The sequence below is a fragment of the Sphingopyxis sp. H053 genome (assembly GCF_001468225.1).
Classification (GTDB): domain Bacteria; phylum Pseudomonadota; class Alphaproteobacteria; order Sphingomonadales; family Sphingomonadaceae; genus Sphingopyxis.
Genome location: NZ_LNRU01000005.1, coordinates 111,455 through 223,102 on the forward strand (window position 1 = coordinate 111,455; position 111,648 = coordinate 223,102).

Genomic DNA, 111,648 nt, shown 5'->3' on the forward strand with positions numbered 1-111,648 from the left:
TCGGAAAAGAAGCCCGTCGGCCTGATCGTGTTCGCGCGCGCGCTCCGCGGGCAGGATCCCGACGATTATTTCACCCAGCGGGTGCAGTTCGAATCGACCGATCGCGCGGCGATCCGCCATGCGGCCACGCTGTTCGCGCTCGACCTGCTTCAACCCGACAAGGACGAGTTGCGGCCGTCGGAAGATATTGCCCTGCCGGCTTGAGAGCGCAGGAGCGGCGCCTTTGGCTTCGGTCGTTCCGCGTTCACGCTGCCGGTGAAATCAAATGGCGTTGTTTGATAGATTTCGTTGACCCAGTTCGCGAACAGCAAGTGAGCATGACCGCGCCAACGGTTTTCCGGGGGGCGTGCAGGATCGTCGGCAGGAAAATAGCTTTTCGGAAGCTGGCCGGGTCCGTCGCGGTGGTACTCGGACGCGAGCGTGCCGGTATCATATTCAAGATGGTTGAACATGTGCAGCATTCCGTTGACGCGGTCGTCGACGAAGCCGGCACCCACTTCGTCACTGCCTGCAAGAACATGCAGCCCTTTCGCGCCGGCCAAAGCGGAAGGGCAAACCTCTGTCCAGCGCGAGACGGGTACGTCGAATGTGTCTGAAAAACCCCGAAGATAAGGCGACGTGGGGGCCAGATTTTGATGCCTGAACACGCCGAAGGCTTTGCGCGACAGGTTGCGCTTTGGAATGCCGTGAAAGTGAAAAAGGGCGGCTTGCGCAGCCCAGCAGATCGTGAAGCAGCGATGGACATGCGTCTGTGTCCAATCAAGGATCGACCGCAGTTCGGGCCAATAGCGAACATCCTCATAAGGTAGCCGTTCGACGGGTGCGCCCGTGATGATGAAACCGTCGAATCGCTCGGCGCTGACGTCGCTCCACGGCCGATAGAAGGCCGCCATGTGATCGGCCGGCGTGTTGCGGGAAACATGATCCGTGATCCGCACCAGCGTCAATTCGATTTGAAGCGGGTTCGCCCCAAGCAGTCGGGCCAGCTGGGTTTCGGTGTCGATCTTGTTCGGCATGAGGTTTAGCAAGCCTATCCGCAGCGGCCTGATGTCTTGGCGCACTGCATCGGCTTCACCCATCACCATGACCCCCTCGGCTTCGAGAGTATGTCGAGCGGGGAGTTGATCGGGTATTGTTATGGGCACGGCGCGTCGCTTCCTCTTTACAGGTTCGACGCTTGGTGGCTTGATCCGCTTTAGTTGCCGGCCCGGCCACATCCTCCTTGCGGAGTGCCACCTTGCCCGGATCGGCAGGTTGGCGTTGGGCGTCGCCCCAACTCTTGATGCTGGGCTCGTCTTACGTCGCCGGAGCTGATTTCGCAAAAAGAAAACGCCGTGGGGGCAAGTCAGGCCACAACCCCGTAAAGTTCGTCGGCGCGGGTTTCGAACGCCGCGATCATCTTGCGCAGGGCCTTGTCGAACATCTGCCCGGCGAGCGCCTCAAACATCCGGCTGCGGAACGAAAAATCGACGAGGAAGTCGACACGGCATCCGCCACCCTCGGCGGGCTGGAAATGCCATTCGTTGTTCAGATGCTTCATCGGGCCGTCGATGTAGCTCACGCAAACCTCGCTCGGCCGCTGTTTGTGGACGCGGCACGAAAAGCTTTCGCGCAGCCCCTTGAAACCGACGATCATGTCGGCGACCGCCTCATGTTCGCTGTCGCTGCGGATGCGCAGCGCGATTACCCAGGGCAGGAACTCGGGATAGCGCGCAATATCAGTGACGAGCGCAAACATCTGCTCGTCGCTGTACGGCAGGACGCGGGTTTCGTGGTGCCGCGGCAAAGGTTCGTCAGTCCGCCTTGACGCGTGCCAGCTGCGCTTCGCGGGCCGCGCGCATGCGTTCGAAATCGTCGCCCGCATGATAGCTCGAACGCGTCAGCGGCGACGAAGCGACCTGCAGGAAGCCCTTCGCCCGCGCAATCTGCGCATAAGCGTCGAACGCCTGCGGCGTCACGAAGTCGATCACCTTGGCGTGCTTGGGCGTCGGCTGGAGATACTGGCCCATCGTCATGAAATCGATGTCGGCACTGCGCATGTCGTCCATCACCTGATGCACCTCCATCCGCTCCTCGCCGAGCCCGAGCATCACGCCCGACTTGGTGAAGATCGACGGATCGCGGCGCTTGACGCTTTCGAGCAGGCGGAGCGACGCATAATAGCGCGCGCCCGGGCGGATCGTCGGATAGAGCCGCGGCACGGTTTCGAGATTGTGGTTATAGACGTCGGGGCGCGCATCGACGATCGCCGCAACCGCGCTTTCGGGCTTGTTGCGGAAATCGGGCGTCAGGATTTCGATCGTCGTCTGCGGCGTTTCGCGGCGCAGCGCGTTGATCACCTTCACGAACTGGCTCGCGCCGCCGTCGGGCAAATCGTCGCGGTCGACCGAGGTGATGACGATGTGGCTGAGCCCCATCTTCGCCGCGGCGATTGCGGTATGCTCGGGTTCGAGCAGGTCGACGGGGCGCGGCATGCCGGTCTTGACGTTGCAGAAGGCGCAGGCGCGGGTGCAGGTGTCGCCGAGGATCATCACCGTCGCGTGCTTTTTCGTCCAGCATTCGCCGATGTTCGGGCACGCAGCCTCCTCGCACACCGTATGCAGGTTGAGCTCGCGCATCAGCTTGCGCGTTTCGGCATAACCGGGGCTGGTCGGCGCCTTGACGCGAATCCAGTCGGGCTTGCGCTGGCGCTGGCTGGGAGTGGCGGCGGGTGATGCGGGAGCGTTCATTTGGCCCACATAGTCGCGCACGCGCCTCTTCTCAACCTCTCTACCTATGCTAAGGGCGGCACATGACTCACTTTGCAGATATGATCGATGGCTACCGGCGTTTCCGTAACGGCGGCTGGCAGCAACAGCGCGAACGCTGGAACGAACTGGCCGAGGGGCAATCGCCCAAGGTGATGATCATCGCCTGCTCGGACAGCCGATCCGAACCGTCGCAGATTTTCGACACCAATCCCGGCGAAATCTTTGTCGTTCGCAATGTCGCGGCGCTGGTGCCGCCGTTCGAGACGACGCCCGGACGTCACGGCGTCTCGGCGGCGCTCGAATTCGCGGTGCAGTTTCTGAAGGTCGAGGAAATCGTCGTGATGGGTCACGGCATGTGCGGCGGGTGTCACGCCGCACTGCATCGGTCGATGGCAGGCGCCGAACCCGGACGCGGCGGTTTCATCGCCGACTGGATCGCAATGCTCGACGAGGCGAGCGAGGAGATTCGCGCGCAATATCCCGATTTCGACAATCGCGATGCGGGCCGCGCCATGGAGATGGAAGCTGTGCGCGTGAGCATAGCGAATCTCAGGACTTTCCCCTGTATCCAGGAAAAGGAAAATCGCGGCACGCTGAAGCTGCGCGGCGCCTTTTTCGCGATCAGCGACGGCGTGCTGCACGTGATGGACGAAACGTCGGGAGAATTTTCTCCCGCCTGACAGGGGAGGTCGGGATGAGCGGCAAAAATGCCATGTGGCTGACGATCATTGCGATCGCGGCCGTTTTCGGAGCTTTCATTGGCCCGCCAGTCTTTGAGGCGATTGGCGACGAGACGATGATGATCGTCGCGCCCATCCTGCTTATCCTGTTCATCGGCGTTATCGTTTGGGCTCTGTCGAGCAACAAGCGCGGCATAAAAGCGGATGGCGGCCTTGTCGCCGATGCCCGGAAGATGGAGCCCCCGACAGGCAAGGCACGCATCTATGTCTGTCGCCGAGGCTTCGTCGCCGCACTCCAGGGCATGAACGTCACGCTCGACGGCACGGCCAGCGGCCAGATCAAATCGGGCCAGATGCTGATGGCCGACGTCGACCCCGGCAAGCATCATCTCCACGTCGCGACCGCGAAAGCGAGCCTCGCGCGGCCCGCCGAGTTCGAGATCGATCTCGGCGCGGGCGGGGTCGTGGTGATCCACGCGATGATCGAGATGGGTGCGCTCAAGGGCGATGTGAAACTGACCCGACTCGACGCCAAAAGCGCGCGCGACAATGTCCATGCGACCAAGCTGATGCTGTGGGAGGCCGCGCCCGCATGACGGGGCCGCGCGGCGCGCGACGAAGCGACGCAGGGCTGCGGGCAAGCGTGAAACTCCGCCGCAACAATGACGTTGATGACACGTTCTCCAAAAAAGGAGAACCTGATGGCCCTTCGCCAAACCCTGTCGGCTGCGCCGGCGCTTGCTTCGCGTAGACATGCCTTTCCCGGCGAAGATGAAGCCTATACCAAAGCCCGAAAATCACTGCTCGCCGAAGAAATCGACCTGCGCCGAAAGATGACGCGGCTGGCCGAACAGCGCCGTGCGCTGCCGCCCGGGCCACTGATGAAGGATTACCGGTTCAAGGATGCAAACGGCGCCGAGCTCGGGCTGGCCGAGCTGTTCGGCGAGCATGACACATTGGTCGCGTATTTCTGGATGTACGGCCCCGAACGCGAGCGCCCCTGCCCAATGTGCACCAACTGGCTGGGCGCGGTGAACGGCAATGGAAACGACATCAAGCAGCGCATCGCGCTCAAGATCATCGGGCGCAGCCCGGTCGAACGGCAAAAGGCGTTCGCACAGGAGCGCGGCTGGCAGGCGCTCGATTTCGTGCAGACCGTCGGCGACGATTATGCGCGGGATTTCAGGCTGCTCAACGCCGACGGCGGTGAAAACCCGGCGCTCGCGGTGTTCAAGCGTAACGGCAGCGGCATCCGGCTGTTCTGGAAGAGCGAAATGACTGCAGCCATGGCCGACCCCGGGCAGGATCCGCGCGACGCACCCGACATCGCGAGTCTGTGGAATATCCTCGATCTCACTCCGTCGGGCCGCGGCACCGACTGGTATCCGTCGCTGGAATATTGAGGCTTAAAGCCACAAAAGCCCCGCATGCGCGTATCGAAACTGTGTCCTTTGTGGCTTTAAGGCGACAAAGGATACGGATGTGCGCGCCGAAAATGTCTCCTTTGTCGCTTTAGGCGGAGGAGCGGAATTTTGACGAATTCAAAGAGCCGAAACCGACGCTGGCATACCGGAACAATGTAGGAAAGCCGTGTTTTGAGCGGTTACCGGTCGCGTTGAAAGCAGACTCCTCCTCCTTTCGTCATCCCGGACTTGATCCGGGATCCATTAACGCGACGGTAGCTGTGGCCCCCGGATCAAGTCTAACGAGCCACATGTCTCGTTAGAGGGTGACGATGATAGAGAAGGTCGGCTATCGATCGCCAGCGGAGGCTCGGAATCCCCTCAGGGAATAGCGTAAGTCACATTCGCCTGCCCCACCGGCTTGTCGGCGTCGTCGGTCCAGATACGCACGTCCATCACCGCCAGCCTTTTGCCGAGGCGCAGCATATGCGCGTCGGCAAACAGCGGCCCGGGGCGGCAAGGGCGCAGGAACTGGTAGTTGAGCGCGCTCGTCACCGCCATCGCGACCGGGCCGATATGCGCGAGGACGAGCGCATAGGCCGCCATATCGGCGAAACCCATCTGCGTGGGGCCGGAGATCAGCCCGCCGGGGCGGAGCGCCTTGTCGGTCGGGTCCATCCGCGCCTGAATGAAACCCGGCGCGGCAGACACGACGTGACCGCGCGATCCGGGTTCGGAGTGCGGGAAGGCCGCCTTCAGAAATTCGTTGAGCGCGTCCGCATCCATGCGGATCGCGCCCGACGAAATCGGTGACTGCCCCTCCCCGCTCATCCCGGTCAGCGCGTCAGTTTCTTGTACGACGTCGCATGCGGGCGCGTCGCGTCGTCGCCGAGGCGGCGGATCTTGTCCTCTTCATAGGATTCGAAATTGCCTTCGAACCATTCGACATGGCTGTCGCCCTCGAACGCGAGGATATGCGTCGCGAGGCGATCGAGGAAGAAGCGGTCGTGGCTGATGACCACCGCACAGCCCGCGAAATTCTCGAGCGCTTCTTCGAGCGCGGCGAGCGTTTCGGTGTCGAGATCGTTGGTCGGTTCGTCGAGCAGCAGGACGTTGCCGCCCTGTTTCAGCATCTTCGCCATATGGACGCGGTTGCGTTCGCCGCCCGAGAGCTGGCCGACCTTTTTCTGCTGGTCGACGCCCTTGAAGTTGAACGCGCCCACGTAAGCGCGCGTCTGCATCTCGTGCTTGCCGATGTTCATCATTTCGGCGCCGCCCGAGATTTCCTGCCAGACATTATTGTCGGGTTTCAGGTCGTCGCGGCTCTGGTCGACGAAGCCGAGGTGGACGGTGTCGCCGATCGTCACCTTGCCGCTGTCGGGGGTTTCCTGTCCCGTGATCAGCTTGAACAAGGTCGATTTACCCGCGCCGTTGGGGCCGATCACGCCGACGATGCCGCCGGGCGGAAGCGAGAAGGACAGGTTTTCGAAGAGCAATTTGTCGCCAAAGGCTTTCGAGATATTCTCGACCTCGATCACCTTGCCGCCGAGGCGCTGGGGAACCTGGATGACGATCTGCGCCTTGCCGGGGATGCGCTTTTCCTGCGCCTCGACCAGCTGGTCGAAGCTTTTGATACGCGCCTTCGATTTGGCCTGGCGGGCTTTGGGCGACTGCCGGATCCATTCGAGCTCGTCCTTGATCGCTTTCTGGCGACCCGCGTCCTCGCGCGATTCCTGCTCGAGGCGCTTGCCCTTCTTTTCGAGGTAGGTCGAATAATTGCCTTCGTAGACGAAATAGCGGCCGCGATCGAGTTCGAGGATCCAGTTCACGACATTGTCGAGGAAGTAGCGATCGTGGGTGACGAGAATGACGTTGCCCGGATAGTCGACGAGATGCTTTTCGAGCCACGCGACGCTTTCGGCGTCGAGGTGGTTGGTCGGTTCGTCGAGCAGCAGGATCGAGGGCTTTTCGAGCAGCAGGCGGGTGAGCGCGATGCGGCGCTTTTCACCGCCCGACAGGCTTTCGACGCTCGAATCGCCCGGCGGGCAGCGGAGCGCTTCCATCGCGATTTCGAGCTGGTTGTCGAGCGTCCAGCCGTCGACCGCGTCGATCTTTTCCTGAAGCGTGCCCATTTCCTCCATGAGCGCGTCGAAATCGGCGTCGGCGGGCGGATCGGCCATCAGCGTGCTGATCTCGTTGAAGCGGTCCATCATGTCGGCGACGCCGCGGACGCCGTCCATGACATTTTCCTTGACCGTCTTGGTCGGATCGAGCTGCGGTTCCTGTGCCAGATAGCCGACGGTGATCCCCTCGCCTGCCCAAGCTTCGCCGGTGAATTCCTTGTCGATGCCGGCCATGATCTTCATCAGCGTCGATTTACCGGTGCCGTTCGGGCCGACGATGCCGATCTTGGCATCGGGATAAAATTGCAGGCTCAAATCCTTAAGCGTCGGCTTTTGCGCGCCGGGATAAGTCTTGTTCAGACTTTTCATCACGAAACTATATTGGGCGGCCATGGATATGCTCCGGTATGGGCTGGGCCGCGCGCGCGGCCGGGAGAGTTATGAGTTGCGCGCCGGTTAGCGAATGGGCGCGCGATTGGCAATCGGCGCTTGCGCGCGCGCGGCGCGCCGTTACGAAAGCGGCATGAAAACCCCCCATCGCTCCACCCGCTTAGCCGGAATCGCCGCCCTTCTCCTTATCACCGCCAGTTCCACCGCATCGGCGCAACCGGCGCAGAGCGCTGCTGAACTGGCGCAGCGCGGCGATGATCCCGCATGGGCGATCGCGCGCGACCTGACGACAGACGTCGGTCAGCGCATGGCCGGGACCGACGCCGAAGCCGTGGCGCGCCGCTGGGCCGTGCGGCGGCTGCAGGCAATGGGCTTTGCTCATGTCCGCGAGGAAGCGTTCGACATGCCCGTGTGGGTACGCGGCGCCGAAGAGGCCTGGTTGACCAGCAGTCTCGTGCCGCAGAAGCTCGCGATTACCGCGCTCGGGAACAGCGCCTCGACCGGACCCAAGGGGATCGAGGGCGAAATTGCCTATTTCGAGAGCTTCGATGCGCTGGCGGCGGCGCCCGATGCGGCGGTGAAGGGCAAGATCGTCTTCATCGACCATGACATGAAGCCGACGCAGGACGGAAGCGGCTATGGCTATTATGGACGCGGCCGGTTCACCGGCCCCAATGTCGCGGCGAAAAAGGGCGCGATCGCGATCGTGATCCGCTCTATCGGCACCGACAACCACCGGAACCCGCACACCGGCGTTACCAATTTCGACGCCGAAGTGAAGCCGATCCCGGCAGGCGCGATCTCGAACCCCGATGCCGATCAACTTGCCCGGCAGTGGCAACGCCCGCAGCCGGTGCGCACCGACACGGCGCCGCACCTCAAGATCAAGCTTATCCTGACTCCGCAGAACCTAGGCACCCGCAAGTCGGGCAATGTCATCGCCGAAGTGCCGGGCAGCGACCCCGCCGCAAGCCCCGTGATCGTGGCGTGCCACCTCGACAGCTGGGATCTCGGCACAGGAGCGATCGACGACGCCGCGGGCTGCGGGATCATCACCGCCGCCGCCAAGCATGTGATGACGGCCGGCCAGCCGCGCCGCACGATCCGCATATTGTGGGCGGGCGCCGAAGAAGTCGGCGTGTTCGGCGGCAAAGCCTATTTCGAAGCGCATGGAAAAGAGAAGCACGCCGTCGCGCTTGAGTCGGACTTTGGTGCCGACCGCGTATGGCGGGTCGATTTCAAACTGCCCGACAGCGCCAAGGCGCTTTCGGACCGGATTGCCGCCGCGGTGATGCCGTTCGGCGTCGTCCGCGGGAAGCAGCCGGCGAACGGCGGCGCGGACATCGGCGCGCTCGTGCAGGCCGGGGTTCCGGCGATCGATCTGGCACAGGATGGGACACGCTATTTCGATATCCACCACACGCCCGACGATACGCTCGACAAGATCGACCCCGCGCAATTGCGGCAAAATGTGACAGTTTGGGCCGCGACTCTGGCGATTCTGGCGAACAGCTCGAACGACGAGCTTCCCTAGTGTGACGGAGAAATGACAGAATCCCGCCGCCGCCGACCATCTCAATTATTTTTGTTGACGATTCATGCGGAACGGCTAAATCCCGCGGCTCGCGGTACGGGAAGTTTTCCCGGACGCGTTAAGGCATTTTAGGGAGCCCACACATCATGAAGAAGTTTGCTGCTATCGCCGTTGCTGCCAGCATGTTCGCCCTCGCCGCTTGCGGTGAAAAGGCTGCTGAAGAAGCCACCACCGAAGCTCCTGCCGCTGAAGCGGTTGCTGAAGAAGGCGCCGACGCCGCTGCTGCTGGCGCTGAAGCCGCTGCCGCTGGTGCCGACGCTGCTGCTGCTGGTGCAGAAGCTGCTGCTCCGGCCGCTGACGCTGCTGCAACCGCTGCTGCTCCGGCTGACGCCGCTGCTGCTCCGGCCGCTGCTGCTCCGGCTGAAGAAAAGAAGTAAGTCGCAGCCCTTCGGGGCGTTGACTGAAACGAGATTGGGGCGGTCTTCCTTCGGGAAGGCCGCCTTTTTCTTTGCCTGCACGGCGAGATGAAACCCGGTGGGGCGGTCAGGCGTCATTCGGGTTGGAAAGGAAAATCCGATGCCGATGTCCACCCCGCCCTTCGATCTCAAAGGGCTCGATCACATCGTCCTGCGCATATCCGATCTCGACCGGATGCTGGCCTTTTATCGCGAGGTCATCGGCTGTATCGACGAACGCGAGCAGGCGGAAATCGGCCTGTTTCAGCTGCGCGCCGGGCAATCGCTGATCGACCTCGTGACGATCGACGGCCGCCTCGGCGCCACCGGCGGCGCGGCGCCGGGCAGCGAGGGACGGAACGTCGACCACTTCGCGCTCGCCGTCGCTCCGTTCGACGAGGCCGCGATCCGCGCGCACCTCGATCGCCACGACGTCGCTATCGAACAATCGGGACCCCGATACGGCGCAGAGGGCGAAGGCCCGTCGATCTATTTCCGCGATCCCGAAGGAAATCTGATCGAACTCAAGGGTCCCGCGACAAGCAACGTATAGACTTGCGGCCCGGCGCTGTCTAAGGCGCGGGGCAGTAGTCGGGGAGTAGCGCAGCCTGGTAGCGCATCTGCTTTGGGAGCAGAGGGTCGTAGGTTCGAATCCTATCTCCCCGACCACATTAGCTTTCAAAGTAGGTCGTGATAGAATCAGGTGACCCTGTTGAGCTAAAATTTCTCGCTGCTCGCTGGCGTGTTAGAAATTTCGGACGCATCCCGCTCAACCTTTTTTACTGCGTCCATAATAGTCGCGGCTTTCTTCAATGCTTCGCCGTCTGCGCGCTCACCATCGAGCTCTCGTTTGATTTCGACTAGAATGTTTTGCTTAATCTCATCAAGAAAATGATAGTGAGATGTGACATCTCCTTCATCAATCACTTTAGCGCGATGTGGCAAAGCAGCCTTTAGCACATTTTTCATGTGATCTAGTTTAACAAATTGATTTGCGTCCTTGATGCCTATTGTTAGCATTTTCATAATAGCCCAAGATCCAATTATGACAGACGAATAGGCGGAATAGGCAGACCACAATGGTTCTTCTACGTATGGCCGCTCCACTTCTGCTCGCAGACCGGAAATAGTCTCCTCGAAATCTTTAACGAGCATCATCATTTCGAGCATCTCTCGAAGGTTCTCGTTTTCGGGCACCTCTTTCGCGACTGCGTCCAGCTTCAACATAGACAACGTCAAAGCGGGGCCTTGTAGACTACTCAGTTTCAGAACGGCGTCCCAAAGATGATCGACAGCTGCAAGTCGTCTCTTATCAATCTGAGCCGCGCGACTTGCTCGACCACTTAGAGCGCCATCACGAAGTACAGAGATTTCCGCCTCTCGATTTCGAAGATTGCTTTTAAGACGCTCTTCGGAGTTCCGCAGTTGGCTACGAATTTCTTCAGTTTGAATATCGACGGTCACCTTCACTCGACTCTCGATGAAAGTTTTTAGCCAGACACGAACACCAAATGCGAAGATGCCACATAGAGCCAATGCGATTGCCAAGACCGAGGCCGGAAGCTGTATCAAATGCATCCCAATCTTACCCGGCCGACGTCGCGATCAGCCGCGCATAGAAATCGATCATCCGCTTGAAACTGTCGATCGTCATATGTTCGTTGGTGCCGTGGATCATCGCGGTTTCCTTGAGCGTGAAGTGCATCGGCATGAAGCGGTACACATCCTCGGAAATCGGCCCCATGCTGCGGCTGTCGGTCGCGCCGACGACCAGGAATGGGGCGACGATGGCATCGGGCGCATCGGCGCGCGCCGCCGCGACGACATATTTCCAGCCTTGCGAGCTGGTCGACGACACGCGCGACGGCTCGTTCGGCGGTTTCACCCAGCTGAGTTCGACCGGCGCATCGCCGACCGCCGCCTTCGCGCGCGCCATCACGTCGGCCGAGCTGTTCCACGGCGCGATGCGATAATTGATCAACGCCGTGGCCGATTGCGGCAGCACATTTTCCTTGGGGCTTCCCTGAAGCATCGTCGGCGCGATCGTCGTGTGGAACGCCGCAGCCGACGAAGGCGAAGCCGAAAGCTGCTTTTTCAGCACCGGGCCGAGCAGCCACTGGTTCGCGACCGCCAACTTCGTCGTGCCGCCCTTGTGCGCAGCCAGCGCCTCGACCATCGCCGCACCGGGGCCGCGCATTTCGATCGGGAACGGGCTTTCGGTGATCGCGAGCACGGCGCGCGCCAGCGTCGTCACGCCGGTTTCGGCGGGCGGCATCGAACTGTGCCCGCCGGGTGCGTTGGCGGTGACCTTGAGCGTCGCATAGCCCTTTTCGGCGACGCCGATCAGGATGGCGGGCCCGTCGATCACCGGGGTGTCGCGCAGCACGACGCTGCCCTCGTCGAGCGTATAGAGCGCGCGCACGCCCTCGGCCTTCAACTTGGCTGCGGCCGCGACAGCGCCCGATCCGCCGGCTTCCTCGTCGTGCCCCGACACGAGGTAGATGCCGCGCTTGGGCTGGAAGCCTTGCGCCGCCAGCGCCTCGATCGCTTCGAACAGCCCGATGAGCGAGCCCTTGTCGTCGACCGTGCCGCGGCCCCACACCGCCTTTTCGGCGATCGTTCCCGCAAAGGGGGGATATTTCCAGTCCTTTTCGGTGCCCTCGGTAACGGGCACGACATCCTGATGCGCCATGACGATGATCGGTGCGAGCGACGCGTCGCTGCCCGGCCAGTGATAGACGAGCGTCCGGTTCGGCAGGATCGTGCGCGCCATGACGCGGTGCGTCGCCGGATAGGTCGCCGCGAGCCAGCTATGCAGCCGGTCCCATTCGGCGACGTCATTCTCGGCCGGGTCTTGGTGCGAGATCGTCTTGATCTGCGCCGCGGCGCTCAGATGGCCGACGACGGCATCGAGATCATAGGCCGGCACGGCGGCGAGCCGGATGGCGCTGCCGTCGGCGATGTCCTTGGGCGCGAAGGTCGCGGTCCGTACCGCCACCGTCCCAGCAACCACAGCAACGATCGCAAGACCGCCGAGCAAAATCATTCGCCGCTTCCCCATGTCCCTCTCCTTCTGCCCGCGCAATGGAGAGGTATCGGTTTCGATTTGCAAGGGAAAATGGTGGAGGAAATGGTGGGCCCGGCAGGACTCGAACCCGCAACCTAGCCGTTATGAGCGGCCAGCTCTAACCGTTGAGCTACAGGCCCCCTTTTGAAACCCGGTGGGGGTGTGCGGGCGATAGCGGAGGCCGCGCCGCATTGGCAAGCGCCAACGATCAGGATGCCGGCTTTGAAGGAACCCTTCGTTCGGCCATCGCCAATATTCCCGCGGCGGTAGTCGCCTCAACGCCGCGGCGCGCGAGGTGGTCGAGCACAATGTCCCACCAGCGATAGAAGAGGTCGAGATCCGCAACACTGCGGACGTAAGGCGTATTTCCCGGCTGCAGCGACGGCGAGTGGAACGAGAAGTTGAGCACCGGAAGGCGCGCCGCGATCGCGATATCGATCGCCTTGCACGCGCGTTCGGCGGGGATCCCCTCGGGCGTCAGTGCGATCCGCTCGATAAGCCCCAGACGCGCGAGCGCGGCGCCGGCGTGGGTGCCGTTTCGCGCGACGCGGTGATAGATGCGGCGTCCCGCTCCCCCGAGCAAGCCGCCGAAGACGGTGGTGACCGGCATCTCGAGCACGGCGCCCTGCCCCGTCCGAACCCACCAGGGATGCAGCGGCGCGTCGCGATAGTCGGGGCCGTGCCCGGCGCGATAATCGAACCCGCTGCGCACCGATGTGTCGCAGCGGAAGCCCAGTTCGGCGAGCATCGCGGCGGTGTCGGAGCCGAGGCCGTAACGGCCGGCGCGGTAGACGACCGGCGCGATGCCGAAGCGATCGCGGATCGCATCACGCAGCGCCGTCATCTTCGCGCGCTGCAACGCGGCGGGCAGGTTTCCGGTATAGCTGTTGCGCTCGTTCACATCCTCATCGTGCGGAGGGGTTACCCAGGGATGGAGCTGCGCGCCGATTTCGCAGCGGCCGCCATCCTGCGCCGCACCCAGAATGCCTACCACGCGGTCGTCGGCGACGATCGGCCAATCGACCAGATAGATGGGGCGAACCGCGGCACGCTCGAAATAGCTCTGGCATTCGGCGAGCGCGGGAACCGACGCGAGACGATAGCCGGTGCGCGCGAAGGGCGCGGCCCAGTCGAAATCCTCTTCGGTGTCGATCGTGACCCAGAATCGGGGGCGCTCACCGCCGTCCAGTTCGATCAGGTCCGATGCGGCCGGATACGCAAAGAAATTGCCCGCAGGCTGCACTATGCTCCCCTTTGCCCCGAAAGGCTGGCCGACAGACCTACTCGCCTTGCTGGGCTTCCAGCTCGACTTCGGCCTTTGAGTTGGCGGAGGGCAGGTGCAAGGTCAAGGCGTTATGCCCGATATCGAGGCGTCCCCCGCTACCGCGCGCGAGGCTGTCGACGAGGCGAAGCGAGAAACCGAGGCTGAGCACCGCGGCGCCGGGCGCTTCGCCTTCGGGGCTGAACCCCGGGTCGAGCAGGTCCGCCGCCGTGGCAAAGCGGATCGTCGCGGGGCGGACGACCCGCAGCTGGAGCATGTCGTCGTGCCGCGATTCGGTCACCAATTGCCCAACCAATATTGCCCCCGGTTCGGATACATCGACCAGCGCCGTCAGCAGGCGGCCAACCATCCGCCGGACATCCGCGTCGCCGGCAAGCCCGAGGAACGGTCCCCCGACGCGCGAGATGCTGAGATCCACGCGCTGGTCGGCGAGGAGCGCGGCAAGTTCGCTTTCGACTTGCGTCACCACCACGCCGATATCGACGACCTCGTCCGACGGGGCGCCGGTGCCCGCCGAGCCGCTGCGCGCCGCGGTCTCCAGATCGTCGATGATCGATTGTACCGACGCGGCATCGGCGACGATCGTTTCGGCCATCCCACGATAGCCGTGACTGACCGGCCCGAACATCTGTCCCGAAATAATCTGCGCAAAACCCGAAATGGCATTCAGCGGGCTGCGAAGCTCGTGGATGAGCTGACGGATCGAATCGCCCGAATCCTCCGACGCCGGCCGCCCAAAGGGCATTTCATTGCGGTGCGGGCGGCGCGCGCTCGCGCGGTAACCGCGGAACTGCCCTGTCGCCGGGTCGAACCAGGGCAGCGCCGAAAACCGCCATTCGCCCGCCTCCGCCGGCGTCCCTTCCAGCAGCATGCGCGCGTTGATGATTTCGGCGCGCTGGCGAAAGGCGCCCGCGGCAACGCCGTCGGTGCCCGGCTCGCCGCCATAGGCCGCCTCGGCGATCGACAGGCCGATCACCGCGCCGCGCGTCACGCCCTCGACCCAGTGGACGACGCCATCGGGGCCGGTTTCGAACAGGAATGCCGCGCGCGGCGCCCGCGATTGGGCGGGCTGAGTGCGCGTCGACTGATATTTGTCGATCCGACGAACGAGTTCGCTGATCTGGCTCGGATGCCCCTCGCTCGCGGGTTCGGGCGTCGCTTCGGCTGTGGGAGCCGGTTCCTCGTGCGCGGCGGCTTCGGGCTGCGGCAGCGCGACCGACGCGCTGCCCAGGCTGGCGAGCGCGCGATAAACACCGTGCGGCAAGTCGGAGCGTCCCGCCAGCACCGACCGTGCCATCGCGCTCGTCGCCGGCAGCAGCGCCAGCCAGTCGGCTTCGGCGAGCCGCGCATCGCGCAGCATGATCGCCGACACCGCCGGCACATCATTGGCATAGAGCGCGACGAGCGGTGCAAAACGGCCATGGCGCGCGACGGCGCGCGCGCAGTCGCGCCGTACCGATTCGGGCACACGCGGCCTGAGTACGGCAAGCGCGTGCAGGCTGCGGCGAATATCGTCATCGGACAGTTGATTGCCGCGCTGCGCCAGAATATCGGTAAGTTGTCGCCAGGCAGTGATGCTCGCACGGCGATCCGCAGGCGCCTGGCGCAAGATGGTCGCAATCATCGAGTCAGCAGTCACGCGAAATCAGCCCCACAGCCTTGGTCGTTGGTTAGCATATGCTTACCGGCTAGCGTGAATCATCCGGTCATGAAAGTGCCTTAACCGTCCACGTCGCATTGTGGGACAATTGCAATCGCCTGAAATAATATTATGGTCACCGCAGTTTTGGAAAGCGGATGTTTCAATGATGGCTAGTCAGAAATTCGATCAGATTGATTTGCAGATACTGGGCGAGCTGCAAAAAAACGGGCGGATGACGAATGTCGAACTGGCACAAATGGTGGGGCTGACGGCTCCGCCATGTCTCCGACGTGTCCGGGCGCTCGAGGAATCGGGGGTCATCCGGTCCTATCACGCCGACCTCGACGCATCGAAGCTCGGCTATGGAATCACCGTCTTTGCGATGGTCAGCCTGCGCAGCCAGGCCGAATCCGACCTGAAGGCGTTCGAGGACTATGTCGGCGGGCTCGCCGAGGTGCGCGAATGCTATATGCTGAACGGCGAGATCGACTTTTTGCTGAAGGTCGTCGCGCGCGACCTGCAGAGCTTCCAGTCGTTCCTGACCGCGCACCTGACGTCGGCGCCCAACGTCACCAGCGTCAAAACCTCGCTGACGATTCGCACCGCGAAACAGCTGGCGGGAATTCCCGTCGAACCCTGAGATTGCAGGTCGGCCATAAGAAAAGGGCGCCATCCTGACCGGACGGCGCCCTTTTTCTTTTGTGCGGAGCGCGCGATCAGTTCGTCGCGGGAGCCGCCGGGGTAGCCGCCGCAGCGGGAGCCGCCGCGGGTGCATCCAGCTTGACCACCCAAAGGTCGGCCAACCGCTTGCGGGGGCCGGCCACCTGGCCGAAGCTGGCCTTGGCGGCCGCCTTGTCGCCCGACAGTGCCTGGGCAACGCCGAGGCGATACGTCCACATGTCCTTGTCCGCTGCGCCCTTTGCCGCCGCCTGATAGAGCGGAATCGCATCGGCATAATGACCATAGCCGACCAGCGCGTCGGCGGTGGCACCCGCCGTCTTGGGATTGGTCAGCGTCGAAGGCTGCTTGGAATAGGCCACGATGGTCGATGCCTCGTTGCCGGCGCGCGCCTTCTGGTCATCGCGCCGGGCCGCCAGCTTCGCGTCGGTGCCCGGGAAAACCTTCTTCTGCTCGCCTTCCTGGATAACGGCGACGGCTTCGCCCGGCAGGCCGTCGCTGGCCGCAAGCGCGCTATACTCGTCATATTCGAGGCGTTCGGTCATCGCGCCCGCCGCGCGCATCAGGCGCATGACGTCGAGCGTAACGGATTCCTGTTCCTTCGGCGTCCCGGCAGCCGGCCCGGCCTGCAGCACCGAAAACAAGGTCTGACGCCAGACTTGCGGCTGACTATAGTCGCGCAGGCGCAAGGTCATCAGGCCTAGCATCTCGTCGTTGCGCTTTGCCGCCTGCAACGCCTTGATCGGCCGGACATACAGTTCGTCCGACGGACGCTGACCCGCGGCGCGGCTTGCCTCGATCGCGGCCTTGGCGATCGTGATGCCCTGATCGACCTGACCCGAGCTGAGATAGCTGTCCATCAACAGAATGGGCACATTGGCTTCGGTCGAACCCGCGGCTCGCGCGGCTTCGAGCCGCTTGATCGCCTTCGGATAGTCCTTCGCCGCATAAGCGAAATTGCCCGAGAAGAAGCTGTAGACCGCGAGATTTTCCGGCGGGGTCAGACCCGAATCGAGCATCGCATCGAGCGCCTGTCCCTGAACCGCCTGGTCCTTGTTCAGGATGCCGAGCTGGAGCTGGTAGAAGCCGAGGAGATATTTATCGTCGGGCGCGGTGGCGGTCCCCTGCCCTTCGGTCAGCGCCGCCTGCAACGCCGCGGCGTCCTTTGCGGTGGTCGCGTCGGTCATTTTCTTGAGCGCGGGGCCGAACCCCTTGCTTGCCGACAGGCCCTTGCCCTTCGCCTCTTCTTCCTTCTTCGGCTTCTCTTTCTTCTGAGCGGTAGCCGGGGTCGCAGTCGCCATCAGCGCGCAGCCCAGCACGGCGGCCATCGCCGTTGCGGGCATCGAGCGGAAACGGTTAAACATCGAAATCTCTCCTTTTACTCGGCCGCCTTCGCCCAGGCATGCGCTTTGGCGCACACAGGTTCGGCCGCGCGTCGTAAACGCGGCTAAACCCGTCGCGTTGCCAAGGCAAGACAGGCGGTATCGATATTTCAATGGAGAAAAGCGGCTGAACCGAAATTGAACCCGGTCTGCCGGTCCGGGCCGCACAGCGTCAGGGCCGGCGGTCAGGCGATCGCGTCGATTGCCAGGTTGATCCGGCGCAGCACGGCGGGGTCACCCGGCGCGCCCTCGATCGCCGCTTCGGCGAGTTGGATCAGCGGGATGATGCCAAAGGTCGCGGCGAGCCCTTTCAGGCGGGTTGCCGCCATTTCCCAGTTCGCATCGCAGCGCGATCGGCGCATCAGGTCGGACAGGTCGCGCGCGCTGCCGGTGAAGGCGGTGCGCAGATCCATCGCCATCGCCGGATCGTCGCCGAACGCCGCGCTGAGATATCGGTCAAGGGGGCCGCTGTCGAAAGACATTCCACAGGATTGGCAGCTTGTAGTTAAGTTTCCGTTTCATGGCGGCCATTTGATGCTAAGATGGCAGGATGACGGGGGAAAAGAAAATCGTTGGATTGTGGCGGAATTCCGCGACAAACCAGGAAGCGGACGGCGCGGAACCGGCAGAAGTGGCGGCGCCCGAACCCGCGCTCGCGCCCGAAACCGAGGCGCCCACCGAACGGAATTGGCTCGACATGTCCTCGCTCGATGACGCCGGGGATATCGACGAAGCGCCACGCGCTGCGCCGGCCTGGCGCGAACGCGGTGCCCCGGCACTGCTTATCCTTCTGGCGGTCGGCTGGACGGGGTTCGCGCTTTCCGTCGCAACAGGCGGCTTTGCACGCAGCCCGGCCCTCTCCGTCTGGCCCACACTGGTCGCTACGATCGCGATGCCGCTGACGCTGCTTGCGGTGCTGTGGATGGCCTTGCTCCGATCGGGCCGGTCCGAACAGGCGCGTTTCGCCCGGGTCGCGGCCGCGCTTCGCGAAGAGAATATGGCGCTCAACCAGTCGATGCATTCGCTCGGCTTGCATCTGGCCGATGCGCAGAAGCAGCTCGGCGAGCAGGCGAAGATCGTCCAGCAGCTCGGCCTCGACACCGTATTGCGGCTGGGTGAAAGCAGCGACAAGCTCGCCAGCAATGCCTCGGTCATCGCCAATGCGCACGACCAGCTCGCACGCTCGGGCGATGTCGCGCTGCAGCGGATGGATGGGCTGCTCGCCGGCCTGCCCCGGATCGACGACGTCGCGCAGCGGCTCGCGGTCAATTTCCGCGAAGCCGGTCTCGTCGCGCACCAGCAGGGCGCCAATCTCGAAGCCCGGCTCGCGGCGCTTGGCGAGGAAGCGGCCAAGGCGGCGCAGACCGGAACCGAAACGACTGCGACCATGCTCGAGGCGATCGTCGCGCTGCAGGAACAGACGAAGGAAACCGAAGCGGAACTGCTCGCCGCGTCGGCGCAGGTTGCCAACGAGCAAGGCGCCGTGCTTGCGCAAATGACAAAGGTAGCGGCCACCGCACGCGATGACATGACCTCGACCGTCGCCGCGATGACGGGCCAAATGGATCAAAGCTGGCGGCAGTTCCGCGAAGGCGTCGACGACGCCGGCGCGCTGATGGATGCGAAGCTCGGCCTCGCCCGCGATGCCGGAAATGCGATGGGCGTGCAGCTCGCGGCGCACGCCGACGCCAGCGACGCGCTCGCCTCGCGCATCACCGCGCATGTCGCCGAAGTCGGCAAGCAGCTCGAAATCCTTGATGTCAGCGTCAGCGCCAGCACGGGGGTCATCGGCCGCTCGATCGACGATACCAAAGCGCAGCTCGGCGCCTTCATGCAGGAAGTGCAGAGCGGCAACGCCTCGGCGCATCAGCTTATCACCCATGCCGAATCGCTGCTCCTCGCGCTCGATGCCGTGACGCGCGAACTCGACGAAACGCTGCCGCACGCGCTCGACCGTATCACCTCGCACGGCAAGACGACGCAGACGGCGCTGTCGCAGCTCCGCCCGATCCTCGATGCGTCGGAACTCGTCGCGCAATCGACGGCGTCGCACGTCAACGCCGTCCAAGCGACGCTCAAGGCGAACGAGGAACAGATGGCGGGTCATGCGACCAGCCAGCAGGCGCTTGTCGACCGCATCAACGGCTCGCTCGCCGACGCCGAGACGGCGCTCGCCAAGCTGCGCGAAGGTGCCGACGAATTCGCAGAACAGGGCGGCGCGCGCATGATCGCGACGCTGGGCGAAGTTCGCGCCACCGCCGATTCGGCGGCCGACGAAGCCCGACTGACACTCGAAAAGCTGGTGACGAGCGCGCGCGAGACGATGCAGGCGACCGCGACCGATGCGATCGACGCCGCGTTCAAGAACGAGATCATGGCGCAACTCAGCGCGATCGAGGAAGCCTCAGCGCGCGCCGTCGCCGCCGCCAACGGCGCCGCCGACCGCTTGATGCGCCAGCTGATCACGATCATGGACACCAGCGCGAGCGTCGAACAGCGCGTGAGCGAAGCCGAACAGGCGATCGCCGCGTCGGACCGCGACTCCCTCGCGAAACAGGTCGGCTTGCTGACCGAATCGCTGAAATCGACCGCGATCGACGTCACAAAGATATTGTCGAGCGAAGTCAGCGACATCGCATGGGACGCGTACCTCAAGGGCGACCGCGGCGTGTTCGCGCGGCGTGCGGTCAAGCTGATCGACAATAGCGAGGCCAAGGAAATCCTGCGCATCTATCAGGCCGACGATGGCTTCCACGCCGCGGTGAACCAGTTCATCCACGATTTCGAAGCGATGCTGCGCGTGCTCATCGGCGCACGCGACGGGTCGGCAATCAGTGTCACCCTGCTCTCGTCGGATATCGGCAAGCTCTATGTCGCGCTCGCGCAGGCGATCGACCGCCTGCGGAACTGAGCGGCGCTGAAATAAACGGATCGGCGTAGCGGCTTTCGTCCGGAAGCGGACATTCTGAAGTTGCGCGAATGCGTTGACGACGATTCCGGAATTCTTCCCGTCAGCAGACAGTTGTTGAATTCCTCGCGAATCTGTCAGTTCGGCGCGCGCTTCTTGAAATATGGAGGGTTGATGTTGTCCTCGGCCGGCAGTTTGCGCCAGCGATCGAAGCGCGCAGACGTCAATTTTCCCTCGGCAATCGCTGCCCGGACGGCACAGCCTGGCTCGACGCCATGCGCACAGTCGGAAAAGCGGCAATGCTGCGCCACAATGATGAAATCGTCGAAAACTTCCGATATTCCGGTGGCCGCATCGGACAGTTGCAGCTCTCGCATACCGGGTGTGTCGAGCAGCCAGCCCCCTCCATCGAGTCGATGCATTTCGCGCACGGTGGTGGTGTGGCGGCCCGTACCGTCCCCTGCGCGGATCGCTTGGGTGGCGATGCTATCCGATCCTCGCAAAGTGTTTACGAGCGTCGATTTTCCGACGCCCGAGGATCCAAGAAGCGCAACGGTTTCGCCCTTACCGCACCATGCGGCGAGGCGAGCGACACTGGCAGGGTCGCGGCCATTGACCGATTCGACGCGCAATCCCGGTTCGATCGCGCGTGCGGCCGCCGCAAAAGCCTCCGGGTCGTCCGCCAGGTCGGTCTTGGTGAGAACCACGACGGGATTCACCCCAACCTCGCGTGCCAGCACCAAATAGCGCTCCAGCCGGGCGACGCTAAAATCCTGGTTGCACGAGGCGACAATGAACAGCGTGTCCACGTTGGCGGCGATCATCTGCTCTTTGCGGGGATCGCCCGGTGCGCGCCGCTTGAACAGGTTCATTCGATGCAGGACGCGTACTGGCTCAAATGTATCGCGGTCGATAAGCAGCCAGTCCCCGACTGTCGGATGATCGTCCGACGGCCCCGCGCCCGGAATATAGGGCGAGATGAAACGCTGAAATCCGGCGCCCGCAACGTCGATCTTGCCGCGGTGGACGGCCATCACCCGGACGGGATGGCATTGCCGGGCTTCCTCGCTAGTGACCTGTTCGCGGAAATGGGCCTTCCAGCCTAGAACTTCTAAAGTCTTATCGGGCGATTTCATACAGCCGCAGGCGGCCTCTCATTAAGCCCAATGCGCGGGTTCTGGCCGTCGGTTACGGTCCACAAAAGCGCGCACTGAAATGTGGGCACCTGCATCGGCAGGGCAACCTCTGGGCGCGGTATACGGCCGCATTCCTCTGGTGGCCAGCTTGTAGCGAATATTAGCGGGGCACCCATTGTCCGACTTTCGTCCCAAAGCAGGCATGTCGGATCGGCAATCGGGCTGCCGCTATTTAGGTCCGCCCGCTGAGCACGTCGGGGTCGGCCCAGCCGTTCACATAGGCGACGTAATAAAGGACGAAGGCGACCGTCGCGGCGATCGTCATCTGGAGCAGGATGCGTCCGGGGCGGAAGGCCGCTGGCGCGCCCGGTTCCTGCCCGCGCACCAGCGGCGTCGCGTCATCGCTTGCGCGGCGGCCGTGGAAGGGCAGCACGAAGAAGGCGCTGAACGCCCAGAACAGCAGGTAGATGGCGAGCGCCGAGGTCCATTTCATCGTCGTGGGTCCGTTCAGATGGTGACGAGCATCACGTCGACGACGGGCTTTTTGCCCGTCCAGTCGGTCGCGACGCGGCGCACGCCAAGGCGGATCGCCTCGCGGAGCTTTTCCTCGTCGCGCGCCGGGCCGGTGGCGGCCTGTTCGGCGGCTTCGCGCATCTCGTCGATAAAGGCTTCGCGCTCGTCCTCGACGGGCACGCCGCGATAGCTGATCGCGCTTTCGACGAAACGCTTTGCGGAGAAGATCGCCGCGACGGTGATATGGCCGTGGAGCGAGAGTTTGCGCCGTTCGTTGATCGTCTCGCCGTCGGCGGGCAGGATCACGTCGCCGTCGAGGATCAGACGTCCTGCATGAACGCGTTCGACGATCTTCGCCGGACCGGGCGCCAGTCGTACCAGATCGCCATTTTCCTGCACCAGCGCATCGGGAACGCCGCGTTCGAGCGCGAAGCGTGCCTGTTCGTGCATGTGACGGATTTCGCCATGCACCGGCAGGACGAGCTTGGGCCGCAGCCAGCCATAAAGCGCGGCAAGCTCGGGCTGCCCCGGGTGGCCGCTGACATGGATATGCGCCTGCTTTTCGGTGACGGTGAGGATGTCTTTCGCAGCAAGCTGGTTCATGATCCGACCGATCGCGACCTCGTTGCCGGGGATCTGCTTCGACGAGAAGACCACGGTGTCGCCCGCCTCGAGCTTGATCTGGTGGATGTCGGCCGCCATGCGCGCGAGCGCCGCGCGCGGTTCGCCCTGGCCTCCGGTGGCGATCACCATCACCTTGTCGCGCGGCAGGCGCATCGCTTCGTCGAAATCGACCGTCGGCGGGAAGTCTTTGAGGTAACCGACCGAGCGCGCAACGCCGAGGATGCGGTCGAGCGAGCGGCCCGCGACGCACAAGGTACGCCCGGTGGCTTTGGCTACGGCGCCCAGCGTCGCAAGCCGCGCGGCGTTCGATGCGAAGGTGGTGACGACCACGCGGCCCCTTGCCGCGCCGACCGCCTGCTCCAGCCCAGCCCGCAGGCCGCCTTCGCTGCCCGATGCCTCGGGGTTGAAGGCATTGGTCGAATCGCAGACGAGAACGTCGATGCCCTCGTCGCCGACCGCGGTCAGCGCCGCGGCGGTTGCGGGAACGCCGAGGATCGGTTCCTCGTCCAGCTTCCAGTCGCCGGTGTGGAAAACGCGGCCATAAGGCGTGTCGATCACGACAGCGCTCATTTCGAGAATCGAGTGCGCGAGCGGGATCAGGCGGATGCCGAACGGGCCGAGCTGAAAATTATCGTCGATGTCGACGGTCTTGAGCGTGACCGCTTTCTCCAGCCCCTCTTCGGCGAGCTTGTGCGCGATCAGCCCCGCAGTGAAGCGGTTGGCATAGAGCGGCACGCCAAGGTCAGCGGCGAGATAGGGCAGCGCCCCGATATGATCCTCGTGCCCGTGCGTCAGCACGATGCCGAGCAGATCCTTCTTGCGGTCCTCGATGAATTCGAGGTCGGGCATCACGATGTCGATGCCCGGATAATCGTGGCTGCCGAAGGTCACGCCGAGGTCGAGCATGATCCATTTGCCGTCGCAGCCATAGAGATTGGCGTTCATGCCGATCTCGCCCGATCCGCCCAATGCGAGAAAAAGCAGCTCCTTGCCCGGAGTCGTCATATTGTTGGCTTCCATTGATGATAGAGGTGCATCAGCCCGTTCAGTGTCAGGTCGGGCTCGATACGATCGAACAGGTGTGCCTGTTCCTGAAAAAGTGTCGCCAGGCCGCCCGTCGCGATGACGGTGAGTGGTTTGCCGATTTCGGCCTTCATGCGCGCGATCAGCCCTTCCATCATCGAGACATAGCCCCAATAGACGCCGATCAGCATCTGGCTTTCGGTAGTGCGCCCGATAACGCTGCCCGTTGCCGGTGCTTCGATCGCGATGCGCGGCAGTTTCGCCGCCGCAGCGACGAGCGCCTCGAGCGAGAGATTGACGCCCGGCGCGATGATCCCGCCGAGATAGGCGCCGTCGGGGCCGATATGGTCGAGCGTCGTCGCGGTGCCGAAGCTGATGACGAGCTTGTCCTTGCCGGGCTCGACCGCCTGCGCCGAGATCGCGTTGACCGCGCGGTCGGCGCCGACCGACTGCGGCTCGTCGACCTTGAGCGCGATCCCCCAGGTCACGGGCTCGCGGCCCGCGACCAACGCATCGACGCCGAAATATTTATGCGCGAGCAGCTGGAGATTGTGGAGCGCGCGCGGCACGACGGTCGAGATGATGACCGCTTCGACGTCGGCGCGGTCGTGCCCCTCGATCCGCATAAGCTGATCGAGCCACACCATATATTCGTCAGCCGTGCGCCGGTCGTCGGTCGCGATGCGCCAGCGCGCGAGCAGCTCGGTGCCGCGGAACAGTGCGAATTTGGCGTTGGTGTTGCCGACATCGATCGCGAGCAGCATCTCAATTCCCCTCCACGGGCCGGCGTAGTTCGACGTCGCCCGCATGGACCAGCATGGTCTCGCCGCCCTCGCGGCGCAAGCGCAGCGCGCCATCGTCGGCAAGGCCGTCGAAGAAACCGTCGATCCCCTGTTCGGAGACGCGGAGCGGCGTACCGACCGGATGCGCCTGCGGTAGCCAGGCGCGAACGATGCTTGCCACACCTTCCTGTCGCCAAGTCCAGAGCGCGTCGATCATTGCGATACCGAGCGCATTGGCGAAATGATCGCGGTCGAGTTCGACGCCCTTGGCCGCCAGCGTCGCGGTCGGACGGTCGGGCAGTTCGGGCGCGGCGGTCAGATTGACGCCGATACCGATCACCACCGAATTGCCCGTGCGTTCCATCAATATGCCCGCGCATTTGGCGCCATCGATCAGCAGGTCGTTCGGCCATTTGAGCTGCGCGTCGACGCCGGGCGCCAGCGCGGCAACGGTCTTGGCGAGCGCCACTCCGGCGACGAGCGCGAGCGTCGCCGCCGATGGATCGCCTATCGTCAGGTGGACGACGGTCGAGCCCATGAAATTGCCCTGCCCGTCGTTCCAGCCACGCCCGAGACGCCCGCGCCCGGCGGTCTGGCGATCGGCAACGAGCCAATGGCCTTCACCGACATGCTCGCCGCCTGCCAGCCGCGCCAGCAGGTCGGCGTTGGTTGAGCCAGTCTGCTGGATCCGCTCTATCGGCGGTATCAGAACAGCACCGCGGCGGCGCTGGCCGAAAGGACCGCCAGCACGGGAATGAAGAGATAGCCGATGACCGAAAGCCACAGGGCGCTCGCGGTGATCACCGCATCCTCGACGATCGCGCCGCCGCCCGCGGGGAATTCGGTGTCCGACTTGTCGTCGAAGTACATCGTCTTGATGATCGCGATATAATAGAAAGCACCGATCACCGAGGCGACGATACCCGCAACCGCCAGCGGCACGAGGTTCGCGTTCACCGCGGCCTCGAACACCAGATACTTCGGCCAGAAACCGAAGAGCGGCGGGATGCCGGCGAGGCTGAACAGGAACACCGCCATCGCCGCGGCAAGACCCGGACGGCGCTGTGACAGGCCGGCGAGCGCCGGGATGCTCTCGACATGATTGCCGTCGGCATCGCGCAGCTGGAGCACGACGAGGAAGGCGCCGAGCGTCGTCAGCATATAGACGAGCAGATAGGTCAGCACACCTTCGACCCCCTGCTGCGTTCCGGCAGCAAGACCAACGAGCATGAAGCCGACATTGTTGATCGACGAATAGGCAAGCAGACGCTTGATATTCTTCTGCCCGATCGCACCGACCGCGCCGAGGATGATCGAGGCGAGCGACAGGAAGATGATGATCTGCTGCCACGCGCCGACCGCGGGGCCCATCGCATCGATCACGACGCGCGTCATCAACGCCATCGCCGCAACCTTGGGTGCGGTGGCGAAGAAGGTCGTCACCGGGGTCGGCGCGCCTTCATAGACGTCGGGGGTCCACATGTGGAACGGCACGGCGCTGATCTTGAAGCCGAGGCCCGCGAGCACGAACACGATGCCGAAGATCAGCCCGATGTTGAGCTCGCCGCCGAGCACCTTCGCGATACCGGCGAAATCGGTCGTACCGGTAAAGCCATAGAGCAGCGAAATGCCATAGAGCAGCATGCCCGACGCGAGCGCGCCGAGGACGAAATATTTGAGGCCGGCTTCGGTCGACCGCTCGTCGGTGCGCATGAAGCTGGCGAGCACATAGGCCGCGAGGCTGTTGAGTTCGAGCCCGACATACAGCGTCATCAGGTCGCGCGACGAGGCCATGATGCCCATGCCGAGCGCCGCGAACAGGATGAGCGTCGGATATTCGGCGCGCATCCCGCCATTGAAGAAGCGCGGCGCGATGACGATGCAGACGAAGCTCGCGGCATAGATCAAGAGCTTGGCGAAGCCGCCAAAGCTGTCGACCGACAGCGTGCCCGAGAAGACCGTCGCATCGACGCCGAACAGCGCAACGACCGCGGCCGCGGCCGCAGCGAGCGTCAGCAGCGAGCTCAGCTGATAGAGGCCGACGTTGCGGTCACCGAAGAAGGTGCCGAGCATCAGCGTGATGAGCCCGCCGATCGTCAGGATCAGTTCGGGCCAGATGAGCATCAGGTCGGCGGTCATTGGACGCCTCCTGCGTGGCTCGATCCGTGGGCGGTGTCACCATGCGCCTTGGCGGGCTTCGGCTTGCCGGCGGCAAGGTGCGCGTCGCCCGCGGGCTTCGCCGGAGCAAGGCGCGCAACGACGGTCGTCACGTCGCCGCGCATCGGCGCGAGGAAGCTTTCGGGATAGACGCCCATCCACAGCGCCACGGCGGCCAGCGGCACCATGATCGTCCATTCGCGGGGATTGAGATCGGCCATCGCCTTCACATCGTCCTTGGTCAGTTCGCCGAACACGACGCGGCGGTAGAGATAAAGCATGTACGCGGCACCAAGGATAATCCCGGTGGTGCAAACAAAGGCGACCCAGCTCGACGCTTCATAAATGCCGGCGAGGCTCAGGAATTCGCCGACGAAGCCGCTGGTGCCCGGCAGGCCGATCGACGCCATCGTGAACAGCATGAAGAACAGCGCATAGGCCGGCATGTTCACGGCGAGGCCGCCGTAACGGTCGATTTCGCGCGTGTGGAGCCGGTCATAGATCACGCCGACGCAGAAGAAGAGCGCGGCCGAGACAACACCGTGGCTGAGCATGATGATCAGCGCGCCTTCAATCCCCTGCTGGTTGAAGGCAAAGAGGCCCGCGGTGACGATCGCCATGTGCGCGACCGACGAATAGGCGATCAGCTTCTTCATATCGCTCTGCGCCAGCGCGACGAGGCTGGTGTAGACCACCGCGATCATCGACAGCGCAAAGACGATCCACATCAGCTGCCCCGACGCGTCGGGGAACATCGGCATCATGAAGCGGATGAAGCCATAGGCGCCGAGCTTCAGGAGCACGCCCGCAAGGATCATCGAGCCCGCGGTCGGCGCCTGGACGTGCGCGTCGGGAAGCCAAGTGTGGACGGGCCACATCGGCATCTTGACCGCAAGGCTGGCGAAGAAGGCGAGCCACAGCCAGGTCTGCATTTGAACCGGGAAATCATAGTTCAGCAGCGTCGGGATGTCGGTCGTGCCCGCTTCGTGGATCATCGCGATGATCGCGATCAGCATCAGCACCGACCCGAGCAGCGTGTAGAGGAAGAATTTGAACGCCGCATAGATGCGGTTCGCGCCGCCCCAGATGCCGATGATGAAATACATCGGGATCAGGCCGGCTTCGAAGAAGATGTAAAAGAGCAGCAGATCTTGCGCGCAGAAGACGCCGATCATGATCGTTTCCATGACGAGGAACATCGCCATGTAGAGGCCGACACGGCTCTTGATCGCGTCCCAGCTGGCGAGGATGCAAAGCGGCATCAGGAAGACGCTGAGCATGATGAGCATCAGCGCCATGCCGTCGATACCGAGGGCATATTGGAAACGTCCGAACAGGTCGGCGCGCTCGGTGAACTGCCACTGCGCGCCGCCGATATCGAACTGCGCCCACATGACGCAGCCGAGGACAAAGGTCGCGAGCGTCGCGCCGAGCGCAACCCAGCGCGACATCTTGTCGCCGACGAACAGGCAGGCGATGGCGGCGATCGCGGGGACCGCCAGCATCAGCGAAAGGATCGGGAAGTCGCTCACAGGAAATTCACCATGGCCCAGCTGGCGAGGCCGACAAGACCGAGCAGCATCACAAACGCATATCCATAAACATAACCCGATTGCAGCCGGACCGCGAGACGGGTCCCCCCAGCGACGAGCGCGGCGGCGCCATCGGGACCGAAGCGGTCGATGGTGCCTTCATCCCCGCGCTTCCAGAAGAAGCGGCCGATCGCGAAGGCGGGCTTCACGAAGAGGATGTTGTAGAGCTCGTCGAAATACCATTTGTTGTACAGGAACTGGTGGAGCAGCTTGAACTGCGCCACGAAGCGCGCCGGCAGGCTGGTGTTGCGGATATAGCTGTTCCACGCCAAGAATAGCCCGATCGCCATCACCGTGAACGGCGTCCACTTCACCCACAAAGGCACTTCGTGCGCGGCGTGCATCAGATGCTCGTCGAACGCGAGGCTGCCCTGCCAGAACGCCAGCCCCTCTTCGGGGTAGATGAACTGGTGGTGGAACGCGAAACCCGCGAACACCGCACCGATCGACAGTACGACCAGCGGGATCAGCATGCTGATCGGGCTTTCGTGCGGGTGATAGCCCGCGGTGCCGTCACCATGCGTTTCATGATGATGCGCGTGGGCATGATCGTCGGCCGAATGTTCTTCGGAGGGATCTTCATGCTCGCCATGAACCGCGTGCTGGATATGCTCGCTCTGTTCCCAGCGCGCCTTGCCATAGAAGGTCAGGAAGACGAGGCGCCACGAATAGAAGCTGGTGAGGAAGGCGACGAAGACGCCGACCCAGAAGGCGATGACGCCGCCGCCGCCGCTCGCGAAAGCCGCCTCGAGGATGCCGTCCTTCGAGTAGAAGCCGGCAAAGCCCGCAACCCCGGCGATGCCGACGCCGGTGATCGCCAGCGTGCCGAGCATCATCGCCCAGTAGGTGATCGGAATCTGTTTCCGCAGCGCGCCATAATAGCGCATGTCCTGCTCATGGTGCATCGCGTGGATCACGCTGCCCGCGCCCAGGAACAGCAAAGCCTTGAAGAAGGCGTGCGTGAAGAGGTGGAACATTGCCGCGCCATAGGCACCCGCACCCGCGGCGAAGAACATGTAGCCGAGCTGCGAACAGGTCGAATAGGCGATGACGCGCTTGATGTCCCACTGCGTCGTCGCGACGGTCGCGGCGAAGAAGCAGGTCGCGGCGCCGACGAACATCACGACGCCCTGCGCGACTTCGCTGGTTTCGAACATCGGCGACAGGCGGCAGACCATGAAGACGCCCGCGGTGACCATCGTCGCGGCGTGGATCAGCGCCGACACCGGGGTCGGGCCTTCCATCGCGTCGGGAAGCCAGGTGTGCAGGCCAAGCTGCGCCGACTTGCCCATCGCGCCGATGAACAGCAGCAGGCAGAGGATCGTCATCGTGTCGAGACGCATGCCCATAAAGCTGATGGTGCTGCCCGCCATGCCCGGCGCGGCGGCGAGGATCTCGGGGATCGAGACGGTGCCGAACACAAGGAAGGTGCCGAAGATACCGAGCATGAAGCCCAAATCGCCGACGCGGTTGACGACGAACGCCTTGATCGCCGCGGCATTGGCGCTCGGCTTCTTGTACCAAAAGCCGATGAGCAGATAGGAAGCGAGACCGACGCCTTCCCAGCCGAAGAACATCTGGACCAGATTGTTCGCGGTCACGAGCATCAGCATCGCAAAGGTGAAGAGCGAGAGATAGGCAAAGAAGCGCGGCTGGTCCGGGTCTTCCTCCATATAGCCCCAGCTATAGAGGTGGACGAGCGCCGACACCGTCGTGATCACGACGAGCATCACCGCGGTCAGCGCGTCAACGCGCAGCTCCCAATTGAACTGAAGCGCGCCCGACGAAACCCAGTGGAGCACCGGGGTCACGCCCGCTTCGCCGCTGCCCGTCACGAACGACAGGAAAATCGGCCAGCTGAGCGCGCAGCTGATGAACAGCGCGCCCGTGGTCAGGATTTTCGACGGCACATTGCCGATCACGCGCTGGCCGAGGCCTGCGATGATTGCCGCGAGCAGCGGCAGGAAAACGATCGCCTGGATCATGCGAAAGCTCCGTCGTCCCAGCGAAAGCTGGGACCGCTCACGGTTTTAAGCGGCGTTGCCACGTTGGCGATCCCAGCTTTCGCTGGGATGACGAGGATGGTGTTGATCACCGGTTTACCCCTTCATCCGGTTGGCATCGTCGACGGCAATCGTGCCGCGGCCGCGGAAGTAAATGACGAGAATGGCAAGACCGATCGCGGCTTCACCCGCAGCGACGGTCAGCACGAACATCGAGAAGACCTGCCCGACGAGATCGCCGAGCGCGGCGCTGAACGCGACGAGGTTGATGTTCACCGCCAGCAGGATCAGCTCGATCGCCATCAGGATGACGATGATATTCTTGCGGTTGATGAAGATGCCGAGCACGCCGAGCGTGAAGAGCACCGCCGAAACGGCGAGATAATGGCCGACCGAAATCATGCCTGAACTCCATTTCCGTTCGTGTCGAGCGAAGTCGAGACACCGTGAAGGCGTGCACGAACGATGGGCATCTCGACTACGCTCGATGCGAACGGGTTAAGGATATGCAACGAAATCACAGTTCCATCCCCTGCCCGACGCCCGGATCGACCAGCCGCGTCGCATCCTGCGGACGGCGCTGGTTCTGCTTCGAGATATTCTGGGTGCGCACGCCGCCGCGCTTGCGATGCGTCAGCACGATCGCGCCGATCATCGCGACGAGGAGGACGATGCCCGCCGCCTCGAACAGGAAGATGTAGCGCGTGTAGAGCAGTTCACCGATCTGCTGGATATTGCTCTTGTCGCTGACGACCGGCGCAGCGCGCGCCGCGAGGTCGACCCCGCCCGCACTCCATGCGCCGACCGCGAAGATCAACTCAGCAGCAAGGATGATCGCGACAAGCGCGCCGAGTGGCAGATAGCGCACGAATCCGGCGCGCAGCTCGGCGAAATCGATGTCGAGCATCATCACGACGAAGAGGAACAGCACTGCGACCGCGCCGACATAGACGATGACAAGCAGCATCGCGATGAATTCGGCGCCCGCGAGCAGCATCAGACCCGCCGCGTTGAAGAAGGCGAGGATCAGCCACATGACGCTGTGGACCGGATTGCGTGCGAAAATGACCATCGCGGCCGACGCAATGACGATCGTCGCGAACAGGTAAAAGGCGAAGAGTTGGATCATGTGCGCGCGCCCTTATCGATAGGGCGCGTCGGCGGCAAGATTCGCCGCGATCGCGCGTTCCCATTTGTCGCCGTTGGCGAGCAGCTTGGCCTTGTCATAGAGCAGTTCTTCGCGCGTTTCGGTCGCGAATTCGAAGTTCGGCCCCTCGACCACCGCATCGACCGGGCAGGCTTCCTGACAGAAGCCGCAATAGATGCACTTGGTCATGTCGATGTCGTAGCGCGTCGTGCGGCGCGAGCCGTCTTCGCGTGGCTCGGCCTCGATCGTGATCGCCTGCGCCGGGCACACCGCTTCGCACAGCTTGCACGCGATGCAGCGTTCCTCACCGTTCGGATAACGGCGCAACGCATGCTCGCCGCGAAAACGGGGCGACAGCGGGTTCTTCTCGAACGGATAGTTGATCGTCGCCTTCGGCTTGAAGAAATATTTCAGCGTGAGGGCGTGCGCCTTCACAAACTCCCACAGCGTGAAGCTTTTGATGAGGTGGGCAATGGTACTCATGAATACCTCGTCAGCATCAGATAGCCGGAAATCAGGAAGATCCAGAGAAGCGAGATCGGCAGGAAGATTTTCCAACCCAGCCGCATCAGCTGGTCATAGCGGTAGCGCGGGACGGTCGCCTTGACCCAGCTGAAGACGAAGAAGAAGAAGAGGATCTTCGCGAACAGCCAGATGATGCCGGGGACGGCATAAAGCGGCGCCCAGTCGATCGGGGGCAGCCAGCCGCCCCAGAAGAGCACCGCGTTGAGCGTGCACATCAACAGGACGTTGGCATATTCGCCGAGCCAGAAGAGCGCGAAGCTCATCGACGAATATTCGGTCTGGTAACCGGCGACGAGCTCTGATTCCGCTTCGGTCAGGTCGAACGGCGCGCGCGCGGTTTCGGCGAGCGACGAGATGAGGAACATCACCGCGAGCGGGAAGAGCAGCAGGTTGAAGCCGAAGGCATTGACGATGCCAAGCCCGTGGCCCTGCTGCGCTTTCACGATCTCGTTCATGTTGAAGCTGTCGGCGAAGAGCACGACGCCGATCAGGATGAAGCCGATGGAGACTTCATAGGAGATCATCTGCGCCGAGGCGCGCATCGCCGAAAAGAAAGGATATTTCGAGTTCGACGCCCAGCCCGACAGGATCACGCCGTAGACGCCAAGCGACGAGATCGCGAGGATGTAGAGCAATCCGACGTTGATGTCGGCGAGCACCGCGCCCGAATTGAACGGGATGACCGCCCAGGCGAGCAGCGCCACCGTGAAGGTGATGATCGGCGCGATCAGGAACAGGCCCCTATTGGCGCCGCTCGGGACGATCGTTTCCTGCAGGAACACTTTCAGGCCATCGGCGAAGCTTTGCAGCAGGCCGAAGGGACCGACGACGTTCGGACCGCGGCGCAGCGCGATCGCCGCCCAGATCTTGCGGTCGGCGTAAATGATCATCGCGACCGCGAGCATCAGCGGCAGCGCGATGAGCAGGATGCCGCAAATCGTCGCGACGCCCCACGCCCAATTCGGGTCCATGCCCCAGGAGATGAAGGTCTCGGTCATTTCCGGGTCCCGTCCTGGTTGCGCCAGCCGTTATGCGGGCCGGGCTTTTCCGACTTGCGCGGATTGAACCCGCGCCAGACCGAATAGCCCATCCCGACCAGCAGGATGCTGGCAATCGCATGCACCGGGGTCATTCCGCGGCCTCCGCAAAGTCTGCGCCATGGATCAGCTCTTCCGAGCAGCGCTGCATCGTCGGCGACGCGCGGCAGATGGCGTTGGTGAGGTAGAAATCCTTGATCGGCGACGGGATCGCGCGCGCTTCGGCCTTCGCGGGCAGCTTGGGCACCGTCCAGCCATAGTCGGCAAGGCCTTCGACGCCGAGCGCCGGCACCGCTGCGATCATCGCCGCGCGGCACTGCGCGAAGCTGTCGAACCCGAGGGATACGCCGAGCGCATCGGCGAGCGCACGGAAAATGCTCCAGTCCTCGCGCGCGTCGCCGGGGGCGAACACAGCCTTCTCGCTGCGCTGGACGCGGCCTTCGGTGTTGACCGTGGTGAAATCCTTTTCGGTCCATGCTGCCGCCGGCAAAATGACATCGGCCGCATGCGCGCCCTTGTCGCCATGGTGGCCGACATAGACCTTGAACGTATCGGGCAGCGCCGCGAAATCGACCTCGTCTGCGCCGAGGAAGAAGGCAAGCTTCGGCTTCGCCGCGATCACATCCTTGATCCCGCCGGGGAGACCATAACCGAGCATCAGCGAGCCCATGCGCGCGGCCGAGAAATGCACGACGTTATAGCCGTTCCAGCCGTCCTTGACCGCATTCACCGACTTGGCGAGCGCGAGGCCGGCGCCGTGGACGCCGGGCACCGACAAAGCGCCGCCGCCGAAGATCAGCATCGGACGCTCTGCACCCTTCAGCGCGTCGAGCACCGCCGCAGGCAGCTTCGAAACGAGCGACGCGTCGTCGCCGAGCCACTGTGCCTTGTAGGTCAGGTCGGTTTCGGGACCGATCGCGAAAACCTTCGCGCCCTTCTTCCACACCGCCTTGCGGATGCGCGTGTTGATCAGCGGCGCTTCCCAGCGCAGGTTCGTGCCGACGAGCAGGATCACGTCGGCATTTTCGGCGTCGGCGATGCCGGTGTTGAAATTGACCGCCGACAGGCTGGTGACGTCATAGTCGAGGCCGGTCTGGCGTCCTTCGAGCAGGGTGCCGCCGAGTGCGTTCACCAGCGTCTTCGCGGCGAACATCGTCTCGCAATCGGCGAGGTCGCCCGCAATCGCGGCAACCGACGAACCGGCGTCGACGGCCGCGATGGCCGCAAAGGCTTCGGCCCAGCTCGCGGGCTGAAGCGCACCGTTCACGCGAACATAGGGCTGATCGAGGCGGCGACGGGTCAGGCCGTCGACATGGTGGCGCGTCTTGTCGCTCGCCCATTCCTCATTCACGTCATCATTGACCCGCGGCAACACGCGCAGGACCTGACGGCCGCGCGCGTCGATGCGCACGTTGGTGCCGACCGCGTCCATCATGTCGATACCGAGCGTCTTCGAAAGCTCCCACGGGCGCGCTTCGAACGCATAGGGCTTCGACGTCAGCGCACCGACGGGGCAGAGGTCGACGACATTGCCGCTGAGCTCGCTCGCAACCGCGCGCTCGAGATAGCTTGTGATCTGCATATTCTCGCCGCGATAGATCGCGCCGATGTCTTCGACGCCCGCGACTTCCTCCGCAAAGCGAACGCAGCGCGTGCACTGGATGCAGCGAGTCATCACCGTCTTGACGATGGGCCCCATATATTTCTCGGTGACCGCGCGCTTATTCTCGTCATAGCGCGTCGCGCCGCGGCCATAGGCGACCGACTGGTCCTGCAGATCGCATTCGCCGCCCTGGTCGCAGATCGGACAGTCGAGCGGGTGGTTGATGAGCAGGAACTCCATCACCCCTTCGCGCGCCTTCTTGACCATCGGGCTGTCGGTCTTGATCACCTGCCCTTCGGCGGTCGGCAGCGCGCACGACGCCTGCGGCTTCGGCGGACCCGGCGCGACTTCGACGAGGCACATGCGGCAATTGCCGGCGATCGACAGGCGTTCATGGTAGCAGAAGCGCGGAATTTCCTTCCCCGCCAGCTCGCACGCCTGCAGAACGGTCGCGCCCTGCGGGACGTCGAGTTCTACGCCATCTACGGTTACTTTAGGCATCGGTTTTCCTCACTCCTCAACCGGAGCGCAATTATCTTCGCCGGACGCGTCTTTTGTGCACATCACGACGGAAGCATCGGTTTCTTTGTCGGGTCGAATTTCAGAGGGACGCGTTGCTGCCAGACGCTTCTTCAACTGCTTCAGATCGATATTCATCGAACCCCCGCAAGGCATAACGGCTCTCATGAACAGAGCCGCCTCTTTCGTCTTATCCTGACTATCGATGTAACGCGCTGTAGACGTCGGCGATTCTTGCCACATGCACTCGACGAGCGCATCCATCTTGCCCTTTGCCGTTGCCGGCGCGGCCATTGCCACACAGCCAACAGCTATTCCGATAACAACAAGGCTACGACCAATCATTCCGCTGCCTCCAGCGCGCCGCCATTCTCGCGGATGCGGCGCTCGATTTCGGGGCGGAAATGCTTGATCAGGCCCTGGATCGGCCAGGCCGCGGCGTCGCCGAGCGCGCAGATGGTGTGGCCTTCGACCTGCTTGGTCACGTCGAACAACGTGTCGATCTCGCTGATGTCGGCGTCGCCGGTGCGCAGCCGCTCCATCACGCGCCACATCCAGCCGGTACCTTCGCGGCACGGCGTGCACTGTCCGCAGCTTTCATGCTTGTAGAAATAGCTGATGCGGCTGATCGCCTGGACGACGTCGGTCGACTTGTCCATCACGATCGCGGCCGCGGTGCCGAGGCCCGATCCGACGGCTTTGAGGCCGTCGAAGTCCATCGGCGCGTCCATGATCTCAGCCGCGGGCACGAGCGGGACCGACGAACCGCCGGGGATCACTGCAAGCAGATTGTCCCAGCCGCCGCGGATGCCGCCGCAATGCTTGTCGATCAACTCGCGGAAGGTGATGCCCATCTCTTCCTCGACGACGCACGGGCGCTCGACATGGCCCGAGATCTGAAAGAGCTTGGTGCCCTTGTTATTCTCGCGCCCGAAGCTTGCGAACCACGGGGCGCCGCGGCGCAGGATCGTCGGGACGACCGCGATGCTCTCGACATTGTTCACCGTCGTCGGGCAGCCATAAAGGCCCGCACCCGCCGGGAACGGCGGCTTCAGGCGCGGCTGGCCCTTCTTGCCTTCGAGGCTTTCGATCATCGCGGTTTCTTCGCCGCAGATGTACGCGCCGGCGCCGCGGTGGACGAAGACGTCGAAATCATAGCCCGACTTCGCAGCGTTCTTGCCGAGCAGGCCGGCGTCATACGCCTCCTGCACCGCAGCGAAGAGCGTCTCGGCCTCGCGGATGAATTCGCCGCGGATGTAGATATAGGCGGCGCGCGCCCGCATCGCGAAGCCCGCGATCAGCGCACCTTCGATCAGCTTGTGCGGATCGTGGCGGATGATTTCGCGGTCCTTGCACGAACCCGGCTCGGATTCATCGGCGTTGATGACGAGGAAGCTCGGGCGGTCGGCGCGCGGCTCCTTCGGCATGAACGACCATTTGAGCCCGGTCGGGAAGCCCGCACCACCGCGGCCGCGCAGGCCCGACGCCTTGATCTCTTCGATGATCGCGTCCTGGCCGCGCTTCATCAGATCCTTGGTATTGTCCCAATCGCCGCGCGCCTGCGCGGATTTGAGGCTCCACGGCTGGAAGCCGTAGAGATTGGTGAAAATGCGATCCTTATCGGCCAGCATGGCTTACCATTCCTTCCGATAGTCGTGGTTGGCCTTGACCATTTCCTTCAGCGTCGTCGGGCCGCCGTCGGGCTCGCTCGTGTGACGGTTCGCAAGCTGCGTTCCCGCCTTCGGCTGCTCGCCCGCAGCGAGCGCATCGAGGATGCGGACGGTGCTGTCGTAATCGAGGTCTTCGTAATTATCGTCGTTGATCTGGACCATCGGCGCGTTGGTGCACGTGCCCATGCACTCGACCTCGGTCAGCGTGAACAGGCCGTCGGGGGTGGTCTTGCCCTTGACCATGCCGCGGTTCTTGCACGCGGCCATCACATCGTCCGACCCGCGCAGCAGGCACGGTGTCGTGCCGCAGACCTGCACATGATAGCGGCCGACGGGCACGAGATTATACATCGTGTAGAAGGTCGCGACCTCATAGGCGCGGATGAACGGCATATCGAGATGTGCCGCGACATATTCGATCACCGGCACGGGCAGCCAACCCTGCGTCTGCGTCTCAGCGCCGACCTGGCGCTGCGCGAGATCGAGCAGCGGCATCACCGCCGAGCGCTGGCGCCCCGCGGGGTAGCGCGCGATAACCGCCTTCGCCTTTTCGGCATTTTCCGCCGTCCACGCAAAAGCGCCCCAGCGCGCGCGGGTTTCGGCTTCGTCGGGAATTTGGGGTGCGTCAGCCATTATTGCGCCTTCGGTGCGTCAACTGGAACATAAACGGGAGGCGGCGGCGATGGAGGAACATAGCTCGCACACTGCGACTTCGTGATGCCCTTTTTGAAACGAGTATAGCGAGAGACTGCCGTCACAACTTGCTCACCAACCTTCGAAACATCGAGGTGAAAGCTCGGCGAATAGCATCCGGCATCATCCGCCGACTGATTGGGACAGGACCACGCTAATTTCGCATCGGCCGGATATCCAATCACCGCCTCTGCATCTTCGCACGAGGACACCAATTCTGCGAACTCAGTCGGAGCTAAAAAGACCGTCGGCCCACCCAGCGAAGACATGTCAACAATCGACAGATTGAAAGACCCTACAAGTCGATTGATCGCAGCGGCGTCCTTATTTTTGAACGCCAGCCGTATCTCTTTCGCATATTCGGATCGCGATGCCTCGCGAGGGTCCGTTTGCGCGTGGGCAGCAGGCACGACAACGCAAGACAAAAGGCCGATCAACCCCATTTGTTTCAAGGAATTCACGACGTTCACCGATCACACTCCCCGAACACGACGTCGATCGCGCCGATGATCGCGGTGGTATCGGCGAGCATGTGGCCCTTCGACATCATGTCCATTGCCTGCAGGTGCGAAAACGCCGTCGGGCGGATCTTGCAGCGGTAGGGCTTGTTGCTGCCGTCGCTGACCAGATAGACGCCGAATTCGCCCTTGGGGCTTTCGGTCGCGACATAGACTTCGCCCGCCGGGACGTGGAAGCCTTCGGTATAGAGCTTGAAGTGGTGGATCAGCGATTCCATCGACTGCTTCATCTCGCCGCGCTTCGGCGGGACGACCTTGCGGTCGAGGCTGGCGATCGGGCCGGTGGGCATGTCGCGCAGGCACTGCAGGATGATGCGCGCCGACTGATAGACTTCCTGCACACGGACCATGAAGCGGTCGTAGCAGTCGCCGCGGGTGCCGACGGGAATGTCGAATTCCATCGACGCATAGGCGTCATAGGGCTGCGACTTGCGCAGATCCCACGCGATGCCGCTGCCGCGGATCATCGGGCCCGAGAAGCCCCACGCCAGCGCGTCTTCCTTCGACACCGTCGCGATGTCGACGTTCCGCTGCTTGAAGATGCGGTTGTCGATGACGAGGCTCATCGCGTCGCCGAACAGTTTCGGCAGGCGTTTTTCGCACCATTCGCCGATGTCGTAGAGCAGTCGTTCGGGCACATCCTGGTGGACGCCGCCCGGACGAAAATAGGCGCTGTGCATGCGTGCGCCGCTCGCGCGCTCGAAGAAGTTGAGGCAATCCTCGCGCAGCTCGAACACCCAGAGATTCGGGGTCATCGCGCCGACGTCCATGACGTGCGACCCGATGTTGAGCATGTGATTGCAGATGCGCGTCAGCTCGGCGAACAGCGTACGCAGATATTGCGCGCGCGCCGGAACTTCGAGATCGAGCAGCTTCTCGATCGCGAGAACATAGCTGTGCTCCATTCCGAGCGGCGAGCAATAGTCGAGCCGGTCGAAATAGGGCAAAGCCTGCAGATAGGTCTTATACTCGATCAGCTTTTCGGTGCCGCGGTGGAGCAGCCCGACGTGCGGATCGACGCGCTCGATGATCTCACCGTCGAGCTCGAGCACGAGGCGCAAAACGCCGTGCGCCGCGGGGTGCTGCGGACCGAAGTTGATCGTGTAGTTGGTGACGGCCTGATCGCCCACCGTATTGGCGGTGTCGACCGGATAGCCTTCGAACAGGTCGCCACCATAATGATGGACGTTCGGAGAGTCGGTCATGCGTCACCTCCAGTTTTAGGCTTGCGCGGTGCGCGCGGCTTCGGCGGAGCCTTTTCGGCCTTCGCGGTCGCCGGCGTTTTCGCGGCCTTGGTCGAAGGCTTCGCGCTCGCGCCATCGCGGCTCGTCTTTGCGGCCTTGATGTTGGCCTTCGCCCCTGCCCCGGTCTGCTCCGGCTTTTCGGTGGTCTTCGGAGTCGGCGGCGGCGGCGCCTTCGCCTGGTCGTCGGCCTTCTTGACCTCGGCCGCGGTCAGCGGCGTCGGCGCGCCCTTGCCCGGCGCTTCGCCGGTGCCGCCGGCCTTTTCATCGCCGGGCAGTACATAGTCGGCGCCTTCCCATGGGCTGAGGAAGTCGAAATTGCGGAAATCCTGCGCGAGCTTCACCGGCTCGTAGACGACGCGCTTGTCCTCTTCGCTGTACCGCAGCTCGGTATAGCCGGTCAGCGGGAAATCCTTGCGCTGCGGGTGCCCCTGGAAACCATAGTCGGTCAGGATGCGGCGGAGGTCCGGATTGCCCGCGAACAGTACGCCGTACATGTCGAACACTTCGCGTTCGAGCCAGCCGGCGACCGGCCAGACGGGCACGATGCTCGGCACCGGCGTCGCTTCGTCGGTGCAGACGCGGACGCGCAGGCGATGATTCTTGGTCACGCTGAGCAGGTGATAGACGACCTCGAACCGCTCGGCGCGGTCGGGATAGTCCACCCCGGCGATTTCCATCAGCTGCTGATATTCCATCTTGTCGCGCAGCGCGATCATCACGCCCGCGATCGCTTCGCGATCGACGGTGATGCTGTCTTCATCGGCGGCATGGACATGCATGAGCATGTCTTTGCCGAGCAGCGCCTTAAGCTCCGCGTCGATATGGGCGCGGCGGGCGACGAGGGGTGCGGCATGGGTCATCAGCGTTCGATCGTCCCGGTGCGGCGGATTTTCCGCTGCAACTGCATCACGCCGTAAAGCAGGGCCTCAGCAGTCGGCGGGCAGCCGGGGACATAGATGTCCACGGGCACGATGCGGTCGCAGCCGCGCACCACCGAATAGCTGTAGTGATAATAGCCGCCGCCGTTGGCGCAGCTGCCCATCGAGATCACGTATTTCGGGTTCGACATCTGGTCGTAGACGCGGCGGAGCGCCGGGGCCATCTTGTTGCAGAGCGTGCCCGCGACGATCATCACGTCCGACTGGCGCGGCGATGCGCGCGGCGCGGCACCGAAACGTTCCATGTCATAGCGCGGCATGTTGACGTGGATCATCTCGACCGCGCAGCATGCGAGGCCAAAGGTCATCCACCACAGCGAGCCGGTGCGCGCCCAGTTGAACAGATCCTCGGTAGAGGTGACGAGAAAGCCCTTGTCGCCGACTTCGCTGTTGAGGTCGTCGAAGAACGCCATGTCGGGGTTCGTCCCCGGGGCAACCGGCATCTGGCCGGGCGGCAGGATGATCGAGCTGCTCATTCCCAGTCCAACGCCCCTTTCTTCCACGCATACACAAGGCCGAGCGTCAGTTCAGCGAGGAAAATCATCATCGTCGCCCAACCGGCCCAGCCAATTTCCTCAAGGCTCACGGCCCAGGGAAAGAGGAAGGCGGCTTCGAGGTCGAAGATGATGAAAAGAATGGCGACGAGGTAGAAACGCACGTCGAACTGGCTGCGCGCGTCTTCAAAAGCGGGGAAACCGCATTCATATTCGGTCAGCTTCGCCGGATCGGGCTTGTGCGCCCCGGTCAGCCGCGCGACGCCCATCGGAAGAAACACGAAGGCGGAGGACAGGCCGACGGCGACGACCAGAAAGATCAGGATCGGCAAATATTGCGTCAGATCGACCATGGGAGCTCGCAGTTCTGTTGTTCATATTTTGGGGTGTCTGGCACCCGTTTATCGGGGGCGCTTTAGGCCACGAAGCCGCGTGTCGCAAGCGCTGCGGGCAGGAATTTCGTATCGCGTGCGACCAAAAGCACAAAGGCCGCTGGTGACAGCCCCTATCGCTGTGATACCCCACCCGAAAAGGGTCGGAGTACCGCGCTTTCAGGGCGCAACTTGGATAAAGGGAGCTTCCATGGGACCAACTACCACTCGCGCCGCGCTCGCCTTGGGCGTCGCTGCACTTTTTGCGGCGACTCCGGCCAAGGCCGAGCTGATCAACGCGTCGAATCCCGCAACGATCAAGGCGATCCTCGAGTCGCAGGGCTGGCCCGCGACGCTGATCAGCAAGCCCGGCGACGATCCCTATCTCGAAAGCAATCGCAACGGCCTGAAATTCCTCGTTCTCTTCATGAACTGCGAAGAAAGCAAGAAGTGCAAGACGCTGCAATATTATATGGGCTTCAGCGACGCGAAGGACGTCTCGCTCGACAAGCTCAACAAGTGGAACAAGGACAAGCGCTTCGCGCGTGCCTATAAGGATGACGAGGGCGATCCGGTGCTCGAAATGGACGTCGACCTCGATTTCGCAGGCATCCCGCGCGAGAATGTCGGCGAGACCTTCAACACCTGGGCGTCGCTGATGGACAGCTTTCGCGAATATGTTTTCGAGAAGTGACCTGACCAATCATTCGTCACCCCGGACTTGATCCGGGGTCCCGCTTTTCAGCGTCGCCGAGCGGGATGCCGGATCAAGTCCGGCATGACGAAAAGAAGGTCAGGCGTTGCGGAGTGCGCCCGCGACGAGCTTCTGCAGCTTCGAATGCACCGCGGCGCTGCCCGCGATGAATTCGCTGCGCTCGATCGCCCGATCGCCGCCGCGGAAATCGCTCACGAAGCCGCCAGCCTCGCGCACGAGCAACATGCCCGCTGCAACGTCCCAGACCTTGAGGTCGCTTTCCCAGAAACCGTCGTAACGCCCAGCCGCGACCCATGCGAGGTCGAGGCTGGCGGCACCGAAGCGGCGGATGCCGGCGACTTCGGGCGCGACCGCGCCGAAAATGCGGCTCCACTGCGCCATATTGCCATGGCCCATGTACGGAATGCCGGTCGAGATCAGGCACTCGTTGAGGTGGCGGCGCGATGCGACGCGCAGGCGGCGATCGTGCAGCCAGGCGCCGCGGCCGCGTTCGGCCCAATAGCTTTCGTCGGTGACGGGCTGATAGACCAGCGCCGCGGTGACGTCGCCCCAGCCGCCGCCGGGTTTCGGTTCCTGCACCGCGATCGAGATCGCGAAATGCGGGATCGCGTGAAGGAAGTTCGACGTACCGTCGAGCGGATCGATGATGAAGCGCGGCTTGCCGGGTTCGCCTTCGATGATTCCGCCTTCTTCGAGCACAAAGCCCCAGCCCGGACGATCGCGACCGAGTTCGTCATAGAGCGTGCGCTCGGCGGCCTGGTCGGCCTTCGACACGAAATCGGCCGGCCCCTTCTGCGAGACCTGCAGGTGCTCGATTTCGCCAAAGTCGCGGCGCAGCTTCGTGCCGGCCTTGCGCGCGGCGCGTTCCATGACGGTGATGATGCCCGATACGGCCACTATACGGATCCCTTACGTTCTACGACCAAAATGCGGGCCTCGCCCACCGGATGCGCCACATGTTCGTCGCCGACATCGGCTACAAACATGTCGCCGGCGGCGAGGCGCGCAACATGCTCCTCGCCCGCCTCTCGATAATGCATGTCGACGGTCCCGGCGATGACGCAAAACAGTTCGGCGCCGTCGTTGACATGCCATTTATATGGCTGGTCCGTCCAATGCAGACGGACGCTGGCGCCTTCGATCTCGACGAGATCGCGCGCCCCCCACGCGCGGTCGGCCCGAAAGCTCCGCGCGTCGGTGACGATCTTAGCCATCAGTCGGCGCGGCGGACATATTCGCGGTCGTACACATGCACAACGATCTTGGTTCCGCTCGTGATGTGCGGCGGCACCATCACGCGCACGCCATTGTCGAGGATCGCGGGCTTGTACGACGACGAAGCGGTCTGGCCCTTCACCACCGCGTCAGCCTCGACGATCGTCGCTTCGATCGTTTCGGGCAGTTCGACCGAGATCGGGCGCTCTTCCCAAAGTTCGAGAACGACGTCCATGCCGTCCTGCAGGAATTCATGCGCTTCGCCGACGACATCCTTGGAGATGTTGATCTGTTCGAACGTGTCCTTGTCCATGAACACCAGGTCGTCGCCCTCGGCATAGAGGAACTGGAAATCCTTGGTGTCGAGGCGGACCTTTTCGACCGTGTCGGCGCTGCGGAAGCGGTTGTTGAGCTTACGCCCGTCGATCAAATTCTTGGCTTCGACCTGCATATAGGCGCCGCCCTTGCCCGGCTGGGTGTGCTGGATCTTGGTGACCTTCCAGATCCCCTTTTCATATTCGATAATATTGCCGGGACGGATTTCAACGCCGGTGATTTTCATCGCGCACACTCACTAGACAAGGATGGAAAGAGCAAAGCAGCGCCCGCCGGGCACAGCTATCAGGTGCGCGCCTTTAGCCGCGCCAGCGCCGAAGGGCAAGCCGCAGCGTCAGGGCGTGGCGACGACCAGCCGGCGCGTGCGCCGATAGCTGGCCCAGACGAGCACGACAAAGAGGATCAGCCCGATCCACGGCGCATAGGGCGCATAGCCGTCGCCGGTCACCGCAAGCGGCGCGTCATTGTCGGTCACATAGACGGTGCCGGCGTAGAACACGCCCAGAAGACTCTCGCCGACGATCATGCCCGTCGCGGTCAAAACGCCCATGCGATGCGCAAAGCTGGCGTTCGGACGTTTCGCCGCCCAGCGGTCATAGAACCAGCCACCGACCGCACCGATCACGACGGGCAGGATGACCGCCATCGGCAGGTAGATACCGATGCCGATCGCGAGCGGCGGGAGCCGCAGCTTGCCCGCGCGGCCGAGCAGCGCGTCGACGATGATGAAGCCGATCCCTGCGAGCACGCCATAGCCAAGCATCGTCCAGTTAAGATCGCCGCCGAGCACGCCCTTTGCGAGCGACGAGATCAGCCCCGCCTGCGGTGCTGCCAAGGCCTCAGGCCCCGCACCCGGAACACCGACGAAGCCGACGGTCTCGTTGAGCACATTGAGTACCGGCGGGACGACGAGCGAACCGAAGATCACGCCGATGATCAGCGCGACCTGCTGTTTCCACGGCGTCGCGCCCACGAGCTGGCCGGTCTTGAGATCCTGGAGGTTATCGTTCGAGATCGTCGCGATGCCGAAGACAAGGCCGGTGACGATCAGCGCATAGGCGACCATCGCGGCGATTTCTTCCTCACCACCCCCGCGGCCAAGCAGGCCGAGCAGCAGCAGCGACGATGCGATGATCGCAAGGATGCCGATCCCCGACACCGGCGAGTTCGACGCGCCGATCAGGCCCGCCATATAGCCGGTGACCGACGCGATCATCAGCCCGACGATGATGATGAACAGGATCGCGCCGGCAATTAGGATCATCGACGATCCCGCAAGCGGCCCGCCCGCGAGCACCGTCCAGAGCAGCCAGCCGATCGGCAGCATCAGCGCCAGCGAGCCGCCGAACACCCATTTGATAGACATATCCTGTTCTTCGATCGCGAGCGCCTGCCCGCCTTCGCGCGCGCGGCTCGCCGCCATCGCCGAGCGAATGCCGCCGAGCACCGGCCCCGCGATCTTGATCAGCGTCCAGATCGCGGCGACCGCGATGACGCCGGCGCCAAAGAAGCGCACGTCGGCGCGGAACACCGTGTTCGCCAGCGTTTCGGCATCGCCCGCTCCGCCCTGCGTCAGGATCGGCAGCAGCACCCACCAGCCGGTGACCATCCCGACGAGCTGCGCCATGCCGACCGAAAGGCCGACGAGGTGGCCGACGCCGAACAGCGCAAAGGCGAGCCCGCCTGCGATGCCCGTCGCGCCGGTGCCGACCGCGAACCAGCGCGCGACCTCTGCGCCCGCGAGTTTCATCTGGGTCATCAGGGTAAAGACCGCGGCGACGATGCTGTTCCACAGCAAGGCCGACAATCCGGCGCGATTTTCCTCGGCGCCCTCGGCGCTCGCGGCGCCGACCTGCAGCACCTCGGCGGCGGCGCGCCCTTCGGGATAGGGAAGGTCCGAATCGACAACGAGCGCGCGGCGCAGCGGCACCGAAAACAGCACGCCCAATATGCCGCCGAGCATCGTGATCGCGGTGGTCTCCAGCAGCGGGAAACCCTGCCAGTAACCGACCATGACCAGGCCCGGGAGCACGAAGATGATCGCGGCCAGCGTGCCCGCGGCGCTCGCGATCGTCTGGACGATATTATTCTCGAGGATCGTCGACCCGGCCATATAACGCAGCAACGCCATCGAAATCACCGCCGCGGGAATCGAGGTCGCAAAGGTCAGCCCGACCTTCAGCCCCAGATAGACATTCGCTGCGGTGAACATCAGCGTGAGCAGCCCGCCGAGCAGGATTGCGCGGATCGTGAGTTCGCGGCCACGCGCGGGTGCTGTGCTAATTTCGGTCATAAATATCTCCCCGCCCGCTGTGTTGCGACACGCCGGGCCCAGCGCAAGTCAAAAGACGACGAACCGAAGTCGATTTGACGCATCGATCCAATAGGACGCGCGACATCAATGCCATATCGGCCGCCATGATGAGTATCGATCTTTCGGACCCTACCCCTCCGCCCCCACGCGGCAACGCAGCAACTTCGTCGCGCGGGGCACCTTGCGCCGGCCTTTTTGGCTGGCGCAAGGATGCGCCGCCGCGTGCGTCCAAAGATCGTCCGAAGACGCCCGGACGCGATTACCCGGCGGACTGATCTTCGAGGAGCACGCTGAACGCGCGCACAGCTGCCGCAGGGCCCTCAGGGTACGCCCAAATGCCTCCCGATACGGCAAGAAAATCAGCGCCCGCGTCGATCAGCGCCGGCGCATTGTCGACAGTGATTCCGCCGATCGCGACGCAGGGCAGTTCGAACATGCCCTGCCACCACTCGAGAATTTCGGGCTCCGCATGATGCTCGACCGCCTTGGTCGTCGTCGGGAAAAAGGCGCCGAAAGCGACATAATCCGCCCCCGCCTCACCCGCTTCCATCGCCATATGGCGGCTTGCATGACAGGTCACGCCGATCTGGGCCTGCGGGCCGAGGAGCTGGCGCGCCTCGCGCGGGTCGCCGTCATCCTGCCCCAGATGCACGCCATCGGCACCCAGCCGCTTCGCTAGCGCGACATCGTCATTGACGATGAACGCCACGTCGTGCGCGGCGCAGATCGCCTGCAGCGGTTCGGCGAGCCGCGCGGCCTCGTGCTGGTCGATGTCCTTGACGCGAAACTGGAACGCGGCGACCGGGCCGGCGCCGAGTGCTTCGGCGAGCCGATCGGGAAAATCGCCGCCGACATCGAGCGGCGAAATCAGGTAAAGTTGGCAGGTTGGTGCTTTCATGGCGCGTTCATAGCGGCGAGGTCACAGACGGGCAAATGCAGAACTTCCACCGCCTCGCGATCCTCGCCCTCCCCGCCGCGCTTGCCCTGTCCGCCTGCGCCACGACGCGCGCCGCACCGCTGCCCGACGGCAGCGACGTCGCGCTCGGCCAGAAAGCCTGTGTCGATGGTCCGATCGTCCAGCCCGTCGAGGTGCTGGAAGACAGCCGCTGCCCGATGAACGCACGCTGCGTGTGGGCGGGACGCGTGCGGGTGAAGATGGTCTGGATCCGCGGCAATGGCGAGAAACAGCCATTCGAGGCGACGCTGGGCGAACCGACTCAGCTTGCCGATGGGCAGTTCACGCTCGAATCGGTGCGGCCGGAAAAGATGACCAATGTAGCGATAAAGCCGGCGGACTATCGCTTCTCGTTCCGCTTCGCGGGCGGGCTCTAAAGCACCCGCGCCAGTACGAATCCGTCCCATTTTTTCGCGCCGACGGTCTGGATCGCGGTCGCATCGAGGCGGGGGTCGGCGGCGAGCATGTCAAACAGCGCGCGGGTGCCGATGATCCGCTCGTCGTCGCTGTCCGCCTCCAGCACCCCGCCTTCGCGGACGACATTATCGACGATGATCATGGCGCCGGGGCGCCCGAGCCGGATCGCTTCGGCGACATAAAGCGCGTTGCTCTGCTTATCGGCATCGATGAAGACGAAATCGAACGGCTCTTCGCCGGTCATCGCCGCAAGGCTCCCAGCCGCAGGGCCGACGCGGATATCGACCTTGTCCGATACCCCGGCGCGTTCCAGATTCTGGTGAGCGACCTTCGCGTGATGGTCTTCGAGTTCCAGCGTCACCAGCTCGCCGCCATCGGGCAGCGCGCGGGCTAGCCAGATCGTCGAGTAACCGCCGAGCGTCCCGATTTCGAGTATCCGCTTCGCGCCCGCCATCTGCGCGAGCAGGAAGAGCATCTTGCCCTGCGCCGCCGACACGTCGATCGGCGGCAGGCCTTGTTCAGCATTGTTGGCGAGGGTGGTGGCAAGCGCGTCATCGGCGCCGAGCAATTTTTCGGCGATATAATCGTCGACGGCTTGCCACCGCTCTCCCATCACCTAGGCCACGGAGGCCGCGTGAATTTCCTTGATCGCGCCGCCGAGCGACGCGTTGAACTCGTCGTCGCTCATCTGATGGCGCAGATCCTCGAGCAGCGCACGGCTGAAGCTCGCGATGATGCCCGGGTTCTTCGCCAGTTCGACGCACGCTTCGGGGCGGGCAAAACCGCCCGACAGCGCGACGACGCGCAGCACCTTCGGATGATCGACCAGCGGCTGGAACAAGCCGGCCTCGGTCGGCAGCGACAGCTTCAGCATCACCGGCGCGCCGGTCCAGGCGTCGAGCGCTGCGAGCGTTTCTTTGAGCAGCAGGCGATCCGCCGCGTCGCGCTCGGCGCTCTTGATGTTCACTTCGGGTTCGATGATCGGGACGAGGCCGTGCGCGGCGATGCGCGCGGCTTCGGCGAACTGCTGTTCGACGATCACCTTGATCCCGACCGGGTTGGCGAGGTTGACGACGCTGCGCATCTTGGTGCCGAATACGCCCTTGGCGACCGCGCGCTCGCACAGCGCATCGAGACCCGGATTGGCCTTCATCAATTGAACGCCGTCGGCTTCGTCTTCGAGCCCCTTATCGACCTTCAGAAACGGAACGACGCCGCGCTCCCAGAGTAGTGCGGGAACGGACTTGCCGCCGGCTTCGCCGTCCATCGTGCGCTCGAACAGAATCGCACCGATTACCTTCTCGCCGTTGAAGCACGGCGCGGTGACGATGCGGCTGCGCATGTCGTGGATCAGGCCGAACATTTCCTCGTCGTTCGAGAAGGCGTCGGCTTCGATGCCATAGCCCTTCAACGCCTTGGGCGTCGAACCGCCGCTCTGGTCGAGTGCGGCGATGAAGCCCTGCCCCGATTTGATCTGGTCGAGCATGGCGGCATTGGCGGTGGTCATAAGATCTCCGGTTGTTTGCATACGTATGTGGCGCTGCGCATAGCGACCCCTTGGGCGCGATGCAATGCGACGGGGAAGTCTATGCCTTCAGTGCGTCGACGCCCGGCAACGGCTTGCCTTCCATCCACTCGAGGAAGGCGCCGCCGGCGGTCGAAACAAAGGTGAAATCCTTGGCCACGCCGGCATGGTTGAGCGCGGCGACGGTATCGCCCCCGCCCGCGACCGAGATCAGCGAGCCCTCGCGGGTCAGCGCCGCAGCTGTCTTGGCAAGCGCGACGGTCGCGGTGTCGAACGGCGGGGTCTCGAACGCGCCGAGCGGGCCGTTCCACACGAGCGTGCGGCAATTCTTCAGCACATCGGCGAGCGCCTCGACCGCTGCGGGGCCGACGTCGAGGATCATCTCGTCGGCGGCGACTTCGTGCACGTTGACGGTGCGCGTCGGCGGGTTCGGGGCGAACTCCTTCGACACCACGACGTCATAGGGCAGATGGATCGTGCAACCCGCGGCGTCGGCCGCGTCGAAGATCGCATTGGCGGTATCGACGAGATCATGCTCGCACAGCGACTTGCCGACATCGACCCCGCGCGCGGCGAGGAAGGTGTTCGCCATACCGCCGCCGATGATCAGATGATCGACCTTGCTGACGAGGTTGCGCAGCACGTCGATTTTGGACGACACCTTCGCGCCGCCGACGACCGCGGCGACCGGATGCTCGGGATTGCCGAGGGCGGCGTCGAGTGCCTTGAGTTCGGCTTCCATTGCGCGGCCGGCGTAGGCGGGCAAACGGCGAGCGATGCCCTCGGTCGAGCCATGCGCGCGGTGTGCCGCCGAAAAGGCATCGTTGACGTAAATATCGCCAATTTCGGCGAGCGCATCGGCAAAAGCCGGGTCGTTCTTTTCCTCGCCGGGATAGAAGCGCGTGTTTTCGAGCACCGCGACGTCGCCCGCGGCGAGCACCGCGATGCCTGCCTTGGCGCCCTCGCCCACGGCTTCGGGGATGAACATCACCGAATGGCCGAGGACGTCTTCGACACCGCCCATCACGAGCGACAGCGACTGGGTCGGGTTCTTCGCGCCCTTCGGCCGCCCGAAATGCGCGAGAAGCAGGACGATCGCGCCCTTGTCCGATAGTTCGCGGATCGTCGGCATCGCTGCCTGAATCCGCGTCGCGTCGCTGACCGCGCCTTCGAACAACGGGACGTTGAGGTCGACGCGCACGAGCACGCGCTTGCCGGTGACGTCACCGATATCGTCGAGGGTCTTGAACGCGGTCATCGACGTTTCCTTTTGGATCAGAGGAACTTGGCGATCACGCCCGCGGTGTCGATCATGCGGTTCGAGAAGCCCCATTCATTGTCGTACCAGCTGAGCACGCGCACCAGCTTACCGTCGATCACCGAGGTTTCGAGGCTGTCGATCGTCGAGCTCGCCGCATTGTGGTTGAAGTCGATCGAAACCAGCGGCTCCTCGGTATAGCCGAGCACGCCCTTCAGCGGGCCTTCGGCCGCAGCCTTGAGCACCGCGTTGACTTCTTCCTTGGTGGTGTCGCGAAGCGGCGTGAAGGTGAGGTCGACCACCGAGACATTCGGCGTCGGAACGCGGATCGACGAACCGTCGAGCTTGCCCTTGAGTTCGGGCAGGACCAGACCGACGGCAACCGCCGCACCGGTCGAGGTCGGGATCATCGACATCGCGGCGGCGCGGGCACGGCGCGGATCGTCGTGGATCTGGTCGAGGATCTTCTGGTCGTTGGTATAGGCGTGGATCGTGGTCATCAGGCCGCGTTCAATACCGATCGCCTCGTGCAGCACCTTGGCAAAGGGCGCGAGGCAGTTGGTGGTGCAGGACGCATTCGAGATGATGAGGTGATCGGCGGTGATCTTGTCGTCGTTGACGCCATAGACGACGGTCAGGTCGACTTCCTTGGCGGGAGCCGAAATCAGCACGCGCTTGGCGCCGGCGTCGAGATGCTTCTGGCCGCCAGCCTTGTTGGTGAAGAAGCCCGTGCATTCCATCACGATGTCGATGCCGTTCGCGGCATGCGGCAGGGCGGCGGGATCGCGCTCGGCGGTCACCTGGATGCGCTTGCCGTTGATGATCAGGTCGCTGCCGTCGATTTCGACGGTCCCGTTGAAGGCGCCATGCACCGAGTCATGGCGGAGCAGGCGGGCGTTCGCCTTGGCATCACCCAGATCGTTGATCGACACCAGCTCGAGATCGTGATCGCTACGCTCCAGAATCGCGCGCGCCACATTGCGGCCGATGCGTCCGAAACCGTTGATTGCAACCTTTACTGCCATGTCGAAAAATCCTTTCTGCGTGGGATAAGCCGGTGCTTAGTTGCCGAGCTTTGCCAGTATCTGGGGGGTGATAGCATCGGCGGTTAGGCCGAAATGCTTGAATAGGTCTTCAATCGGCGCCGAGGCCCCGAAGCTGTCGATGCCGAAGCGCAGGCCGTGGCGGCCGGTATAGCGTTCCCAGCCGAAAGTCGTGCCCGCCTCGATCGACACGATCAGCGCATCGTCGGGCAGGATATCGGCCTGATAGGCGGCGCTCTGTTCGTCGAAGAGCTCGGTCGAGACCATCGACACGACGTCGACGCCGTGACCCGCGGCTTCTAGCTTGTCGGCGACTTCGAGCGCGAGCGACACTTCCGAACCCGTCGCGACGAGTACGACCTTGCGCGCAGCCGAGGCCTTGCGGAGGCGGTAACCGCCTTTCAGGCAAAGATTTTCGGTGACGTCATGACGCAGCGGCGGAAGGTTCTGACGCGTCAGCGCGAGCAACGACGGCCGGCTTTCCTGCGCGAGCGCCAGCGCCCAGCATTCGGCGGTTTCGACCGCATCGGCGGGGCGCAGCACGAGCAGATTCGGCATCGCGCGGAGCGACTGGAGATGCTCGATCGGCTGGTGCGTCGGGCCGTCTTCGCCGAGCCCGATGCTGTCGTGCGTCATCACATAGACGACGCGTTGCTGCTGGAGCGCCGAGAGGCGGATCGCGGCGCGGCAATAGTCGGCAAAAACGAGGAAGGTGCCGCCATAGGGGACGACGCCGCCGTGCAGCGCCATGCCGTTCATCGCGGCCGCCATGCCGAATTCGCGGATGCCGTAATAGATATAGCGGCCGGAATAATCGTCTTTAGTCAGCGGCTTGGTCGACGAAGTTTTGGTGTTGTTCGAACCGGTCAGGTCGGCGCTGCCGCCGACGAGCGCCGCGATATCGGCGGTCAGCGCGCCGAGCGTGTTCTCCGACGCCTTGCGCGTCGCGACCTTCGGCGGTTCGGCAACGAGGCCGTCCAGATAGGCTTTGAAGGCGTCGCCTGGAACGATCTTGCCGCTTAGACGGTCTTCAAATTCGCTTTTCTTCTCGTTGCTTGCGAGACGATTATTCCATTCGGCATGAAGTGCCTTGCCCTTCTCGCCAAACGCCGCCCATGCCGACGCGATATCGGCGGGAATGACGAACGGCTCGGCAGTCCAACCCAGTTCCTTGCGCGCGGCGGCAATCTCGTCGGCACCGAGCGGGGCGCCGTGCGTCGCCGAGGTGCCCTGCTTGTTGGGGGCGCCGAACCCGATGATCGTGCGGCACGCAATCAGCGACGGGCGCGGATCGGCGAGCGCGGCATCGATCGCGCGGCGGATGTCGGCAGGGTCGTGGCCATCGCAGCTTTCGACATGCCAGCCGGTCGCCGCATAGCGCGCCGGAATGTCTTCGCTGGTCGACAGGTCGGTCGATCCGTCGATAGTGATCTTATTGTCGTCCCACAATACGGTCAGGCGGCCGAGGCCGAGATGTCCGGCGAGCCCGATCGCTTCGTGATTGATGCCTTCCATCAGGCAGCCGTCGCCCGCGATCACCCAGGTGCGGTGGTCGACAAGGTCGTCGCCATAGATGGCATTGAGATGCCGCTCGGCGATCGCCATGCCGACCGAGGTCGCAAGCCCCTGCCCCAGCGGCCCGGTCGTCGTTTCGACGCCTTCGAGCTCGAAATTCTCGGGGTGGCCCGCGCACGGGCTGTGGAGCTGGCGAAAATTGCGAATGTCGCCGATCGTCGGCCGCGCATAGCCGGCGAGATTCAGCGTCGCATAAGCGAGCATCGAGCCGTGCCCTGCCGACAAAACGAATCGGTCGCGATCGGCCCATTTGGGGTCGACGGGATCGAACTTCAGATAGTCCGAATAAAGGACCGTGGCGACGTCGGCCATGCCCATCGGCATCCCCGGATGGCCGCTGTTTGCGGCCTGTACGGCATCCATCGCAAGCGCGCGGATTGCGTTGGCGAGCTGGCGTTCAGGCAATGTCATTGGTCCCCCGGAAATGGCTGGGTAGACGCCGGACGTAGCGTCTGGATCGGATGCGGACAGCCCTTTGCGGCGGCGGGGGCAGGAGTCAACCGCCCGTGACGGAAAATCGGCGCATTTTCGACCGACAGGGCAATTGCACGCCCTCCCCGGCGCTGCTAACCCTTCGTCATGGAACTCGATCTCGACGAATCCAGCCTGGCCATCGGCCGTATCGAACGCGCATTGAGCCGCATCGAAAAGGCGCTCGCCGACCGCGCAAACCGGCCCGAATCGGCCGGAGCAGCTCCCGCCGCCGACCAGTCGGCATTGAAGGCAGAGGTTGCCGCTGTCATCGGCGAACTCGATCGGCTGATCGCGGAGGCCGACCGTGGCTGACGTGAAACTCACGATCGCGGGACGCCCCTACGACCTCCATTGCGAGGATGGACAGGAATCGCAGCTTCTTCAGCTTGCCGCCGTCGTCGACGAAAAGGCGCGTGAAATGCCGGGCGGGACCGAGGTTCGTCAGCTGCTTTTCGCCGCGCTGATGCTCGCCGACGATGCGCAGGATGCGAAGGGCAAGATCGAAAAGTCCGAGCCGCAATCCGATTCGCTTCGCGCCGCGGTGGCGCTTGCCGAAAGCCGCGAGGCGACGGCGCGTGACGAGCTGCGCGCGGCGGTGACCCGCGAACAGGCCGCGCTCAAGGAGCTGGAGGCTGTGCTTCAGGCCGGGCCAGCCGCTGCGCCATCCACGAAACCCGCGCATGATCGAGCACTGCTGCAAATCGCCGACCGGATCGAGGCACTAGCTGCGAAAGTCGAGCAACTCCCTTGAGCAAGCGGGCCCGCGCCCCTACATAGGGAATGGCGGGTACTGCCCGGCACGAGCTTTTGCGAAAATCCCTGAGGCGATACATCATCCTAGGGGGCTGTCCCTGCCCGGACCCTGGTCCGACGTACATGGTCCCCACCTGACGTTACTGGCGTCAGAGGACTTTCCAGCAAACGACCTCGGCGGTCCCGCCAACCACCCAGCAAGTCCCAGAGGAGGCGATGACCGACTTGTCCGCCGATCTGGTCCAGCAAAAACAGAAATTGCGCGAAAAATTGCGCTTTCGCCGCAAGCATTTCGCCGCCAACCTCGACGGCATGGCGCAGTTGGCGGCCTTTCGCGCGCTGCCCGCACCGCTTTCCGAGCTTCTCGCCAATCACGCCGTCATTGGCGCCTATGTCGCGTGGGGCGACGAACCCGATATCCTGCCGATGTTTGCGGGCCTCGCCGATGCCGGGGCGCTCGCCCTGCCCCATCACGCTGCCCGCGTCGACACGATGGACTTTCGTCGCTGGCGACCGGGCGAATCCCTGGCGAAAGGGCCGTGGGGCACCCAGCAGCCGGCCGATGATTCGCCTTTGGCGAATCCCAACCTGATATTTTGCCCGCTCGTCGGTTTCGACCGTCAGGGCGGCCGGATCGGTCAGGGTGGCGGGCATTATGATCGCTATTTCGCTGCGCACCCCGATGCGTTGCGGATCGGAATCGGCTGGTCAGTGCAGGAAATCGATGCGACGCCGCGCGAATCGACCGACATCGCGCTCGACGCGATCCTGACCGAACAAGAATTCATCGTCTGTGGAGACCGTTTGTGAGCCAAATACCCCCCGGCCCCCAGCCGAGCTGGCGTAAGCCTGCGGGCATGTTCCTGATTCTCGCGTTGATCGCGGTGTGGACGGGCATTGTCGTCAGCGTGTCACCATGGGTCGGTACATGGCCGGTGCTGGTGCAGGCGGTCTTCTATCTTGCGGCAGGGATTGTCTGGATCCTGCCGCTGAAGCCGCTGCTGCGCTGGATGGAATTGGGGAAATGGCGCGGCTGAAACGCCGCGCCATTTTTCCCGATTTCCAGTGATGGAATGGTCCCAAGACGCGGTGGCCATTCCGTCCGAAAATGGAAGGAATGGCGCGAGTGACGGGGCTCGAACCCGCGACCTCCGGCGTGACAGGCCGGCACTCTAACCAACTGAGCTACACCCGCGTGTGCTTGGGAGCCGCGCCAATATGGCGCTCGCCCCGACCTGTCAACCGTCGCTTTCCTCATGCGTGCGATTTAATCGATCGCGCACGTCGTCGGTCGTCGTCAAAGTACCATGTTCGAACAGGAAACCCGCCAGATCGGGGGTGCCGGTCGATGCGAGCACCGTTTGCAGGATGAGCAGCAGCGGCACGGCGAGCAACGCGCCCGGTGTCCCCCACACCCACCCCCAGAAACTGAGCGACACGAGAATCAGCAGCGGATTGATCGTCAGGCGCTTGCCGAGCACCAGCGGGGTGATCAGATTCGCCTCGACCAGATGGACGCCGATGAAGATCAGCGCGGGCAGCAGCGCGAGTCCGACGGCATCGAAGGTCATTAGTCCGCCGAGCCCGAGCAGCACCGCAGCAACGATCGGCCCCAGATAGGGCACGAAATTGCAGATGCTGACGATCCCGCCCCACATGAAGGGCGACGGCATTCCGAGCGCCCAGAGCAGGAGCGAGACGGTCAGGCCGAGAATCGCGTTGATCATCGTGATCGTCGCCAGATAGTCGGCGGTCGCATCGACGACATTCTGGATCACGCGTGCGGTCTGCATCGCGCCGTCGAAGCTGCCGCGACGCCGGATCGTGCCCTTGCGCAGCCGGGTCCAGCCCGACAGGAAGAAGAAGATCACGAGCACGGCAAAAAAGAGCTGGATCGCGGCGGCGGGCGCCGACGAGATGAAATAGTCGACGACCGATGTCGGCGCGGTTGCCGCCACGGCCTGCGCCGTTGCCTCGGTCCCGCTGGCCACCGACATCAGCGTGCGATCGACGAAGCGTTGCAGCGTCGAATAAAAATCGATCAGCGGCGCGAGATTACTCTGGATGCGCGGGATCGAATCGGGAAGCCGCGCGAACCAGCCTGTGGCGGGCACGACGATGATCGCGAGCGCCGCATTGATAATCGCCAGAAAGGCCGCAAGCGCAAGGAAAGCCGCGAGTGCCGACGGCAGTCCGCGCCGTTCGAGCCATTCGAGCAAGGGGACGAGTGCGATCGCAATGACGATCGCCGCGGTCAGCGGAAGGAAGAATTCGGCGCCCGCCTGCAGCGCGAAGGGCAGTATGAGACAGAAGCTGGCGCCAAAAAGCAGTGCCAGCGCCGCGAGAAGCCGGTCGCGGCGGAAATCGTCGATCTCGATCTGGTGCAGCGGATTGATGCGCGGCGGACGCCCATCCTTGCTGCCCCGCTCCTCCGCCACCCCTGCTCTCCTCGTTAACTGCCTCGTCTTACGCGACCTTTGGTTTCCGCGCCAGTCGGCCCGTTTTGCTACACACCTGACACAATCCCTGTCCCTATCTGGGTCAAAACGCGTCTTCCTTCCTGCTTTTTAACCAGAAATTACCCTTTATCGGCGACTGAAGGCTCCAAGGACCAACCTATTCGGAGTCAAAGTGATGATGATAGCGCCTGTGGGGGGCGCGAAGCATCGGCTTCTTCCCTCTTGTTCAATCATTGCCGTGCTGGCCGCGCTCGCGCTGTCGGCACAGGCTGAGGCCGCCGGCACACGCGCCGGCTCCACCATCAGCAATACCGCGAGCGCGAGCTTCGATACGGGCGGCGGCACGACGACGGTCGATTCGAACCGCGTCGACCTGCTCGTCGATGAACTGCTCGACGTCACGGTCGATTCGAGCAATCCCGCCGACGTTCCGACGACGCCCGGCGCGACGGGACAGCTGCTGACCTTTTCGGTCACCAACAACGGCAACGGTGTCGAAGCGTTCGGACTGACGACGATCGCGAACGCGGGCGGCGATAATTACGACCCCGCGGTCACGCAAATCTATCTCGATAACGGTGACGGCCTTTTCGACGCCGGCACCGACACACTCTATACGCCGGGCGCGAACGATCCGTCGCTGAGTCCCGACCAGAGCGTCACCGTCTTCGTCCTCGCGACGACGCCGGGCACCGTGGTCGACGGCAATCGCGGCATCGTCAGCCTCGTCGCGGCGGCCAAGACAGGCACCGGCGATCCCGGTGACAGCTTTGCCGGCCAGGGCGAAGGCGGCGGCGATGCCGTCGTCGGCTCGACCGGCGCCGATGGGCAGGATGCGGGAGCGTTTGTCGTTTCGGCCGCGACCGTCACGCTCGTCAAATCGGCGGTGGTTACCAATTCGCTGGGCACAACCGATCCGGTGCCGGGCGCGACGATCACCTATACGATCGTTGCCACCGTCGCGGGCAGCGGTTCGGTCATCGGCCTTGCGATCACCGACAATATTCCCGCGGACACCAGCTATGTGCCCGGCTCGATCACACTCGGCGGCAGCGGATTGTCCGATGCGGCCGACGCCGATGCCGGTGATTACAACGGCACGCGCGTCAATGTCGCGCTCGGCACCGTTGCCGGCGGCCAAACCCGCACCGTCACCTTCCAGACCAAGATCGATTGATGGAGATGCGTATGCGCACCGCCCTTTTCCTTTTGCTCGCCATGCTCGCACCCGGCCAGGCGTTCGCCGCGAACCAGGTTGCGCTCGACAATGCCGTGTTCGTCGAACGCGTATCGACCGACGCCCAAGGCAAGCAGCGGATATTGCTCGAAGAACCGAAAGTCGTCGTTCCCGGCGACCGGCTCGTTTTCGTGCTCAATTATCGCAACGCCGGCGCGCAGCCGGCGGACAAGTTCGTGATCACCAACCCGATGCCATCGGCGGTCCGCTTTGCGGACGCCGGCGACACGCGCCCCTTCGTTTCCGTGGATGGCGGCAAGCAGTGGGGACTGCTTGCCGACCTTTCGGTTCCGATGGAAGGCGGCTCGCGCCGCGCGGCGCAGCCCGCGGACGTCACGCACGTCCGCTGGGCTTTCCAGAAGCCGATCCCGGTCGGCGGCACGGGCAAGCTCATGTTTCGGGGAGTTGTCAAATAGCGAAGGCATAAAACCGCTTAACGGTTGCCAGCGGTGGGGAAACGGCAACCAACATAAAGCCCAGGAGCTCAGCTATGACCAGCAAGCTGACTTATATGGGTGCCGTCGGTCTGGCGTCGCTTTCGAGCGTCGCCGCCACGCCGGCTTTTGCCGCCGGAACGACCGCGGGCACCACGATCACCAATACCGCCACCGTCGATTATCAGGTCGGTGGCGTCACACAGGGACAGCAGTCGGCGTCGAACAATTTCACCGTCGACCGCAAGATCAACCTGCTTGTCGAAGAAGTCGGAACGGTCACGACCAATGTCGTGCCCGGGCAGACAAACGCCGTCACGACGTTTCAGCTGACCAACAGCTCGAACGAAGTGCTCGACTTCGCGCTCGTCGCGTCGCAGATCGTGGGCGGGACTGCCTCACACGGCGGCACCGACACGTTCAACGCCAATAACGTCCGGATTTACCGCGACAATACCGTGACCGGTACGGTCGGAAGCTGGGATGCGGGCGACACGCTGATCACGGCTTATGTCGACGAACTCGTCGTCGACACCGCGATTCGGCTGTTCGTCGTCTCCGATATCCCGGCTGGCCTCGCCAACAATGCGGTTGCCGGCGTGACGCTGCGTGCCACCGCGCGCGAAGGCGGGCTTGCCGGCACCCAGGGTGCCGCAATCACCGAGACCACGGGTGCGAACACCGCAGGCAAGGATACAGTCTTTGCCGATATCGCGGGCGTGGCTGGCGATGTCGCACGCGACGGCTCGCATAGCGATAACGACGACTATACGGTGCAGACGGCGACATTGACGGTCACCAAGGCCAGCCGCGTCATTTCGGATCCGTTCAACAATACGACGAATCCGAAGCTGATCCCGGGTGCCGTGGTCGAATATTGCATCGCCGTCGCCAACAGTGGTGGCGCTGCCGCGACCTCGGTGGTGATCAACGACCCGGTTCCGGGCCAGCTGACGTTCAATGCGGGCACGATCCTGCTGGGCGGCACGGTGACTAGCGGGACGTGTGACTTCAACGGCACCGCGGGCGGCAGTTACACGGCGCCGAACGTGTCGGGCACGATCGCGTCGATCGCCGCGGGCGCCGCAAGCACGCTCGTTTTCCGCGCAACGGTCAACTGATCGGATAACCGGTGGAGCAGCGGGTGCGGCCCAAAAACCGCCTCCCGCTGCTCCCTTCGGGGCTGTGATGGCACTCCGCACGAAATTTTCCGGCCTTGTGACCGCCCTGGTCGCAGCAGCGATGCTGCCTGCGATATCCACGGCGAACGCACAGGTGATCACGAACACGGCTTCGGCGCAGTGGACGCACGACGGGCAGCCCGGTCAGGCGCTGTCGAACCGCGTCGACGTGACGGTAACGGCGCGTCCGCCCGAGCCGCCGACGATCACCACCTATCGCCTGACAAATGGCAGCGGCAGTAAATCGGTGGCACTCGCGCCGACGCAGTGTAGCCGCCCCGCAGCGCGCAGCGCCACGAGTTCCATCGACCTCGGCGGCGTCTATGAGGGTATTTCGACCGCCCCCGCGTCGCTCCAAAGCACCAATAATTTCCGCGCCGGCGAAGTGCTGGTCGTCGGGGTCACGCTCGCATCGGCCAATGCCGATCCGCAGGCGCGTGACACCCTGCCCGTCGTCCTCGAGCTCGAAAATGGCGACCGCGAAGCGATCATCCTGACCGAGACCGCCAACAGCAGCGGCGAGTTCGTCGGCATCATCAACACGATCGGTGTTCCGCCCGCCGTGGTCGCGGGCGACTGTCGCCTGTCGGTCAATCCGGGCGCTCCCCTGGCACTGCGCGTCACCGATCAGGCGAACGCCAGCCTCGTCGCACTCGCGACGATCGACTTCCTCGTCGATCCGTTTGGCATCGTCTTCGACAGCGGCGACGGCGCGCCCGTTGCAGGAAGCCGCGTGACGATCGTCGACGCCGCGACCGGCCAGCCAGCGCAGGTGTTCGGCGACGATGGCATCTCGGCCTATCCGTCGAGCGTCGTCACCGGCCAGAGCGTCACCGATGCGGGCGGCACGACGTACAATTTCCCGCCGGGCGACTATCGCTTTCCCTTTGTCGCGTCGGGCACCTATCGCCTGATCGTCTCGCCGCCCGCGCCTTATACCGCGCCGTCGAAATCGAGCGCCGCCGATCTCGCGGGCCTGCGCCGTCCCGACGACGGCCAGCCGTTCACGATCACCGGCGCGAGCTATAGCAATGCCTTCACACTGAACAGTCCCGCGCCCGTTCGCGTCGACATTCCGGTTGATCAGCCGGGGCTGCCGCTGGTTCTGCGCAAGACGACCTCGACGCAGGTCGCGGTGCCCGGCGATGTAATCCAATATCGGATCGAGGTTGCCAACCGCGACACGCGCCGCAACACCGGCGCCGTAACCGTCCGCGATGTGCTGCCCGCGGGTATGCGCCTGCGCGCCGATACGGTGCGCGTCGATGGCGTGCGCGTGACCGCCGACGTCGCCGCCAACGGCCGCGAGTTCGCCGTCACCCTGCCCACTATCGCGGCATCGCGCTCGGTCCTTCTCACCTATCTGGCCGAAGTCATCGTGTCGGCGCAGCCGGGCAATGCGCTCAACCGCGCCACCGCCGCCGACAATCGCGGTTCGACGAGCAATATCGCCGAAGCGACGATTTCGATCAAACGCGACCAGCTCGGCGACCGAATGACGATCATCGGCCGCATCACCGACGGCGGTTGCAGCGTCGATCCGGGCAAGGCCGATGGCGTCATGGGCGTCCGAGTCATGCTGCAGGACGGCAGCTACACCGCCACCGACGAGGACGGCCGCTATCATTTCGAGGGCGTGCGCCCCGGCCTGCATGTCGTGCAGATCGACCCGTCGACGCTGCCGCTCGACCGCGCGGCGATCGACTGCGCGCGGTCGACGCAGAGCGCCGACAGCCCGATCTCGCGCTTCGTCGAAGGCCGCGGCGGTGCGCTTAAGCGCGCCGATTTCCGCGCCGTCGCGAGTGCCCCCCGCGCCGCGCCGGCCAAGGCAACCATCGAAGCGCGCAAGGTGCTGAGCGACCCCGACGCCGCCGGCGCCAACCGCGATTGGCTCGCGGGTCAGGCGCCCGGCATCGGCTGGCTCTTCCCCGACGCAGAGCACAACCCGCGCGCCAAGGCGATCCGCGCCGCGATCAAGCACGCGCCGGGACAGACGGTGTCGCTCCGCGTCAACGGCAGGCCCGCCGACGCGCTGACGTTCGAAGGCGTAAGCAAGTCGGCCGACGGCAGTGTCGCGGTCAGCCTGTGGCGCGGGCTTGAAATCCGCGAAGGCGAAAACCGTCTCGTCGCCGAAGTGAAGGACGCGAACGGCGTCACGATCGAAACGCTCGAACGAGGTGTCCATTATTCGATCACCCCGATGCGCGCGTCGCTGATCCGCGAAAAGTCGGTACTGGTCGCCGATGGCGTGACGCGCCCGGTGATCGCGGTGCGGCTGACCGATCGCGACGGCAAACCGATCCGCGCCGGGCTGACGGGCGATTTCAGCGTCCCCGCGCCATACTATCCCGCGGTCGAAGCCGATGCGCAGCAGGCGCGCCAGCTCGCTGGCCTCGAACGCGCGCAGCCGGTGTGGAAGATCGATGGCGACGACGGCATCGCCACTATCGAGCTCGAACCGACAACCGCGTCGGGCACGCTCGCGATGGATTTCACCTTCCGCGACGACAAGGTGACGCGCAAGCAGACGATCGAAACCTGGCTCGATCCGGGCAATCGCCCGTGGACCGTCGTCGGCTTTGCTGCGGGCACGGTTGGCTACAACACGCTGGGCGATCGGATGGAGCCGGTGGCCGAGACGCTTGACGATCTGAACGCCGATGCGCGCCTAGCGCTCTACGCAAAAGGCCGCGTGCGCGGCAAATGGCTGATGACGCTGGCGTACGACAGCGACAAGGACAAGGATGACACGCGGTTCGGCGGCGTGATCGATCCGCGTGCCTATTACACCATCTACGCCGACCGCAACGAGACGCGCTACGACGCCGCTTCGGTGCGCAAGCTCTACCTGCGCCTCGAACGCCCGCAGTTCTATGCGATGTTCGGCGATATCGAGACGGGGATTTCGGAACCCGAACTCGCCCGCTACCAGCGCGCGCTCAACGGCGGCAAGGCCGAGTATCGCGGCCGCAATGTCGCCGCGACAGCGTTCGTCGCCGACACGCCGTACCGTTTCCGCCGCGACGAGATTCAGGGCAATGGCCTCACCGGCCCCTATCAGCTTGGCGCCAAGGACATATTGCCGAACAGCGAGCGGATCCTCATCGAGACGCGCGACCGGCTGCACAGCGAACGCATCGTCGACAGCGTAAGCCTGTCGCGCCACGTCGATTACGACATCGACTATCTGTCGGGCACGATCCGCTTCCGCGAGCCTGTCCTCAGCCGCTCGTCGAACCTCGATCCGCAATTCATCGTTGCCGAATATGAGGTCGACGGGGTCGGCCAGCGTGTGCTCAACGCGGGCGGCCGTGTCAGCTATCAGTCGAATGACGAGAAACTGCGCGTCGGCGCGACCTTCATCCACGACGAGGATGGCAACGCCAAGACCAACCTCGGCGGCGTCGATGCACGCTATCGCCCCACCATCGCAACCGAGGTTCGCGCCGAACTCGCGGTCAGCGACGCCAAAGCGACCAACGGCAGCACCGCGGCCGGTGGCACTGCGAAGGCATGGCTGGTCGAGGCCGAGCATCACAGCAGCAACGCCGATTTCCTCGCCTATGTCCGCGAACGCGAGGCGGGTTTCGGCACCGGCCAGCTCAACAGCAGCGAGAATGGCACGCGCAAATTCGGTTTCGATGCGCGGCTGAAAGCCGGACGCAACCTGTCGGTGACCGGCAGCGCGTGGCAGGAAGATTATCTCGACACCAATGCGCGTCGCCGCGCGGCGCGCGCGCTCGTCGAATATGACAATGGTACCAGCGTGGCGCGCGCCGGGCTGACGCATGCCGACGATCGCCTGACCGATGGCAGCCGCAATCGCTCGAACATCGTCCAGCTCGGCGCGACGCAGCGGCTGATGGGCAAGCGCCTCGAACTCGACGCGCAGACCGAATTCGCGCTCGGCGGCAAGGATGCGAGTATCGATTTCCCGACGCGTCACCGCCTCGGCGCGCGCTACGCGATCAATCGCGACGTCAATCTGGTTGGCAGCTACGAGATCGCCGACGGCGACACGATCAAGGCACGCACCGCGCGGCTGGGTTTCGACCTGACGCCTTGGTCGGGTGCGCGACTGCTCGCGACCGCAAACCAGCAGGAAATCGGCGAATATGGCCCGCGCAGCTTTGCTGCCTATGGCCTGTCGCAATCGCTGAAGCTCGGCGAACGCTGGTCGGTCGATGTCTCGGTCGACGGCAATCGCGCCATCGGCGGTATCCGCGCGCGCGACGTGCTCAACACCGAGCAGCCCGTCGCATCAGGCGGTTTCCTGGGCGGCAATGGCACACTGACCGAAGATTTCCTCGCGATCAGCACCGGCGCCACATACCGCGCCGACCGCTGGACGCTCACCGGCCGCGCCGAGTATCGCGATGGCGAGATCGCCAATCGCTATGGCTTGACGCTCGGCGGGCTCCGCCAGCTCGGCGAGGGCCGCGCGCTCGGCGCGCTCTTCACCTATGCAAAGGCGAGCGGCAGCGGCACGATGCCGACGACCGAGGTCATCAATTTCGAAATGAGCTGGGCGCATCGCCCCGCGGCTTCGCGGATTTCGTGGCTCAACAAGAGCGAGTTCCGTTCGGACAAGGTTCGCGATGCCGTCGCGGGTCAGGCCGGCCCGATCGGCGGCACGCTGACGATCGACGGCGACGCGACGAGCCGCCGCCTGCTCAACAGCCTGTCGGTGAACTGGGCGCCGCTCGGCGACCGCGGGTTCGGCGACGGCTGGTACGAACGCGCCGAAATCGGCTTCTTCTGGGGCACGCGCTATAATTTCGACCGCTTCGGCGCGGACGATGTGAAGGGATGGTCGAACCTGATCGGCGCCGACTTCCGCTTCAACCTTGGCGAACATGTCGATGCCGGTGTGTCGGGCACCGTGCGTGTCGGCACCGACGCCGATACCGTCAGCTGGGCGGGCGGCCCGACACTGACGCTGGCGCCGATGAAGAATGCAAACATCACCTTTGGCTATAATTTCGCGGGTTTCCACGACCGCGATTTCGAGGACGCGCGCTTCTCGCGCTCGGGCGCTTACGTGACTTTCAAGCTGAAGTTCGACCAGACGAGTTTTCAAGGGCTGGGGCTGTAACCCCGTCCCGCGGGGCGAAGCAATCCGGGGCGCGCGTCCACCGCCTCGGATTGCTTCGTCGCTATCTTAGTCCGCAAACAGCAGGACCGGCGTTTCGACCAGCTTCTTGAGCGCTTGCACATAGCTCGCCGCGTCCCAGCCATCGACGACGCGGTGGTCGCAGCTGATGGACAGGTTCATGAGCTTTGCTCTGCGGATTTCGTCGCCGTCGAAGACGGGGCGCTCGACGATCTTGTTCGGGCCGATGATCGCGACTTCGGGGCGGTTGATCACCGGGGTGGTTGCGATGCCGCCGAGCGGGCCCAAGGAGGTGACGGTCAGCGTGCCGCCGGTCAGTTCCTCGACTTTCGCCTTGCCGGTGCGCGCGGCTTCGGCGAGGCGGGTGATCTCGCTCGCGAGCTGCCAGACATTCTTGTCCTGCGCGTCGCGGATGACGGGGACCATCAGCCCCGCGTCGGTCTGCGTCGCCATGCCGAGATGCACCGCGCCATAGCGCGTCACCACGCCGCCCTCATCGTCGTAGCGCGCGTTGATCATCGGGAATTGCGGGATCGTGCGGCAGATCGCGACGATCAGGAAGGGCAGCATCGTCAGCTTCGGACGGCCGCCGCGGTTGGCGTTCAAATCGGCGCGCATCTCTTCGAGCGCGGTGACGTCCATTTCCTCGACATAGGTGAAATGCGGGATCGCGCGTTTCGACGCCGCCATATTCTCGGCGATCTTGCGGCGCATGCCGATGACCTTGATCGGGTCATCGGCGCGCGCGCGGCTGGCACCGGGGGTGTGATAGCCCTGCCCGCCGCTGTAGCGGAGGAAGGCGTCGAGATCGGCATGGCGTATGCGGTCGCCTTCGGCCTGAACCTGCGAGAGGTCGACGCCGAGATCCTTGGCGCGGGCGCGGACCGCGGGAGATGCGAGCACAGCCCGGCTATGATCCGCCACAGCGGCGACGGGCGCGGGCGCCGGTGCCGGAGCGGGCGTCGGCGCGGGAGCTGCAACGGGCGCAGGCGCGGCGACCTCGGCCACCGAAATCTCTTCGGCACCCGGCGTTTCCGCCACGATTTCCTGTTCGACCGGCGTGTCCGCGGGCGGCGCTTCGACATCGCCGTCGCCATCGGTTTCGATCACCGCCAGCGTCGATCCGATCGGGATCAGGTCGCCGACCTCGCCAGCCAGTTCGACGACGATCCCCGAAACGGGCGATTCCATTTCGACGGTCGCCTTGTCGGTCATCATATCGGCGAGCTGCGCGTCTTCCTCGACGCGCTCGCCGATCTTGACGTGCCAGGCGACGATTTCGGCCTCGGCGATGCCTTCGCCGATGTCGGGCAGACGGAATGAATAACGGGCCATGGCGTCAGTCCTTCAAGATCTTGGTCAGCGCGGTCGCGATGCGCACCGGGCCGGGGAAATAGGCCCATTCGAGGCTATGCGGATAAGGCGTGTCGAAGCCGGTCACACGTTCGACCGGCGCCTCAAGATGATAGAAGCAGCGTTCCTGCACCAGTGCGGCAAGTTCGGCGCCGAAACCCGAGGTACGCGTCGCTTCGTGGATGATCAGGCAGCGGCCGGTTTTTTTCACCGAGGTTTCGATCGCGTCGATATCGAGCGGCAGCAAGGTGCGCAGGTCGATGATCTCGGCATCGATGCCCATTTCCTCGACGATCGTCTTGGTCACATGGACCATCGTGCCATAGACGAGGATAGTAAGTGCCTCGCCAGCGCGCACCGTCGCGGCCTTGCCGAGTTCGATACGATAATAATCTTCGGGCACCGCGCTCGCGTCATGCTTCGACCAGGGTTCGACCGGGCGGTCATAATAGCCGCTGAACGGGCCGTTGTAGATACGCTTGGGTTCGAGGAAAACGACGGGGTCGTTGTCCTCGATCGCCGCGATCAGCAGGCCCTTGGCGTCATAGGGGTTCGACGGGATCACCGTCTTCACACCGCAGATGTGCGTCATGATGCTTTCGGGCGACTGGCTGTGCGTCTGGCCGCCGAAGATGCCCCCCCCAAAAGGAGTACGCACCGTCATCGGACAGATGAAGTCGGCCGCCGAACGATAACGCAAGCGCGCCGCTTCGCTGACGAGCTGGTCGAGCCCCGGGTAGATATAGTCGGCGAACTGGATTTCGGGGACCGGGCGCAGGCCATAAGCGCCCATGCCGACCGCGACGCCGATGATGCCGCATTCGTTGATCGGCGTGTCGAACACGCGGGTCTTGCCATGTTTCTTCTGCAGGCCCGCGGTCGCGCGGAACACGCCGCCGAAGAAGCCGACGTCCTCGCCCATCACGACCATGTTCGGGTCGCGTTCGAGCATGACGTCCATGGCGCTGTTGATCGCCTCGATCATGTTCATGGTCTTGGTCGCGGTTTGGGTCTCGGCGCTCATCATTCGGGCTTCCAGTTGGGGCCGAACTTGGCCTCTTGCTCGGCGAGCATCTGTGCGCATTGTTCCTTGAGGTGCCAGGGCAGCTCCTCGAACACATCGTCGAACATCGTCTCGAACGGCTGGTGCATGCCATGACCGAGGATACCGAGCTTTTCCGACTGTTTCTGCGTCGTCTTGACCAGCTCGTCGAGTTCCCTCGCCTGCGCCTCGTGGCGTTCGGCATCCCATTCGCCGAGCGTTTCGAGATGCTGGCGCAGCCGTGCGATCGGGTCGCCGAGCGGCCAGGCGGTCGCCTCGTCGGCGGGGCGATAGGCGCTCGGATCGTCCGAGGTGCTGTGGCCTTCGCTGCGATAGGTGAAATGCTCGATCAAAGTCGGGCCGTTGTTCGTTCGCGCACGATCCGCGGCCCACTGCGTCGCGGCATAAACCGCGAGCGGATCATTGCCGTCGATGCGCAGCCCCGCGATGCCATAACCCACCGCGCGTGCCGCGAAGGTCGTGCGCTCGCCGCCGGCGAAGCCCGAGAAGCTAGAGATCGCCCACTGATTGTTCACGACGTTGAAGATGACCGGGGCGTTATAAACGGTCGCAAAGGTCAGCGCCGAGTGGAAGTCGCCCTCGGCCGACGAGCCCTCGCCGCACCAGACGGTCGCGATACGGCTGTCGCCCTTCGACGCCGAGGCCATCGCCCAGCCCACCGCCTGCGGATATTGCGTCGCGAGATTGCCCGACACGCTGAAGAAACCATGCTCGGGCGCCGAATACATGATCGGCAGCTGGCGCCCCATCAGGTGATCGCCGCGGTTCGAGTAGATCTGGTTCATCATCTGGATCAGCGGATAGTCGCGCGCGATCAATATGCCCTGCTGGCGATAGCTGGGGAAGCACATGTCGCCGCGATCGATCGCCATCGTCGAGGCGACCGAGGTCGCTTCTTCGCCGGTACACTTCATATAGAAGCTGGTCTTGCCCTGCCGCTGCGCACGGAACATGCGGTCGTCGAAAGCGCGGGTGAGCATCATGTAGCGCAGCATCGTGCGCAGCCGCTCGGGCGACAGCTTCGGATCCCACTGCCCCTTCGCCTGCCCGTCGAAATCGAGGACGCGGACGAGGCCATAGCTGAGCTCGCGCATCGCATCGGGCTTGGTCGCTTCGCTCGGGCGCGGGGTCGCTTCGACCGCGGGAACTTCGATATCGCCAAAGTCCGGGGTATCGCCGGGGCGATAGCGCGGTTCGGGGATATGAAGCGACAGCGGCGGCAAATTGCTCGCCGGGCGCTGAGGCGTCTCAGGCATATCTTCTTCCCTTTGAAGGCGCGAATCGGCGCCTAGTTATATTTCAACGTGGCGACATATTATTACGGTAGCCATACGAATGCAACGGCGGCCATCAGACCGCGACAGGCGCGGAAATATGCGCTTGCGGCGCATAATCCTCGACTGCGAAATCCTCGAACCGATAGTCGAAAATGCTCGAAGGGCGGCGAAGGATGCGCAGCTTCGGCGCGCCATCCGGAACGCGCGACAGCTGCTGTTCGACCAGCTCGGCGTGGTTCAGGTAGAGATGCACGTCGCCGCCGGTCCAGACGAGCTCATGGGCGTGAAGCCCCGCTTGATCGGCAACCATCCGCGTGAGGAGCGCCGCTTCGAAGACATTGAAGGCAAAGCCCAGGCCAAGATCGCACGAGCGCTGGAACAGCAGGCACGACAGGCCGCCATCGCTGCGGACATGAAACTGGTAGGTCATGTGGCATGGCGGCAGCGCCATGCGATCGAGGTCGGCAACGTTCCAGCCGGTGAAGATGTGCCGCCGCGACCCGGGGTTATTCTTCAGCGAATCGATCAGCGCCGCAATCTGGTTGTGTCCTTGGCTTGCGCGGCGAAAGAGCCCCTCGCCCGCCGGCTCGTAGCGTGGCCAGTTGACCCACTGGTGACCATAGACGGGGCCGAGGTCGCCCCACACTCCTGCGAAATCCTCATCCGCGACGATCCGCGCCTCGAATTCCGCAGCGCTGATCGCCTCGCCGGTCGCGCGGCGATATTTGTCGAGCGGCCAGTCGGTCCATATCTTCACGCCCTGCGAAACGAGCGACCGGATATTGGTGTCACCGGTCAGGAACCACAGCAGTTCGCGCAGCCCCGTCTTCCAATAGACGCGCTTGGTCGTGAGCAACGGAATCGCATCGTCCTTCAGCGAGAATCGCATCGTCTCGCCAAATAGCGAGCGCGTGCCGACGCCGGTGCGGTCGACGCGCTCGTCGCCCTCGACCCAGATGCGGCGCATCAGGTCCAGATATTGCAGTTCATAATGGATGGAATCAGGCAAGACTCGGCTCCCGGTTTTGTCTCTCGGTGCTAGGCTTCGTGCCGCGAGGGGACAAGGGAGCAACATGGGGAGCAATATCGCCGGCGGCACAAAGCCTCCGATGCGGGGCAGTCGCCCGTTGGGAATCGCGCAGCCTGAGCGCATGGGAACGGCGATGACCCTGTTCGAACCCCTCGGCAAAGCGCCGGATCCGTCGGCGCTGGCCGGCTTTGTGCCGTGCCCGCTTGAGGATGATTTCGCGCGCCTGTTGCTGCGCCCGATGTTCGATGACGAGCGCGAAACCCTGCTCCTTGCCGCATTCGACGCCTTCGAACGCCTTGTTCGGCTCGAACGCGTCGACGGGGATAGCTCGGGCCGCTGCGTCATCCCGCCGCGCGCTTGGCGCACGCTTTTGGACGGCGGCGTTGCGACAGTCGTCCTGGCGCACAACCATCCGTCCGGCACGCCCTGGCCGAGCGATGCCGACATCGGCGCAACGCACGATGCCGCGCTTTTCCTGCGGACCATGGGCATCGATCTGGTCGATCATCTGATTTTCGTTGCGGATGGTCATTTCAGCTTTCGAACTGCCGAAATGATGTAATCGCGGCAATCGCATTGAATGTGCCGATTGGCGCTTGAAGTTCGCAAATTGCGCGTCTAGAGGACCGCCCTGCCTTCGCGGCGACCCCGGTCGGCGCGCAGATCGGTCGGGGAGTAGCTCAGCCTGGTAGAGCACTGTCTTCGGGAGGCAGGGGCCGGAGGTTCGAATCCTCTCTCCCCGACCAATTTCTTGCATATTGCAGATTCTGCACCGTCTCTTCTTGTAAGTCGGCGCGCAACATCCTAAATCTCTTCTACGCCGCCGTGGTTTTCCCCCTTTCCATCGCGGCGAGTGTCCCGTCATCACTGACGCGGACGCGTCCTCCCTGGACCCTGGCCACCTCGTACTTCGGTACGAGGTGGTTTTTTATTCAGCAGCTTGCGCGAATATTTCAGCGCCCTGTCGGGCATATCCCGCTTCAGCGACAAGATTCGAGAACCAGCGCGCCAGCCGCGCGATACGAGCCGTGTCGGGCAAGCGCTCCGCCGTCAGATAGAGGCTGCGGTCGATTTCGATCTGCACCGCGTGGACGGCGTGCGCCGGGCGGCCGTGCGTTCGGATGATATGACCGCCGGCATAGGGCTGATTGCGCGCGACGGGCTCGTTCAATCGTTCGGCCGATGCCACCGCGAGGTCGATCAGCCAATCGCCCGCGGTTTCGCCAAAACGATCGCCGATAATGATTCGCGCGCCGTGCCCCGGCTGGCCGGCCGGAATCGGCGGCATCGAATGGAGATCGATCAATATCGCATGGCCATGTTCATCGCGCGCCGCGGTCAACGCGTCGGCGAGGGCGGCGTGGTACGGCCGGTGGAAGGATTCGAGGCGCCATTCCAGCGCCGCGCCGTCGATCGGCCGCTTCCATAGCGGACCGCAATCGGCGAGTCGCGTCGGCACGACGCCAAGCCCTGCCCGCTCCTTGCGCCCCGGCGCCGAAAATTGCGCGCGCAGCGGCATGGCAACCTCGCCGGGCGCCATCTGCCCTTCGCCGCGATTGAGGTCGGCGACGGCGCGCGCCCACAGCGCGTGGACAACCGTCGCGCCGGCGTCGGCGGCGCCGGCCGCGATCAGGTCGCACCAGCTGTCTTCGAGTCGTTCGAGGTGCGGCCGGTCGACCCGCGCCGCGCTCAATATCTCGGGCGGATAGATGCGTCCCGCGTGCGGCACCGACACGACGACGGGGCCACTCGCCGCGGGCCGGTTGACAGCGATGGCGGCGGGCGAGATGGTGCGGGACGGCATAAGCGATGGGTGGCAAAAAAAGCGGGACGAATCCAGCGCCGCGCGTCAATTTGTTAAATCTCTGACGCTATGCAGGGCGTGACAGAGGGGGCAGCCGACCGGAACCGGCTGCGCCGAAGGACCAGGGAACAGATTTCAACATGATTCGCATTTTGCTGGCCGAAGATGACGACGTGATGCGCGAGTATCTCGCACGCGCGCTGACCAGTGCCGGCTATCACGTCACTGCGGTCGATCGCGGCACCGCCGCAGTCCCCTATATCGATTCGGGAACGTTCGATCTTTTGCTGTCGGACATCGTGATGCCCGAGATGGACGGGATCGAACTCGCCCAGCACACGGCGAAGGCCGCGCCGCAGACGCAGGTGATGTTCATCACGGGCTTTGCCGCGGTTTCGCTGCGTGCCGAGGAAAATGTGCCGCAGGCAAAGCTGCTGTCGAAACCCTTCCACCTCAAGGATCTGGTGCGCGAGGTCGACAATATGTTCGGTCGCAGCGACCGCTCCAGCCAACAATAACGACGCCGCCGCACGCGAAGGGCTTGCCAAGTCGCGCGGAGGCATTTAGGGGGCGCGTCACCCCAAGGGATGGGCGTGTAGCTCAGTGGTAGAGCACTGTGTTGACATCGCAGGGGTCGCAAGTTCAATCCTTGCCACGCCCACCATTAAAAACGCCGCCACCCCGATGGGTTGGCGGCGTTTTTGCTTTCAGGCCATGCCGCGCGCGAGATCTCCGCGTGACGCGTCGCCGATCTGGCTGCCGCCGTCGCAGTCGAGGATCGTGCCGGTGATATATCCCGCCGCGGGCGAGCAGAGGAATACCGCCGATTCGGCGACCTCCTCGACCTCGCCCCAGCGCTTCATCGCGATGCGGTCGAAATGCGACTGGCGCGTCGCGGCGTCGGGCGCCAAGCGCGCCATGCCCTCGGTCCCCGCAATCGGCCCCGGCGAGATGCCGTTGACGCGCACCTCGGGTCCCCATTCGAGCGCCAGCACGCGAATCAACTGGTTGATCCCCGCCTTTGCGGCGCAGGCGTGCGCTTGCAGCGCTGAAGCATTGACCGCCTGCCCCGCGGTGATCGCGATCAGCGACGCGCCCGGACGGTTGAGCAAATCGTGGCAGCCGCGGAACACGTTGAAGGTGCCGTTGAGATCGATGTCGACCACGGTACGAAACGCATTCGCCGACATGCCAAGCGCCGGCGCGAGAAAATTGCCCGCCGCGCCCGAAATGACGATGTCCATCGGCCCAAGTTCGCCTGCGACGCGTTCCATCACGCCGCGGATCGCCGCATAGTCGCGCACGTCGCCCGACAGGCCGAGCGCGCCCTCGCCGATGTCCGCCGCCGCGCGCGCCGCCTTGTCGGGGTCGCGGCCGGCAACGGCGACCTTGGCGCCGAGTTCGGCGAAGCGCTTGGCGATACCCAAGTTGATGCCGCTCGTCCCGCCGGCGACAAAGGCCGTCTTACCGGCCAGCAGATTATCGCGGAATGTCGTCATGTCTCTCTCCCTTGCTCGATACTGAAAGCGATCCGGGGTTGACGGATCGAAACCAGTCGCCTTTTGAAACTGGAACAGACAGCAAGGATGATCCGATGGCAAGTGCCGGCCCGACCTCGAACAGCTTCATCTCGCAGCGGCTGAAGCTGCATTATGTCGACTGGGGCAATCGCGGCGCCCCGCCGCTGCTGCTCGTCCACGGCGGACGCGACCATTGCCGCAATTGGGACTGGGCCGCCGAGAAATTGCGCGATCGCTATCATATCATTGCCCCCGATCTGCGTGGTCATGGTGACAGCGCATGGTCGCCCGACGGCAATTACGCGATGGACACTTTTGTCTATGACCTCGCGCAGTTGGTCCACCAGCTCGACCTTGGTCCACTCTCGATCGTCGCGCATTCGATGGGGGGCAATATCGCGCTGCGCTATACGGGCCTTTACCCCGAGAATGTCCGCAAGCTCGTCGCGATCGAGGGGCTCGGCCCCTCTCCGAAGGTGATCGCCGAGCGCGCGAAGACGGGTTATGCCGAACGCTTCCGCAAATGGATCGACGACAAGCGCCAGGCCGCCGGGCGCACCCCGCGCCGCTATGCGACGCTCGAAGACGCGCTCGCACGCATGATGGGCGAGAACAGCTATCTGACCGAGGTGCAGGCGCGCCACCTGACCATCCACGGCATCAGCCGCAACGAGGATGGCACGTGGAGCTGGAAGTTCGACAATTACCTCAATGTCTGGCCCGCCTTCGACATGCCGCAGGACGACATCGCCGCGCTGTGGGGCGCGATCACCTGCCCCACCCTCTTGCTCTATGGCGCGAACAGTTGGGCCTCGAATCCCGAAAAGGACGGGCGCCTCGTCCATTTCAACACCGCCAAGGTGATCGAGTTCGAAAATGCGGGCCACTGGCTGCACCACGACCAGTTCGACCGGTTCATATCCACGCTAGACGAATTCCTCTAAACGGGTCGCCGGTTGCGCGCGGCGATGCGCGATGAGAGGCGGCGCGATGGCCTATACGGGGCAGGTTTCGAGGCAGCAGAAGCTCGTATCGGGCGGCGGCGCGCTGCTCGCGGTCGGTGCGGTGGGGCTCGGCCTTGCGAGCGGCCTCGATCTCGATGTCGTCCGCAAGGCCAGCGACGCGATCGCGGCGATCGCCCTCCCCGCGCGCCCACCACCACGCGAGGAGGCCCAGCCGGCAAAGGCGCCGAGCGAAAAGGCGAGCGGCAAGGCGTCGGCGGCGAACAAGCATGCCAAAGCCGCCGCGGTCGCCGCACCGCCGCCCAAGCTGCCTCCCATCGCGCCGCCGATTGCCGCCGCGCCGCGCCCGGGCGCCGGGAACGACGCGTCGGCGGGGGCGACGCCGAATCCCGGCCCCGGATCGGGCGCAGGCGGGCGCGGCGACGGCACCGGCGCGGGCGGTGCGGGCACCGGAACCGGCGGCGGGACCAAGGCCGTCTGGCGCAGCGGTACGATCCGCGACCGCGACTATCCGCGCGAAGCCAGCCGCGCGAAAGCGGGCGGCGAGGTCGAAGTGCGCTTCACCATCGAAGCCAGCGGCCGCGTCCGCGGCTGCCGCGTGACACGGCCCAGCGGCGATACCTCGCTCGACCGGACGACGTGCGAGCTGATCGAGGAACGTTTCCGCTTCAAGCCCGCGACCAACGCCGCCGGCGAACCCGTCGCGAGCCAATATGGCTGGCGGCAGAGCTGGTGGCTCGAACGCCGACACTAGGCGTCCTTCTCTCAACTGGTATCGATTGCGACGATGTCGCGAATGATTCGCATTAGAGTTGACTTTGCAATCGACTCTCAATAGCGGCGCCCCCAACCAATCACAAAATAGGGGTTTACCGTGAAGCCATCGACATCTGCCTCATTCCTCGCGCTCTCCTGCGTCGGCAGCCTTATCAGCGCACCGGCTTTCGCCGCCGACGCCGCGGACGCGCAGGATGCGCCCGGTGGCCGCAGCGAGATCATCGTCAACGGCTCACTCGCCAATGAGGTGGAATCGCCGAAGTCGACCGCGCCGCTTGTCGACACGCCGCAGACGATCACGGTCGTGTCGCAAGAGCAGATCCGCCAGCAGAACCTGCTGACGCTGCGCGACGCCTTGGCGACGATCCCCGGCATCACATTCGGGGCGGGCGAAGGCGGCGGCGGTTATGGCGACTCGATCAACCTGCGCGGCTATTCGGCGAACAACGACCTGACGGTCGACGGTGTGCGCGACAGCGCGCAGTACAGCCGCACCGACCCCTTCAACCTGCAGCAGATCGAAGTCTATAACGGCGCGAACTCGGTCTTTAACGGATCGGGCAGCGTCGGCGGCACGATCAACCTCGTCAGCAAGATCCCCTTTGCGCGGAGCGCCACGACGGTGCAGGCGGCGGTCGGCACCGACAATTATTATCGCGCGGCCGTCGACAGCAACTGGCGCGTCAACGACCTGATCGCCGTCCGCCTGAACGCCATGTATCACGAGAATGACGTACCGGGCCGCGACGTCGAATCCTACAAGCGCTGGGGCGTGGCGCCGTCGATCACGATCGGGGTCGACAGCGATACCAGCCTGACGCTCGCCTATATCCATCAGGACGACGACAATACGCCGATCTATGGCGTTCCGTTCATTCTCGGCGCCGTCAACAACGGTCCGCTGCCCGGTGTCGATGACAGCGACTATTTTGGGATCGTCAACCTCGACAAGCAGAAGACCAAGGTCGATCGCCTGACCGCGACCTTCCGCCACGCGTTCAGCGACAATGTTTCGATCCGCAACCTGACCCGCTGGCAGCGCGTCCACCAGTACAGCCAGACGAGCGCGCCGCAGGGCGTCTTCTGTCTTGCGAACGGCCTCCAGCCGATCGGCGCGAACGCGGCTGCCACGGTCGGCATCCCCTGCCCCGCCGGCCAGAATACGCCGGGCACCTATTATCCTTCGGGACCGCGCGGCCTCGTGCGCGATCAGGTCAACGATCTGTTGCACAACCAGACCGACCTCACCGTCGTCAGCGGCGCGAAGGGCGGCCTGTTCAATACGCTGGTGATCGGCGCGTCTTACAGCCAGGAAGATTATTCGATCGAGAATGCACAGTTGCTGCGCAATCCCGGCGGCGCGCTGCCGAACCCGGTGTTGCCGCCGATCAGCCTGTCGAACCCGAACACTGTCTGGACCGGCCCGGTCAATTATGTCCGCACGGGCAACAGCTATGGCGACACGCGCAACTGGGCGATCTATGCGTTCGACACGCTCGAAATCTCGCCGATGTTCGAGATCAACGCGGGTGTCCGCTATGAAAATGCGCGCAACATCTTCCACGCCGACACGGTGACGACGCCGGCGACCGGCGCGGTCTACACGCGCGGCCCCAACCAGATCAGCGACGAGAATCTCTTCTCGTACCGCGCCGGCGCGGTGTTCCACCCGATGGAGAATGTCAGCCTCTACGCCGCCTATGGCAACGCCAAGACGCCGACTTCGGCCAGCGTCCGCGCGGGCTGCGGCCTGCCGGCAAGCCCGACGGCGGCCGATCCCTGTGCGACGGCACCCGAAAAGGCGCGGAACATCGAATTCGGCGCCAAGGCCGAACTGATGGACAAGAAGCTGCTGCTGACCGCCGCGGTGTTCCGCAACGAGCGCACCAATTATCGCGTGCCGTCGAACGACCCGGCGCAACCCGCTTCGCTTCAGATCCTCGATGGCCGCTCGCGCGTCGACGGTTTCGCGCTCGGCGCGAGCGGCAATGTCACGCCGGAATGGGCGATCTTTGCGAACTACACCTACCTCGACGGCAAGGTGAAGCAGAGCGTTTCGGATTTCTGCCTTGCCAACCCGGGAAGCACCGGTTGCGGCAATAGCGCCGCCATTCCCGATCCGCAGCGCGGCGATCGGCTGTTCCAGACGCCCAAGCATTCGGGCAGCCTGTTCACCACCTATGTCTTTCCGTTCGGGCTGCAGGTCGGTTACGGCCTGACCTATCAGGGCAAGTTCACGACGCACCAGCGCAACCTGGCGCAGCGCGCGCCGCTGTCGGTCGACGATTATCTGATCCACCGCGCATTCGTGTCGTACGACTTCAAGAACGGCCTGGTGGCGCAGGTCAACGTCCAGAACTTCACGAATGAGGATTATTACACCGGCGTCCGCAACAATGTGAACGCGACGACGGGCGCCGTGACGGGCGGTTGGGCGGTCCCCGGCGAATCGCGCTCGGCGGTGTTCAGCCTCTTCTACAACTTCTGATTCCGGTGGGGCGGGCACGGCGATTGCCGTGCCCGCCCCTTTCGCTCTAGAAGCGGCGCCATGATCCGCATCATTCCCGACGTGCTCGATGCCGACGGCGTCGCAAAGCTCCGATCGATTCTCGACGCCGCCGACTGGGTCGACGGCAACGAGACATCGGGTCCGCAGGCTGCGCTCGCCAAACGCAACCAGCAGCTCCCCGAATTCGGCGAGGCGGCCGGCGAAGCGGGGCGCCTCGTGCTCGACGCGCTGGGCCGCAGCCCGCTGTTCATCGCCGCTGCGTTGCCGCTCAAAATCTATCCGCCCTATTTCAACCGCTATGCCGGCGGCGAGAATTTTGGCGATCATATCGACAATGCGATCCGCATCCGTCGCGGCAGCGATTTCCGGATGCGCAGCGACCTGTCGGCGACGCTCTTCCTTGCCGATCCCGACAGCTATGAGGGCGGCGGGCTGGTCGTCGAAGGCTTTGCGCAAGAACCGGGGATCAAATTGCCCGCCGGGCATCTGGTCCTCTACCCCTCCACCACCGTCCACCGCGTCGAGCCGGTGACCGCAGGCGCGCGCGTCGCGAGCTTCATGTGGATTCAGTCGATGGTGCGCGATCAGGGGCAGCGCAACCTGTTGTTCGATCTCGATATGGGGGTGCAGGGTGCCGCGGCGGCACTAGGTCAGGGCGACGCAACGGTCGTCCGCCTGACCGGCGTATATCACAATCTTCTGCGACGCTGGGCCGACAGCTAATCCAGCATAGCGCGCCAGGCGCGCGACAGATGTTCGCGGTCGCCCACAACGACGCATACCGCGAGGTCCTGCTCATCGGCGAGCGCGACCGCGGCCTCGGAGCCCAGAACCGTCAGTGCGGTCGCCCAGCCGTCGGCGCTGATGCAGTCGCGATGGAGCACGGTGACCGACGATATGCCGTTGACGATCGGGCGCCCGGTCGCCGGATCGAAGCTGTGCGAATAATGCTGGCCGCCCGCGCTGAAGCCGCGGCGATAATTGCCCGAGGTCGCCACCGACAGGTCGTGCAGCGCAATGCGCCATGATGGAATGGACGAGGTGGGCGGCATCTCGACATCGACCCACCAGGGCTGACCGTCGGGGCGGATCCCCTCGCCGCGTAGCTCGCCGCCGACTTCAAGCAAGAAATGACGGACCCCGATGTCGAGCAGCCATGCGGCGGCGAGGTCGACGCCATAGCCCTTGGCGATACCCGACAGGTCAAGCGCCGCCGCCTCGCCGCGCCGGATGCGCCGCGCCCCGGGGTCGAAATCGATCGTGCGGTCCGCGCCGGACTGGACCGCCTGCGGCACCCGCCCGGTACGCCGGGCACTGCCGAAACCCCAGGCGTCGGTGATGCGGCCGAGACCGGGGTCGAAGGCGCCGCCGCTGGCGCGCGCGATGTCGAGCGCGACCTCCACGACATGGGCGAATTCGGCTGGAATTTCGCGCCATGTCCCGGACATCGCGCGGTTGAAGCGCGAGAGGTCGGATTCGGGCTCCCATTGGCTCATCTGTTCGACGACGAGGTCGAGTGCGGCCTGAACGCCGTGCTGCGTCGCGGCGGGCGGCGAGACCGCTTGCAGCGACCAGCCTGTCCCCATCGTTTCACCAGCGAAGCGTTCGATGGCCGCCCCCGCCCCGCGCCCGGCGAAAGCCGCGGGCGTCAGGGCGCGGGGGATGAGGATGCGGTCGGTCAGGGCGCGAGCACTTCCAGCGTCGTGACATAGCTCGCGCGGCGCTGCGGGGTGGCGGGTTCGGGTGCGCCTTCGGCACGCTCGGCCTGCAGCGTCGTGACGTTCAGCCAGTACAGGCCGGGTTCGGTCCAGTTTACCGCGACCTTGCCGTCGGCGCCGGTCTTGAGGTCCATCTGGCCAAGCTGGTCGCGATAGCGGATGCCGCCGGGAATCACCGTGACGGGCAGACCCGCGGCGGGCTTGCCGTCGAGCAGGAACTGGAAGGTCGCCGCCTCGCCCGCGATCAGGTCGTTGGGGTGCGTCACGGGAACCAGCTCGATGCCCTTGCCAGTCGGCTTGAACAAGGTCGTCGTCGGTTCGCCAACCGTCACGAAAATCTCGTTGCGGTTGTTCGATTCGGCGGTCTTCACATTGGTCGCACCCGCGGGGATGCGCTCGGCGAGGTTCGTCGTGGTGGTGCCGCGCGGCAGGCGCTCGGTCTTGCCGTTCAGGTCATAGCTGCCCATCACGCCATCGGCGACCGAGGCGATGCGCCAGGTGCCCTTTTGCGTCAGGTGGACGTCGAAGGTGCTGCGGTAGCGGCCCGTCGCCTTATTCTCGATCGCCGCTTCGGTGCCGTCGGGCGCCCACGCCTTCAGCGCGTCGAGCCGCATCGGCTGATGCTCGAAATAGAAGAGGTCGTTCGACACCGCGGCGTCGACCGTGACCCACACGTCATCGCCCGACAATACAGTCGACGACGGCAGCATCCACTGGCGGTGTGCCGAAGCCGGAACGGCGACCAGTGCCGCCAGCGCGGCGGTCGCGGCGAAACCCCAAATTCGCTTTTTCATAACCCTGTCCTTTTCACGTTCAGCGGAAGGCGACCGAGACGGCCCCCAATTCAGTCGTTCCGGAAACGCGCCCGCCCGCCCCTGCCTTTGCGGGCCAGGTGAAGGGAATGCGCAGAAGTTCGCGGCCGCCCACCTCGCGCGCCGCCTCGATCACCAGCGTGTACTGGCCGGGGGCAGCGGCACCGAGCTGCGCACGCGAGAAGGAGACTTTATGCGCGCCGGGGGCCCGCGTCGCGCCGGTGATGCCGTTCGCAGGAAAGGTCATCGAGCGCCCCGCGGCGCGCCACCACTGGCGCACGTCGCGCAGCCACTTGGTGCCCTCGTTCGCCTTCATGTCATAATCGTACCAGACCGCGACTGTCTTCGCCGACGCGCCGGCTTTCTCGACCCAGATCGCGACATAGGGCTTGTGATATTCGGCGACCTTCAGCCGCGGAATGTTGATCGTCACGTCCATCGTGCCCGGATCGGCGGCGAAGGCGGGCGCGCCGAGCACAGCGCCGAGGCCGATCGTCCCGCCGAGGATGCGCGCTGGGGTGGAAAGCTGCATGATGGGTCTCCCTAATGAATGAAAATGACGGCGATGGCGGCCGGGATCGCGAGGCCGAGGCCGACGAGCGGCCAGGTGCTCTTGCGCTTCGCCGAATGCAGCCAGAGAAGAACAAGGCCGGTGATTGCGAAGATGAGGCAGGCGAAAGCGAAGATGTCGATGAACAGGCTCCACTCGCCGCCCGAATTGCGGCCTTTGTGGAGGTCGTTGAGATAGGAGATCCAGCCGCGGCTGGTGACCTCGCTCGACGCCGCGCCGGTCGCGAGATCGATCGCGACCCACGCGTCGCCGCCCGGACGCGGTGCGGGGAGATAGACTTCGCCCTCTGACCATTCGGCCTCGCTCGCTGCTGCTTTTACCGGAAAGCTCTGCTCGACCCATTCGGCGACGGCGGGGGGCAGCGGCGCCTTTTCGGCGTCGGGGACCGCCGCCTTCAGGCGCGCAAGCAAGACGGGCGGCATCTGCGCCGATTTCTGGATGACGACCGGCGACCCTTCGATATCGGCGGCGTGATTAAGCGTGAACCCGGTGATCGCGAACAGCAGAAGGCCGATCAGGCTGACGGCCGAACTCATCCAGTGCCACATGTGCAGCTGTTTCAGCCAAAAGGCTTTCCGGCTTTTCTTCGTCGCCGGTCGCGGGGTTGTCGGTGCATGCATCCGGAAGTTCCAGCAAAAGGATGCATGGCCATTATCGAGAACGATTCGCAATTACAATATGATTCCGGATCGTCGGCCGGATGAAGAATTATGCCGCCGATTTCCGGCCGATGGGCCGGCGCCTAATTCTCGCGCCCGGCCATCCAAAGCGTCTGGGTGAGCGGTTCGATGAGATAGGATAGAGCGGTCCGCTTGCGCAGCGGGATCATGATGTCGACGGGCAGGCCGGCACGAAGCCCGCCATCCTCGCGAACACGCCGGAGTTTCGCGAGCTCGCTTGGCGGCACGACCAGCTCGATCTTGAAATAGCGCATGCCCGAACGTTCGTCCTCGAAGCTGTCGGCCGAAATCTTGGAGATCTGACCGACGAGGATCGGCAGATTGCGTTCCTGCAACGCGGTAAAGCGGATCTGCGTCTCCATCCCCGGCGCAAGATCGTCGGCATCGGTCGGCGAAGCCTTGCCATCGATGACGAGGGCGCGGTCTTGCGGAACGATCTCCATCAATGTGTCGCCCGCCGAAACGACGCCGCCGACGGTGAAGACCTTGAGTCCCACGACCCGGCCGCTGGCAGGAGCACGCACCGTCGACCGGGCCAGCTGTTCGCGCACCGCGATCAGCTTGGGCTGAAGTTCGTCGAGGCGAACCTGCCCCGCCTGCTTCTGTGTCGCCACCTCTTCGAGCATCTGCTTGTCGATGCCGACCATCTGCATCTGCGCCTCGCCGATCGCTTCGGAGGAGCGGGCGATGTCGGCGCGATACGCGCCGTAGGAGCCGTCGAGTTCAGCCGCCGATCGTTCCATGCCGCGGACCCGGTTGATCGATACAAAGCCTTTCGGAAGCAGGGTGCGCAGCCCGTCCAGCTCTTCGCCGATCAGCTGTTGCTGCACCTTGTTGGAATTCATCTGGTAGCTGTATCCGTTGATCTGTTCCGAATGCTGGCGCATCCGCTGGCGCAACACGTTGCGCTGCGTGTGCACCGAATTGCGCCGCGCTTCGAACAGCTGGCGCTGGCCGCGCAAGGCTTCGGCGGCCAACTCCCGGTTTTCGGGCGCCAGCGAGGCAAATTCCGCCGGTTCGGCGACGCTTCTCAGACCGCCGAGTTCGGCAACCAGACGCGCGCGCTGTGCCAGCAGGGCGATCACTTCGCCGGTCAGTCCGCGTTCGGCTGCAACCAGTTCGGATGCCGAGATCGTTAGGAGCGGCTCGCCCTTTTTGACCGTTTGCCCCTCGACAACATGGAGTTCGGTAACGATGCCGCCTTCGCGGTGCTGCACCGCCTGACGACTGCCCGACACCGCGATCACGCCGGGCGCATAGGCGCCCGCATCGAGCGGGGTCAGCGACGCCCAGCCGAGCATGCCGACAAAGAAGAAGGCCACGATCAGGCCGCCGATGCGCAGTTCGCGATGCGGGCGATCGGCGGAATCATGCCCCGAGGGGCGATCGCCACCCGTCGGCGGCTTCCAGGTCATGTCGGTCATGGCCGCGCTCCTTCATGGATTGGAACAACATTCTGCTTTGCCGCGGAATTCTGCAGCGCCTGGAGGATTTCGTCGCGTGGCCCCACCCCCACGACCGCACCGTCGGCGAGGATCGCCAGCCGGTCGGCGCTAGCCAGAACGGCCGCGCGATGGGCGACGATCATGATCGCCGCGCCGTGGAGCTTTGCCGCACCGATCGCCCGCGACAGCGCTTCCTCGCCATCGCTGTCGAGCGCCGAGTTCGGCTCGTCGAGAACGAGGATGCGCGGGCTGCCATAGAGCGCGCGCGCCAGCGCGACGCGTTGCGCCTGTCCCGCCGACAGCCTGTGGCCGTTGCCTTCGATACAGGTGTCGTAACCGCCTGGCAGATGCAGGATCATCTCGTGGACGCCGGCCATGCGCGCAGCCCTTACGACCTCCTCGTCAACCTCCGCCTGCGGAATACCGCGCGCGGCACCGAAGCGCGAGACGTTCTCGCTGATCGTTCCGGGGAGAAGGCCGCAATCCTGCGGAAGATAACCGATATGTTGCGCAAGCTCTTCGGGATCCCAATCGGCCATACTGGCGCCATCGATCCTGATTTCGCCGAGGTCGGGCGGCAGCGCGCCGGCGACGACACGCGCGAGGGTCGTCTTGCCCGCCCCGGACGGGCCGACAATACCCAGCACCTCGCCGGGGGCGAGTTTCAGGAAAATATTCTTGAGCAGGATCGCACTGCCGTCGGCATTACGGACGACAACGCCCTGAAGCTCCACCTGCCCCTCTGGATCAGGCAAGGTGGTGCGTACCACCGGACCGGTCGCTTGATCGAACAGCCTGTCGAGGGTCTGAATCGCCTGGCGCGACTGGACGATGTTTGGCCAGAGGCCAACAAGCTGCTCGATCGGCTGCAGCGCGCGGCTGAGCAGCACCGAGGCGGCGATGATCGCGCCGACCGAAATCTGCCCGTTGATGGCGAGCCATGCGCCGACGCCCAGCGCGAAGGATTGCATGAACATCCGCACGAATTTGACGAGCGAATTGTAGCGGCTGCCCGAAAACTGGAGATCGGCGACGGCATTCAGGCCGACGCTGCGCTGCTGGATATGGCGCGAGACCAGCGCGCGCCGCATCCCGAGCGCGCGTACGATCTCGGCCCTGCGCAGCATCGCTTCGTGCGATTCATAGGCCGCCGCATTGGCGTGATGCGCCTCTTCGGCCTTTGCCTTGCTGCGCCTTTCATTGGCGATCGCAAGCGTGACCAGAACGCATCCGGCACCGAGCACCAGCACTCCCAAAATCGGGTGAATGAGAAAGGCCACCAAGAGATACAGCGGCGTCCACGGGACGTCGAACAAGGCGGTCGCTGCCGGTCCCGCAAGCGATTGACGCAAGAGGTCGAATTCGCGCATCGCCTGATGGGTCGAAGGGTCGCCGGGCCGCGCGCGCGACCGCGCGAGCAGCCGATCCAATATCTCGCCCGAGAGCAATCGGTCGAGGCGCAGCGACGCACGGGCCATCAACCGCACCCGGATCGCATCGAGCGCCGACAGCGTGGCGATCGCAACGCCGACGACGACGGTGATGAAGACCAGCGTCAATACGCCATTGGTCGGCACAACCCGGTCATAGACCTGCATCATGTAGATGGTCGGTGCGAGATAGAGGATGTTGATCAGCGCACTGAATGTTGCTGCAAGGATGAAGTGAGTCCGACAGGCGCGGACGGCTTCTGACAATGCCGGTGGAACGGGCATCCAGAACAGGCGCATGCAATCCTCCCTTATTATCGGAAAAAAATGGCGCCGGGAGGGGGGGAGGTCCCGGCGCCAAGCTGGTTATGAAAAGAGATAATCCGTGTCGAAATAGTGCCGGACATCGCGGAGGCTGGAGCGCCCGTTCGCTTCCATCCAGTCGTCCATCAGTGCCCGGATCATCTGCAAGGGGTTGTCCTGCTGATGGACGGAACCGCCGCCGTGGCCATTTCCGGAACTGCCGGAATTGACGACGTCCTGGGCCCGGGCGTCACCGATAAACTGATCGGCGCCGCCGCCGGTATTGAATACCAGCCGATGCGCGGAGGTCAGTCCGGATATATCGACCGTATCGGCGCCCCGGCCGCCGTTGACGGTGATCGTATTGAAGTTGAGGCTGGTCGGGTTGAAATCGCCGATGACGAGGATCGTGTCGCCACCGTTCCCTCCCGTACCGCCCGGCGGGACGCCTCCGGGCGACGTCACATTCAGGGCGTTGACGTTGATCTCCTCGATATTGTCGAGTTCGGCCACGATCTGCGCGTTCCCGGTGCCGTTGCGCGTGACGACGATTTCGGTGTTGGCATTCAGTCCGGTCATGCCCGCAGCTTCGGCTGCGGCCCGGGCATAGATACGGAAGGTTTCCGCTCCCGCCACGCCGTTGAGCACGAATGTATCCGTGCCGGCCCCGCCATCCACCAGATCCCTCCCACCGGTGGCTCCGGTCTGGGTTATGGTATCGGTGCCGTCGCCGCCATTGACGATGTCGTTGCCGGCGGCGCCATTGATCGTGTCATTGCCCCCAAATCCGAACACCGCCTGCGAGCCCGCGGCGCCGTTGAGGTTGTTGTTGCCGCCGGTTCCGGCGACAACCGCATAGTTGACGCCATTGAACCGCAGCGTTTCGACATTGCTCACCGTATCGACACCCTCGGCGCCGGTGTTGTCGGTGACGACAAGTGATGTTCCGGTGGTCGTGACGCTATAGTTTCCGACCGGTCCGGCGAACACCGCCACGTCGTTGTCGCCATTGCCGTTGATGCTGTCGTTGCCCGCGCCTCCGGTCAGCGTGTCATTCCCTCCCCCGCCGGTCAGCGCGTCGTTGCCAAGACCGCCGGAGACGGTGTCGTTGCCGCCATCACCGTTCAGCGTATCATTGCCGTCGTTGCCCGACAGTACATCATTGCCGCCGCCACCGTCGCCGGTGTCGTCGCCGGCCGTACCGACCAGGCTGTTGTTGGCGCCATTGCCGTCCCAATTGACCCCGGTCGGCCCGGTCGCGGCGGATATGACCTGTTCGGCCGTGCCACCGCCATCGGTGAAGCTCACCGCGACGCGCAGCCGAAGCCCGGCCTGGTCGCCGAACACCTGGCCGGCATTGTCGTCGGGCGTGAACGTCGCAGCGGTGGCCCCGGCAATATTGTTCCAGGTCACGCCGTCGATCGACTGCTGCCATTGGTAGCTGAAGGCGCCGAGCCCATTCGGGTCGGCAATCGCCGCGTTATTGACGGTCAGCTGCAGCCCTTCTCTCGGCGTCAGGTCGCTGATGACGGGCTGGCCCGTCGCCGGCGCGTTGACCGCGATCTCGACGTCGGAGAACCGCATGCGTTCGATGTTGCGCAAATTGTCGGTGCCGTCGAGCTGCGTGCCGCGCGCATGCGCCACGCTGATCGTGCCATTGGCATTATAGGTGATGTCGTAATTGGCCCTGAGGTCGGAGAACACGGCGATGTCCGTGTCGCCCGCGGTCGTGTCGGTCAGGATTTCGCGGACGATCACAAGCTGTCCCGGATTGAATGTCCGGTTGAACATCCGCGTTACCAGCTCGCTCATGCTGTTGGCCGTGGCGATTTCCACACCGGTGCCGCCATCGGGACCGACATTCTGGCGAACGCTGATCCGCACGTTCAGCCATTTATCGCCATCGATGATATCATCGCCGGCGTTACCGCGGATGAGGTCGCTGCCGTCGCCGCCGAGGATGATATCGCCGGCGTTATACGACGTGACGCCCGCTCCGACCACGGCCTGCAGCCCGGCGATCCGGGCGATGCCCGCGGCGTCGAGATTGCTTCCCGTATAGCCTTCCGATCCGCTGATCGCCGGATCGGGATCGAACGGCGCGCGTTCTGCCGCGGTGATGTTGGAACCCGACAGGATATCGTTGAACCGCGACCCCGACAGCCCTTCGACGCTTTCATAGGCGTCCTGCGTCGCATTTGGCGGCGGCGTCGGATTCTCGTCGAACACGATCCCGCGCGTCAGGTCGGCATCGGTGCCGGCGCTGTTATCCTTATAAATCGCCCAGTCCCAACCCGACATGCCGGCCATCTTGGCGCGACCCGGGCTGCCGACCATGATGTCGTCGCCGCCTTCGGCGATGAACTCGTCGAAGCCGCCAAGCCCGAAGAACACGTCATGGCCCACGACCCCGTCCTGCGCGAAAATTTCGTCGAAATTGTCGCCGGGCGCGCCGTCGAAGGTGCCATGTTCGATCCAGTCGTCGCCCTCGTTGCCGAGGATGCGTTCGGCGGTGATATTGCCGAGGATGAAGTCATTGCCTTCACCGGCGAAGACTTCCGACCCGGCGTCGCTGCCGAGAACGATGAAGTCCTGCCCGCGCCCACCGAGCACCAGGTCGAGGCCCGGTCCGGTGTTGATCACGTCATGCCCGTCGCCAAGCTTGACATTGTCGTCACCGCCGATGTCGCGGACGACGTCGTCTCCCGCACCGGCATTGATGATGTCGTTGCCGGCGCCGCCTTCGAGCGTATCGTTACCGCCATCGCCGAAGATCGTGTCGTCGCCTTCGCTGGCAATGATGATGTCGGCGCCCTCGGTGCCGCCCAGCACCACATGCTGATCGCCCGTATAGCGCAGATAGTTGGTGTCGGGACCGACGGTTCCGGGGTTATTGCGGACGACAAGCGGGGTCAGGATGCCGCCGCCGGTCGGGTCGGTGCTCTCCAGCACACCGTCGCCATTGAGATCGTTGAACTGCCGCGTCCGGTCGACCTCCAGGATCAGTCCGGGCGTCGAGAAGACGTCGGAGGGAAGATGCGTCGCATTGGTGTTGCGCATGATCATCCCGGCGAAGCTGTTGCCTTCCATCTCGCTGAACAGGTGCAGGCCGTCGAGACGCTGGAGATAATAGAAGCGGTCGGCATTCTGCAGCTGTTCCATCTGCACTTCGAAGACGAAGTTGAAGGTGGAGCCGAGCATGCCGCCAAAGGGCAGGATCTTTTCGGCAAGGCCGCCGATCCACAGGTCGACATTATCGAGGCCGGTGATCGTGACCCCGTTCGGACCGCTGGTCCAGGCGCCTTCGCCGTTGAGGAAGTCGAACGCATCGGGCGCATCGGCCGCCAGGATGACGCGATCGTCCAGCGGATCGTCGGGATCGCCCAGCACCGTCTGATCGGTACCGAAGATGATCGCCATCGCCGCAGCGCGCTTGCCCTCTACCGTCGTTTCGCCGGTGATCAGCGAATGCGTGCCATAAGCCGCGACGAAGTTGATGATCGACGCCTCATTCTTGAGATTGCCGGCGAAGTCGACCCAGCTTTCATAGGGTTTCAGCCGCGCGTCGTTGTTCGTCACCTCATAGAATTCGCGGCGCGCGGCGTTAAGCGAGGGGACGCCGGTGTCGCGGCCGCGGGCAAGGTTGATCGTCGCCAGATCGAGCGGCAGGCCCAGCAGGTTGTTGCGCAGCGCGCTGGTGACGAATTCGTCGATCTCGTTGCCGACCTGACGAGTCATGCCGCGGATGATGTCGCCCGCTGCCAACCCGTCCGCGATGACACCGTTAACCCCGTTGAACGCCGTGGGATTGAGGAAGCCATCGATCAGGCTGATGTCGTCGGGCGTGAAGGTCGGGCCGAACCGGGATATATCTTCGGTCAGCATCGAGTGGCCGAAGCGATAGACGACGTGCGCGAATTCGGCGACGATGTCGGGGTTGATCGTGGTGTCGAACCCGTCGGGCACGATGAAGAAGTCGACCTGCGGCTGGATCTTGCGCGCGAATTCCTCGAACACGAGGTGCTGATATTGCATCTCGGTGCCGAATTTCGCGGCCTGGAACAAGCGTTCGCCGTCCCACACCAGCGCAGCGACCTGCCCCGGCGTCGTTGGGAGGGCCGCGACGTCATCCGCCAGCCATTCGTTGAGGAACGCAAGGTCGCCGGTTGCCAGGACGACCTCCTTGGTGTGCTCGACCAGGCGGTTATGTTCGGCATGGAAGACATGGTGGACCGCGGTCAGGCCGATATTCTCGTTCACCCGGCCGTCGCCCGCCATGAAGTGGGCGTCGAGCAGTTCATCGTCATAAACCGCCGGGTTGTTGCCGGGGTTCAGCAGGCCGATCGTGATGTCGCCGTCTTCGATGCCGTTCGGCACCGCGGTGTGGGCGATATCGGCGAGGAAGGCGCTGTTGGTGCGAATCGCGGTGGCAAGACCCACCGGCGCCAACGGCGTACCCGAAATCACAACGTCGTCGGCCGTGTTCGGAATCCCGTCGCCGCCGATACCCGTGATCACCTGCGCATAGCCCGCAGCGTTGGGGATGAAATTGCCGTAGGCGTCGGTGCGCAGCAGGGGCACCTTGCCCACGTCCTGATCGGTGAGCAGGATGCCGAGCATCAGCGCCTGTTCCTTGACCTCGGCCCAGGTCGCCATGCCGCCGGGGGAGCCGCCGGCGCCCTCGATCAGCTTGCCGGTCGCAACCGGATGGCCCGCCGCGTTCACTTCATATTGGCGCAGGAACACCTGATGCGACGCGTGCGAAGCATAGGTCTGGTTCTGATCGACATAGGAGGTCGTCGTGTTGACCGGCCGCACATCGTCGGCGGTTCCCATGATGTTGTCGGCGCCCGCCGAAACCGTGGCGCGCGTCAGCACCATGAAGTTGGTGGGGCTGCCCGGGACATAAAGCGGATCGTCGGGCTGGAGCGGAATGAAGACGGTGCCGCTGCCCCCCTTGTTGACCAGATCGAGACCATGATCGAAGAATTGGCCGAACAGGGTGAACCACGAGTTGAACGAGGCCGACAGGCCCACGTCGGGCGAAATATTCGGCAGATGGACGTTGTCGCCGTCCATCGCGAGACCATAGGGCACAAGCGCGGCGTCGCGAACGACGCGCGCGGCCTCCAGATCGGCGACGGTCACGTCATGCGCGGCGGTCGCGGCGGCCAGCGCATCCAGCGCAGCCTGTTCCGCCGCACTCGGCGGCGTAAGGGGGTCGCCATCGTCCAGCTCATTGGCTGCGACCCGTGCGTTCTCCTTGACCACGCGCGCCTGATATTCTGCGTCCGACGCCGGTTTGAAGGTCTGATAGATCGCCGTAATCGCCGCCAGATCTGTCAGCGGATCAGCACTACCCGCCCGGTCCAGCCCCTCGAGGATCGCGGCGGGATTGCCCAGCGTCTGATCGACGAGCAGGTTGGAGATTGTCCGCAGGCTGCTGTCGAAGACGAGCGAGTTCGGATTGTTGGACGGATTGTAGTTGGGCGCCGTCGGCATCGGCGGCGCGCCGCCAGGCCCGTCGGGATCGAACACGGTGCCGTCCGCCGGCCGGTAAACCGGATCGAGCAATGACGGGAACTGCACGTTGGACGCGCCCCATTGTTCCTGGCCCGGGAGCAGATGGTTGTTGCTGCCGTCGACCGCACGCAATCCGAAGGAAAGATTATACGCGGGGATAAGCCCACCCGGCCCGTAAAGCGGCTGCCCAGCGGCATGCGCTTCGGCAATCTTGATCTGATCGAGAATGAATTCGAGATCGCTGCGGATGTACGTAACCATGCTTACCTCCCTGCAGTAAACCCGCACACGCCGCCCAGCAACCGGCTCGGCTTCGACTCGCAATACGCGGTCGATCTGCGGATTTTGTGGTTGCAAGCTAAGTCTTAAGGAGCGCCGCCGTCGAGTTGGACTGGCGACCTATTACGTTCCCGCCGTTCTATATTCACGCGCTCTATTACGATGTCACAATCTATATAGTACTTTTTATATATAGGTGACGATCGGGCAAGGGGCAGGCCAAGGAGGGCCCTTTGCAGGCTGGCAAGGCAAAAGACGGAAGGGAAGCTGATTTGGGGCGGGCGCGAAAATGGCCCGCGAATGGCGATGAAACGCCGCTTAGCGCCTGTACGAGATTTGGGAAACCCCGTTAAAATTACGCTGCAACATCGGCCTTCCGCGCTTCTCTTCGAGAAGGCCGGGTAGATATGTCTCATCCGCGCTGTCATTGAATGCCCGCGCCTGCATCACGGCGACCGCGCTGACCCGGTTGTGTACACCCAGCATACGAAATGCGGCGGCGATATGAACCTTCACCGTTCCCTCGGCGATGCACAGAAGCCGCGCGATTTCCTTGTTCGACCGCCCGGCGGCGAGGAGGTTCAGAACCTCGAATTGACGCCCGGTCAGCGCCGTCTCGTGCGCGGCGCCATCCTCATCGGCGAGGCTCGCCTTCCGGGCATTCAAATCGGACAGGAAAGGCGGAACATATATCTGCCCCGCCAGCACCTTTCTTAATGCGTCCGCCATCTCGTGGACCGGAAAATCCTTTGGGATATAGCCGTGGACGCCGGCCGCCAGCGCGTCGAGCACCATCTCGCGGTCGCGGGACGCAGTCACGACGACGACGCGGACATTGGGATATTTAACGCGCAGATCGCGCAAGCCTTCGCGCTTGTGCATCCCCGGCAGGCCGAGATCGATCGTCACAAGATCGATCGATCGCCGCGCCGCCATTCGTGTGATGACAGACGGAAAGTCCCAGGCTTCGATCAGATTGGGCAGGCCGAGATTTCGCGCGAAAAGTGTAGTCAATCCTTCGCGGCAAAGCGGATGACTATCCGCAACCAAAATCTCACCTGTTGCATTCGTCACGGATTTGCCCCCCACGGGTACTTGCCTAGGCACGCGCCGACAAACATACGCCCGCTTGACCATTTCCCGCCGCCGCGACCCGAGCGAGAAGGCACTCTTTTTGTTATGAAACGAATCGGTCCTGTTAAGATTATGCGCCTAAGCTGACGCCAACCTGACGGTTAACTTAGCTGACGATCAGATTGTTCACCAATTTGGTGGGCGCCTTGAAATAACAGGCCAATTTCTTTTCGGTGAGGATTGGTAATCAGCCTGGCATGGTGGATTTCGGCAATTCGCGCCACGATCGCGAGGCCCAGGCCCGCCCCGCCGGCGTTCGCATGATCGGCGCGAGCGAAGCGCTGGCTGAGCGCGGCAAGGTCGGCAGCCGACAAGCCAGCCCCCTCGTCCCTGACACAAATGCGGGCATCCGGGCCGACCGCGATCACGACCGTTCCGCCCTCGGGGGTCACGCGCAGCGCATTCTCCACCAGGTTCGACACCGCCGCCGCGAGCGTTTCCCTGATTCCGGAAACCATGGGTTCGCCCTCGACCGCCAACGCGACGTGCCTGCCCTGCTCGGCCGCCAGCGGGGCAAAGCGGTTGGTCACGTCCATCGCCACATCGGAAAGCGAAACGACATCGTGGGAGACGGGGCGCGCCACATGCGCTTCCACCTGCGCCATCATCATGATCTGACCGACAAGCCGCTTCATCGCGGCAACGTCCTTCTTGAGCCTGAGCGCGTCGGGCGAGCCTAGCCGGTCCAGCTCGATCATCAGGATCGCCAGCGGCGTCCGCAGTTCGTGGGCGACATTGGCGGCAAAGGCCTCGCGCTGCTCCGCGACGTCGTCGAGGCGTGCCAGCAGATCGTTCAGCGCGCGCGCAAAGGGCTGGGTCTCGAGCGGAAATTCCTCAAGATTGACACGGAAGCCGCGGTCGGTGCCCACCACCGAATCCATGCGGGCAGCCGCCGTGCCCAGCGGGGCGAGCGATGTCCGGATGACCCACCTGACCGCGAAAAACATCGGCACCATAAGCAGGAGGAGCGGCAGGACGACATGTTCAGCGATTTCAAGCCATTCGCCGCGCCAGCCATCCGATGCCGACTTTTGCTCGAGCATGACCTCGACATCGAAACTGACGAAAATGATCAGCGCCAGACCGCCAAACGCGCCCGTCCATGCCAGGCCGCGCGTCAGGCGGCGCGATACGGAATGCGGCGCTTTAATCCCCGTAGTCCCGGAGCAGATAGCCCATTCCGCGGACGGTCACGAGCCGGTCGGGATGATCGGCATCGCTGAGCTTATGGCGAAGCCGGGACACAATGGCCTCGACCGCATTGGGCGTCACCGGTTCGTCGAACCGGTACAGCGCTTCTTCGATGGTCGATCGGCGCACGACCGCTCCGGCCCGCCGGATCAGCAGTTCCAGCAAGTCGGCTTCGCGGCGGGTCAGTTCGATGGCGTTGTCGCCGCTCCGCGCCGTCCGCGCCGCCACGTCGAACGCCAGCTTCCCAGCCCTGATGATCGGCAGGCTGCGCGCTCCCGGCCGGCGCAGAAGCGCGCGAAGGCGCGCGGCGAGTTCCTCGATTTCGACAGGTTTGACCAGATAGTCATCCGCCCCGCCATCAAGACCGGCGACCCGATCCCCCATTCCGTCGCGCGCTGTCAGGATCAGGACGGGCGGCAGGGGGTGGCCCGGCCGGTCGCGGCGCAACCATTCGAGCCCGTCACCATCGGGTAGCCCGAGGTCCAGAATAATCGCATCATATGTCACGCTGGCAAGAGCGACCTCGGCTTCGTCGAGATTCCCGACGCCGTCCCCGCTGAATCCATGCTGAGCCAGGCCATGCGAAACGAGCCCCGCCAGGCGATCGTTGTCCTCTATGATCAGGACGCGCATGTCGCACCAATTGGCAGCGGAGCCCCCCACGGTCATCGCCAGGCACGCCCCCAAAACAAACCCCCGCATCAAGGGAAGCTGTTGCCGGTCCGGTGAGTATGAACTCATTATTCACGAAATCAAGAAGGCCGGGATTCGCATCCTCGGTGCAGTTGGCAGGAACCCCGCCGATCAAACCGCGAATGCCGCGCCTTCCGCGAACCGGAATTATCCGATTACCGGAACTAACCGTAACAAGTTGGCACGGAGGCCCCCAATTAATCGGATTAGAATTAGGAAAATAGTGGCGGAGACGGAGGGATTCGAACCCTCGGTACCGGATTTACCAGTACGACGGTTTAGCAAACCGTTGGTTTCAGCCACTCACCCACGTCTCCGCATGGCCTGTCGCGCTAACGACAGTCTGGCCTAGGCGGGTCGCTATAGCCATGCACTTCGCACCCCGCAACGGCAAAGATTGTGCAATTTTGGGGTCGAAGCAGGCATTTCGTCGCCCGGATGATTCGGTCCGGCGTAAATTCGACTCAAGTCATCGCCGGTTCATTGCCCGCAGCCGAAAGCGAGTCATGATTAACGCAGATTTCGGCGCGCGTGCGTCACTCGATCTTTGGGGGTCCAATATGCGGAAAACGTTCACCAGCCTTGCCTTGGCAGCAATGGCATCGCTCGGCCTTGCGCTGACGCCGCTTCCGGCAGCCGCGCAGATGCGCGAAGTCGATCCCAATAACACGGCGATCGATTCCGATCTCGACAACCCGGCGCCGCCACCGGTATCGAGCGATTCGACGGCCGGCACATCCTACGACAGCGACCTTGCCACCGGCGACCAGCAGACCAGCGAGACGCCGCCCGTGGACGGCGCCGCGGCCGGCGCCGACGTTTCGGCGGCGACCGTCGTGGCGGCACCCGGCTCGACCTACAAGAAGGACGATCTGATCGGCGCCGCCGAAGGCGTGTTCGGCAAGGGCGCGCAAGGCCTTGCCGGGCTGATCGAGGATATTTTGAAGAAGCAGGGCGAACCCAACGCCTATATCGTCGGGCGCGAGGCCGGCGGCGCGCTCGTGCTCGGCGTGCGCTATGGCTCGGGCACGCTGCATCACAAGGTCGAGGGCGAGCTGCCCGCTTACTGGACCGGCCCGTCGATCGGGTTCGACGCCGGCGCCAATGCCGGCAACACCTTTGTCCTCGTCTATAACCTGTTCGACAGCGAGGATCTGTACAAGCGCTATCCCGCGGGTGAAGGCGCCGCCTATCTGGTCGGCGGCTTCAACGCGAGCTATATGCGCCGCGGCGACGTCGTCCTGATCCCGATCCGCGTCGGCGTCGGCGCGCGGCTTGGCGTGAACGCCGGCTATATGAAGTTCCGCAAAAAACAGAACTGGGTGCCCTTTTAAGAACAACCCGCTTGCCACGGGGGCGACAGCCCGCGCTTCGGCGCGGGCTTTTTCTTTGCGCCGATGATAGGGCGTGGTCGCAGCTGATCGGGAGGATCGACGACATGACAACGCAACCTGCTGGCGGCCCGCATTATTCACCCTTCGCGGTCGGTGGCGGCCTCATTTTCGTGTCCGGGCAGCTGCCGCTGCTGCCGGGCCGCGATACGTCGCTGGCCGATGCCCCCTTCAGAGCGCAGGCGGAACAGACGCTCCAAAACCTGAAATCCGTCCTTCAGGACGCTGGCACGGATCTGACGCGGGTGATCAAGACGACCGTCTATCTCGGCGACATGGCCGACTGGGACGAACTGGATGCGGTTTATGGCCAGTTTTTCGGGGCGACGCGCCCCGCGCGAAGCGTGGTCCCCACCGGCCCTCTGCATTTCGGCTTTCGGATCGAAATCGAAGCTATCGCCCTGGCGGCAAAGGGCGCCGCTTAGTCGCCGTCGAACGCGATCAGCGTCTCGCAGGTCAGACCCGCAGCCTCGAGCCGCCGTGATCCGCCCAGATCGGGCAGATCGATCACGAATAGTGCCGCCGCAACCTCAGCGCCGACGCTCCGCATCAACGCGGCGGTCGCGAGGATCGTGCCGCCGGTCGCCAGCAGGTCGTCGACAAGGACGACGCGGTGGCCGGGCAGCACCGCACCTTCGTGGAGTTCGAGGCGATCGACGCCATATTCGAGTTCATAGTCGACGCCGATGGTGACGCCGGGGAGCTTGCCCGCCTTGCGCACGGGAACGACGCCAAGCCCCATCGCGGTCGCCATAGCCGCGCCGAACAGGAACCCGCGCGCCTCGACCGCGACGATGAAATCGGGCCGATGGATCGTGGCGAGCGCGCTCAGTCGGCGCACGCTTTCGGCGAAACCAGCGGCGTCGCCGATCAGCGTCGTGATATCGCGGAATTGAATGCCCGGCTTTGGAAAGTCCGGGATGGTGCGGACGAGCGACGCGAGGTCGAGGTCCGGCTGGGGCGGGAGGGCGATCATGTTGGCCGCCCTCCCCTACGCCCTCAATGTTTCTTGTCGGCCCAGATGTTCCGGTACGACAGGTACGTCAGCACGGTGAAGATCAGCAGGAAGAAGAAGACTGCATAACCCACCTGGATGCGCTTGATCAGCTTCGGCTCGGCCGTCCAGACGAGGAACGCCGTGACGTCCTTCGACATCTGGTCGACGGTCGCCTTGGTGCCATCGGCATATGTGACCTGGTTCGGAGCCAGCGGCGGGGCCATCGCGAGGTTGAGGTTCGCGAAATAGGGGTTGTAGTGCAGCCCCGTGCCCGGCTTCAGTTCTGCCGGCAGATTCTTCGGTGGGTTCTGGAAGCCCGTCAGCAGCGAATAGACATAATCCTTGCCGCCTTCGCGCGCCTTGGTGATCAGCGAGAGATCGGGCGGCAGCGCGTTGTTGTTCGCGGCGCGCGCGGCGACTTCGTTCGCATAGGGCGACGGGAAATAATCCGACGGCAGGCCATCGCGCGTCGCCGGTTCACCCGTGTCGGGGTTGACCGACGGAACCTGGAAGCCCTTGGCGAAGGTCTTGATCTGGCCTTCGGTGTAGCCGAGGTCCGCAATGTCGCGGAAGGCGACAAGATGCAGGCTGTGGCAGGCCGAGCAGACTTCCTTGTACACCTGCATCCCGCGCTGCAACTGCGCCTTGTCCCAATGCGGCAGGACGATGCCATCGCTGGCCAGCTTCAGATGCCGGGGGTGTTTGTGAAACTCGTGCGCAACATTGGCTTCATTGCTGAGCGGCGTCGTGAAGATCGCGAGCACCAGCGCGGTAATGAAACCGAGGCCGACGAGAAAACCGAGCGGACGAACCATGGCTGTATCAGCTCCTATTAAAGTCCGGCGCTCAGGCCGTTGCCGAAGCCGACGAGGTGTCGGTGGCGTGTTTGGCGAGGACCGCTTCGGTGATCGAATTCGGCATCGGCAGCGGGCGTTCGATCCGCGACACGATCGGCAGGATCACCAGGAAGTGGGCGAAGTAATAGATCGCGCCCAGCTGGCTGAGGATCACCCACGGCTGTTCCGCCGGCTGCATGCCGCACCAGCCGAGAAGCAGCACGTCGACGACGAGGATCCAGAAGAAGATGCGGTACAGCGGACGATAGTTCGACGACTTGATCGGCGAGCTGTCGAGCCAGGGCAGGAAGAACAGCAGCGCGATCGAAGCGAACATCGCGATGACGCCCCACAGCTTCGCGTCGATCCACAGGAAGTTGAAGGTGAACGCCTTCAGGATCGCGTAGAAGGGCAGGAAGTACCATTCGGGAACGATATGCGCCGGGGTCGAAAGCGAGTTCGCCGGGATATAATTGTCCGCATGGCCGAGCGTGTTCGGGCTGAAGAAGGTCAGCGCGACGAAGATCAGCAGGAAGATGCCGACGCCGAAGCCGTCCTTCGCGGTGTAATAGGGGTGGAACGGGACGGTGTCCTGTTCGTCCTTCACCTCGATGCCCGTCGGGTTCGACGAACCCGGGATGTGCAGCGCCCAGATGTGCAGGATGATGACACCCAGGATCACGAACGGCAGCAGATAGTGCAGCGAGAAGAAGCGGTTGAGCGTGGCGTTGTCGGGGACGAAGCCGCCGAGCAGCCATTCGCGCACCGGTTCGCCGACGATCGGTATCGCCGAGAAGAAGCCGGTGATCACCTGCGCGCCCCAGAAGCTCATCTGGCCCCACGGAAGCACATAGCCCATGAAGGCTGTCGCCATCATGAGGAGGAAGATCACGACGCCGAGCAGCCACACCATTTCGCGCGGCGCCTTGTACGAACCGTAATAGAGGCCGCGGAAGATGTGCAGATAGACGACGATGAAGAACATGCTCGCGCCGTTCATATGCGCGTAGCGGATGAACCAGCCGGCGTTCACGTCGCGCATGATATGCTCGACCGAATTGAACGCGACGCTCGCGTTCGCGGCATAGTGCATCGCCAGAACGATACCGGTGATGATCTGGATCATCAGCGCGGCGCCGGCGAGGACGCCGAAGTTCCAGAAATAGTTGAGATTGCGCGGGACCGGATAGCCGGGGCCCGTGGCGTTATAGACGAGGCGCGGAATCGGCAGCTTCTCGTCCATCCACTTCATCAGCGGATGCGTCGGCTCATAGGGCTTGGCCCAGGGAAAGCTCATCTTATCTCGCTCCTCAGCCGATCGTCACGACGGTGTCGCTGTTGAATTCATAGGGCGGCACAACCAGATTCTTGGGTGCCGGCCCCTTACGGATGCGCGCCGCGGTGTCATAGTGCGAACCGTGGCACGGGCAGAAATAACCGCCGAAATCGCCTTTGTTCTCGCCCTCGGCCGCACCGAGCGGCACGCAACCGAGGTGCGTGCAGACGCCCAGCGTGATCAGCCAGTTTTCCTTGCCGGGCTTGGTGCGCTGGTCGATCGTTTCAGGATCGCGCAGGTCGCCCAGCGGAACCGCCTTGGCTTCGGCGATCTCCTTGGCGACGAGGTTGCGCACGAACACCGGCTGCTTGCGCCAGCTGGTCTTGATCGCCTGGCCAGGCTGGATCGCCGAAATGTCGATTTCGGTCGTCGACAGCGCGAGCACGTCGGCCGACGGGTTCATCTGGTTGAGCAGCGGCAGCACCACGGCGACCGCACCGACACCAGCGAAACTCACCGCCGCAATATTGATGAAATCCCGGCGGCGTACGCCATCCTCGATACCGGCGTTGAGTTCAGATTCACTGGCCATTCGACTGCCCTTGCATGGGTGAACTAACAAAAGTTCTCGAAGTTATGGCCGCCCTGTTGCACGCGCACGAAAGCGCACAACCCGGCGGCCCCTCCGGGAATTGCGGGCCTGATAGCCGCACTGTCCGGGCTTGCCAACAGGCAATTTCCGCATAACGCACTGTACCAAGCGACGGCCGCCAAGCCTCTCGATTCCCGGCGCCTTCGCCTTTATGGGGGCACCATGGAAATCGCCCTGTTTCAGCCGGACATCGCCGGTAATGTCGGCACCATATTGCGCACCGCCGCCTGCTTCGGCGCGCCCGCGCATATCATCGAGCCATGCGGATTCCCGTTTGGCGACGCCGCGCTGAAGCGCGCGGGAATGGATTATGCGGTGCGCGCCAATGTGCGCCGGCACGCCGATTGGAATGACTTCATGCACTGGCGCGCCGAGGCGGCTCGGAGGCTCGTACTGTTGACCACCGCGGGGGCGACGCCCCTGCCCGCCTTTACGTTCGAGCCCGGCGACCTGCTGTTGCTCGGCGCCGAATCCTCGGGCGTGCCGCCTTATGTCCATGATGCGGCCACGGCACGGGTCGCAATTCCCATGCGTGAGGGCTTTCGCTCCTTGAATGTCGCGGTCGCGGCTGGCATCGCGCTCGCCGAAGCGCTCAGGCAAACGAAAGGCTTTCCGGCATGATCTCGCTCGACCCGCAGCAACAGACGGCACGTAACTGGTTCGAATCGCTCCGCGACCGGATCTGCGCCGAATTCGAGAAGATCGAGGCCGAGGCCGGCAGCGACGCGCGCTTTGCCTATACGCCGTGGGACCGCGAGGCCGATGGGCTGGCGCCGGGCGAAGGCGGCGGCGGCGTGCGCGGCGTGATGACGGGCAAAGTGTTCGAAAAGGTCGGCGTCAACGTATCGACCGTCGCGGGCGAGTTTGCCCCCGACTTTGCCGGGTCGATCCATGGCGCGGGCGAAGACCCGAGCTTCTTCGCGACCGGAATCAGCCTTGTCGCGCATATGGCGAACCCGCACGTTCCCGCGGTGCATATGAACACGCGCTTCCTTGCGACGACAAAGCGCTGGTTCGGCGGCGGCGCCGATCTCAACCCGCCGATTCCCTATGCCGAGGACACCGACGCCTTTCACGCGCGGCTGCGCGCCGCCTGCGCGCCCTTTGGCCCCGACGTTTACGAACGTTACGCCAAATGGGCCGAGGATTATTTCTATATCCCGCATCGCGGCGTCCATCGCGGCGTCGGCGGGATTTTCTACGACCATCTCGAATGCGGCGACGATGCCGAGTTCGACCGAAACTTCCAGCTGACGCAGGCGGTCGGTGAAGCCTTTCTCGACATCTTCCCGCAGATCGTGCGGCGCCGGATGGGCCTGCCCTTTACCGAGGCCGAGCGCGAGGAACAGCTCATCTGGCGCGGGCGTTATGCCGAATTCAACCTCGTCTATGACCGCGGAACTTTGTTCGGCCTGAAGACCGGGGGCAATATCGACGCGATCCTGATGAGCCTGCCGCCGCTCGCCAAATGGAACTGACATAGAAAAGGGCGCCCCGTTGCCGGAGGCGCCCTTTCTAATTTCCGTTGGCGCAGATCAGGCGAAAACGTCCCCCGATGCGCGCGGTGAGAGGGCGCGATAAACGCCGACCGGCATCGAGAAGGAAATCATGATGACCGGCAGGTAGACGACCGCGGCCATGACGATCATCGTCAAAATCGCGCCCACCGCCGAACCGCCGAGAATCGCGCCCAGAACGCCGCCGAAGATCAGGCCCGCGATCATTGCATAGATGAATATGCCGATCGTGAAGAGCAGATAGAAGCCGACGATCGTCCACTGCGAGGGACCCGTCAGCCGCCACGATTCACCGAGGCCCGTCACCGGATTGCGCGTCAGCTGATTGGCCATGACAGGACCGGCAACCAGAAAACGCCCCTGCACCCACAGCAGGAAAACGATCATCGCGACGTAGAGGATGATCATCAGGAAGATCGCGCCGCCGCCGATCGCGCCCGCCCCGCCCGATTCCAGCGCCGCCGGGGAGAAAGCCCCCATGCCGCCGAGTGCCGCGCCGAAAATCAGCGTCAGGACGAACATGATGATGAAGATGACGATATAGGCGGCGATCATCACTACGAACATGCCAAAGGCCAGCGCCGGCCCGGCCTGAAACGCCCAGGCGAAATTCGGCGCCTCTCCGGGATACATGCCGCCGCGCCAGATGAGCATCGAAACGCCGTAAAAAATCACAGCCGCGACCAGCGCGAAAAGAGCAATCTTGCCGAACGCGCCCATCACGAGCGACGGGTCGTTGGGCGCCAGCGCCATTGCCGAGAAAGTCGATCCAAGGAGCAGATAACCGAGCAGACCGACGACGAGCAGCGCCCCGCCCATCCAGATCAGCATCTGCATCCAATTCGCCTTTAGAAACGCGAAGGTTTCCGAGAAGGCTGCTCCGATACTCATTTTCGTCATGTCACTTCCCCCTGTTTTTAAACCAGACACTCACTCCATCCAAGGCGGGCAAAAGCCTGACCGGCTTCGCCCATTTGCGACACATCATTCTTATTGGCGGTGACCCGCATCACTTGAACACATCGGACGATGCAAGCTGGCGATAGGCAGCCGCCGAAACGGCAATCGACGCCAGGCTGCCGACGGCGCTGAAAACAGCTTCGATGAAGCCGCCCAGCATCCGCCCGAACCCCGGTTCGCTTCCCGCGATGACCGAGACGATGCCCCCGATGATCAACGCCGCGATCACGATCACCAGCGCGACGAGGAACAGGAAAAAGAAGATCGCCCAACCATTGCCTCGCGTGAGGTCCCAGCTCGTCCGGATCGCTTCGAAGGGGTTGTAGAGGCTGCGGTCGGCGACGGCCGGCGCGACCAGCGCGAGACGCCCGACCAGATAGAGGCCCGGGACGAGAAGGAGGAGAAAACCCAGGCCGATCGCGATGCCGCATACTATCTGGATCGCGATCATCGTCGGGAAGACCATGAGCGCGAAGGTCAGCGCCTCGCCGACGCTGGTCCCGGTCCGCGACAGCCACAGCCGCAGGATTCCCGCCGTGCCGATGAGCGCAGATAGCGCGATCGCCAGTTGTCCCGGAATCATCTGGCGAAAGCTTTCGCGAAACGTCTCCATGACCTGATTGAAGTCAGCGCCCGCCGCGGGCTCGATCGGCACCGGGCCGAACCATGCGACCGCGAGCGCCGGCAGGAACAGGAAAACGCCGGCGATCGTGCCGACCAGCGCCGTGTGCGACTTCAGAAGTTGCAGCGTGTCGTCCCACGCGGCGCCCATGTCGAATTTTACCATTGATACCCCGTCATTTTTTCGATTTCCCAGTTGCGGCGAAGGTGACGATCTTCGGCGCTCCTGTCCACCCCTGTCGGCAAGCGCTACGGAGGGTCTTGCGCGAGGCGCCGCGGCGCGCCAGATAGCCCGCGCAATGCCCCCCCTTTCCCCGCCCGAATGGACCATCAGTCCCGGCCTGACCGATTATGATGCGGCGCTCGCCGATATGGAGACGCGCGCCGCCGCGATCCATGCCGGCGAGGCGGGCGAGCGCATCTGGCTGATCGAGCATCCACCGCTTTATACCGCGGGAACGAGCGCCGATCCCGCCGAGCTGCTCAATCCGCAATTTCCGGTTTATGATGCCGGGCGTGGCGGCCGCTACACCTATCATGGCCCGGGCCAGCGCGTCGGCTATGTCCAGCTCGACCTGACGAAACGCGGGCGCGACGTGCGGGCCTATGTCTCCGCGCTCGAAGGCTGGGTGATCGACGCGCTCGCGCTGCTCGGCGTCGAGGCGCGCCGTGCCGAGGGGCGCATCGGCATCTGGACCGACGACGCCGACGGCCGCGAGGCCAAGATCGGGGCGATCGGGGTGCGCGTGAAGCGGTGGGTGACGATGCACGGCTTTTCGCTCAACGTCGCGCCCGATCTTGCGCATTTCGGCGGCATCGTGCCGTGCGGCATCGCCGAATTTCCGGTGACGAGCCTCGCCGCGCTGGGCCGGGCCGCATCCTTTGCCGAGGTCGACGCGGCGCTTGTGCAAACGTTTCCCGCCTTTCTCGACAAGCTTTCGCCGAAGGACTAGGAACGCCGCATGACCCGCACCCTTCTCGCATCGCTCTCCCTGCTCGCGCTCGCTGCCTGTGGCGGCGGCGACACCGCCGGCAAGTCGACGACCAAGCTCGACGCGGTCGAGGTCCAGCCCGGATCGGTGAGCGATTCGATGATCATCCTCGACGACGCGGTCAGCGATGGCACGGCGGTCGACAACAGCGTTCCCGACGACGGCACGAAAAAGGATGCGGCGAAGACCGACGAAGCGGATACTGCAGATGAGGCGGCGCCCGCAAGCGAAGCCGACGACGATCCCGATGCGGTCGACATGCCCGTCGCGAAAAAGGCGATCACCGCCGATCCCGCCGCGAAAAAGGGCGAATAAACCCTAACGCAGCCCCAGATTTTTGTGCGTCTGCAGCGACAGGCGCCAGCGCGGATCGTCCATCACCAGATCGATGCACGCCTGCACATTGGCGGCGGCGTGCGGATCGTCGAGCGGCTGGACAAGCAGATGCTTGAAATCGAGCGTCGCAAGCCGCGCGACATCGCTGCCCGGTTGCGGCCAGACGAGTTTCAATTCGTCGCCGCTCGTTTGCACCAGATCACTGCCCGCCTTAGGGCTGACGCAGATCCAGTCGATGCTGCGCGGGACCGGGAAGGTGCCGTTGCTTTCGATCGCGATCGTGAAGCCGCGCTCGTGCAGCGCGTCGATCAGCGCCGCGTCGACCTGCAGCATCGGCTCGCCGCCGGTGAGCACGACATAGCGGTCATCGCGGCCCTGCCCCCAGCTTTCGGCGATGACATCGGCCAGCGCGCCCGCCGTTTTATATTTTCCGCCCAACGTCCCGTCGGTGCCAACGAAATCGGTGTCGCAGAACTGGCAGACCGCCTTGGCGCGATCCTTCTCGCGCCCCGTCCACAGATTGCAGCCGGCAAAGCGGCAGAAGACGGCACGGCGCCCTGCCTGCGCACCCTCACCCTGCAGGGTAAGGAAAATCTCTTTGACGGCGTAGGTCATCGGCTCAGGCGTAGCGCGTCGGGTCGGCTAGACCCGCGTCGGCGAAGCCCTTGGACCGCAAGCGGCAACTGTCGCACGCGCCGCAATGCAGCCCCTCGGGCGTCGGGTCGTAGCACGACCAGCTCATCCCCGCGTCCATGCCCAGCCGCGCCGCTTCGGCGGCGATATCGGCCTTGGTCATATGCTGAAGCGGCGCGTGGATGTGAAAATCAACGCCCTTATCGCCATCGCGCGTCGCGAGCGCGGCGAGCTTTTCGAACCCCTGGATGAATTCGGGACGGCAGTCGGGATAGCCCGAATAGTCGAGCGCATTGACCCCGATGACGATGTCCTGCGCAGCCCGTGCTTCGGCGAGGCCGAGCGTCAGCGACAGGAAGATGAGGTTGCGCGCGGGGACATAGGTGATCGGGACATCGTCGCTAACACCATCCTTCGGCACGTCGATATCGGCGGTGAGCGCCGAGCCGCCGAAGCGGCGAAGGTCGAGCGGCAGCACGATATGTTCGGCCGCGCCGACATAGTTCGCGATGCGCGTCGCCGATTCCAGTTCGACGCGGTGGCGCTGATTATAATCGATCGTGAGCGCGACGATCCGCGCGCCCGCTTCGCGCGCGAGGCCCGCGCAGACCATCGAGTCGAGGCCGCCCGACAGGAGGACGATCACCGTTTTTCCGGAAACTTGCTGCATTGGCGCCAGATAGGCCCGCGCCGCGGGGCGCGCAAGTGCTGCGCCGCATCAAAGAAAATGGGCCGCTTGGCACTTGCCGCACGGCCCAGTTCGGCATGACAGCCGTTAGGGAGAAGGGCACTCATGAAGAAGCCCTGCACCTCGTTTAACGCCGCATGGTTAATATTTCGTTCGCTCAGCAGCCGCCAGCGCGGCGCGCCTCGATCGCCTGCGAAAACGGCCTGCCCTCGGCAATGCCCTGCGTGTCGATCTGGACCAGCCGGTTCGTCTCGCTGCGGATGCTCGTGCGGCCATGCCCTGCGCCGGGGCAGGTATAATGGACGGTCACCGAATTCGGCGTGTCTTCGATGACATAGCGCGAACAGGTCGAGCGTGGATGCTGGATCTGGATCATCCGCCGCGCGTCGCCGACGCAAATCGTCTGCAACACGTCGTCCTTGCCGCGTTCGCGAAGCTGCCAGCTGCCTTTTTCGAGGCGGTCGAGCATCGCCAGCGAAGGCGCCTGCGCCGGCACGGCGCTCGCGGCGGCGCAGCCGAGCGCAAGGAGAGACATTCGCAATGTGGGAGAGAAGATCGCCATTCCACCTGTTCCATTGGCCGCCCGCGAGCGAGCGAATATGCGACCCTGTTCCCTTATAGCTAGCAAGCCGGGGATGCGTTTTCAACCACTTGGCGCCGAATTACCTCGCTTCGTCGCCGAAATTCGCGGAAATTCCATCGCTATTCCGCGCGATTGTGAGCCGAGATTTCATCGAGCGGGATCGGAAAGAAGCGCGAACAAAAGGCGCAGTCGACGACGATCCGGCCATTTTCATCGGCCATGTCGGCACGCTCGGCCTCCGGAAACTGCGCGAGCACCCCGGCGAAATAACCGGGGCTGCACCGGCATCCGCGCGACACCCCGATGCCCGGCTCGACGCGCACCTCATCCTCGTGGAACAGCCGCCACGCGAGCGTCTCGAGCGACGTCGCCGGATCGGTGAGTTCCTCGTCCTTCAGCGTCGCCGCGATGGTCTTGGCATGCTCCCATTCGGCATTGTCGTGGCGCACGTGCAACCGGTCGCGGCCGACTTCGCCCTCGGGCAGATGCTGCAAGAGCAGCCCGCCGGCGAGGCAGCCCGCCTCGGGATCGTGGCGCGCGGCGAGCTTGATCAGGCTCGGGATCTGCTCGGACTGTTCGAAATAATGCTCGGCCGCCTCACCGATCGACGCACCCTCGAGCGGGACGATGCCCTGATAGCGCTCGGCGGTCGTCGCCTGGTCGAAGGTGATCGCAAGAAAGCCTTCGCCGAACAGCGCGAACAAGGTCGGGTCGGAGCCGACCTCGGCTAGCCGCTCGGCATCGAATTTCAGGTAACCGCGCAGTTCGCCGCCGCGATAGTCGCAGACGAGCAGCTCAATGGGGCCGCCGCCGGTCTGCGCCTGCAGCGTCATCTGGCCATTTTCGTCCTTGAGCGTCGAGCCGAGCAGCACGGTGAGCACCAGCGCCTCCGCGAGCAGCTTTTCGGCCACCGGCGGGTAATTATGCGCCCCCATGATCGCCTGGAGCGTCGGCCCGAGCCGCACCAGTCGCCCGCGCACATGGCGCTCGGCGATCGTGAACAGCAGGGGCTGGTCGAACCAGGTTTCGATGATGTCACTCACGTCTTCGAACTCACAATTTTTCGAGCGCCCAGAGCAGGATCGACTTCTGCGCATGGACGCGATTTTCGGCTTCGTCCCAGACGCGCGACTGCGGGCCGTCGATCACCGCATCGACAACCTCGTCGCCGCGATGCGCGGGAAGGCAGTGGAGGAAGATCGCGTCGTCCTTCGCACCCGTCATCAGCCGTTCGTCGACCTGATAGGGCGCCATCGCCGCGATCTTGTTGTGCGCGTGATCCTGCCCCATCGACACCCAGGTGTCGGTGACGACCAGATCGGCGCCCGCCACCGCCTCGCGCGCGTCGCGCACGATGTCGATACGCGAACCCTTGGCGCGCGCGGCTTCGACAAAGTCCGGATCGGGATCATAGCCCTGCGGAACGCCGGCGCGGACGTGGAAACCGAACAGTCCCGCCGCCTCGATCAGCGAGGAGAGGACATTGTTGCCGTCGCCAAGCCATGCGAGTTCGAGCCCCGGCAACGCCTTGCCGCTTTCGACGACCGTCAGCAGGTCGGCGACGATCTGGCACGGATGCGACAGGTCGGTCAGGCCGTTGATCACCGGCACGCTCGCATATTCGGCAAGCTCTTCGACTTTCGCATGATCGTCGGTGCGGATCATGATCGCGTCGGCGTAACGCGACAGTACGCGCGCGGTGTCGGCGATCGTCTCGCCGCGCCCGAGCTGCGTCACGCCCGCGTCCATGATCATCGGCGTGCCGCCGAGCTGGCGGATCGCGATGTCGAACGAGGCGCGGGTGCGCGTTGAATTCTTCTCGAACACCATCGCGAGCACATGATCCGCGAGCGGCGCATCGGCATCGACCTTGCCCTTTGGCCAGCCGGCGCGCGCCGCTTTGCGGTCGATCGCGTCGGCGAGCATCGCGGCGACCGCGTCCCCGCCCGCGTCGGACAGGTTCAGGAAGTGCCGCATTATGCCCTCCGTTCTACAGGAACGGAAAACATCAGGACTCGGGCGGCGTGTAGCTCGCCGCGCCCGCTGACAGTTTCTCGATGAATTCGGCGATATGGCTGTCGTCGATGTTGAGTGGCGGCAGCACGCGGACGACATTCTCGCCCGCCGCAACGGTCAGCAGCCCGTGATTGTCGCGCAGGTGCGCCACGAACGCGCGGCTGTCCGAGCTGAGTTTCAGCCCGAGCATCAGGCCGACGCCGCGGACGCTGTCGAACAGCTGGTCGTGATTGGGGATGAGCTGTTCGAGCGCCCCGCGGAGGCGCTCGCCGGTTGCCTTGACCGACGCGAGGAAGCCGTCTTCGAGCACGACGTCGAGCACCGCCTGCCCCGCCGCGCACGCGAGCGGGTTGCCGCCGTAGGTCGAGCCGTGGGTGCCGATCACCATACCGCGCGCGGCTTTTTCGGTCGCGAGACACGCGCCCATCGGGAAACCGCCGCCGATGCCCTTGGCGCTCGCGAGGATGTCAGGGACGACGCCATAATGTTCATAGGCATAGAGCGCGCCGGTGCGCGCGACGCCGCACTGGACTTCGTCGAACACGAGCATCAGATCGCGCTTGTCGCAGATGTCGCGCAGCGCCTGCAGGAAGGGCTGCGACGCCGGGCGGATGCCGCCCTCGCCCTGGATCGGCTCGACGAGGAAGCCCGCGGTGTTGTCGTCGACCAGATCGAGCGCGGCGTTGATGTCGTCGAACGGCGCATAGGCGAAGCCTGGCAGCAGCGGATCGAAACCCTTGCGCAGCTTTTCCTGATTGGTCGCCGAGATCGTGCCGAGCGTGCGCCCGTGGAAGGCGTTGTTGAAGGTGATCAGATTATGCTTTTCGGCGTTCCCCGCGCTCGAATGATAGGCGCGCGCAGTCTTGATCGCACATTCGACCGCCTCGGCGCCCGAATTGGTCAGGAAGACCGTGTCGGCGAAGGTGTTCTCGACGAGGCGCGCGGCATAGGCTTCGCCCTGCGGGCTGCCGTAGAGGTTCGACACGTGCATCAGCGTCGCGGCCTGATCCTGAATTGCCTTCGTCAGATGCGGGTGGCCATGACCGAGCAGGTTGACTGCGATGCCGCTCGCGAAGTCGAGATAGCGCTCGCCTCGCTCGCCGATCAGATAGGCGCCCTCGCCGCGAACCGGACGCACACCGCAGCGGGGGTATACGGGCATCAGCGGCGTGATCGTCATGGCAGGCACCTTTCAGTCAAAAGTAAAAAGGCGACCCTTCTGCGGGCCGCCCTTGGTCGGGCCGCTCCTATACTGCCGCAGTCCGAGGGACGTCAACATTGGGGGTCGCACTTGCTCCTCCCTGTCGCGCAGCGATGCGGAGGATCTATCAGAGCGACTTGCCCGCCTCCATCGTCAGCGCGAGCGAATGTTTGCGCGCATCATGGTCGTACATCGACGACGCGATGATCACCTCGTCGACGCCGGTGCGCGCGATGAAAGTTTTCAGCCCCGCCGCGATATCGTCGGCGGTGCCGACCGCCGAACATTGCAGCACATGATCGAGGATCGCGCGCGCATTCGGCGGCAGGCTGTCCTTATAGCCCTCCAATGGCGGCTGCATCTTGCCCGGATTGCCGGTGCGCAGCGCAACGAACGCCTGCTGCTGCGACGAGGCAAGCAGTTCGGCTTCCTCTCGGCTGTCGGCTGCGAAGGCGTTGAACGCTGCGGCGGCGTAGGGTTCGGCGAGCTGCGCCGACGGCTTGAACTGGCGGCGATAGATGTCGAGCGCCTCGTCGAGCGCGTCGGGCGCGAAATGGCTGGCGAAGGCATAGGGAAGCCCGAGCATCGCCGCGAGCTGCGCGCCGAAGGTGCTGGAGCCGAGTATCCACAGCGGGATATGTGTGCCCGCACCCGGAACCGCTGTGATACCCAGTTGCTCGTCACCGGCGAGGAAGGCCTGCAATTCCAGCACATCCTGCGGAAACTGGCGCTCGTCGCTGGCGAGCGTCCGGCGCAGGGCGCGCGCGACGCGCTGATCCGATCCCGGCGCGCGCCCCAGACCCAGGTCGATCCGGCCGGGGAACAAGGCTTCGAGCGTCCCGAACTGCTCGGCGATCACCATCGGGGCATGGTTGGGTAGCATGATGCCCGCCGAACCAATGCGAATGCTGTGGGTCGCGTGCCCGATATGCGCGAGCACGACCGAAGTCGCGGCGCTCGCGATCCCCGTCATGCCATGATGCTCGGCGACCCAATAGCGTCCGTACTCGAGCGCCTCGGCGTGGCGGGCGAGATCGGCGGCGTTGGCGAGCGATTGGGCAATCGTGCCGGTGTCGGTCACGGGCACGAGGTCGAGGAAAGAGAGTTTCGTCATGAAACCGATATGCGGTCGCGGGGACCGCGGTTCAAGCTCACCGCTTCGCGGGCATGGCGAAGAAAAACTATGCCCGCTCGTCCTTTGGCGAGTCCATCAGCACATAAGTGGTGATCGAGTGCACCTGCGGCAGCACGCCGAGCACTTCGGTGTGGAAATGCTTGTACGCCGCCAGATCCTCGGTCTCGACGCGCAGCAGATATTCGATCGTGCCGGTGATGTTGTGGCATTCGCGGACTTCGGGCGCGCCCGCCATCGCCGCCTCGAAATCGACCTGCGACTTTTTCGTGTGCGACGACAGGCCGACGGTCACATAGGCAAGGAAGGTCAATCCAAGCTTCGCCGGGTCGATCACCGCGCGATAGCCTTTGATCACCCCGCTGCGCTCAAGCTCCTGAACGCGGCGCAGGCAGGCCGACGGCGAAAGCCCGACGCGCTCGGCGAGTTCAAGGTTCGAGATTCGCCCGTCGAGTGACAGCTCGCGCAATATCTTGCGGCCAATGGTATCGATCTTGATCATAGATTGCATAATCTAGCTCGTAGCGGGCCACCTTTGCAATCCATCGCGCATCAAAACGCATTATGTTGCGTGCATGAACCAGACCACTCTCCTCGCGCTCTCCGCCTTCGCGCTCGTCTCGTCGATCACGCCGGGGCCGAACAATATGATGCTGATGGCATCGGGCGCCAATTTTGGGCTACGCCGGACGGTGCCGCACGCGCTGGGGGTGGGCATCGGCTTCACGCTGATGATCATACTGGTCGGGGTCGGGCTGATGGGTCTGTTCGACCTCTTCCCGATACTGGGCACCGTGCTGAAGGTGGTGAGCGTCGCCTATCTGCTCTGGCTCGCATGGAAGATCGCCAACGCCGCCGCGCCCGACACCGAAAGCGGCGCGCGCGGCAAGCCGATGACCTTCGTGCAGGCGATGCTGTTCCAGTGGGTGAACCCCAAAGCCTGGTCGATGGCGCTGACTGCGATCGCGCTTTACGCCCCCGACCGCAATCTCGGCGCGGTGCTGCTCGTCGCGGTCGTGTTCGGGATCATCAACCTGCCCTCGACCAGCCTGTGGGCGGTGATGGGCCAGGTGATGCGCAGCTGGCTGTCGAGCCCGGCGCGGCTCAAGGCGTTCAACTGGACGATGGCGGCGTTGCTCGTGGGGTCGCTCGCGCTACTGATCTGATTGCAAGGTTGCATCCCGCAACCTATGGACGGCGCTCCCCTCTTCTGACCGGAGAACAAGAGCATGCAGAGTCGTCGCCTCGGCAAGAGCGCCATCCATGTGTCCGACATCTGCATGGGGACGATGACCTTCGGCAGCCAGGCCGACGAGGCGACGGCGTTCCGCGTTCTCGACCGATGCTTCGATGCGGGGATCAATTTCTACGATACCGCCGAGGGCTATCCGGTGCCGCCCGACGTCAAATGGGTCGGGCGGACCGAGGAGATCGTCGGGCGCTGGATGAAGACCAAGCCGCGCGACGCGATCATCCTCGCGACGAAGGTGTCGGGGCCGAGCCATGTGTGGTTCCAGTCGCCGTGCCGCAGCGGGATGACCGCGCTCGACCGCAAGAATATCATGCAGGCGGTCGACGACAGCCTGACGCGGCTCCAGACCGACTATATCGACCTCTACCAGACGCACTGGCCCGACCATGACGCGCCCTATGACGAGATGATGGACGCGCTCGACGAGCTCGTCCGCGCCGGCAAGGTGCGCATTCTCGGCTGCTCGAACGAGACGAGCTGGGGGCTGATGAAATCGCTCGCGGCGTCGGACCGGCTCGGCGGCGCGCGCTACCACACGATCCAGAATAATTTCAGCCTCAACAACCGCCGCTTCGAAGACGAACTGGTGCAGGTGTGCCGGCAGGAAGGCGTGAGCCTGATCCCTTACTCGCCGCTCGCGGGCGGGGTTCTGTCAGGCAAATATCAGGGTGGCGCGACGCCCGAGGGCGCGCGTTTTTCGCGCTATCTGAAGATGGAGGGCCGGCAGGCTGCGATGGGTCGCCGCTTCGTCAACGACAAGAGCCTTGCTGCGACCGAGCGCTATCTGAAGATTGCGGAAGAAGCCGGGCTGCACCCGGTAACGATGGCGACCGCCTGGTCGAAGCAGCATGATTTCGTCGCCTCGACGATCGTCGGGGTCAGCGCTTATGATCAGGTCGATCCGATCCTCGACGCGATGGAACTTGTGCTGGCCGATGATGTGATGAAGGCGCTGTACAAGGTCAGCAAGGACATCCTCTACCCGATGGGCTGAACGGACGGCCATTCGAGGATCAGCGCCCCGCCGACGGGCAGCGCGCGCCATGCCTTCGAAAGCCGCTCGAACGTCTCGAATATTTGCGGCCGCGCGGTATCGATCCGCGCGCGCTCCTCGGGACTGAGGCCCGCCCGCGTCCGATCCGCCTCGCCGAGCGCCGCGCGCTGCGCCGCGCTGTCGGGGCGCAATTGGCTCCGCCACGCGACATCGAACAGGAACGCCGCGATTTCGGACAGCTCGCCATCGCGCCCCTGCCCCTCGATCAGCTTCCTTCCCTTCGCCGCCTGCTTGCGCGCCGCACGGCGATGCTCGCGGGCGTCGCCGCCCTCGGGGCCGCCGATGTGGAAGGATCCGGCGTTGCCCCCTGCGGCAATCTGGCCGAACACGCCGGCCTTGAGCCCCAGCGCCGCCTCGACGACGAAATGCACCATGTCGTGTGGCAGGTCGGGATCGAAACCCGGCGCCGGGTCCATCACCAGCACCGGCGCACCGGCACGCTCGATCCGCATGCTGTAACGGCGCTCGCCCGACCGGATGAAATGGACTTTCATGGGGTCAGCCTATAAGTTCGCGGCAACCTCTTCAAAAAGGATTTGCGATGACTCCTGCCCGCCGCGCGTTTTTCGCCCTCGCCGCTTTCTCCGCCGTGATCGGCACCGCGCACGCCGCGAACCCGACGATGTTTCGCGACGCGGGCTGCGGCTGCTGCCTCAAATGGCTCGAGCAGGTGAAAGCGTCGTTCGGACAGAAGGCGGTCGTGGTGAATTCGCCCGACATGAATGCGGTCAAGGACAAGCAGGGCGTGCCGCAGGCGCTGCGCAGCTGTCATACCGTGCTCGTCGGCGGCTATGTGATCGAAGGCCATGTGCCCGCGAAGGAAATCAGCCGATTGCTCCGCGAAAAACCCAAGGGCGTGAAAGGCCTCGCGGTCGCGGGCATGCCGACGGGATCGCCCGGCATGGAGCATGGCGACCACCGCGAAGCTTATAAGGTCATGACCTTCGGTCCCGGCGGCCAGCGCGTCTATGCGAGCTATGCCGCGAGCGGCGGCGCGCACGCGCACTGAGGCGCCGGCGGATCGATGCTGTTCCGCGCCATCCTTCTCGAACGCATCGGGACCCGCGAGGTGACGCTTGCCTTTCGGCGCTGGCGGCGTCCAACGGTCAAGGCCGGCGGGCGGCTGCGTACCGCGATCGGCGAGCTGGCGATCGAAAGCGTGACGCCCTGTGCGTCCACCGCGATTACCGAAGCCGAGGCGCGCGCGGCCGGGTTCGGGTCGCGCGCCGAATTGCTCGCCGAACTCGACGCGCGACCCGACGGCGACATCTATTGCATCGCCCTCCGTTTCGATCGGCCCGATCCGCGCATCGCGCTTCGCGAGGCCGGCGATCTTTCGGCGGACGAGGCGGCGTCGCTCGCGCAGCGGCTCGACCGGTTCGACCGGGGGGCCAGCCCGTGGACGCGGCCGGTCCTGCACCATATCGCCGCGCACGAAGGACAAGCGGCAGCCGACATCGCAAAGTCGCTCGGTGTCGAAAAGATGTGGCTCAAGCAGAATATCCGCAAGCTCAAGGAGCTTGGCCTGACCGAAAGTCTCGAGACCGGAT

110 protein-coding genes, 6 tRNA genes and 1 riboswitch (2 of these 117 only partly in view) are annotated in these 111,648 nt (G+C 64.1%); of the genes, 38 read left to right on the plus strand and 78 right to left on the minus strand.

The window, feature by feature from the left end:
• Positions 1–204, plus strand: the 3' portion of a protein-coding gene (locus ATE70_RS10850) for a CinA family protein (RefSeq protein WP_156419657.1). The gene continues 351 nt to the left of window position 1, outside the view; only the last 204 of its 555 coding nucleotides appear in the window; its start codon lies beyond the left edge, outside the window; it ends in the stop codon at positions 202–204.
• Here ATE70_RS10850 and ATE70_RS10855 read toward each other — a convergent pair.
• The 3 genes from ATE70_RS10855 to lipA form a co-directional block, all read right to left on the minus strand.
• Positions 150–1,145: a homoserine O-succinyltransferase gene (locus tag ATE70_RS10855; RefSeq protein WP_082639392.1), complete on the minus strand. Its 996-nt coding sequence runs from the start codon at positions 1,143–1,145 to the stop codon at positions 150–152. The genes ATE70_RS10850 and ATE70_RS10855 overlap by 55 nt on opposite strands.
• Before the next feature lie 40 nt (positions 1,146–1,185).
• Positions 1,186–1,291, minus strand: a riboswitch (SAM-I-IV-variant riboswitch).
• 54 nt (positions 1,292–1,345) lie between these two features.
• Complete coding sequence (locus ATE70_RS10860) at positions 1,346–1,786, minus strand: type II toxin-antitoxin system RatA family toxin (RefSeq protein ID WP_058801005.1); 441 nt, start codon at positions 1,784–1,786, stop codon at positions 1,346–1,348.
• 7 nt (positions 1,787–1,793) lie between these two features.
• A complete protein-coding gene (lipA, locus tag ATE70_RS10865; RefSeq protein ID WP_058538212.1) occupies positions 1,794–2,729 on the minus strand; it encodes a lipoyl synthase in 936 nt (311 codons plus the stop codon).
• A 62-nt stretch (positions 2,730–2,791) separates the two neighbouring features.
• Between lipA and ATE70_RS10870 the strand changes: the two genes are divergently transcribed.
• The 3 genes from ATE70_RS10870 (at position 2,792) to ATE70_RS10880 (ending at position 4,833) form a co-directional block, all read left to right on the plus strand.
• Entirely contained in the window at positions 2,792–3,430 is a 639-nt protein-coding gene (locus ATE70_RS10870; RefSeq protein WP_058537945.1) for a carbonic anhydrase, read from the plus strand.
• 14 nt (positions 3,431–3,444) lie between these two features.
• Complete coding sequence (locus ATE70_RS10875) at positions 3,445–4,026, plus strand: hypothetical protein (RefSeq protein WP_058537946.1); 582 nt, start codon at positions 3,445–3,447, stop codon at positions 4,024–4,026.
• 105 nt (positions 4,027–4,131) lie between these two features.
• On the plus strand, positions 4,132–4,833 hold the full coding sequence (locus ATE70_RS10880) for a DUF899 family protein (protein WP_058537947.1): 702 nt from the start codon (positions 4,132–4,134) through the stop codon (positions 4,831–4,833).
• A gap of 381 nt (positions 4,834–5,214) precedes the next feature.
• On the opposite strand, the gene ATE70_RS10885 is transcribed toward ATE70_RS10880, so the two are convergent.
• Positions 5,215–5,664 (minus strand): PaaI family thioesterase, encoded by a 450-nt coding sequence (locus tag ATE70_RS10885; RefSeq protein ID WP_058537948.1) that lies wholly within the window; start codon positions 5,662–5,664, stop codon positions 5,215–5,217.
• Positions 5,665–5,669: 5 nt separating this feature from the next.
• The gene (ettA, locus tag ATE70_RS10890) at positions 5,670–7,349 is read right to left on the minus strand and encodes an energy-dependent translational throttle protein EttA (RefSeq protein WP_058537949.1); all 1,680 of its coding nucleotides are present in this window, start codon (positions 7,347–7,349) and stop codon (positions 5,670–5,672) included.
• A 130-nt stretch (positions 7,350–7,479) separates the two neighbouring features.
• On the opposite strand from ettA, the gene ATE70_RS10895 reads away from it, so the two are divergent.
• The 4 genes from ATE70_RS10895 to ATE70_RS10910 all read left to right on the plus strand — a co-directional run bounded on the left by ATE70_RS10895 (position 7,480) and on the right by ATE70_RS10910 (position 10,004).
• Entirely contained in the window at positions 7,480–8,880 is a 1,401-nt protein-coding gene (locus tag ATE70_RS10895; protein WP_058538213.1) for a M20/M25/M40 family metallo-hydrolase, read from the plus strand.
• A gap of 204 nt (positions 8,881–9,084) precedes the next feature.
• Positions 9,085–9,408, plus strand: a complete 324-nt coding sequence (locus tag ATE70_RS24270) for a hypothetical protein (RefSeq protein WP_156419659.1) — start codon at positions 9,085–9,087, stop codon at positions 9,406–9,408.
• Positions 9,409–9,456: 48 nt separating this feature from the next.
• Entirely contained in the window at positions 9,457–9,888 is a 432-nt protein-coding gene (locus ATE70_RS10905; RefSeq protein WP_231732651.1) for a VOC family protein, read from the plus strand.
• A gap of 39 nt (positions 9,889–9,927) precedes the next feature.
• Positions 9,928–10,004 (plus strand) — tRNA-Pro (locus tag ATE70_RS10910).
• Between the two features lie 48 nt (positions 10,005–10,052).
• Here the strand turns inward: ATE70_RS10910 and ATE70_RS24845 are convergent.
• From ATE70_RS24845 to ATE70_RS10935, 5 genes are all read right to left on the minus strand, one after another.
• Entirely contained in the window at positions 10,053–10,883 is an 831-nt protein-coding gene (locus tag ATE70_RS24845; protein WP_156420163.1) for a hypothetical protein, read from the minus strand.
• A 37-nt stretch (positions 10,884–10,920) separates the two neighbouring features.
• Positions 10,921–12,396 carry a M20 family peptidase gene (locus tag ATE70_RS10920; RefSeq protein ID WP_058537952.1) on the minus strand — a complete coding sequence of 492 codons (1,476 nt, stop codon included), beginning with the start codon at positions 12,394–12,396 and terminating at the stop codon, positions 10,921–10,923.
• Positions 12,397–12,466: 70 nt separating this feature from the next.
• Positions 12,467–12,542: transfer RNA gene (locus ATE70_RS10925), tRNA-Ile, on the minus strand.
• Positions 12,543–12,610: 68 nt separating this feature from the next.
• A complete protein-coding gene (locus ATE70_RS10930) occupies positions 12,611–13,645 on the minus strand; it encodes a polysaccharide deacetylase family protein (RefSeq protein ID WP_058537953.1) in 1,035 nt (344 codons plus the stop codon).
• A 37-nt stretch (positions 13,646–13,682) separates the two neighbouring features.
• Positions 13,683–15,308 carry a histidine kinase dimerization/phospho-acceptor domain-containing protein gene (locus tag ATE70_RS10935; protein ID WP_058537954.1) on the minus strand — a complete coding sequence of 542 codons (1,626 nt, stop codon included), beginning with the start codon at positions 15,306–15,308 and terminating at the stop codon, positions 13,683–13,685.
• A gap of 184 nt (positions 15,309–15,492) precedes the next feature.
• Between ATE70_RS10935 and ATE70_RS10940 the strand changes: the two genes are divergently transcribed.
• Positions 15,493–15,966: an Lrp/AsnC family transcriptional regulator gene (locus ATE70_RS10940; RefSeq protein ID WP_037510868.1), complete on the plus strand. Its 474-nt coding sequence runs from the start codon at positions 15,493–15,495 to the stop codon at positions 15,964–15,966.
• Positions 15,967–16,042: 76 nt separating this feature from the next.
• Here ATE70_RS10940 and ATE70_RS10945 read toward each other — a convergent pair whose 3' ends face one another.
• On the minus strand, positions 16,043–17,368 hold the full coding sequence (locus tag ATE70_RS10945) for a hypothetical protein (RefSeq protein ID WP_058537955.1): 1,326 nt from the start codon (positions 17,366–17,368) through the stop codon (positions 16,043–16,045).
• Between the two features lie 203 nt (positions 17,369–17,571).
• Positions 17,572–17,868, minus strand: coding sequence for a hypothetical protein (locus ATE70_RS10950; RefSeq protein WP_058537956.1), 297 nt, complete (start codon positions 17,866–17,868; stop codon positions 17,572–17,574).
• Positions 17,869–18,017: 149 nt separating this feature from the next.
• On the opposite strand from ATE70_RS10950, the gene ATE70_RS10955 reads away from it, so the two are divergent.
• Positions 18,018–20,297, plus strand: coding sequence for a DUF5312 domain-containing protein (locus ATE70_RS10955; protein WP_231732649.1), 2,280 nt, complete (start codon positions 18,018–18,020; stop codon positions 20,295–20,297).
• A gap of 134 nt (positions 20,298–20,431) precedes the next feature.
• On the opposite strand, the gene rsgA is transcribed toward ATE70_RS10955, so the two are convergent.
• The 22 genes from rsgA to ATE70_RS11055 form a co-directional block, all read right to left on the minus strand.
• A complete protein-coding gene (gene rsgA, locus ATE70_RS10960; protein ID WP_082639401.1) occupies positions 20,432–21,430 on the minus strand; it encodes a ribosome small subunit-dependent GTPase A in 999 nt (332 codons plus the stop codon).
• Between the two features lie 232 nt (positions 21,431–21,662).
• A complete protein-coding gene (locus ATE70_RS10965; protein WP_058537958.1) occupies positions 21,663–21,923 on the minus strand; it encodes a DUF1467 family protein in 261 nt (86 codons plus the stop codon).
• Between the two features lie 14 nt (positions 21,924–21,937).
• Positions 21,938–23,572: a ribonuclease J gene (locus ATE70_RS10970; protein ID WP_058538216.1), complete on the minus strand. Its 1,635-nt coding sequence runs from the start codon at positions 23,570–23,572 to the stop codon at positions 21,938–21,940.
• Positions 23,569–24,354, minus strand: a complete 786-nt coding sequence (locus tag ATE70_RS10975; RefSeq protein ID WP_058537959.1) for a type III pantothenate kinase — start codon at positions 24,352–24,354, stop codon at positions 23,569–23,571. Before ATE70_RS10975 ends, ATE70_RS10970 begins: the two co-directional genes overlap by 4 nt.
• A 1-nt stretch (position 24,355) precedes the next feature.
• On the minus strand, positions 24,356–25,156 hold the full coding sequence (locus ATE70_RS10980; RefSeq protein ID WP_058537960.1) for a biotin--[acetyl-CoA-carboxylase] ligase: 801 nt from the start codon (positions 25,154–25,156) through the stop codon (positions 24,356–24,358).
• The gene (gene nuoN / locus ATE70_RS10985) at positions 25,078–26,511 is read right to left on the minus strand and encodes an NADH-quinone oxidoreductase subunit NuoN (RefSeq protein ID WP_058537961.1); all 1,434 of its coding nucleotides are present in this window, start codon (positions 26,509–26,511) and stop codon (positions 25,078–25,080) included. Before nuoN ends, ATE70_RS10980 begins: the two co-directional genes overlap by 79 nt.
• Positions 26,508–28,061: an NADH-quinone oxidoreductase subunit M gene (locus ATE70_RS10990; RefSeq protein ID WP_058537962.1), complete on the minus strand. Its 1,554-nt coding sequence runs from the start codon at positions 28,059–28,061 to the stop codon at positions 26,508–26,510. Before ATE70_RS10990 ends, nuoN begins: the two co-directional genes overlap by 4 nt.
• On the minus strand, positions 28,058–30,106 hold the full coding sequence (gene nuoL / locus ATE70_RS10995; protein ID WP_058537963.1) for an NADH-quinone oxidoreductase subunit L: 2,049 nt from the start codon (positions 30,104–30,106) through the stop codon (positions 28,058–28,060). The genes ATE70_RS10990 and nuoL overlap by 4 nt, the downstream gene beginning before the upstream one ends.
• Before the next feature lie 114 nt (positions 30,107–30,220).
• Positions 30,221–30,526, minus strand: coding sequence for an NADH-quinone oxidoreductase subunit NuoK (gene nuoK, locus ATE70_RS11000; protein WP_003051614.1), 306 nt, complete (start codon positions 30,524–30,526; stop codon positions 30,221–30,223).
• A gap of 115 nt (positions 30,527–30,641) precedes the next feature.
• Positions 30,642–31,253, minus strand: a complete 612-nt coding sequence (locus tag ATE70_RS11005; protein ID WP_058537964.1) for an NADH-quinone oxidoreductase subunit J — start codon at positions 31,251–31,253, stop codon at positions 30,642–30,644.
• Between the two features lie 12 nt (positions 31,254–31,265).
• Complete coding sequence (gene nuoI / locus ATE70_RS11010; protein WP_037510831.1) at positions 31,266–31,754, minus strand: NADH-quinone oxidoreductase subunit NuoI; 489 nt, start codon at positions 31,752–31,754, stop codon at positions 31,266–31,268.
• Positions 31,751–32,794 (minus strand): NADH-quinone oxidoreductase subunit NuoH, encoded by a 1,044-nt coding sequence (gene nuoH / locus ATE70_RS11015; protein ID WP_058537965.1) that lies wholly within the window; start codon positions 32,792–32,794, stop codon positions 31,751–31,753. Before nuoH ends, nuoI begins: the two co-directional genes overlap by 4 nt.
• Positions 32,791–32,928 carry a hypothetical protein gene (locus ATE70_RS24850; protein WP_156419661.1) on the minus strand — a complete coding sequence of 46 codons (138 nt, stop codon included), beginning with the start codon at positions 32,926–32,928 and terminating at the stop codon, positions 32,791–32,793. Before ATE70_RS24850 ends, nuoH begins: the two co-directional genes overlap by 4 nt.
• The gene (gene nuoG, locus ATE70_RS11020; RefSeq protein WP_058537966.1) at positions 32,925–34,937 is read right to left on the minus strand and encodes an NADH-quinone oxidoreductase subunit NuoG; all 2,013 of its coding nucleotides are present in this window, start codon (positions 34,935–34,937) and stop codon (positions 32,925–32,927) included. The genes ATE70_RS24850 and nuoG overlap by 4 nt, the downstream gene beginning before the upstream one ends.
• Before the next feature lie 9 nt (positions 34,938–34,946).
• Complete coding sequence (locus tag ATE70_RS11025; RefSeq protein ID WP_156419662.1) at positions 34,947–35,300, minus strand: hypothetical protein; 354 nt, start codon at positions 35,298–35,300, stop codon at positions 34,947–34,949.
• Entirely contained in the window at positions 35,297–36,586 is a 1,290-nt protein-coding gene (gene nuoF, locus ATE70_RS11030; RefSeq protein WP_058537968.1) for an NADH-quinone oxidoreductase subunit NuoF, read from the minus strand. The genes ATE70_RS11025 and nuoF overlap by 4 nt, the downstream gene beginning before the upstream one ends.
• Before the next feature lie 3 nt (positions 36,587–36,589).
• Complete coding sequence (locus tag ATE70_RS11035; RefSeq protein WP_058537969.1) at positions 36,590–37,258, minus strand: complex I 24 kDa subunit family protein; 669 nt, start codon at positions 37,256–37,258, stop codon at positions 36,590–36,592.
• Positions 37,258–37,788, minus strand: coding sequence for a hypothetical protein (locus ATE70_RS24855; protein WP_156419663.1), 531 nt, complete (start codon positions 37,786–37,788; stop codon positions 37,258–37,260). Before ATE70_RS24855 ends, ATE70_RS11035 begins: the two co-directional genes overlap by 1 nt.
• A complete protein-coding gene (locus tag ATE70_RS11040) occupies positions 37,785–39,041 on the minus strand; it encodes an NADH-quinone oxidoreductase subunit D (protein WP_058537970.1) in 1,257 nt (418 codons plus the stop codon). The genes ATE70_RS24855 and ATE70_RS11040 overlap by 4 nt, the downstream gene beginning before the upstream one ends.
• On the minus strand, positions 39,038–39,940 hold the full coding sequence (locus ATE70_RS11045; RefSeq protein ID WP_058537971.1) for an NADH-quinone oxidoreductase subunit C: 903 nt from the start codon (positions 39,938–39,940) through the stop codon (positions 39,038–39,040). Before ATE70_RS11045 ends, ATE70_RS11040 begins: the two co-directional genes overlap by 4 nt.
• Positions 39,940–40,494, minus strand: a complete 555-nt coding sequence (locus ATE70_RS11050) for a NuoB/complex I 20 kDa subunit family protein (RefSeq protein ID WP_058537972.1) — start codon at positions 40,492–40,494, stop codon at positions 39,940–39,942. The genes ATE70_RS11045 and ATE70_RS11050 overlap by 1 nt, the downstream gene beginning before the upstream one ends.
• Positions 40,491–40,865, minus strand: coding sequence for an NADH-quinone oxidoreductase subunit A (locus ATE70_RS11055; protein WP_037510808.1), 375 nt, complete (start codon positions 40,863–40,865; stop codon positions 40,491–40,493). The genes ATE70_RS11050 and ATE70_RS11055 overlap by 4 nt, the downstream gene beginning before the upstream one ends.
• A 229-nt stretch (positions 40,866–41,094) precedes the next feature.
• Between ATE70_RS11055 and ATE70_RS11060 the strand changes: the two genes are divergently transcribed.
• Positions 41,095–41,577, plus strand: a complete 483-nt coding sequence (locus tag ATE70_RS11060) for a YbjN domain-containing protein (RefSeq protein ID WP_058537973.1) — start codon at positions 41,095–41,097, stop codon at positions 41,575–41,577.
• Positions 41,578–41,676: 99 nt separating this feature from the next.
• Here ATE70_RS11060 and ATE70_RS11065 read toward each other — a convergent pair whose 3' ends face one another.
• From ATE70_RS11065 to thiE, 5 genes are all read right to left on the minus strand, one after another.
• Complete coding sequence (locus ATE70_RS11065) at positions 41,677–42,498, minus strand: inositol monophosphatase family protein (protein WP_037510802.1); 822 nt, start codon at positions 42,496–42,498, stop codon at positions 41,677–41,679.
• Positions 42,495–42,812: a cupin gene (locus ATE70_RS11070; protein ID WP_058537974.1), complete on the minus strand. Its 318-nt coding sequence runs from the start codon at positions 42,810–42,812 to the stop codon at positions 42,495–42,497. The genes ATE70_RS11065 and ATE70_RS11070 overlap by 4 nt, the downstream gene beginning before the upstream one ends.
• Entirely contained in the window at positions 42,812–43,375 is a 564-nt protein-coding gene (gene efp, locus ATE70_RS11075) for an elongation factor P (RefSeq protein ID WP_056374498.1), read from the minus strand. Before efp ends, ATE70_RS11070 begins: the two co-directional genes overlap by 1 nt.
• Before the next feature lie 108 nt (positions 43,376–43,483).
• A complete protein-coding gene (locus ATE70_RS11080; protein WP_058537975.1) occupies positions 43,484–45,442 on the minus strand; it encodes an OPT family oligopeptide transporter in 1,959 nt (652 codons plus the stop codon).
• A gap of 280 nt (positions 45,443–45,722) precedes the next feature.
• Positions 45,723–46,361, minus strand: coding sequence for a thiamine phosphate synthase (thiE, locus tag ATE70_RS11085; protein WP_058537976.1), 639 nt, complete (start codon positions 46,359–46,361; stop codon positions 45,723–45,725).
• Positions 46,362–46,396: 35 nt separating this feature from the next.
• Between thiE and ATE70_RS11090 the strand changes: the two genes are divergently transcribed.
• Complete coding sequence (locus tag ATE70_RS11090; protein ID WP_231732648.1) at positions 46,397–46,795, plus strand: hypothetical protein; 399 nt, start codon at positions 46,397–46,399, stop codon at positions 46,793–46,795.
• Here the strand turns inward: ATE70_RS11090 and ATE70_RS11095 are convergent.
• The 5 genes from ATE70_RS11095 to tkt all read right to left on the minus strand — a co-directional run bounded on the left by ATE70_RS11095 (position 46,792) and on the right by tkt (position 52,647).
• A complete protein-coding gene (locus ATE70_RS11095) occupies positions 46,792–47,448 on the minus strand; it encodes an O-methyltransferase (RefSeq protein ID WP_058537977.1) in 657 nt (218 codons plus the stop codon). The genes ATE70_RS11090 and ATE70_RS11095 overlap by 4 nt on opposite strands.
• A gap of 3 nt (positions 47,449–47,451) precedes the next feature.
• Positions 47,452–48,321 (minus strand): fructose bisphosphate aldolase, encoded by an 870-nt coding sequence (locus ATE70_RS11100; protein WP_197411451.1) that lies wholly within the window; start codon positions 48,319–48,321, stop codon positions 47,452–47,454.
• 100 nt (positions 48,322–48,421) lie between these two features.
• On the minus strand, positions 48,422–49,618 hold the full coding sequence (locus ATE70_RS11105) for a phosphoglycerate kinase (RefSeq protein ID WP_037510789.1): 1,197 nt from the start codon (positions 49,616–49,618) through the stop codon (positions 48,422–48,424).
• Between the two features lie 17 nt (positions 49,619–49,635).
• Positions 49,636–50,643: a type I glyceraldehyde-3-phosphate dehydrogenase gene (gene gap / locus ATE70_RS11110; RefSeq protein ID WP_058537979.1), complete on the minus strand. Its 1,008-nt coding sequence runs from the start codon at positions 50,641–50,643 to the stop codon at positions 49,636–49,638.
• A 36-nt stretch (positions 50,644–50,679) separates the two neighbouring features.
• The gene (gene tkt / locus ATE70_RS11115) at positions 50,680–52,647 is read right to left on the minus strand and encodes a transketolase (protein ID WP_058537980.1); all 1,968 of its coding nucleotides are present in this window, start codon (positions 52,645–52,647) and stop codon (positions 50,680–50,682) included.
• Between the two features lie 168 nt (positions 52,648–52,815).
• On the opposite strand from tkt, the gene ATE70_RS11120 reads away from it, so the two are divergent.
• The 4 genes from ATE70_RS11120 to ATE70_RS11135 all read left to right on the plus strand — a co-directional run bounded on the left by ATE70_RS11120 (position 52,816) and on the right by ATE70_RS11135 (position 54,500).
• Positions 52,816–53,022 (plus strand): hypothetical protein, encoded by a 207-nt coding sequence (locus ATE70_RS11120; RefSeq protein WP_058537981.1) that lies wholly within the window; start codon positions 52,816–52,818, stop codon positions 53,020–53,022.
• A complete protein-coding gene (locus ATE70_RS11125; RefSeq protein ID WP_058537982.1) occupies positions 53,015–53,461 on the plus strand; it encodes a cell division protein ZapA in 447 nt (148 codons plus the stop codon). Before ATE70_RS11120 ends, ATE70_RS11125 begins: the two co-directional genes overlap by 8 nt.
• Positions 53,462–53,679: 218 nt before the next feature.
• Positions 53,680–54,273, plus strand: a complete 594-nt coding sequence (locus ATE70_RS11130; protein ID WP_058537983.1) for a 5-formyltetrahydrofolate cyclo-ligase — start codon at positions 53,680–53,682, stop codon at positions 54,271–54,273.
• Positions 54,270–54,500: a DUF2842 domain-containing protein gene (locus ATE70_RS11135; RefSeq protein ID WP_082639402.1), complete on the plus strand. Its 231-nt coding sequence runs from the start codon at positions 54,270–54,272 to the stop codon at positions 54,498–54,500. The genes ATE70_RS11130 and ATE70_RS11135 overlap by 4 nt, the downstream gene beginning before the upstream one ends.
• A gap of 81 nt (positions 54,501–54,581) precedes the next feature.
• Here ATE70_RS11135 and ATE70_RS11140 read toward each other — a convergent pair.
• Positions 54,582–54,658 (minus strand) — tRNA-Asp (locus ATE70_RS11140).
• A 43-nt stretch (positions 54,659–54,701) separates the two neighbouring features.
• The gene (locus tag ATE70_RS11145) at positions 54,702–55,859 is read right to left on the minus strand and encodes an AI-2E family transporter (RefSeq protein ID WP_058538218.1); all 1,158 of its coding nucleotides are present in this window, start codon (positions 55,857–55,859) and stop codon (positions 54,702–54,704) included.
• Positions 55,860–56,097: 238 nt separating this feature from the next.
• Here ATE70_RS11145 and ATE70_RS11150 point away from each other — a divergent pair, with 238 nt between their 5' ends.
• The 4 genes from ATE70_RS11150 to ATE70_RS11165 all read left to right on the plus strand — a co-directional run bounded on the left by ATE70_RS11150 (position 56,098) and on the right by ATE70_RS11165 (position 63,869).
• Positions 56,098–57,099, plus strand: a complete 1,002-nt coding sequence (locus tag ATE70_RS11150) for a DUF11 domain-containing protein (protein ID WP_058537984.1) — start codon at positions 56,098–56,100, stop codon at positions 57,097–57,099.
• 11 nt (positions 57,100–57,110) lie between these two features.
• Positions 57,111–57,575 carry a hypothetical protein gene (locus tag ATE70_RS11155; protein WP_231732646.1) on the plus strand — a complete coding sequence of 155 codons (465 nt, stop codon included), beginning with the start codon at positions 57,111–57,113 and terminating at the stop codon, positions 57,573–57,575.
• Positions 57,576–57,649: 74 nt separating this feature from the next.
• The gene (locus ATE70_RS11160) at positions 57,650–58,714 is read left to right on the plus strand and encodes a DUF11 domain-containing protein (RefSeq protein ID WP_058537986.1); all 1,065 of its coding nucleotides are present in this window, start codon (positions 57,650–57,652) and stop codon (positions 58,712–58,714) included.
• Positions 58,715–58,811: 97 nt separating this feature from the next.
• Complete coding sequence (locus tag ATE70_RS11165; RefSeq protein WP_231732879.1) at positions 58,812–63,869, plus strand: DUF11 domain-containing protein; 5,058 nt, start codon at positions 58,812–58,814, stop codon at positions 63,867–63,869.
• Between the two features lie 66 nt (positions 63,870–63,935).
• Here the strand turns inward: ATE70_RS11165 and ATE70_RS11170 are convergent, their stop codons facing one another.
• The 4 genes from ATE70_RS11170 to thyA form a co-directional block, all read right to left on the minus strand.
• Entirely contained in the window at positions 63,936–65,222 is a 1,287-nt protein-coding gene (locus ATE70_RS11170) for a dihydrolipoamide acetyltransferase family protein (protein WP_058537988.1), read from the minus strand.
• A 4-nt stretch (positions 65,223–65,226) separates the two neighbouring features.
• Entirely contained in the window at positions 65,227–66,231 is a 1,005-nt protein-coding gene (locus ATE70_RS11175; RefSeq protein ID WP_058538219.1) for an alpha-ketoacid dehydrogenase subunit beta, read from the minus strand.
• Between the two features lie 32 nt (positions 66,232–66,263).
• The gene (locus ATE70_RS11180; RefSeq protein WP_058537989.1) at positions 66,264–67,559 is read right to left on the minus strand and encodes a 3-methyl-2-oxobutanoate dehydrogenase (2-methylpropanoyl-transferring) subunit alpha; all 1,296 of its coding nucleotides are present in this window, start codon (positions 67,557–67,559) and stop codon (positions 66,264–66,266) included.
• Between the two features lie 94 nt (positions 67,560–67,653).
• Complete coding sequence (thyA, locus tag ATE70_RS11185; protein WP_197411442.1) at positions 67,654–68,589, minus strand: thymidylate synthase; 936 nt, start codon at positions 68,587–68,589, stop codon at positions 67,654–67,656.
• Here thyA and ATE70_RS11190 point away from each other — a divergent pair.
• Positions 68,576–69,172: a JAB domain-containing protein gene (locus ATE70_RS11190; protein WP_231732880.1), complete on the plus strand. Its 597-nt coding sequence runs from the start codon at positions 68,576–68,578 to the stop codon at positions 69,170–69,172. The genes thyA and ATE70_RS11190 overlap by 14 nt on opposite strands.
• 107 nt (positions 69,173–69,279) lie before the next feature.
• Positions 69,280–69,356: transfer RNA gene (locus ATE70_RS11195), tRNA-Pro, on the plus strand.
• Positions 69,357–69,538: 182 nt separating this feature from the next.
• Here the strand turns inward: ATE70_RS11195 and ATE70_RS11200 are convergent.
• Positions 69,539–70,414: an N-formylglutamate amidohydrolase gene (locus ATE70_RS11200; RefSeq protein WP_058537990.1), complete on the minus strand. Its 876-nt coding sequence runs from the start codon at positions 70,412–70,414 to the stop codon at positions 69,539–69,541.
• 140 nt (positions 70,415–70,554) lie between these two features.
• On the opposite strand from ATE70_RS11200, the gene cpdR reads away from it, so the two are divergent.
• Both cpdR and ATE70_RS11210 read left to right on the plus strand, forming a co-directional pair.
• Positions 70,555–70,932 (plus strand): cell cycle two-component system response regulator CpdR, encoded by a 378-nt coding sequence (gene cpdR / locus ATE70_RS11205; RefSeq protein ID WP_037510756.1) that lies wholly within the window; start codon positions 70,555–70,557, stop codon positions 70,930–70,932.
• A gap of 71 nt (positions 70,933–71,003) precedes the next feature.
• Positions 71,004–71,078 (plus strand) — tRNA-Val (locus ATE70_RS11210).
• 43 nt (positions 71,079–71,121) lie between these two features.
• Here the strand turns inward: ATE70_RS11210 and ATE70_RS11215 are convergent.
• Positions 71,122–71,913: an SDR family oxidoreductase gene (locus ATE70_RS11215; protein WP_058537991.1), complete on the minus strand. Its 792-nt coding sequence runs from the start codon at positions 71,911–71,913 to the stop codon at positions 71,122–71,124.
• 95 nt (positions 71,914–72,008) lie between these two features.
• Here ATE70_RS11215 and ATE70_RS11220 point away from each other — a divergent pair, with 95 nt between their 5' ends.
• From ATE70_RS11220 to ATE70_RS11235, 4 genes are all read left to right on the plus strand, one after another.
• The gene (locus tag ATE70_RS11220; RefSeq protein ID WP_058537992.1) at positions 72,009–72,878 is read left to right on the plus strand and encodes an alpha/beta fold hydrolase; all 870 of its coding nucleotides are present in this window, start codon (positions 72,009–72,011) and stop codon (positions 72,876–72,878) included.
• Positions 72,879–72,924: 46 nt separating this feature from the next.
• Entirely contained in the window at positions 72,925–73,650 is a 726-nt protein-coding gene (locus ATE70_RS25665) for an energy transducer TonB (RefSeq protein WP_058537993.1), read from the plus strand.
• A gap of 120 nt (positions 73,651–73,770) precedes the next feature.
• Entirely contained in the window at positions 73,771–76,161 is a 2,391-nt protein-coding gene (locus ATE70_RS11230) for a TonB-dependent receptor (protein ID WP_058537994.1), read from the plus strand.
• A gap of 60 nt (positions 76,162–76,221) precedes the next feature.
• Positions 76,222–76,905: a Fe2+-dependent dioxygenase gene (locus tag ATE70_RS11235; protein ID WP_058537995.1), complete on the plus strand. Its 684-nt coding sequence runs from the start codon at positions 76,222–76,224 to the stop codon at positions 76,903–76,905.
• On the opposite strand, the gene ATE70_RS11240 is transcribed toward ATE70_RS11235, so the two are convergent.
• From ATE70_RS11240 to ATE70_RS11290, 11 genes are all read right to left on the minus strand, one after another.
• Entirely contained in the window at positions 76,902–77,768 is an 867-nt protein-coding gene (locus tag ATE70_RS11240; protein ID WP_082639404.1) for an FAD:protein FMN transferase, read from the minus strand. The genes ATE70_RS11235 and ATE70_RS11240 overlap by 4 nt on opposite strands.
• 92 nt (positions 77,769–77,860) lie before the next feature.
• Positions 77,861–78,694 (minus strand): DUF4198 domain-containing protein, encoded by an 834-nt coding sequence (locus ATE70_RS11245; RefSeq protein ID WP_058537997.1) that lies wholly within the window; start codon positions 78,692–78,694, stop codon positions 77,861–77,863.
• Between the two features lie 19 nt (positions 78,695–78,713).
• Entirely contained in the window at positions 78,714–79,244 is a 531-nt protein-coding gene (locus ATE70_RS11250) for a DUF2271 domain-containing protein (protein WP_058537998.1), read from the minus strand.
• An 11-nt stretch (positions 79,245–79,255) separates the two neighbouring features.
• The gene (locus ATE70_RS11255; RefSeq protein WP_058537999.1) at positions 79,256–79,903 is read right to left on the minus strand and encodes a PepSY-associated TM helix domain-containing protein; all 648 of its coding nucleotides are present in this window, start codon (positions 79,901–79,903) and stop codon (positions 79,256–79,258) included.
• 122 nt (positions 79,904–80,025) lie between these two features.
• Complete coding sequence (locus ATE70_RS11260; protein WP_058538000.1) at positions 80,026–81,387, minus strand: HlyD family type I secretion periplasmic adaptor subunit; 1,362 nt, start codon at positions 81,385–81,387, stop codon at positions 80,026–80,028.
• On the minus strand, positions 81,384–83,138 hold the full coding sequence (locus ATE70_RS11265) for a type I secretion system permease/ATPase (RefSeq protein WP_058538001.1): 1,755 nt from the start codon (positions 83,136–83,138) through the stop codon (positions 81,384–81,386). The genes ATE70_RS11260 and ATE70_RS11265 overlap by 4 nt, the downstream gene beginning before the upstream one ends.
• A 66-nt stretch (positions 83,139–83,204) precedes the next feature.
• Positions 83,205–88,925: a peroxidase family protein gene (locus ATE70_RS25670; RefSeq protein WP_058538002.1), complete on the minus strand. Its 5,721-nt coding sequence runs from the start codon at positions 88,923–88,925 to the stop codon at positions 83,205–83,207.
• Between the two features lie 336 nt (positions 88,926–89,261).
• A complete protein-coding gene (locus tag ATE70_RS11275; protein ID WP_082639405.1) occupies positions 89,262–90,080 on the minus strand; it encodes a response regulator in 819 nt (272 codons plus the stop codon).
• Positions 90,081–90,178: 98 nt separating this feature from the next.
• Entirely contained in the window at positions 90,179–91,120 is a 942-nt protein-coding gene (locus ATE70_RS11280) for a sensor histidine kinase (protein WP_082639407.1), read from the minus strand.
• A 103-nt stretch (positions 91,121–91,223) separates the two neighbouring features.
• Positions 91,224–91,901 carry a winged helix-turn-helix domain-containing protein gene (locus tag ATE70_RS11285; protein WP_058538005.1) on the minus strand — a complete coding sequence of 226 codons (678 nt, stop codon included), beginning with the start codon at positions 91,899–91,901 and terminating at the stop codon, positions 91,224–91,226.
• A 284-nt stretch (positions 91,902–92,185) separates the two neighbouring features.
• A tRNA-Ser gene (locus ATE70_RS11290) sits at positions 92,186–92,278 on the minus strand.
• A gap of 243 nt (positions 92,279–92,521) precedes the next feature.
• Between ATE70_RS11290 and ATE70_RS11295 the strand changes: the two genes are divergently transcribed.
• Together ATE70_RS11295 and ATE70_RS11300 are read left to right on the plus strand one after the other, a co-directional pair.
• Positions 92,522–93,295 carry a DUF1134 domain-containing protein gene (locus ATE70_RS11295; RefSeq protein WP_058538222.1) on the plus strand — a complete coding sequence of 258 codons (774 nt, stop codon included), beginning with the start codon at positions 92,522–92,524 and terminating at the stop codon, positions 93,293–93,295.
• A 104-nt stretch (positions 93,296–93,399) separates the two neighbouring features.
• Positions 93,400–93,777 carry a RidA family protein gene (locus tag ATE70_RS11300; RefSeq protein WP_058538006.1) on the plus strand — a complete coding sequence of 126 codons (378 nt, stop codon included), beginning with the start codon at positions 93,400–93,402 and terminating at the stop codon, positions 93,775–93,777.
• On the opposite strand, the gene ATE70_RS11305 is transcribed toward ATE70_RS11300, so the two are convergent.
• From ATE70_RS11305 to petA, 4 genes are read right to left on the minus strand one after another with little or no spacing between them, the layout of a single operon-like run.
• Positions 93,774–94,328 carry an adenine phosphoribosyltransferase gene (locus ATE70_RS11305; protein ID WP_058538007.1) on the minus strand — a complete coding sequence of 185 codons (555 nt, stop codon included), beginning with the start codon at positions 94,326–94,328 and terminating at the stop codon, positions 93,774–93,776. The two genes, ATE70_RS11300 and ATE70_RS11305, sit on opposite strands and share 4 nt — an antisense overlap.
• 23 nt (positions 94,329–94,351) lie before the next feature.
• A complete protein-coding gene (locus ATE70_RS11310; RefSeq protein WP_058538008.1) occupies positions 94,352–95,164 on the minus strand; it encodes a cytochrome c1 in 813 nt (270 codons plus the stop codon).
• Positions 95,165–95,195: 31 nt separating this feature from the next.
• Complete coding sequence (locus ATE70_RS11315; RefSeq protein ID WP_058538009.1) at positions 95,196–96,482, minus strand: cytochrome b; 1,287 nt, start codon at positions 96,480–96,482, stop codon at positions 95,196–95,198.
• A 13-nt stretch (positions 96,483–96,495) separates the two neighbouring features.
• On the minus strand, positions 96,496–97,053 hold the full coding sequence (gene petA, locus ATE70_RS11320) for a ubiquinol-cytochrome c reductase iron-sulfur subunit (protein ID WP_056374353.1): 558 nt from the start codon (positions 97,051–97,053) through the stop codon (positions 96,496–96,498).
• A gap of 222 nt (positions 97,054–97,275) precedes the next feature.
• Here petA and ATE70_RS11325 point away from each other — a divergent pair, with 222 nt between their 5' ends.
• A complete protein-coding gene (locus ATE70_RS11325) occupies positions 97,276–97,734 on the plus strand; it encodes a tRNA (cytidine(34)-2'-O)-methyltransferase (RefSeq protein WP_056374350.1) in 459 nt (152 codons plus the stop codon).
• Positions 97,731–98,591: an oxygen-dependent coproporphyrinogen oxidase gene (hemF, locus tag ATE70_RS11330; protein ID WP_058538010.1), complete on the plus strand. Its 861-nt coding sequence runs from the start codon at positions 97,731–97,733 to the stop codon at positions 98,589–98,591. Before ATE70_RS11325 ends, hemF begins: the two co-directional genes overlap by 4 nt.
• Before the next feature lie 57 nt (positions 98,592–98,648).
• On the opposite strand, the gene ATE70_RS11335 is transcribed toward hemF, so the two are convergent.
• Positions 98,649–99,530 (minus strand): hypothetical protein, encoded by an 882-nt coding sequence (locus ATE70_RS11335; protein ID WP_058538011.1) that lies wholly within the window; start codon positions 99,528–99,530, stop codon positions 98,649–98,651.
• Positions 99,531–99,639: 109 nt separating this feature from the next.
• Positions 99,640–100,377, minus strand: coding sequence for a glycerophosphoryl diester phosphodiesterase membrane domain-containing protein (locus ATE70_RS11340; protein ID WP_058538012.1), 738 nt, complete (start codon positions 100,375–100,377; stop codon positions 99,640–99,642).
• A gap of 133 nt (positions 100,378–100,510) precedes the next feature.
• On the opposite strand from ATE70_RS11340, the gene lipB reads away from it, so the two are divergent.
• Together lipB and ATE70_RS11350 are read left to right on the plus strand one after the other, a co-directional pair.
• Positions 100,511–101,164: a lipoyl(octanoyl) transferase LipB gene (gene lipB, locus ATE70_RS11345; protein ID WP_058538013.1), complete on the plus strand. Its 654-nt coding sequence runs from the start codon at positions 100,511–100,513 to the stop codon at positions 101,162–101,164.
• 9 nt (positions 101,165–101,173) lie between these two features.
• Positions 101,174–101,518 (plus strand): hypothetical protein, encoded by a 345-nt coding sequence (locus ATE70_RS11350; RefSeq protein WP_058538014.1) that lies wholly within the window; start codon positions 101,174–101,176, stop codon positions 101,516–101,518.
• Between the two features lie 3 nt (positions 101,519–101,521).
• On the opposite strand, the gene queE is transcribed toward ATE70_RS11350, so the two are convergent.
• The 8 genes from queE to ATE70_RS11390 all read right to left on the minus strand — a co-directional run bounded on the left by queE (position 101,522) and on the right by ATE70_RS11390 (position 108,303).
• Positions 101,522–102,154 carry a 7-carboxy-7-deazaguanine synthase gene (gene queE / locus ATE70_RS11355; protein ID WP_058538015.1) on the minus strand — a complete coding sequence of 211 codons (633 nt, stop codon included), beginning with the start codon at positions 102,152–102,154 and terminating at the stop codon, positions 101,522–101,524.
• Positions 102,155–102,158: 4 nt separating this feature from the next.
• On the minus strand, positions 102,159–102,842 hold the full coding sequence (queC, locus tag ATE70_RS11360; protein WP_058538016.1) for a 7-cyano-7-deazaguanine synthase QueC: 684 nt from the start codon (positions 102,840–102,842) through the stop codon (positions 102,159–102,161).
• Positions 102,843–103,017: 175 nt separating this feature from the next.
• Entirely contained in the window at positions 103,018–103,395 is a 378-nt protein-coding gene (locus ATE70_RS11365) for a hypothetical protein (protein WP_058538017.1), read from the minus strand.
• A gap of 167 nt (positions 103,396–103,562) precedes the next feature.
• A complete protein-coding gene (gene hslO / locus ATE70_RS11370; protein WP_231732644.1) occupies positions 103,563–104,486 on the minus strand; it encodes an Hsp33 family molecular chaperone HslO in 924 nt (307 codons plus the stop codon).
• A gap of 10 nt (positions 104,487–104,496) precedes the next feature.
• Entirely contained in the window at positions 104,497–105,423 is a 927-nt protein-coding gene (gene argF / locus ATE70_RS11375) for an ornithine carbamoyltransferase (protein ID WP_058538224.1), read from the minus strand.
• Between the two features lie 28 nt (positions 105,424–105,451).
• Positions 105,452–106,639, minus strand: coding sequence for an aspartate aminotransferase family protein (locus tag ATE70_RS11380; RefSeq protein WP_058538018.1), 1,188 nt, complete (start codon positions 106,637–106,639; stop codon positions 105,452–105,454).
• A gap of 148 nt (positions 106,640–106,787) precedes the next feature.
• The gene (locus tag ATE70_RS11385) at positions 106,788–107,774 is read right to left on the minus strand and encodes an LLM class flavin-dependent oxidoreductase (RefSeq protein ID WP_058538019.1); all 987 of its coding nucleotides are present in this window, start codon (positions 107,772–107,774) and stop codon (positions 106,788–106,790) included.
• A 67-nt stretch (positions 107,775–107,841) separates the two neighbouring features.
• Positions 107,842–108,303 (minus strand): Lrp/AsnC family transcriptional regulator, encoded by a 462-nt coding sequence (locus tag ATE70_RS11390; RefSeq protein WP_231732643.1) that lies wholly within the window; start codon positions 108,301–108,303, stop codon positions 107,842–107,844.
• 64 nt (positions 108,304–108,367) lie between these two features.
• Between ATE70_RS11390 and ATE70_RS11395 the strand changes: the two genes are divergently transcribed.
• Both ATE70_RS11395 and ATE70_RS11400 read left to right on the plus strand, forming a co-directional pair.
• Positions 108,368–108,958, plus strand: coding sequence for a LysE family translocator (locus ATE70_RS11395; protein ID WP_058538020.1), 591 nt, complete (start codon positions 108,368–108,370; stop codon positions 108,956–108,958).
• Positions 108,959–109,021: 63 nt separating this feature from the next.
• A complete protein-coding gene (locus ATE70_RS11400) occupies positions 109,022–110,038 on the plus strand; it encodes an aldo/keto reductase (protein ID WP_058538021.1) in 1,017 nt (338 codons plus the stop codon).
• Here ATE70_RS11400 and ATE70_RS11405 read toward each other — a convergent pair.
• Positions 110,023–110,592: a hypothetical protein gene (locus tag ATE70_RS11405; protein WP_058538022.1), complete on the minus strand. Its 570-nt coding sequence runs from the start codon at positions 110,590–110,592 to the stop codon at positions 110,023–110,025. The two genes, ATE70_RS11400 and ATE70_RS11405, sit on opposite strands and share 16 nt — an antisense overlap.
• Positions 110,593–110,639: 47 nt before the next feature.
• Here ATE70_RS11405 and ATE70_RS11410 point away from each other — a divergent pair, with 47 nt between their 5' ends.
• Positions 110,640–111,107 (plus strand): DUF411 domain-containing protein, encoded by a 468-nt coding sequence (locus ATE70_RS11410; protein ID WP_058538023.1) that lies wholly within the window; start codon positions 110,640–110,642, stop codon positions 111,105–111,107.
• 15 nt (positions 111,108–111,122) lie between these two features.
• Positions 111,123–111,648, plus strand: partial view of a winged helix DNA-binding protein gene (locus ATE70_RS11415; RefSeq protein WP_058538024.1) — the 5' portion only. Its footprint extends 50 nt past the window's final position; the window shows 526 of its 576 coding nt (coding positions 1–526); the start codon lies at positions 111,123–111,125; the stop codon falls past the right edge of the window.

What these genes read in the sequence shown, in the direction of transcription:
- ATE70_RS11080 (WP_058537975.1), bottom strand. Translation starts at nt 45,442, where the DNA reads ATGACCGAAATTAGCACAGCACCCGCGCGTGGCCGCGAACTCACGATC.
- ATE70_RS11395 (WP_058538020.1), top strand. Translation starts at nt 108,368, where the DNA reads ATGAACCAGACCACTCTCCTCGCGCTCTCCGCCTTCGCGCTCGTCTCG.
- ATE70_RS11295 (WP_058538222.1), top strand. Translation starts at nt 92,522, where the DNA reads ATGCGGAAAACGTTCACCAGCCTTGCCTTGGCAGCAATGGCATCGCTC.
- ATE70_RS10905 (WP_231732651.1), top strand. Translation starts at nt 9,457, where the DNA reads ATGCCGATGTCCACCCCGCCCTTCGATCTCAAAGGGCTCGATCACATC.
- ATE70_RS11180 (WP_058537989.1), bottom strand. Translation starts at nt 67,559, where the DNA reads ATGCCTGAGACGCCTCAGCGCCCGGCGAGCAATTTGCCGCCGCTGTCG.
- thiE (WP_058537976.1), bottom strand. Translation starts at nt 46,361, where the DNA reads ATGAAAGCACCAACCTGCCAACTTTACCTGATTTCGCCGCTCGATGTC.
- ATE70_RS11285 (WP_058538005.1), bottom strand. Translation starts at nt 91,901, where the DNA reads ATGCGCGTCCTGATCATAGAGGACAACGATCGCCTGGCGGGGCTCGTT.
- ATE70_RS11215 (WP_058537991.1), bottom strand. Translation starts at nt 71,913, where the DNA reads ATGACGACATTCCGCGATAATCTGCTGGCCGGTAAGACGGCCTTTGTC.
- ATE70_RS11385 (WP_058538019.1), bottom strand. Translation starts at nt 107,774, where the DNA reads ATGACGAAACTCTCTTTCCTCGACCTCGTGCCCGTGACCGACACCGGC.
- ATE70_RS11235 (WP_058537995.1), top strand. Translation starts at nt 76,222, where the DNA reads ATGATCCGCATCATTCCCGACGTGCTCGATGCCGACGGCGTCGCAAAG.
- ATE70_RS11410 (WP_058538023.1), top strand. Translation starts at nt 110,640, where the DNA reads ATGACTCCTGCCCGCCGCGCGTTTTTCGCCCTCGCCGCTTTCTCCGCC.
- nuoL (WP_058537963.1), bottom strand. Translation starts at nt 30,106, where the DNA reads ATGATCCAGGCGATCGTTTTCCTGCCGCTGCTCGCGGCAATCATCGCA.
- ATE70_RS11300 (WP_058538006.1), top strand. Translation starts at nt 93,400, where the DNA reads ATGACAACGCAACCTGCTGGCGGCCCGCATTATTCACCCTTCGCGGTC.
- ATE70_RS10970 (WP_058538216.1), bottom strand. Translation starts at nt 23,572, where the DNA reads ATGACGACTCCGGGCAAGGAGCTGCTTTTTCTCGCATTGGGCGGATCG.
- lipA (WP_058538212.1), bottom strand. Translation starts at nt 2,729, where the DNA reads ATGAACGCTCCCGCATCACCCGCCGCCACTCCCAGCCAGCGCCAGCGC.
- ATE70_RS11315 (WP_058538009.1), bottom strand. Translation starts at nt 96,482, where the DNA reads ATGAGCTTTCCCTGGGCCAAGCCCTATGAGCCGACGCATCCGCTGATG.
- cpdR (WP_037510756.1), top strand. Translation starts at nt 70,555, where the DNA reads ATGATTCGCATTTTGCTGGCCGAAGATGACGACGTGATGCGCGAGTAT.
- ATE70_RS11175 (WP_058538219.1), bottom strand. Translation starts at nt 66,231, where the DNA reads ATGAACATGATCGAGGCGATCAACAGCGCCATGGACGTCATGCTCGAA.
- queE (WP_058538015.1), bottom strand. Translation starts at nt 102,154, where the DNA reads ATGACCTACGCCGTCAAAGAGATTTTCCTTACCCTGCAGGGTGAGGGT.
- hemF (WP_058538010.1), top strand. Translation starts at nt 97,731, where the DNA reads ATGATCTCGCTCGACCCGCAGCAACAGACGGCACGTAACTGGTTCGAA.
- ATE70_RS11310 (WP_058538008.1), bottom strand. Translation starts at nt 95,164, where the DNA reads ATGGTTCGTCCGCTCGGTTTTCTCGTCGGCCTCGGTTTCATTACCGCG.
- ATE70_RS11405 (WP_058538022.1), bottom strand. Translation starts at nt 110,592, where the DNA reads ATGAAAGTCCATTTCATCCGGTCGGGCGAGCGCCGTTACAGCATGCGG.
- ATE70_RS11120 (WP_058537981.1), top strand. Translation starts at nt 52,816, where the DNA reads ATGGAACTCGATCTCGACGAATCCAGCCTGGCCATCGGCCGTATCGAA.
- rsgA (WP_082639401.1), bottom strand. Translation starts at nt 21,430, where the DNA reads ATGAAATCGCCCGATAAGACTTTAGAAGTTCTAGGCTGGAAGGCCCAT.
- ATE70_RS11040 (WP_058537970.1), bottom strand. Translation starts at nt 39,041, where the DNA reads ATGACCGACTCTCCGAACGTCCATCATTATGGTGGCGACCTGTTCGAA.
- ATE70_RS11060 (WP_058537973.1), top strand. Translation starts at nt 41,095, where the DNA reads ATGGGACCAACTACCACTCGCGCCGCGCTCGCCTTGGGCGTCGCTGCA.
- lipB (WP_058538013.1), top strand. Translation starts at nt 100,511, where the DNA reads ATGCCCCCCCTTTCCCCGCCCGAATGGACCATCAGTCCCGGCCTGACC.
- nuoG (WP_058537966.1), bottom strand. Translation starts at nt 34,937, where the DNA reads ATGCCTAAAGTAACCGTAGATGGCGTAGAACTCGACGTCCCGCAGGGC.
- ATE70_RS10920 (WP_058537952.1), bottom strand. Translation starts at nt 12,396, where the DNA reads ATGGGGAAGCGGCGAATGATTTTGCTCGGCGGTCTTGCGATCGTTGCT.
- ATE70_RS11260 (WP_058538000.1), bottom strand. Translation starts at nt 81,387, where the DNA reads ATGACCGACATGACCTGGAAGCCGCCGACGGGTGGCGATCGCCCCTCG.
- ATE70_RS10975 (WP_058537959.1), bottom strand. Translation starts at nt 24,354, where the DNA reads ATGCTGCTCGCGATCGATGTCGGCAACACCAACGCCAAATTCGCACTG.
- ATE70_RS11380 (WP_058538018.1), bottom strand. Translation starts at nt 106,639, where the DNA reads ATGACGATCACGCCGCTGATGCCCGTATACCCCCGCTGCGGTGTGCGT.
- ATE70_RS11005 (WP_058537964.1), bottom strand. Translation starts at nt 31,253, where the DNA reads ATGATCCAACTCTTCGCCTTTTACCTGTTCGCGACGATCGTCATTGCG.
- ATE70_RS24850 (WP_156419661.1), bottom strand. Translation starts at nt 32,928, where the DNA reads ATGACCCCGGTGCATGCGATTGCCAGCATCCTGCTGGTCGGGATGGGC.
- ATE70_RS11190 (WP_231732880.1), top strand. Translation starts at nt 68,576, where the DNA reads ATGGAATCAGGCAAGACTCGGCTCCCGGTTTTGTCTCTCGGTGCTAGG.
- ATE70_RS11025 (WP_156419662.1), bottom strand. Translation starts at nt 35,300, where the DNA reads ATGATTGGTCGTAGCCTTGTTGTTATCGGAATAGCTGTTGGCTGTGTG.
- petA (WP_056374353.1), bottom strand. Translation starts at nt 97,053, where the DNA reads ATGGCCAGTGAATCTGAACTCAACGCCGGTATCGAGGATGGCGTACGC.
- ATE70_RS25670 (WP_058538002.1), bottom strand. Translation starts at nt 88,925, where the DNA reads ATGGTTACGTACATCCGCAGCGATCTCGAATTCATTCTCGATCAGATC.
- nuoF (WP_058537968.1), bottom strand. Translation starts at nt 36,586, where the DNA reads ATGCTGGCCGATAAGGATCGCATTTTCACCAATCTCTACGGCTTCCAG.
- ATE70_RS10935 (WP_058537954.1), bottom strand. Translation starts at nt 15,308, where the DNA reads ATGATTGCGACCATCTTGCGCCAGGCGCCTGCGGATCGCCGTGCGAGC.
- ATE70_RS10950 (WP_058537956.1), bottom strand. Translation starts at nt 17,868, where the DNA reads ATGTCTTTCGACAGCGGCCCCCTTGACCGATATCTCAGCGCGGCGTTC.
- ATE70_RS10875 (WP_058537946.1), top strand. Translation starts at nt 3,445, where the DNA reads ATGAGCGGCAAAAATGCCATGTGGCTGACGATCATTGCGATCGCGGCC.
- ATE70_RS11400 (WP_058538021.1), top strand. Translation starts at nt 109,022, where the DNA reads ATGCAGAGTCGTCGCCTCGGCAAGAGCGCCATCCATGTGTCCGACATC.
- ATE70_RS11070 (WP_058537974.1), bottom strand. Translation starts at nt 42,812, where the DNA reads ATGGCTAAGATCGTCACCGACGCGCGGAGCTTTCGGGCCGACCGCGCG.
- ATE70_RS10870 (WP_058537945.1), top strand. Translation starts at nt 2,792, where the DNA reads ATGACTCACTTTGCAGATATGATCGATGGCTACCGGCGTTTCCGTAAC.
- ATE70_RS11340 (WP_058538012.1), bottom strand. Translation starts at nt 100,377, where the DNA reads ATGGTAAAATTCGACATGGGCGCCGCGTGGGACGACACGCTGCAACTT.
- ATE70_RS11305 (WP_058538007.1), bottom strand. Translation starts at nt 94,328, where the DNA reads ATGATCGCCCTCCCGCCCCAGCCGGACCTCGACCTCGCGTCGCTCGTC.
- ATE70_RS11265 (WP_058538001.1), bottom strand. Translation starts at nt 83,138, where the DNA reads ATGCGCCTGTTCTGGATGCCCGTTCCACCGGCATTGTCAGAAGCCGTC.
- ATE70_RS11245 (WP_058537997.1), bottom strand. Translation starts at nt 78,694, where the DNA reads ATGAAAAAGCGAATTTGGGGTTTCGCCGCGACCGCCGCGCTGGCGGCA.
- tkt (WP_058537980.1), bottom strand. Translation starts at nt 52,647, where the DNA reads ATGACATTGCCTGAACGCCAGCTCGCCAACGCAATCCGCGCGCTTGCG.
- ATE70_RS11325 (WP_056374350.1), top strand. Translation starts at nt 97,276, where the DNA reads ATGGAAATCGCCCTGTTTCAGCCGGACATCGCCGGTAATGTCGGCACC.
- ATE70_RS11275 (WP_082639405.1), bottom strand. Translation starts at nt 90,080, where the DNA reads ATGGTCAAGCGGGCGTATGTTTGTCGGCGCGTGCCTAGGCAAGTACCC.
- ATE70_RS11255 (WP_058537999.1), bottom strand. Translation starts at nt 79,903, where the DNA reads ATGCATGCACCGACAACCCCGCGACCGGCGACGAAGAAAAGCCGGAAA.
- ATE70_RS11240 (WP_082639404.1), bottom strand. Translation starts at nt 77,768, where the DNA reads ATGGGGACAGGCTGGTCGCTGCAAGCGGTCTCGCCGCCCGCCGCGACG.
- ATE70_RS11035 (WP_058537969.1), bottom strand. Translation starts at nt 37,258, where the DNA reads ATGGCTGACGCACCCCAAATTCCCGACGAAGCCGAAACCCGCGCGCGC.
- gap (WP_058537979.1), bottom strand. Translation starts at nt 50,643, where the DNA reads ATGGCAGTAAAGGTTGCAATCAACGGTTTCGGACGCATCGGCCGCAAT.
- ATE70_RS11350 (WP_058538014.1), top strand. Translation starts at nt 101,174, where the DNA reads ATGACCCGCACCCTTCTCGCATCGCTCTCCCTGCTCGCGCTCGCTGCC.
- ATE70_RS11365 (WP_058538017.1), bottom strand. Translation starts at nt 103,395, where the DNA reads ATGTCTCTCCTTGCGCTCGGCTGCGCCGCCGCGAGCGCCGTGCCGGCG.
- ATE70_RS11100 (WP_197411451.1), bottom strand. Translation starts at nt 48,321, where the DNA reads ATGCTCGACCAGATCAAATCGGGGCAGGGCTTCATCGCCGCACTCGAC.
- ATE70_RS11090 (WP_231732648.1), top strand. Translation starts at nt 46,397, where the DNA reads ATGCAGAACTTCCACCGCCTCGCGATCCTCGCCCTCCCCGCCGCGCTT.
- ATE70_RS11105 (WP_037510789.1), bottom strand. Translation starts at nt 49,618, where the DNA reads ATGACCGCGTTCAAGACCCTCGACGATATCGGTGACGTCACCGGCAAG.
- ATE70_RS11150 (WP_058537984.1), top strand. Translation starts at nt 56,098, where the DNA reads ATGATGATAGCGCCTGTGGGGGGCGCGAAGCATCGGCTTCTTCCCTCT.
- ATE70_RS10895 (WP_058538213.1), top strand. Translation starts at nt 7,480, where the DNA reads ATGAAAACCCCCCATCGCTCCACCCGCTTAGCCGGAATCGCCGCCCTT.
- ATE70_RS11095 (WP_058537977.1), bottom strand. Translation starts at nt 47,448, where the DNA reads ATGGGAGAGCGGTGGCAAGCCGTCGACGATTATATCGCCGAAAAATTG.
- nuoN (WP_058537961.1), bottom strand. Translation starts at nt 26,511, where the DNA reads ATGACCGCCGACCTGATGCTCATCTGGCCCGAACTGATCCTGACGATC.
- efp (WP_056374498.1), bottom strand. Translation starts at nt 43,375, where the DNA reads ATGAAAATCACCGGCGTTGAAATCCGTCCCGGCAATATTATCGAATAT.
- ATE70_RS11335 (WP_058538011.1), bottom strand. Translation starts at nt 99,530, where the DNA reads ATGACGAAAATGAGTATCGGAGCAGCCTTCTCGGAAACCTTCGCGTTT.
- queC (WP_058538016.1), bottom strand. Translation starts at nt 102,842, where the DNA reads ATGCAGCAAGTTTCCGGAAAAACGGTGATCGTCCTCCTGTCGGGCGGC.
- ATE70_RS11280 (WP_082639407.1), bottom strand. Translation starts at nt 91,120, where the DNA reads ATGCTCGAGCAAAAGTCGGCATCGGATGGCTGGCGCGGCGAATGGCTT.
- ATE70_RS11130 (WP_058537983.1), top strand. Translation starts at nt 53,680, where the DNA reads ATGACCGACTTGTCCGCCGATCTGGTCCAGCAAAAACAGAAATTGCGC.
- ATE70_RS25665 (WP_058537993.1), top strand. Translation starts at nt 72,925, where the DNA reads ATGGCCTATACGGGGCAGGTTTCGAGGCAGCAGAAGCTCGTATCGGGC.
- ATE70_RS11050 (WP_058537972.1), bottom strand. Translation starts at nt 40,494, where the DNA reads ATGAGCAGCTCGATCATCCTGCCGCCCGGCCAGATGCCGGTTGCCCCG.
- ATE70_RS10965 (WP_058537958.1), bottom strand. Translation starts at nt 21,923, where the DNA reads ATGAAATGGACCTCGGCGCTCGCCATCTACCTGCTGTTCTGGGCGTTC.
- ATE70_RS11250 (WP_058537998.1), bottom strand. Translation starts at nt 79,244, where the DNA reads ATGCAGCTTTCCACCCCAGCGCGCATCCTCGGCGGGACGATCGGCCTC.
- ATE70_RS11390 (WP_231732643.1), bottom strand. Translation starts at nt 108,303, where the DNA reads ATGCAATCTATGATCAAGATCGATACCATTGGCCGCAAGATATTGCGC.
- ATE70_RS10945 (WP_058537955.1), bottom strand. Translation starts at nt 17,368, where the DNA reads ATGTTTAACCGTTTCCGCTCGATGCCCGCAACGGCGATGGCCGCCGTG.
- nuoI (WP_037510831.1), bottom strand. Translation starts at nt 31,754, where the DNA reads ATGAGTACCATTGCCCACCTCATCAAAAGCTTCACGCTGTGGGAGTTT.
- ettA (WP_058537949.1), bottom strand. Translation starts at nt 7,349, where the DNA reads ATGGCCGCCCAATATAGTTTCGTGATGAAAAGTCTGAACAAGACTTAT.
- ATE70_RS11170 (WP_058537988.1), bottom strand. Translation starts at nt 65,222, where the DNA reads ATGGCCCGTTATTCATTCCGTCTGCCCGACATCGGCGAAGGCATCGCC.
- nuoH (WP_058537965.1), bottom strand. Translation starts at nt 32,794, where the DNA reads ATGACCGAGACCTTCATCTCCTGGGGCATGGACCCGAATTGGGCGTGG.
- ATE70_RS11160 (WP_058537986.1), top strand. Translation starts at nt 57,650, where the DNA reads ATGACCAGCAAGCTGACTTATATGGGTGCCGTCGGTCTGGCGTCGCTT.
- ATE70_RS11045 (WP_058537971.1), bottom strand. Translation starts at nt 39,940, where the DNA reads ATGACCCATGCCGCACCCCTCGTCGCCCGCCGCGCCCATATCGACGCG.
- ATE70_RS11155 (WP_231732646.1), top strand. Translation starts at nt 57,111, where the DNA reads ATGCGCACCGCCCTTTTCCTTTTGCTCGCCATGCTCGCACCCGGCCAG.
- ATE70_RS10880 (WP_058537947.1), top strand. Translation starts at nt 4,132, where the DNA reads ATGGCCCTTCGCCAAACCCTGTCGGCTGCGCCGGCGCTTGCTTCGCGT.
- ATE70_RS11200 (WP_058537990.1), bottom strand. Translation starts at nt 70,414, where the DNA reads ATGCCGTCCCGCACCATCTCGCCCGCCGCCATCGCTGTCAACCGGCCC.
- nuoK (WP_003051614.1), bottom strand. Translation starts at nt 30,526, where the DNA reads ATGATTTCGGTCGGCCATTATCTCGCCGTTTCGGCGGTGCTCTTCACG.
- ATE70_RS10885 (WP_058537948.1), bottom strand. Translation starts at nt 5,664, where the DNA reads ATGAGCGGGGAGGGGCAGTCACCGATTTCGTCGGGCGCGATCCGCATG.
- ATE70_RS11055 (WP_037510808.1), bottom strand. Translation starts at nt 40,865, where the DNA reads ATGGTCGATCTGACGCAATATTTGCCGATCCTGATCTTTCTGGTCGTC.
- ATE70_RS10940 (WP_037510868.1), top strand. Translation starts at nt 15,493, where the DNA reads ATGGCTAGTCAGAAATTCGATCAGATTGATTTGCAGATACTGGGCGAG.
- ATE70_RS11220 (WP_058537992.1), top strand. Translation starts at nt 72,009, where the DNA reads ATGGCAAGTGCCGGCCCGACCTCGAACAGCTTCATCTCGCAGCGGCTG.